Raw genomic sequence first — 115,343 nt, 5'->3', positions numbered from 1 at the left:
TGAACTACAAGGACTCCAAGGGCGACTGGCAGCAGATCGACACGGACGTCGCCCGCGGCTCTGACGGCCGCTTCGACGAGAAGTCCAACGCCATGGACGTCGCCTTCGCTCCGAAGGCCTCTGACCAGAAGCTCGCGTCGTTCGACAAGGACGGCAACAGCATCGCGTTCGGGCTCGACGGCGCCGCGTCGGTCGCCGGTACCGCCAAGGGCTCGACGGTCTCCTACCCGAAGGTCCTCCCCGACACCGACCTGCAGCTGACCTCGACGTCCGTCGGTATGCGCCAGGAACTGGTGCTCCACTCGGCGACGGCCGCCAACTCCTGGACCTTCCCGCTTCAACTGAAGGGCCTGACGGCCGAGCTCAACAAGTCCGGCGGGGTGGACCTGCGCGACGCCCAGGGCAAGGGCGTGGCGTCGATCCCGTCGGCGTACGCGTTCGACTCGAAGATCAACAAGGTCTCCGGCGAGCGCGCCACCACCCACGCGGTGACCTACGAGCTGATCACCGAGCACGGCAAGCCGGCGCTCCGGATGACCCTCGACAGCGCCTGGCTGCACGCCAAGGCCCGTAAGTTCCCGGTGACGGTGGACCCGGACACCTCGGTGTGGGACTACGTCCACACCACGTACGCGGAGTCGGGCTACTCGCCGGTGGACCGTTCGCAGGAGCAGACCATGAAGGTCGGCTCCTACGACTCCGGTACGCACTCCGCGGTCTCGTTCGTGCAGGACTGGCGGACCAGCTTCGACGGCTCCGGCGTGACCATGGTCTCGGCGAACCTGCACCTGTACGACATCTGGGCGTCGACGTGTACCCCCGAGTCGTTCAACGTCGCGCAGGCGTCGTCGGCGTGGGACCCCACGGACGCCATGACCTACCCCGGTCCCGCGCACGGCGCGTCGATCGGCAGCGTGACGCCCTCGGTGCCCCACGCGTGCGCGAACACCACCAGCAGTGCCACCGGCGGTGACTGGGTGACGGTGCCGCTGGACACGGCGTCCATCCAGAAGTGGGCCAGCGGCACCAGCGCGGACTACGGTCTGGCGATCTACGCCACGACCACGGACAGCCTGCACTGGAAGCAGTTCGCCTCCATGGCCAACCCGGGCGACGAGCCGTACATCGTGTACGACTACACCGGTGACATCGCGCCGATGGTCGAGGCGACCTTCCCGGCGAACAACTCCTCCGTCTCCACCGTCACGCCCGAACTGCAGGCGTTCGCGGACTTCCAGCAGAACCCGGTCGCGCAGCAGTACGACTTCAAGGTCTACAACTCCGCGGGCACGCTGGTCGTGGACTCCGGCTGGGTGACGACCCCCAACTGGACCGTCCCAGCGGGCAAGCTGACCTGGAACACCACGTACAGCTGGACCGCCCAGGCCTACGACGGCACCAAGTACTCGACCGTGTCCCCGGCGTCGGCGCTGACCACCGAGGTGCCGCAGCCGTTCATCACCTCGGAGCTGTCGCAGAACAGCAGCGACCACGGCTACGACGCGACGATCGGCAACTACACGACGTCCGACACGGACGCCTCCATCTCGACCGTCGGCCCCAGCCTCGACGTCGAGCGTGACTACAACTCCCGTGACTTCCGCACCTCGGGAGCCTTCGGTGCCGGCTGGTCGAGCATCTTCGACGCCAAGGTCACCGAGCAGAAGAACGCGAGCGGCACCCTGACCGGTGTCGTGATGACCTACCCGGACGGCTCCGAGGTCGGGTTCGGCAAGAACTCCGACGGTACGTTCTCCGCGCCCTCGGGCCGGTTCGCGATGCTGCGGTCGGTGACCTCGCCGACCGGCTACACGCTGACCGACAAGGACGACACCGTCTACACCTTCACCCAGTCCGTGGGCACGGGTGTGTACGGCATCACGTCCGTGAAGGACGCCAACAACCGTTCGGTCGACTTCACCTGGACCTCCGGTCACGTCACCAAGATGAAGTCCGCGGTCTCCGGCCGCTCCCTGAACCTCACCTGGTCCACGCCCAGCGGCGCGACGTCCGCACACGTGGCCACCGTGGTCACCGACCTGGTCGACCCGAACAACGTCAACAGCGCCCAGACCTGGACGTACGGCTACACCGGCGACAAGCTGACGCAGGTCTGCTCGCCGCTGTCCACCACCAAGTGCACTGCGTACGGCTACGCCAACGGCTCGCAGTTCCGCACCGAGGTGGAGAACGCCGGCGCGTCCTCGCTCTGGCAGCTCAACGAGTCCAGCGGCACCGTCGCGGCCAGCTCGGTGGGTGACAGCGAGGGCACGGACAACGCGACGTACAACAACGTCACGCTGGGCCAGAGCGGCCCGCTGGCCGGGTCCACCGCGACGGCGGCCCAGTTCAACGGCTCCTCTTCCTACGTCGAGCTGCCGCCGAGCCTGGCCTCCAGCTCCACCCAGCTGACCCTGTCGATGTGGTTCAAGACCACGGCGGCTTCCGGTGTGCTGTTCTCCTACTCCACGCTGCCGATCAGCAGCAGCATGACTCAGGGCCAGTACACCCCGGGCATCTACGTCGGCAGCGACGGCAAGCTGAACGCGGAATTCTGGAACAGCAACGCCGTCCAGCCGATCGTCAGCACCACCGCCGTCAACGACGGCGCCTGGCACGAGGTGGTCCTCTCGGGCGCCGGCTCCAGCCAGACCCTGTACCTCGACGGTGCCAAGGTCGGCTCGCTGTCCGGAATGATCTCCTACAGCAACGGCTACCACAGCGCGCTGCAGAACCACACCTACATCGGCGCCGGCTTCCTCGGCGGCACCTGGCCGGACGAGCCGCACTACTCGAGCACGGACGACACCGGCTACCCGACCTACTTCAACGGCACCATCGCTGATGCCGCGTTCTACCCGCGCGCGCTGACCGCCGACCAGGTCGCCCGGATCCACACCGCGGCCACCAAGGCGTCGCCGCTGCTGACGTCCATCACCCGTCCGTCGGGCAAGGCGTTCGCGGGCATCACCTACGACACCAACGCCGCCCGTGTCACCCAGCTGACCGACGAGAACGGCGGTGTCTGGAAGCTCAACCCGCCGACCATCGCCGGTTCCAGCAACACCTACCGGGGGGCGGTGCTGGGCAGTGCCCCCAACCAGTACTACCGCTTCGGTGAGTCGGCGGGAGCCTCGACGGCACTCGACGAAGTGCACGGTGGCCAGGGCACGTACAACGCGGTGACGCTCGGCGCGAGCGGTGTGTTCAGCGACCACACCACGGCGTCGTTCAACGGCACCAGTTCCGACGTGGCACTGCCCAGCGGCACCGTGCCGGGTTCGGGTGCCGAGTCGGTCGACATGTGGTTCAAGACCTCGACAGCCAACGGTGTGCTCTTCGCCGCGTCGAAGGACCCGTTGACCGGCAGCACCACACCCACGTCGTACACGCCGATCCTCTACGTGGGCAGCAGCGGCAAGCTGTACGGCGAGTTCTACTTCTCCGGCGGCTCCCCGAAGCCGATCGGGTCCGCGTCCGCGGTGACCGACAACAAGTGGCACCACGTGGCCCTCGCCACGTCCGCCACCAGCCAGTCCCTGTATCTGGACGGCAACCTGGTCGGCACCCAGACCGGCACCGCCGCCATGAGCGGTCAGAACTACACCTACGTCGGCGCGGGCTTCCTCGGCGGCAACTGGCCGGACGAGGCGCACCACAGCACCACCGACAACACCGGCTACGCCACCTACTTCAAGGGCTCCATAGCCGAGGCGGCGTTCTACCGCTCGCAGCTGTCCTCCGACGACGTGGACGCCCACTTCGAAGCGGCGCAGAACTCTTCCGGCCTGCTGCCGGTGAAGACGGTGACGGTGACCACGCCGACCAACGCGACGCTCACCTACACCTACGACGTCACGCACGGCAACCGCGCGCTGACCGAGACCGACGCCCTGGGCAACAAGACGAGTTTCGGCTACGACACGGCCGGCTTCGAGCACACCGTGACCGACCCCAACGGTTCGATGACCGTCACGGGTCACGACGTGCGCGGCAACATCGTCTCCTCGACGTCCTGCCAGGACCAGGCCGCGAACAAGTGCAACACCGAGTACTACACGTACTACCCGGACGACACCACGGCCCAGCTGACCACCGCCGACCCGCGGAACGACCAGCTGCTGACCGAGCGTGACGGCCGTTCCTCGTCCGCGACCGACAACACCTACCTGACGTCGTACACGTACGACTCGGCGGGTAACCAGACCGCGATCACCGGTCCAGCCGTCCCGGGCTTCCCGAACGGCCGTACCACGTCGACCGTCTACAGCGACGGCACCAGCACCTACCCGTCTGCCGACGGCGGCGTGGTGCCCGCCGGCCTGCCGGTGAAGACCATCAGCCCCGGTGGCGCGGTCAACCAGGTCTCGTACTTCAAGAACGGCGACGTGGCCTCCACCACCGACGCCATCGGCCTGGTCACCCAGTACACCTACGACGGCCTGGGCCAGGTCACCACCCAGAAGGTGGTCTCCGACACCTACCCCAGCGGCCTGACCACGACGTACAAGTACGACGCGGCCGGCCAGGTGACCGAAGAGGACGACCCGCAGCTCACCGACCGCGTCACCGGCGCCACGCACGCCGCCGTGACCAGCACGGTCTACGACGAGGACGGCAACACCTCCTCGCAGACCGTGGCCGACGCCAGCGGCGGCGACCGCTCCCGCACCCAGACGTGGACCTACGACCAGTACGACCACGTGGCGACCGAGTCGGACGCCAATGTGGCCGCAGGCGCGTCCTACGGCAACACGACGACGTACACCTACGACTCGTCCGGCAACAGGACCAAGGAGGTCACCAGCGCCGGCAACGAGACCCAGTACACGTACGACGCCGAGGGCAACCTGCTGACCCAGGGCCTCATGTACAAGGGTGACCCGGTCAACCCGGGGACCCCGAGCCTGCTCATCGAGTCCTCCCGGGCCTACGACCCGGCCGGGCGCCTGGCGTCGGTCACCGACGCGATGGGCAACACCACGTCGTACACCTACACCGACGACGGTCTGACCTCGACGGTGAAGCGGACCAGCGCCGACGGCCAGAGCACCTACGTGCTCGAGTCGGACAGCTACGACGCGGCCGGCAACCTGCTCTCGCAGACCACGGACAACGGCGAGAACGTCACCAAGTACACGGTCGACGCCGCCTCCCGGACCACCTCCACCGAGGACGACCCGACCGGTGTGGACCGTGTGACCACCGTGTCGTACACGCCGGACGACCAGGTCGCCACCGAGAACGACCACGACGCCTCGGGCTACGACCGCACCACCACCAACACCTACGACGACATGGGCAACCTGCTCAGCGAGACGCTGTACGGGGACGCCTCCGGTCACCCCGCGGGCTGGTGGAAGCTCGACCAGTCGTCCGGCACGTCCGTCACGGACGCCTCCGGCACGGGCAACACCGGTCAGGCCACGGGTGTCACGTGGAGCGACAGCGCCGCGACCTTCGACGGCACGACCTCCACGGGGATCGCCACCAACGGTCCGGTCCTGGACACCACCACGTCGTACACGGTCTCGGCGTGGGTGAAGATGAGCTCGCTGCCGACGCACAACGCGGCGGTGGTCGCACAGACCGGCACCACGAACAGCGCGTTCATGCTGCAGTACAACTACGCGCACACCAACGCGCCGCTGTGGGGCCTCGTCGACACGAGCAAGGACGCGACCAGCCCGACGTTCCCGGCGGCGTACTCCTCCGGCGCGGCGACCAGCAACACCTGGACGCACCTGGTGGGTGTCTACGACTCCACCACCAGCGCGATGAAGCTGTACGTCAACGGCACCCTGTCCGGATCGGGTGGCACCAACACCACGCCCTGGGCGGCCACCGGCCCGCTCACGATCGGCCAGGACAAGTACGCCGGCGCCACCAGCGACGCGCTGCCCGGTTCCGTCTCGAACGTGCAGGTCTACCAGCGCGCACTGTCGGCCTCCGAGGTCTCCTCGCTGTACGGCAAGGGCCGCACCGGCGGCACGGTCGGCTCCTCGGACGCGCAGACCACGAAGTACACCTACGACAAGAGGGGCCTGCCGACGTCCATGACGGACGCCGAGCAGCACACCACCACCTACTCCTACGACGAGGCGGGCAACCTCGCGGTCACCACCGCGCCCGCCGTCCAGGCCGAGCCGGACGGCACCACGGCCTCCACCGTGCACCCGGTCACCACCAGCGGCTTCAACACCTTCGGTGAGGCCGTCGAGGAGCAGGACCCGAACGGCCTGGTCACCACCACGGCGTACGACGCCGAGGGCAACAAGGTCTCCGAGACCCTGCCGCCGTACACCCCCGCCGGCGGCTCGACCGCCAACGCGGGTACCACCGTGTACACGTACGACAGCGAGGGCAACCAGACCTCCGTCACCACGCCGGGCGGCAAGACCACGTCCTACCTGTACGACCAGATGGGTAACCTCGCCCAGACGACCGCGCCGGACGGGACGAAGACGCACGCGACGTACGACGCGGACGGCGACCAACTGTCCGCGACGGATCCGACCGGCGCGCAGACCCAGGCCACGTACGACTTCCTTGGCCGGCAGTTGACGCAGTCGACGCTGGAGCGCTACCCGTCGACGAAGACGCTGACGACCACGAACTCCTACGCGGTCACGTCCGGCAACCCCTTCGGAGCACACCTGGCCTCGACGACGTCGCCGGGCGGTGTGACCACGTCGTACGGCTACAACCGGACCGGTGACATCACCTCGGTCACGGACGGTGCGGGCAACACCACCCGCTACACGTACGACTTCATGGGCAACCGTCAGAAGACGATTCTCGCCGACGGCACGTACACCGAGACTGACTTCAACGCCTCCGCGGACCCGGTCGTGACGAAGCAGTACGACGCCAGTGGCACGAAGCTCTGGGAGACCGACCAGCAGTACGACGGTGTCGGCAACCTGACCGCCTCCACCGACGCCAACGGCCACACCAGCCACTTCACCTACGACGCGGCCGGTACCGTCACCCAGGAGACCCAGCCGGTCGACGCCTCCACGTCGATCACCACGACGTTCGGCTACGACGCCGCGGGCAACCGCACGCGCTTCACGGACGGCCGTGGCAACTCCTGGCGGTACTCGTACACGCCATGGGGCCAGCAGGAGAAGGTGATCGAGCCGACCACCGCCAAGTACACCTCGGCGGCCGACTCGACGACGACCTTCGCCTACGACGCGGACGGCCAGCTCACCAACGTGACGCTGCCGGGTGGCGTGACGACGTCGATGACGTACGACTCGCTGGGTCAGTTGAAGTCGATGTCCGGCCAGGGCGCCGACGCGGCCTCCGCGACAAGGCACTTCACCTACGACGCCGACGGCCGGGTGCTGTCCGCGGACACCGACGAGGCGGGCATCGCCGGAGCGGTGGACCACCAGGCGGCCACGCACGACTCGTTCACCTACGACGACCGCAGCGATGTGCTGACGGCGTCGGGCTCGGGCGGCTCGTCCAGCTTCGCCTACAACAACGACGGTCAGATGACGTCCCGCTCGGACGCGGCGGGCACGACGGCGTACGGCTATGACACGGCCGGCCGCTTGTCGTCCCTGAACGACGCCACGACGGGCACGCAACTGACGTACAGCTACGACAACCTGAACCAGCTGAAGACGATCAAGTACGGATCGACGGGGCAGACCCGCACCTTCGGCTACAACAGCGCGCACGAGCTGACCAGCGACACCCTGGTCCAGGGCGCAACGACCCTGGCGAGCTTCGGCTACGGCTACGACAACAACGGCAACCTGACGTCGAAGACGACGACGGGCGTGTCGGGTGCGTCGTCGAACACCTACACCTACGACTGGGCCAACCGCCTGACGTCGTGGAACAACGGCACGACGACCACGCAGTACGCGTACGACGCGTCGGGCAACCGCATCCGCAACGGCTCGAACGTCTACACGTACGACGAGCGTGACGAGCTGACCTCGGACGGAGTGCACAGCTACGACTACTCGGCACGCGGCACGATGACGCAGGAGTCGTCGGCCTCCGGCACGGTGGCGTACAAGACGGACGCCTTCGGCGGCCAGGTCGTCGCCGGTGAGCAGTCGTACACGCTGGACGCGCTCGGCCGGAACGTCTCCGACCGTGACACGGGCACCGGCTCCACCCGGACCTTCGCCTACTCCGGCGCGGACAACACGATCGCCTCGGACGGTGACTACACCTACAGCTACGACCCGGCGGGCGGCATCGTCGGCATCAAGCCGACGGGCGGCAGCGGTGTCCTGGCCCTGACGGACCAGCACAACGACGTGGTCGGCACCTTCACCTCGGGTGCCACCTCGCTGGCCGGCTCCGTGTCGTACGACCCGCTCGGCAAGGTGGTCTCGCCGACCAACACGATCGCCGGCCACCTGGGCTTCCAGTCCGGCTGGACGGAGCCCGGCACGGGTGACGTGGGCACGGCGTCACGCTGGTACAACCCGGGTACGGGCCAGTTCCTGAACAAGGACAGCGTCTCGCTGGACCCGGTGCCGAACTCGGTGGCGGCGAACCCGTTCGCCTACGTCGACGACAACCCGCTGGCGGGTACGGACGACTCGGGTCACTGCTCCTGGTACGACGTGGTGTGCGGGGCCAAGAAGGTCGCCCACCATGTGGCGCACGCCGTCAAGCACGCGGTCCACAAGGCCTACCACGCGATCAAGCACGTGGCCCGCAAGGTGGTCCACGCGGTCAAGCACGCAGCGCACAAGATCGCGCACCGGGTGCGGGACGTGTACCGCGCCACCGTGCGAGTGGTCCGGCGCGTGTACCACTACGCGGCCAGACACGTCAGACGCATCTATCACCGAGTGGTCCATGCGGTTCACTCCGCGTACCACAAGATCTCGCATGCGGTGCACCGTGTGGTGCACGCGGTGAAGAAGGCGGCGAAGAAGATCGCCCACGCCGTGAAGAAGGCCGCACACGCGGTCGCCCACGCGGCAAGGACGGCCTACCACGCCACCGTCAAGGCCGTGAAGTCGGCGGCGAAGTTCGTCAAGCACCACGCCGCGGCGATCACCTCCTTCGTGGTCTCCACTGCGGTCTTCGCCGGCTGTGAGGCGATCACCGGCGGCGTCGGCTCGATCGGCTGTGCGGCCGCCGCGGGTGCGGCGGGCTCGCTGGTCGAGCAGGGCTTCAAGTGCGCGGAGAACGGCGGCGGCGACTGCAGCGTCGGTGCGTTCGCGGGCTCGGCGGTCACGGGTGCCGTGGCCGGCGCGGCCGGCGGCATCCTCGGCAAGATCGGCGGCTCCCTGCTGGCCAAGGCGGCCCCGAAGGCGATGAAGGTCGTCGGCGGCCTGTTCGGCAAGGGCGTGACGGACGCCGGCGAATCAGCGGCGGCTGATGCCACGGATGGAGCGGCATCCGCTGCGGAAGCGGAGGAAGCCGGGACTTCGGCTCAGTCGCATTCCGACGGAGCGACCTGTCACAGCTTCACTGCAGGTACTCGGGTGCTGATGGCCGGCGGCACGACCAAGGCCATCGACCAGGTCAGAGTCGGCGACACCATCGCCAACTCGGTTCCCGGCGTCGCAGGTACGGAGTCCCACAAGGTCACCGCGGTGATCGTGACCCACACGGACCACGACTTCGTGGACCTCGAGGTCAAGGCCGACGGCAAGTCTGCGGGCAAGCAGTCGGTGAAGGCCGACGTGAAGACGCTGGCCCGCAAGGCGGCCCGCAAGGCGGGCTTCGGCCTGGCGGCATCGGCCGCGATTCTGGGCGCGCTGTCGGCCAGTCACGGTCACGGCGACGCGCACCAGCCGGCGACGGCGCCCGTGGCGGCTTCCAGCCCGGTGGCGAGGGGTTCGCACGACGCACACCTGACGACGACCTTCCACCACCCCTTCTACGACGAGACCCAGTCGGCCTTCGTCGAGGCCAAGGATCTGAAGGCGGGCGACGTCCTCCAGACGCCGACCGGCACGGCCCAGGTCACGGGTGTCCGCCTGTACCACGCGAACACCACGACCTACGACCTCACGATCGGCACCCTCCACACGTACTACGTGGAGGCCGGGACGGCTGCCGTCCTGGTCCACAACTGCGATTACGAGAAGGAGGCGTACGACCGTGCGACGGAACTGCACAAGGGTCTGTGGAAGGGCCCGGAGGACGGCGATGGTGGATACGCCTACAAGAACGACACCACTGCCGTGGTCAAGGCGGTTGATGGCGAAGGCAATGTGAAGACCGTCGTCGCCTCGAACCGACGTTACGTCCCTCGGGCCATCAAGGATCAGCTGGGCGAGGGTGAGGTCTACGCCAACGGCAAGGGCCATGCGGAGATGACGGCCCTCGACTACATCGACAAGCAAAATTGGACGGTATTGGGGGGTGCTGCGAACCGAAACGTCTGTGCCTACTGCGAGAATTCGCTCAGATCGCGCGCGATGGCTCTGGTGGGTGAGACCTTCAAGGGCTGGGTGCAGACAGTGAACGGACGATTCCAGTACATGGGTGAGAGGATGTTCAGGCCATGAGCGAAGCAGAGGACCTCATGACCCGCGTGGCACGGCTGGACGAGGCAGGCAAGCAGACCATGGCGGCATTGCTGCTCGTCAGGTACTGCAGCTGGCACACCGACCCCAAGTTCCAGCAGTGGTTCGGGCAGGCCCGGGACGCGCTGGCACACGCCACGTCAGCCGCTCGTGCCGTGCTTCAAGGAGAGGCTCCTGACCTTGCAGGCCTTCGGGACGAGGTCAGCGAGGCGCTGGAGGCCTGTGATCCGGACGGACCGCCCTTCGAGGCGGAAATCACGGATCACTTGGTGTTCGCCACCGAGGTGCTCGACTTCCTTCTCGCGCCCGGGGAGACAGATGCGCTTGCCCAGGCCTTCGGACGTGCTGACGAATTGGCAGAGGCGCGCGGCGAAATGGCGCAGGAGGAACTGCCCGAGGGCCATGAGTTGGCGACGGTCGACTTCGAAGGCCTGGAAGCCGATGCTCGAGAGGCAGACAGTGCAGTGCCTTTGAACCAGCGTGCGGCTTTGCAACGCAGCGAGGAATTCGCCGACCTGTATGCGCGCGTCATCGGGCTGAGCTACTCCGAAGAAGATGCCGGGATGAGCGACTGACCTCGCTCCACACGCGTCGGGGATGAGTACCAGGTGAGGGCGATCCGCGGGTAGCGGTATCGCCCTCACCTGCGTGTGCCCTCGGCATGGTGAGCGTGATCATGGCCTGATCATGGCCTGGTATTGACGGGCGTGTTTGTCGTAGCGGGTGGCCAGGGCTTTGTTGTGCTTGACGAGCCGGTAGGAGTCGGTGCTGGTCGCGATGATGGTGCCAGCGCACGCCGCCAAGGGCACACGACCGTGACGCTCGTCGCAGCGTCGCCCGTCGCCGCCTCGCTCGGCGTCACCAGCGGCCCCCTGCGCCTCACTCCGGGGCGACCCGGTGGAGCGCCAGCGCGTCCCGGCGGTGCGTCCTCGCGTCGGAGGGGGCACACACCAGACGCCCGACTGTGGAGGGAGCACCGGGCAGCGGGTGCTCGCCGCGCAGCGCGGCCTCGACGAACAGGCGCAGCCGTTCGGCACACCTGCGATAGAACCGTAGCTGGGTGCGGCGGCCGAACAGGCGCCAACCGAGGAAGGTGATCCGGTCCAGGGTCGGGGCGCCCTGCGAATGGCATGAGACCACGAACAGCACCTCACCGGTGTCCTGCCGCTTCACGACCTCGTAGGTGGCCTTGCCGCGTTCCAGGTGGCCCTCCAAGGTCTCGTAAGCCCATCCCCAGACGCGGTCGGTCCCGGCGCGGGTCTCGTCCACCACCTCGGTGACGCGCACACCGCAGTAGAAGCGCATGCCGTGGAATCGTGCCTCCAGCAGCATGTCGCGGCCGAGCAGCGGTGCGGCCGGGTCGTAGAGCGCTCGCACGATCTCCGGCGGCGAGAACTCGTAGTCGCGGACCAGGCGGCAGGCTTGTTCCCATGGGCCCGCCGGCTCAGGCGGGCCTGGTCGCTCCTCGGGCAGCGCGGTGCGGTGGACGTCGATGTTCCAGGTCGGCCGGCGTACCTCGTCGGTCGAGTAGTTCACGCGCGCGTCGGTGAGGTTTCGCCACACCTCTACGGCGTCGAGCCGTCCGAAGGCCCAGTCACCCAAGGAGATCACTCGGACTTTCGAGCGAGTCGCCGATCAGCCACAGCGTCGGCGGCCACAGACCCACGAAGAGCGCGCGCCGCTCGGCGTTCCCACGTTGCTCCTGGTCGACGGTCTTCGCGCGCACCCACAGCGTCACGCACAGGCCGACGGTGGCGAGCGAGGCGAGGTGCAGATGAGCACTCCGCACACCCGCGCGGTGCAGGAGCTGGACCACCATGGGGGCCTCCGGGGGCAGCCTTCTTGTGCCGACATCACCATGTTGAGTACCCGTTTATCCGGGTAGGCACATATTGATGGTTCTTTATGGTAGTTCGCCAGGCTAAGGGCAAGGGATGACGCGCACGCACTGTCCTCGGATGCTCACCGTGCTCGTGCGGTGGTTCCTGGGCACGCTGCTCGTGACGTGGCGCTATCTGTGGGAGACGACGCCTCTGCACCGGGGCGGCGAGTGCCGGGGGGACGCGACCGACTTTCCACCGCAGCTGCCGCCCGAGGCGGTCGACAGCCGGGTGCAGCTGGCGCAGAACGGCTGCGGGCCCCTGTTCCACCGTCTTTTTCGCGTGCGTATCGCCGATGCCGAGGTCGGTCCGGGCCGGCTCATCGAATGGGTCTGCTGCGATTTCAAGCGCTTCGTGCCCTCCGAGGTGGTCGACATCCACACCGGTGAGGTCGGCGACCACGGCCTGGACGTCGCGGACGAAATGCTGGTGGAGATGCCAGGACCCTGGAACGGGCCCGTCAAGGTTGTGCACCGCGACGTCGATCGTCTGCACCTGGTGACCCTGCGCGGTCACATGGAGGCCGGCCAGGTGCAGTTCCGTGCGCGAGAGGACGACGGCCTGCTGGTGTTCGAGATCGAGCTCTGGGCTTGCCCCAGCAACCGTTTGGTGCACCTTCTGTACTCGCACCTGCGCCTGGCGAAGGAGGCTCAGCTCAATATGTGGGTCCGGTTCTGCCTGTCCGCCGCCGCGATGTCGGGGGGCCGACCGGTCGACGGTGTGCACATCCGCACCCGTTGGCTCGAACCGCCCGGAAGGACACCGGTACGTCCCCTGGCCTCAGCCGGGAAGAGCTCTCCGGGCGGGGCTCAGAGCCAGCAGGCTCCGTCGTCGGGAGGGTTCGGTGAGCCAGGCGCGAGCCGGGACCACCCATGAAGGGACAGCAGGTGACGGGCAGCCCGCTTCAGGACCGGACGGTCGTGATCACCGGAGCCGCGCGCGGGCTGGGAGCGGCACTGGCTTACGAACTGGCCCGGCGCGGGGCGCGCCCGGCACTTCTCGGCCGGCCTTCGCGGAACGGCTGCTCGCGGACCCGGCCGCGGTGCGGGCGCGGGTGCGCCACACCCCGCATCGGGGCGGCACTCGCGTCGGTCTCCGGCGCGGTCACCCTGGCACCGGGCGGCGACTGCATCGTCGTGGACAAGGTGCAGGACAAGGCGACCGCCGCCCGTGGCGCCGGGGTCACCTTCATCCCCAGCGTCTTCGGCCGCCCGCACCTGGTGGCGGTCCACGCGCCCGGGTGGCATCCGGTGGTGCAGTACCCCGTCGCCGAGCCGAGTCCGTCGGAGCCGGTCTCTCTGGAGACGGTCACCCTCCGGCTGGAGGCGCTCGCGCATCCGGTACGGCTGCGGCTGCTGCGCACACTGGCCCGCGGCCCGCACACCACCGGCGAGCTGGCCCACTTCTGGGAACTCTCACCCCCGGAGGTGTCCCGCCACCTCGCCGTCCTGCGCCGCGCGGGCCTGCTCACGGCTCGGCGGCACGGTCGTTACGTCCGTTACACCCTCAAGCTGCCCGATGTGACGGCGCTGGGCGCCGACCTGCTGGCGGCAGTACTGCGCTGACCGGCTTCCGTCTGTCGGAACGCCCCGGGTGGTGCCCTCGGCGTGTGGCCGGGCGAGAGGGTGCCTTCCGCGACGCCCGCACCGTCCACGCCCACCCTCGGCCGTCGCACGCATCCCAGTCGCGGCGGACGCCTACGGCCTCAAGGTGTACGGCGACAGGGGTGGTCCTGCCACGCTTCTGACGGGCCGATCGACGTACCGGGACAGCGATGCGCCGAAGGTCACACCACCCGTGCCGCGGCGATCGGCCGGTCGGTGACCGTCAGGTTCTCCGCCGTGGTCTTGCTGGTGTTGACGCTCCACCGATAGCGCGAGAACTCCCCAGTGGCGTCGGAGGCGTAGAACATCATGTGACCGATGCCTACGCCCTGGAAGTTCTCGCCGGTGACATTGCTGACCATGCGGCTGTCGGGGTACGCCGGGTAGTTGGACAGGCCGTACACGCCGTGCGGGTCGGAGGTGCAGTCGATGATCTCGACGGCGTACTGAGTCTCCCCGGTGAAGTCGGCGGTGCCGGTGAAGGTGCCCTTCACCTCGCGGACCATCACGATGTGGCCGGTGTTGTCCGCGACCTGACCGTTGTAGTCGATCGCGATCAGGTCGCCGGGCCGCAGGTCGGTCACCTTGCGGATGCGCCGGAAGTGGGGCCCGGCCGTGCCGTCGGCGAAGGCTTTGCGGTAGTCCGCGGCCTCCGGGATGGTGTCCTGGAAATACTGCGTGAAGTAGTCGTCGGTCGCCCAGCCGTAGGTGTGCTTCAGCACCCGCGTGAGGAAGGACGAGCAGCGGGCGTGGGCGATCCACGTCGTCGGGTCGTCGGGAGTGCCCCATGTCACGGACGACGGGGAGCCGATCAAGTAAACGTTGTTGGCGCGGGCCGTCCGGCCGCTGATGACGGCGACCTCGTCGGCGGTCAGTGCGCGGCCGTAGGCGCGAACGTCGTCGATGGCGCCGTTGAAGCGGTTCGCCGGGGCGCTGTTCCACTTGGCGCGCCCGATGTTGAAGCCTTCCGTCGCGGCCCAGGACAGGGTCGAGTCCGCGCTGCCCTCCAGCGTGCCGTTGACGTAGAGGTGGATCTGCGCGCCGTCCCAGACACCGGCCAAGTGTGTCCAGAGGCCCAGTGTGGCGGGGTTGGCCGCCAGCGCGGAGACCTTCGTGCTCTGGTCCGCGCTGCGCACTTTGAATGCCCATGTGCCGGCTGCGTCGTCGTACTGGAGGAGGAAACGGCTCACCATCGAGCCGTCCTGGCTCACCGCGGTGTACATGGTGGAGAGACTGGCCGCGTCCGACAGACGCACCCACGCCGAGACGGTGAACGGTGCCGTCGTGTCGAGGACCGAGCCCGTGGCCGCGTACGCACCCGACGTGCCGTCCAGACTCAGCTCGCCGCCGGCCCGCAGCGTCGTCCACGTCGCGCCCGAACCGAGGGTGACGGGGTGTTCGTAGCCCGACCGGTCGGCTGCCGTGCCGTCCAGCGGCCAGTGACCGACCAGACCGTCCGGCAGGTGACCGGCCGCCAGCAGACGCTGGTACTGCACCATCTGCTCGGCCTGCAGTAGATGCGGCGCCGACACCGGCGTGAACGGAGTGTCCAGTGGTGCCTCGGCCACAGCCGTACCGGCGCCCTGTACCACACCCGCCAGCGCCCCGACTCCCACGAGCGCGGCCCCGCCCAGCAATCCGCGTCTGCTGACCACTCCGGCCATTGCGTCCCCTCCCCTAACAGGCCGATCGGCTATGACCGGCCCGCCTTTTGAATCATCGGGGTGAGTCTAACCAGGTGGGCGAATACCTGGTTGACCGGCCATCAGCTCCTTGCCACCGACAGGCCATCGCCGGCGACTGGAGCACTGCCCTGTCCAAGCTGGGCCTGCACTGACCCGCTCGGGCGGGCACCGGCACCGAAGCCTTCGCGTTCACCGGGCCCGCTCGGGATGCCGCCTCGCGGATGGGGCCCAATCAGCGCGTTACACGTCCGCCTTCTGAAAAGACCGCGCGAGTACCGGGCATGTGGCACCGTGGACGCGAGCTCGGCCCGTCGCTGTCCTCGTGGTGGTGGGCCAAGCTTCATTCAGCAGGCCAGAGCGCCTTCGAGGACGAGTTGGGACACGCACGCCGTGGCATCCCCGTCCTTGAGGAAGCCGGTCAAGGACCGACGGGCAACCGCTGCCACCGGTTGGGCGATCCCCGGTTGACGCCGGCTCGGTGGCCGAGCCGGCGTCAAGGGCCCGGCACGTGTCACACGGCGTCCAGCTCGGCGATTTCCTCGTCTGTCAGCTTCAGCTCGGCAGCGGCCGCCGAGTCACGGATGGTCTCCGGCCGGCTGGCGCCGGGGATCGGAACGACGATCGGCGACTTCGCGAGCATCCAAGCCAGGCAGACCTGCTGCGGGCTCACGTCGTGAGCCTCGGCTACGCGCGCGAACGGTGCGTAGGCAGAGCCCAGTTCGCGCGCACGGGAGATGCCGCCCAGGGGGCTCCACGGCAGGAACGCGATGCCGAGCTCGTCACACAGCTGAAGTTCCGGCTCGCTGGAACGGAAGGCTGGTGAGAACTGGTTCTGGACGGAGACCAGGCGGCCGCCCAGGATCTCGTCCGCCTGCCGGATCTGGTCCGGGTCGGCGTTGGAGATACCGGCCATGCGGATCTTGCCCTCGTCGAGGAGTTCCCGCACCGCACCGACCGATTCGGCGTAGGGGACCTTGGGATCGGGACGGTGGAACTGGTAGAGCCCGATGGCCTCCACGCCAAGGCGGCGAAGGGAGGCTTCACAGGCCTCCTTGATGTGCTTGGGGGAGCCGTCCTGCGTCCAACTGCCGTCCCCGGGACGCAGGTGGCCCCCCTTCGTGGCGACGAGGACATCCCCGCCCAGCGCGTGGGAGGCGAGAGCCTTGGCGATCAGGGTTTCGTTGTGACCGACTTCACCGGCGTCCCGATGATAGGCGTCGGCGGTGTCGATCAGCGTCACGCCGGCGTCGAGCGCGGCGTGAATGGTAGCGAGGGAGCGTGCCTCCTCGGGGCGGCCCTCGATCGACATGGGCATGCCGCCCAGTCCGATCGCGCTGACCTCGACGTCACCGATGCGGCGAGTGTGCATGTGCTCGAGACCTCTTTCGGCTACGGGGAACTGATGCTGGCCGACACCTGCGGCAGGGGCCCGCGGCAACGCGGCACAACCCAGCGTCGTGGAGCAGCGGCCAGGGGTCCAATAGAAGAAAGCGAACGCATTCAGCAGCGAGTCATCTGAATGGGGCGACCTTCACAACGCTCGCCGATGGCAGCGCGAGCCGGACCGCGCGCAACGACCATGTCGCTGGGCGAGGGTCCGACATCCCGGAGACCTGGGCGGAAGTCCCGCGGCAACGCGGGTGCGTGCCTGGCTGCCCGTCAGACGGTGCTGTCGGCCAGGGTCTCGCGCACCACGATCGCCGCGCGCTCCGCATCCTCCCGCGAGACGTCGAGGTGGAACACGAACCGGAACTGCGGTCCGCCCGTGCAGAGCACACCCCTGGCGGCCAGCCGCTCCACCAGATCCTGCGGGGTGACACCCGCGACGGCCCGTGCGAACACCATGTTGGTGCGTGCCGCGCCGACCTCGATTCCCGGTACGCCGTCGAGAGCTTCGGCGAACAGCGCGGCGTTGGCGTGGTCCTCGGCCAACCGCTCGACGTGGTGGTCCAGCGCGTACGACGCGGCCGCCGCCAGTACCCCCGCCTGCCGCATGCCTCCGCCCAGAACCTTCCTCCACCGCCGGGCCTCACTGACGAGTTCCCGGGAGCCGAGCAACACCGAGCCCACCGGTGCCCCCAAGCCTTTGCTGAAACACACCGACACGCTGTCGAAATGCTCCGCGATCTTTCGCGCTCCCGCGTAGGGATCGCCGCCGCCGGCCACCGCGGCGTTGAACAGCCTGGCCCCGTCCAGGTGCGTCGCCAGTCTGTGCTTGCGGGCCACGGCCGTGGCCGACTCCAGATACTCCGGAGGGATCGCCATGCCTCCGAACGTGTTCTCCAGACACAGCAGCCGGGTCCGCGCGAAATGCGGATCGTCCGGCTTGACCGCCGCCTCGATGTGCGTGAGGTCGAGTGTCCCGTCCTCCTGGTGCGGCAACGGCTGCGGCTGAATCCCGCCGAGCGCCGCCGCCCCGCCGCCCTCATGGGAGTAGACGTGCGCGTTCCACCCTGCGATGTACTCGTCACCACGCCCGCAGTGACTGAGCAGTGCGCACAGATTGCTCTGGGTGCCTGACGAGACGAAGAGCGCGGCGGGGAAACCGAGCAACTCCGCCACCCGTTCCTGCAAGGCATTCACGGCCGGATCGTCACCGAACACGTCGTCCCCCACCTCGGCCCGCGCCATGGCGGCACGCATCGGATCGGTGGGGCGGGTGACGGTGTCGCTCCGCAGGTCTATGACGTTGTCCATGCCTCCTTCCTACCCGGCCACCGTCCGGGGAGCGTCGGCGGGGCGGCCGATCCGCTTCACGTACTGGCCCCCCGGAGACCCATGCGGCGCGGCAAGGGGCGCGGTGCGGGAGGACGTCGTGCGTGTGCGGGCGGCCGGGCACCGGACGTGAGTCCCAGGCGTGCAGAGATTGCACCTGTGCAACTCGGCGTCGCCGCGGGCGCGATGTACGGCTTCACCATGTTCCGCCTGATCATCACCGAGCAGGAACGAACCCCGGTGACCTTCTGCGTACCTTCTCCATTCGATCTTGTCGCCGACGGCATGGTGAGCTGGTGACACCGGCGCGTCACCCCCCAACCGGGTTGCTCACCGGCTACGGGCGAACGGCGATAAAATTACCCAAATCGGTGGCCGGGCATCCGTACCTTAGGCTGCCGCTCGACCTGTGTGACCTTGGGGAGCGGCACGGTGGCGAGGTCTCCTGAGGAACGCGGAGTCACGCACAGCGGTGGTGTGCGAGGCAGGTTGCTGGCCGTGCTGCCTGCTCTGCTGCTGTTCATCGGCCTGTTCGTCGGCCTGTTCACACCCCGCGATGTCAGGCCGGACGCCTTCCTCGCCACGGCCATGGTTTCCGCCGCCGCGCTGCTGCCCCTGTGGGGGACCGTGCTCATCGGAGTGGGCGCGTGCGCCGTCTTCGTCGGCCTGATGGTGGACTTCGATTCGCTGCGGGATGCGACCGCCTACTCCGAGCTGGCCACCCTCGCGGCGATCGCGGCATTCGCCGTCTTCTTCAACCGCCTGCTCGGCCGGCGCGCCCATCAGCTGGTCCAGGTCCGCTCAGTGGCCGAAACCGCCCAGCTGGCCGTGCTGCATCCGGTCCCGCGACACCTCGGGCCCGTCACGCTCGAGAGCCTGTACCTGGCCGCTGCGGCGGAAGCCCGGATCGGTGGTGACCTGTACGAGGCCATGCACACCCCGCACGGCGTGAGACTGCTCATCGGCGACGTACGCGGCAAGGGCCTGCTCGCGATCCAGACGGCCGCGACGCTGCTCAGCGCTTTCCGGGAAGCCGCCCACGACGCGCCCGACCTGCCCCACCTCGCGCGCCGCCTGGAGACGAGCATGAGCCGCCATGCTTCCCAGTACCCGGGGTTCCCGGGCTCGGAGATCGCTGAACGGTTCATCACGGCCCTCCTCGCCGAGATCCCGGACGATGAACCCGTCGTCAAGACCGTCACCTGCGGCCACCCGCCCCCGCTGCTGCTGCACCGCGGCTTGGTCCGGGAGGTGCAGCCCGCCGATCCCTCGCCGCCGCTCAACCTGGGCATGCTGGTGAGCGACGGATACCACGTCGACCTCGCCCCCTTCCACCCCGGAGACCAGATCCTGCTGTACACCGACGGGGTCACGGAGACCCGCGACCGCTCCGGCGCCTTCTATCCCTTCGCCGCACGCATCCGCTCATGGAGCGGCGAGGCGCCCCACCAGCTCCTCGAGCATCTCCACCGCGACCTGATCGCCTACAGCGGCGGCGAGCTCGACGACGACATCGCCGTCCTCGTCGCCCGGCGGCGCCTGAGCACCTGAGACGAGGCTCTGACCTGCGCAGGTTTGCCGGAACTCGTGGGGAACGGTCGGTCAGCCCGGCTTTCCCGTCAGCCCGCCGGAGGCGCATGCACTTGTGCGCTGCGGTGCGGGACATGTCCAACCCGGCGGCGACATCGGCGCCGGGCCCGGCCGGATCCAACACGTCGGGACGAGCAGCCGCCCGCCGTGAACGGTCAACCGGGCATCACCGTGAGACAGGACACGGAGACCTCCGTGCGGTTCGTTCCTGGACAGCTCCGTCAAACCAGAGGCCTCAGCCATGATGAACCCGGGGCGGTGGAACTGGGCGTCAAGGAACCGGTCCGCCGGGTGTGACCCGGGCACTCCGCCTGGGGTGTCCAGCCGTGCCGGGTCCCCTCTCCACTTCACCGCCTCGGCCGCCATCGGGACGGTGACATGGCGAGCGTTCACGCCATCTCGGCAAGGACTTGGCGGATCTACGGGCGGCTCAGGCCACTTCGCCCCGCTATGCGTGCGCAGGAGCGGTCACTTCCGCTTTGCCTGTCCCACCTGCACCGTAAGAGCATGTTCGCGTCATGCTGGGCTCGAGCAGAGAGACACCGGTACATGAAGCACGCTGCGCGCCACAGATGGATGGCTCTCCTTGTGCCCGCCGCGGCCCTCGCAGCCGCCGCGCCGTTCGTCGTCCCGGCTCTGGCAGGCGCCGTCCCCGCTCCGGCCGCACGGGCAGCCGCGCGGATCGACGACCGTCAGCAGGTACTCGACGCCGTCGCCGATCAGATCACTCAAGGGTTCTCCGAGTCCGACCGGGCGCGAATACCCGGCTTCGCCGACATAGAGGTCGACCCCGACCACAACCACCTGCGCCTGTACTGGAAGGGCACCCCACCCCAGCGGGTCCGGCACATCCTCGCCCATCTGCCCTCCGGGGTGACCGCCGAGGTCACCCCCGCCCGCTACTCCAAGGCCGAACTCCACGCGGCCCGCACGAAGTTGCTGCGCGGTCGCTCGTCGATGAACCTGCGGATCGCAGGGGTCGCGGCCCCCGTCCACATCACCAGCATCGCGCCGGCGGTGGACGGCAGTGGTCTGGAGGTCGGCTATGACAGCACAGCCGGTGGGGCGAACAGCCCCATGGCGGTCACGGAGGGAAACGTCTCCCGGCGGGTCGCGGCGGCCGCCGACCGGCTGGCGGGGTTGCACACCGTCGCGATACACCGGTTGCAGAGCGTGGACCTGAGCTCCCGGCAGCACGATCGCTCGCCCTGGACCGGAGCGTCGGCGCTGAGCAACCCCACCGGCGGCATCTGTTCCGGCTCCTTCAGCGTGAAGAACGCCGCGGGTCGGTACATGCTGATGTCCGCCTACCACTGCGGCTCGGCCGGCGGCGGCCGGTGGACCACCTGGTGGGGCGGCGACCCGGTCGGCACCACCGACGCCTCCCAGCGTTCCCCGCAGGACGACGTGGTGGGCATCAAGCCGGCGTCGCAGCGGGCCCGCGGCTGGCTCTATGACGGTCCTGCGAGCCGCACCGACGGTTACGCCAAACCCGTCGTCGGCTGGGGCCACAACAACGTCGGCGACTACGTGTGCACCGACGGCGCCAACGGCGGCGTGCACTGCGGTGTGCGGATCGCTCAGACCGACATCGGCGTCACCGGACCGAACCATGTCTACCGCCCCGATGTCGACCTCGCCTACGCCACCTCTGCGACTCCGGGCGGTGTCGCGGCGATCAACGGTGACAGCGGCGGACCGGTCTTCGCGAGCGTCCGCAACCACACAGCCGATGAGGCCCGCGGAATGATCACGGCGCTCGATCGGACGGTCACCTGCCCGCCCGCGTACAACCGGGACACCGTGCTCGATGGTCACCGCAGGACGCCGTGGTGCGTGGCCGGCGTGTATTACGTGCCGATCGGGCAGACCCTGCATGACATGCACTGGACGCTGGTCACGGGCTGACCCCCCGCGGACCGGCCGCGCCGATCCGCGATCCGCTCGGCCCATGTTTTGAGCACCCGACGGCGGTGACATCGCGGAGCTGCTGCCCGCCGCCGCCCTGTTCGCCATCTGGCGACCCGCCCCGCGACCCCGGCACCGCACGCTCGTCGCCGACCGTGGTCGCGGCAACGGTGACGGACATGTGTGCCCGGGCAGCAGCCCGGTTTCGCGAGTGCCAGGTATGGAACCCGGTCAACGGCCGGACTCCGGAGCCTTCGGATGGCTGGGGCGTGCGCGGAAAGGGAAAGGACCATGGATCACTCACGGGTTCCCGTCCTTGAGGCGTTGCAGGAATTCAGGCGTCGCGGGGACGTGGTCTTCGGTCCTCCCGGCCACAAGCAGGGCAGGGGCGTGGACCCCCGGGTGGCGGACATCCTGGGGATCGACGTCTTCCGCTCCGACGTACTGTCCCTCAACGGGCTGGACGACCGCCGCCAGTCGCAGGGCGTGCTCAGCCAGGCCCAGGAGCTCATGGCGGACGCGGTCGGCGCGGAGCAGGCGTTCTTCTCCACGTGCGGCAGCTCGCTGTCGGTGAAGACCGCCATGCTGGCCGTGGCCGGGCCGGGAGAGAAGCTGCTGCTGTCGCGCAACGCGCACAAGTCGGTGATCGCGGCCGTCGTCGTCAACGGCGTCGAGCCGATCTGGGTGCACCCGAAGTTCGACACCGACCGGCACATCGCCCACCCGCCCGAGTCCGACGACGTACGCCGCCGTCTGCGGGAGCATCCCGACGCCAAGGGAATGCTGCTGATCACGCCCACCGACTGGGGCACCTGCGCGGACATCCAAGGGGTGGCACGCGTGTGCCACAAGTTCGACGTCCCCCTGATCGTCGACGAGGCGTGGGGCGCGCACCTGCCGTTCCACCCGGGGCTCCCCGCCTGGGGAATGGACGCCGAGGCCGACCTGGTCGTCACCAGCGTGCACAAGATGGGCGGCGCGATCGAACAGAGCTCCGTGTTCCACCTGCAGTACGAGCGGGTGTCGCCGGAGGTCCTCAAGGAGCGGGAGGATCTGCTCGGCACCACCAGCGCCTCCTCCTTGATCTTTGCGGCGCTCGACGGCTGGCGGCGTCAGATGGTCGAGCACGGGCATGACCTCCTGGAGGCCGCGCTGCGCCGGGCGGAGCGCGTCCGGGCGGCCGTCGCCGACCTGCCGGGTCTGTGGCCGATGGGCCAGGAGGTCGTCGAGGAGGGCCTCGCCGCCGATGTCGACCCGCTGAAAATCGTGATCGACGTGCGGGACCTCGGCATCAGCGGTATGCAGGCCGCCGAGTGGCTGCGCGCCGAGCGCCATGTCGACGTCGGCGGCTCCGACATTTGCCGCATCAGTGCGTCCATCACCCACGCGGACGATGACGACACCGAGAAGATCCTCGTGGACGCCTTGCGAGCCCTCGCCGACGACAGCGACACCATCGAGCGGCAGCCGCCCGTGCACCTGCCCGAATCGTCGGAGCTGGAGCTGGAGCAGGCCGTCCTGCCGCGCGAGGCCTTCTTCGGTCCGGCGGAACACGTATCCGCTGAGCGAGCCGTGGGGCGGATCGCTGCGGAAATGATCAGCCCTTATCCGCCGGGTGTGCCCGCTGTGGCGCCTGGCGAGGTGATCACCGAGGCGGTTGTGGACTACCTTCGCAGCGGGGTCGCACACGGGGTTGGACTACTCCTCCAACACCCCCCTGTCGTCGACATTCGCGAGCGCCCAGCAGAACCAACTGCTCCTGCAGGAGATCAAGTGGGCAGCAGGGCAGTCCGGTCCGGGGATCCCACCGCCCGCGAACGTCACGGGCCCCATCCACGGGTACGGCGGCAAGTGCGTGGACGTCGCGGGCGGTGGCACCGCCAACGGCACGGCGATACAGCTCTACGACTGCAACGGCCCCAACGCGCAGAACTGGACCGTGGGCAGCGCCGGTACGCTCAGTGCGCTCGGCAAGTGCATGGACGTGACCTCGGCCGGCACGGCCAACGGCACCAAGGTGCAGTTGTACGACTGCAACGGGACGGGCTCACAGGTCTGGCAGCCCGGCGCCAACGGCTCCCTGGTCAATCCGCAGTCCGGCAAGTGCCTCGACGCGACCGGGCCCAGTTCGGCCAACGGCACCCGCCTGCAGATCTGGTCGTGCACCGGAGCGGCCAACCAGAGCTGGACCCTGCCCTCCTGAACACGCAGGCCCGGCGAGTCGGTGGGCTTGCCGGGCGCCGAAGGGCGCAGTCGGCCGTCAGCCCCGAGGAGTCGTCGTCCGGTTCCGGAAGATCGCGTCGGTTGCGGAGACTGGCTGTCCTCCTTCGCCGCGGAGCACCACCGGCTGTCCACTTCCCCGAGTCCGGATTCGTCCGGGTTCTCCAAGCCCAACTCCGCGACGCCATGGGCCTGGACGTGCTCCGCGTCTCTGTGCTGCGCCGGACCGGCGCCGAAGGCACGTACGAGCGGCGAAGGCGCGGCGGAGTTGGCGGGTGCGTCGGAGCGGACGGTGTGGCGGTGGCTGGCAGATGAGCGCCTGGGCGCAGCTGAGCGCCCACACCCGCACGGCCTGGACCGCACCGGCCGCCCCGCGTCGACCAGGAACGGCTGCGCTGGGCCTTCAGCCGCCTTGCCCGACCACCACGCTCTGGGCGAAGCGGAGCAGCTGAAGGCGCGACGGTCAGGTGATCGTTGCCGCTGAAGGTTGCTGATCAGCAAGTGCGTGTCATCGGAGTTCGAGAGGCGTGGAGCGCGGGACCGCAGTGCAGCAGCGGTGATCGTACGGCCGATCGATGTGATCGCTCGATCGGGAGTTCTTCCGTTCTCGCGCCCAAAGTGACGGATGCTCGAACGGACGGCGCGTGACAGGCGCCGTCCGGGTGTGCTGTGGGTGGGGGAGAGCATGACGCGAGAAGCGGGACGGCGCGGGGGCCTGGACGAGCAGGCGGTGCTTGTGGCCGGGTTGGCGGATCTGGCGGTGAGCACGCTGGGTTCGGCCGTGGGGACGGTGCGGGGACTGCTGCGCCGCTCGGACGCCGCGGAGCTGGCGGCGCAGGCCGAGAACGACCTCGCGGCGCGTGGGCGCCTGGTGCTGGACCGGTACGCGGCCGTCCCGCCGGCCCACCTGGAGGTCCTGGCCCGGCACGCCCTGGCTCGGAAGGCCGCTGATGAGGGGTGACCGGTGGGAGCCGGCCGCGTTCAAGATCCGCATTGATGAGGTGGTGCGCCGGTTCGTCGCCCAGGAGGCCGACCGGTTCGCCGAGATCGATCCGCTTCTGGGCCCGGTGGCCGAGCAACTGGAGGCCGCGGTCGCGGACGGCAAACGGTTGCGGGCGGCGTTCTGCTACTGGGGCTGGCGGGCGGTCGGGCAGCCGGACAGCGACGCGCTGGTGCGGGCGGCGGCGTCCATGGAGCTGGTGCACGCCGCCGCGGTCGTGCACGACGACCTCATCGACGACAGCCCGCTGCGGCACGGGCGCCCAGCGGCACATGTCGCTCTGCGCGGCGCCGTACGACGTCGTCCGCGAGCTGAGGCAGCCGCCAGGTCGCTGGCGATGCTGGTCGGTGACCTGCTGATGGCGCTGGCCGGGCAGTTGTTCGCCACCAGCGGCCTGCCCGTCGCCTACCTCGCCCGGGCCCGCCCGTTGTGGTCGGTGATGGCCCGCGAACTGGTCGCGGGCGAGTGCCTGGAGATCCTGCGTACGGGAGCCGACCTGGACACCGAGGCGTCGCTGAAGGTGATCCGCTACAAGACCGCCAAGTACACCGTCGAGCAGCCCCTGCTGATCGGCGGCGCCCTGGCCGGGGCCGACGCGCGGCTGCGTGAGGGCTACTCCACGTACGGGCTGCCGCTGGGCGAGGCGTTCCAGCTGCGGGACGACCTGCTCGGCCTGTTCGGAGACCCGGAACGCACCGGTAAGGCCAACACCGACGACGTACGCGGCCACCGTCCCACCGCGCTGCTGGCAGAGACCTGGCGCCTCGCCGGCGACGACGACCGTGAGAGGCTGCACGCCCTGCTGGGCCGTCGCCGCCTGGACGCGGACGCTCTGGACGCGGTCCGCGAGGTGATGCGCCGGCTGAAGGCACCCGACCGCGTCGAGGACATGATCAGTGCACGGGTCGAGGAGGCGCTCGACGCCCTCCACGACCTGAATGCACCCGCGCACGCCGACGCTGCCCTGACCGCGCTGGCGCAGTCGGCGGCGGACCGCCTCTCTTGACCCTTGCACCCGAGGCGGCACAACCCCGGTGCCCTCTCCGGCCGCTCGTGGACGATCCCCTGGAAGACAAGGAGCCCCGCCATGACCTGCACCGAGGCATCGATGGACGCCCTGCGGCAGGCCGGTGACGAACTCGCCGACGCCACCGTCGCCGCACTGTTCGAACGCGGCCAGGTGGGCACGTTCAACACCCTGATGCGCTACGTCTCCACCGCTGGCGCTCCCCTTCCGGAGGGGCTGCCAGACGTGGCGCGCGAGTACCTCGACGCCACCCGTGTCCCGCCGTCCTGGGTGGACTGGTCGGAGATGGAGAAGGCCCGGCTGTTCTTCATCGACAACAACGTGCACATCTCCACCGCGCTGTCCTTCGCCTCTATGCCCGCCTGCTACGTCGTCCCGCACGTGGCGAAACTGCTGTCGGCCACGCACGGGCTGAAGTACCCCTCCAAACGGATGGCGGAGACCGGCCAGTTCACCGTCTACCTGATGCAGCCCGACGCCTTCGAAGCCGGCAGCCGCTTCATCCCCGCCGCCCAGAAGGTCCGCCTCCTGCACGCCTCCATCCGCCACCACCTCAAGCGCGAGAACCGCTGGGACACCGAGTCGCTGGGGGTGCCGATCTGCCAGGAGGACATGATCGGCGGGCAGATGTTCTTCTCCCTGCTCGTCCTGGACAGCCTGCACCGCCTCGGCATCCACATGTCACAGGAGGGCGCGGAAGCCTACTACTACGCCTGGCGGGTGGTCGGTGCCATGCTCGGCGTCGACCAGGATGCCGTCCCCAAGACCCTCGACGAGGCCCGCCGGTTCCTCGACCTGTACATGATCCGGCACATGGGGCCCTCCGAGGAGGGCGCGCACCTGACCCGGCAGCTCATCGACCTCTACGAGGAGGTCGTCCCCGGTACCTTCTTCGACCCGATCGTCTCCGCCCTGATCCGCTACCTCATCGGCGACACGTGCGCCGACTGGCTCGACGTGCCGCACACCCCGTGGGACACCGCCGTCAAGGCCGTGCCTCACCTCCTCGGCGTCCTGGAGACCGTCGAGGACCGCTCCCCGCTCGGCGCCTGGGCACTGGACCGTCTCGGCCACCTCACCACCGTCTTCGAGCTGTCCTCCCTCACCCGCGGACGCGTCATGCACTACGCCATCCCCGAACAGCTCAAGGAGGACTACGGCATCTCTCGCGCGGTGCCCCGCACCCGCCGATGGACCCCACCGGCCGCCACAGTCTTTTGATCGCGACGCCGCTCGAACTTCGCCGACACACGCTCAAGGTGTTCGGTGACCCAGGACAAGGAGGCCCTGCCCGTCACCGGCGGCTCCAAGCAGGCTCAGCCGTGGAGGAAGGAGGCGACTTCGGAGAACGGTGTGGCGGTCTCGGGTGTGAAACGCCTGGTCTCGCCTCGGAAGGAGCGGACCTCCAGCCAACTCTGGGATGCCGCAGTCGGGAGGACGTCCAGTAGCGCCTTGAGGTCTGCGGATGTGAAGACCTTGAAGGTCTGCGTCCGCCGGTAGTTGGACGGCTGGACATCGAACCTGAGATCGACGACCGGCTGCGGCTGGCGGCTCCAGTCGCTGTAGGGCAGTGCACCGTGGCCGCGGATTCGCGCGTCGACGAGGACTTCCGGATCCGCGTCGCCGATCTCGCAGCCGAAGATGGGGAAGGCTGTCGCGACGCGAGCGGCGATTGCGGGATACGCGACGCAGGCTTGCCCGAGTGCCGGCGCACAGAACAAGGCGTGACTGAAGGGTCCCACCGGTGTCGACAGCGGTACCTTGTGGTGGGATCGCCCGTCGAAGGGCAGGTCGCGCCCGGCGCCGAGGACGGCCAGGAAGGACGACACGGCCGCGGGGTCATGGCACTGTCCGCGCACGGTGAAGCGAACGGCGCTGCGTCCCTGGTCCCGCAGCACGAAGTACTCGTGAAATCCCATCGGGTGATCCGGGGCATGGCTGCGGTGGTAGGTGTCGTCAAAGCCATCGACCGGCAGATACTCGGGGACCGGGGCATGCGGCTGGGTGCTTGACTTGATCACGTCGAGGACGGGCGTCTGTTGGTCAAGTTCGGCGACGTCAAACGGTCGCTCGACCTCGGCGAAGCCCTTGCGGAGCCATTCGTTGATCTTGCGGGAAGCGTGGCGGCCGGCGTGCTGTTCGTCGTCCAGCGTCGACGTGCTCGCCTTGCCGCCGGTGCCTGTCGTGCCCCAGCGGAGGAAGCATCGGATGCCTTCCTGGCGAATCTCCCGGTACTCGGTCTCAGCCCCCTGCAGGAGCTCGAATCGCCGCCAGCCCGTCAACAGTTCCTCCAGCGCATGGGAACAGGGGAGTGGCGCCGTGCAACCCCGGGCCGTCCTCCGGCCGACACGCTATCCGGTGACCGAGCCGGTGGTCCCCGCGCCTGGCGTCGTTCACGCCGCCGCAGCGACTGGTCGTCCGCCCCGGCGGATGTCTTCCGCGCTGCGGACACGCGCACGTTCGCGGCGTCGAGGTGTCAGGACGTCAGGGTGACGGGCGTTGTTGTTGCGCCATCGCAGGCAGGCGTGCAGGGCCCGGGCGTGGAGGGTCGTCACCAGCAACCAGACATGGGATGTTCACGGGTCGAAGCTGTAGAGGGGGAGTAGCGAACAGGCCATAGGAGAACGGGTGCGGGACGAAACGACGCAGAATTCGCCCCTGCGCCACCGTTCCGCGATTTCTGGCATTCATGGGATGTCCCAGACGGGGATCAGCGTGATATCTGTACGAGTGCGCTTGTGCGGCCGGCTCGGGTCGACGCTCTCGGTACAGGAGGGCCGGGGCAGACGGGACGTCGGACAGGCTCGGTGTTGTCAACGCTCACAGTGCAAGAGGCCCCCACCCACGCCGCTCTGCCAGTACGTCAGGCGGCCGCCGACGCCGACGGGACGGCACGACGGCCGAGCTGCTGACCAGAACGGCGTCAGCTCCATTGATTCAGCACTCAGCCGCAGAAGAGGACACCTGCATGAGAAAGTCTTGGATACTGAACCTGGTCACGCTTGTCACTGCCGCGCTCGGGGTGACGGCGGCAGCTGTGCCACCTGCCTCCGCCGCCTCCAACACGCCCTTACGGGTCATGCCGTTGGGCGACTCAATCACCTGGGGTGTGGGAAGCAGTACGGGCAACGGCTACCGGGGTCCGCTGTGGAACGAGCTTGCGGCGGACGGCCATCCGCTGGACTTCGTCGGCACCGGGCGGAACGGATCGATGTCCGACCCCGACAACGAAGGCCACTCCGGATACCGCATCGACCAGATCGCCGCACTCGCGGACGCCTCGCTGACCCGCTACCGGCCCAACGTCGTGACGCTGCATATCGGTACCAACGATCTCCAAGGGGCGTCCGAGGTCGACACCGCCATCGCCCGGCTGAGGTCGCTGGTCAACCAGATCACCGCCGACGTCCCCGACGCAACCGTCCTCGTCGCCTCCCTGGTCGTGTCCACCAGCAGCTCGGAGGAGCAGTTCCGGGGCGCGTACAACCAGGCCATCCCCCGAATCGTCAGCGACGCACAGGCCGCGGGCAAACACGTCGCATACGTCGACATGAGCAGCCTGACCACGGCCGACCTGGCCGACCCCCTGCATCCCAATGACGCGGGCTACCAGAAGATGGCGGACGCCTTCCACCGCGGCATCCAGGCCGCGGACGGCGCCGGGTGGCTGAGGAACCCCGCCCCCGCCCCCGCACGCGTGCAGTCCGGCATCGCCGGCAAGTGCCTGGACGTCAACGGCGCCAACACCGCCGACGGGACCGCCGTCCAGATCTGGAGCTGCAACGGCGCTGCCAACCAGCTCTGGTCGCTCTACACCGACGGCACCCTGCGCTCCATGGGCAAGTGCCTCGACGCCGCCGGCGGCAACACCGCCAACGGCACCAAGGTGCAGATCTGGGCCTGCCACGGCGGTTCCAACCAGGTCTGGCAGCCCTACAACGGCGGCTACCGCAACCCCGCCTCCGGCCGCTGCCTCGACGATCCGGGCTCCTCCACGGCCGACGGCACGCAGCTCGTGCTGTGGGACTGCAACGGCGGCTCCAACCAGAAGTGGACCACTCTGACCGCGGGATGACCCCCGCTCCCGGGACCGCCCCTTTTCGGGTTCCGGTCCCGGGAGAACATCGGTGGCGGACACCGCCGGATGCGGCGCCCGCCGTGGCCGGACTTCAGCGGCCCGGTCGCCTGACGGCGACACCCTGAGACGACCTCACGCACCGCGGCAGCGACCGGCTGATCGACCCTTTGTTCGCGTGCGGCGACGAGGACAGCATCCTGCAACGGCACAACACCTTCCAGACCGGCCCATCCGTCCCTCAGACGGCTACAGGGACACCAGCCCACCGTCATCACCGTCCGGGCCGTTGCCGTCACCTCTTCTGTTCCGGCAGAGCCTGATACGCGCGGATCGCAGCACAGCGACGTTGTCGGCCGCGTCCGACGACCCCCGGAGGGCGGGGCGGACGGACGACCCCGTGAGGGCGGGGCGGACGGTGGTGACGTAGGTGACCAGGCCTCCGATGGAGCCGGACAAGCCGATGAAGTAGCCCGTCTTGGTCAAGGCCCGCCAGGTCGTGGGCAGGGAGTATCTTGAACTCTCGCCGCAGGCGCCTTTTCGAGTCGCCCGCTGCCCCCAGCCAGGTGTGTGCCACCGCTGCCGTGTTGCGATTCCCGCCGACGAGACCCCACGGCGTGCTCGTGTGAGCCCTGTACGCGCCCCCGCCCTGGCGAGAAGACTGCGCTGGCAGGGCCGAGAGGTGGCCAGAACATGACCCCTCGGCTTCACGCCGCCTCTGAGGAAGGAAGGCTGCTGTGTTGTTGCGTCTGCCCACGTCGGTGTCCGATGCGCAGGCATGCTTGGCAGAAGGGGCAGTTCCCGTCGGCGGGGCGACGCTTGTCTGGGCCACATGGCAGCGCGACGGTTTTCCCGAACTGGCCATGTCCTTGCGGGACTTGCCCGAGGCCAACGTGCTGGGGCCGGAGACCGTCGGTGGCGCAGTCGTCCTACACCGGATGGACGAGCGGGTGCCGGACGTGCTGCGCCTGGCCGCCGCCTCGGTGGGTACCGGCGCAGTGCGGCGGACGGCGACCGTCGGTGGCAACCTCGTAGGCAGCGCGCTGCGTTGCCTGCTGCCTGCGGCCCTCGTGCTGGACGCCCGGGCTGTGGTGCTGGGGCCCGACGGAGTGCATGAGACAGACCTGGCCGAGCTGGTGGCCAAGCGTCCCGTTCTGCTCAGTCTGCACTGGCGTGAGCCGATCGCCTGTGCGTACCGCAAACTGCCGGGCGAGGCGGGCGGTCCGCCGCCCCTCGTCGTCGCTTCGGCGGTGCATTCCGACGACGATGGCCACCGCCTTCGTATCGCTGTGCGTGACGGCTACGAAGTGCTCAGCGCAGACGCCTCGTGCGGTTCCGACGTCGACGAGACACTGCACGCGCTGGGTTCGACGGCGGTCGGTGACCTTTCAGCCACCGCCCGGGAAGTCGTGCACTCACAAGTGGCCGCACTGGTGGGCGGTCCCGGCGCGAACTGATGCAGCAAGAGGCCGCTGGGGCTTCGTCTGCACCTCGCGGCTTACCGAGTGCCTCTGCCGGCCCGCTCCCGCCGGTGAACCCGGATGCCGCCATGCCTTTCGCCATGGTCTTCGGCGTCGGCCGATGCCGCAGAGGCTCGCCCGCCGTTGACGCTGCACTCCGGGCCTCACTGCATCAACTGTCGTTGCAGGCAGCCAGAATCCCCGCTGTCTCTCTCGGCGTTGGTCGCTCCGGAGAAGGGGGAAGGTCCTCCCCGGAGCCCGCGGTGGGCCGGGTTCCGAGCAGGCCGTACCCGGACCCGCCCCCTCGGGCGGCTCAGAACCTGGCGGAGACCCAGGTCCCACAGCCTCCATGTTCGGCTGAGCCACGTGCGGGGTTCGGCCGTCCGCGAACGGTCCGTCTCCGCGTCGCTCCTCCTGGCCGCGGGGAGACGGACTGCGCGCGCCGGCCGACGGCGCCCGGCCGGCGATCGGCTGCGCCGATGTTGTGACGACGTTCAGCGGGGAGCCAGGGCCCTGACCTCCTGACCGATCCGATCCGATCCGCGACCGCGGGCTCGAACACGACCGATCTTCGCGTCGGAGGAGAGGCCCATGCAGATGGCCGGAGCACCCCGTTTCATCCGGTGCCGAGGCCGGCCGCCGGGCCGGTGAAGCGTTCCGGTCGGGCGAGGTCCCAGACCTCGATTCGTCCGCCTGCCGCAGCCGTGCCGCCGTCCAGCCGCAGTGTGACGACGTCGGAGACCCGCAGGTCGGACCATGTCCCCGCCACGCCGCCGCGGAAGACCTCGATGATGCCCGCGTCCCAGAACAGCCGCAGCGGTCCGTCGAGTCCGGCGAACGCCGCCAGGTCGACGGTCATCTCGGCTCCGGCGAGGGAACGGAGGGCGACTGCCCGCGCACCGTCCGCCGCTGCCGCGTCGAGCACCAGTTCCCCGGCGCTCCTGCCCCCGTCCAGGCCGACCGTACCGGCCACCGGTACGGGGGTCGAAGCCCGCCGCAGCCGTGTCAGTTCGGTTGCGGGCTTGCAGTACAGGCGTCCACGCCGCACCGAGAGTTCGCGTGGCAGGCTCATGAAGCCCACCGCGTGGCCACTGCGGCCGGCCGGGTCCTGGTGGGTGCGGATCCAGCCGAACTGGATCCGTCGGCCGTCCGCGGTCCAGTACGACTGCGGCGCATAGAAACGGTCGCCGACATCCGCGATGCCGGTTTCGCGCACCTCGAAACCGGTCCCCGACGCAGTCCCGGTCATCCACCACACCGCAGGCCCCTCCTCGCCGTCCTCGTGGATGACCGAGACCACCAGTGCCCCCGTGTCCTCCACGGCGAAGTAGTCGGGGCATTCCCACACCGCGCCCGGCACCTTCGACGCGGCCCGGTCCACGAAGACGCCGTCGTAGTCCCACGCCCGCAGGTCGGCCGAGGAAAGCGCGAACACCGAGCCGCCATGGTCGTGGCGCGCGCCCGCGACGAGCTGACGCCATCGGCCGTCCTCGTGCCACACGCTGTGGTCACGGAATTCGGTGATGTCGGCGGCGGGGGGAGCGGACAGGAGGGGGTTCGCCGGGTCCTTGACGAAGCTCGACAGTCCGTCGTCGGCGGCGCGCGCGAGGCAGGGGAGCTGGGCGTCGCCGAGCACGCCGGTGTAGAGGATCGACACTCCGCCGTCGTGTTCCACCGCGCAGCCCGAGAAACAGGCGGTCGCGTCGTACGGCGCGGATCCGGCCGGGCCGGGGAAGAGCGCCACCTCGTGCTCGGTCCAGGTGAGCAGGTCGGGGGAACTGGCATGCCCCCAGTGCTGGTTGGTGAACTCTGTGCCTTCCGGGTTGTACTGGTAGAAGAGGTGGTGCCGCCCCTGCCAGTGGACGAGCCCGTTGGGGTCGTTCATCCAGCCTTTCGCGGGCGCGTAGTGGAGCCATGCGGGCATGTCGAAGATTCCTCTCACTGCGTATGAAATGCACACGAAGCTGCAAGCGCTGATGGGTGTGGGAACTGGTGCTCAGGACCGGAGACGTCTCGTACGCTTGCGGCGTGTCAACCCATGAAGATCACCGACCGGGGGCGAGAAGGCCTCGCCGTGCCGATGTCGCGCGTCTGGCCGGCGTGTCGCCCGCGACCGTCTCGTTCGTGCTCAACCGGACAGCCGGTCAGACGATCAGCGACGAGACCCGGCAGCGGGTCCTGCAGGCGGTCGCCGAACTCGACTACCGTCCCAACCGGGCCGCGCAGGGACTGCGCCAGGGGCGCAGTGCGACCATCGGTTTCGTCAGTCACGACGTCGACTTCGGCGTGTTCGCCGCCTCCGCGATCAAGGGAGCACACGAGGCGTCCCTCCGCCACGGCAATCTGCTGCTCCTGGTCAACACCGGTGCCTCGAACCGACAGGCGGCACAACTGGTCGCCGACCTGCTCGACCGGCAGGTCGACGCTCTGATCTTCGCGGCGGTCGGCACCAAGTCGGTGGTGCTCCCGGACGACGCCCGGCGGGTCCCCACGATTCTGCTGAACTGCTTCGTCCCGGACGACTCCGTTCCGTCGATCCTGCCCGACGAGGTGCGCGGTGGCCGGGAGGCCACTCAGGCGCTGCTCGACCTCGGGCACCGGGACATCGCCTACCTCACCGGCGCGGTGAGCGCCTGGGCCACCAAATCCCGGCTGCGCGGTTTCCGTGAGGCGCTGCGCGGGGCGGGACTCGACCCGCGGAACCACACCGTGATGGCCGGCAACTACCACGCGGACTCCGGCTACGAGCTGGCGCGGAAGCTGCTGCGACGTGGTCCCCGGCCGACCGCGATCATGTGCGGCAACGACCGGATGGCCGTCGGCGCGATCCTGGCCCTGCTGGAGGCGGGGGTCCGGGTGCCCGAGGACGTCTCGGTGATGGGGTACGACGACCAGTTCCAGCTCGCGGCGGAGATCCACCCGGCGCTGAGCACCGTACGGCTGCCCTATGACGTGATGGGCCGGCTGGCCGCCGAGCAGCTGGCCGCCGGGGAGCCCGCCGTGGGGAACGGGCGCACCCTCGTGCACTGCCCGCTCGTGCTGCGGGACTCCACAGCGGCCCCGGTCGGCGGGCCCACCCAGGTCTGAGTCGGGCCGGTCCCGCCGATACGTGCGGACATCCACCGATAACTCCCTTGTAACAAGTTCTTGACGCGAGAAACGGGGGGCGGCTAGCTTTCGGGCCACTAACCCGAATTAGTAACCCGCCGCGGTGGCCTGGTGCAAGACCCGCCCCGGCAGGCGAGGTCACCTCAGGTGCGCGACGGCGGCTTCACCGCCGAGCGGTCACCGGCCAAGGAGGAACGCATGTCCAGGCGGAAGCTTGTTGTCGGCGTGAGCACGCTCAGTGCGCTCGCACTGCTCGCCACCGGTTGCTCGTCCGGCTCCGGCAGCGGTGCGGGCGACACGAAGACCATCACCATCTGGACGAGCATGGACCAGCCGGTCATCGACGGTCTCAAGGCCCAGCTCGACCCCCGCGCCAAGGCGCAGGGGATCACCGTCCAGTGGCGCAAGGTCGACAACCTCAACCAGATCATCGTGCAGAAGGTGCAGGCCGACGACGCCCCAGACATCGCCCTGATGCCGCAGCCGGGCATCATCAAGGACCTCGCGGCCAAGGGCAAGATCACTCCGCTGGACGACGTCCTCGATCTCCCGGCGCTCCAGAAGAGCATGACGGCGGGCACATTGGACGTCGCCAAGGTGAACGGCAAGATCTACGGCCTGATGGTCAGCATGAACGTCAAGGGCCTGGTCTTCTACCCGAAGAAGGCGTTCGAGGCGGCGGGTTACACCGCCCCGAAGACCCTCGAAGAGCTCAACGCCCTCACGGAGAAGATCAAGTCCGACGGGAAGACGCCCTGGTGCCTGGGCATCGAGTCCGGCACGGCGACGGGCTGGCCCGCCACCGACTGGTTCGAGAACCTGATCCTCAAGTACGGCGGCGTCGCCAAGTACAACGACTGGATCTCACACAAGATCAAGTTCGACTCGCCGCTGGTCCGCCAGGCCGCCGCCCAGTTCCAGAAGATCGCCTTCACCGACGGCAACGTGCTCGGCGGCCGGAAGTCGATCGCCAGCAACGCCTTCGGGACCGCAGGCAACCCGATGTTCAACAGCAAGCCCGGTTGCTACATGTACCAGCAGGGCAGCTTCATCACCGGCTTCTTCCCCAAGTCCGTCCAGAAGAACCTGGACTCCGAAGTCGGCGTCTTCGGCCTGCCCCCGGCCACGACCGGCGGCGAGAACCCCGTCGAGGGCGGCGGCGACACGGCCTCCATCTACAAGGACAGCCCGTCCGCCCGCAAGGTCATGAAGCTGCTCGCGGCCACCGACCTCGGCACCACCGCCGCGAAGAACGGCTCCTCCTTCATCTCCCCGCACAAGGACTTCCCGCTCGGCAACTACCCGCTGAAGACGACGCAGTCGATCGCCAAGGTCGCCTACGACTCCACCGGGTTCGCCTTCGACGGGTCCGACGCGATGCCGTCCGCGGTCGGCTCAGGGACCTTCTGGAAGGACATGACGGCCTGGATCTCCGGCCAGGAGTCGCTGGACACCGCCCTGAAGAACATAGACGCCAGCTGGCCCGCCGGCTGACCACCACGCGGAAGGGCCGCCGCGGCGGGCGAGTTGCAGTCCCGCCCGCCCGCGGCGCCCACCGAACCGACCGACAACGACTCACGTTCGAGGAAAGGGACCGCCGTGGTCAGCCAAGTACTCTCGACGATCCTCACGGTACTGGCGGGCATCGCCGCCGCCCTGGTCGTCTACTGGGCCCTCAACAAGCTCGCCGAGGCCCTGCCGGGCCGCTGGGAGAACCGGATCAAGCCCTATTTCTACGTCGCGCCGGCGGTCGCGGCGATCGGGGTGTACCTGGTGTACCCGACCGTCATCACCATCATCAACAGCTTCAAGAGCAGCGACGGCTCACGCTTCGTCGGCCTCGACAACTTCGGCAAGCTCCTCGGAACGCCGGCCTTCCGGCAGACCCTGCTCAACACACTGCTGTGGATCGTCGTCGTTCCGGCCGCCTGCATCGTGGTGGGCCTGCTCGTCGCCACACTCGCCGACCGACTGACACCCAGGGCCGAGAAGGCGGCCAAGACCGTCGTCTTCATGCCCATGGCCATCAGCGCCGTGGGCTCGGCCACGGTGTGGCGCTTCATGTACGCCGCCCAGCCCGCGGGCCAGCCGCAGACCGGCCTGCTCAACGGCATCGTCACCGCCTTCGGCCACGACCCGATCCCCTGGCTCCAGCAGAGCACCCTGCACGCCAACAGCCTGCTGCTCATGGTCATGCTGCTGTGGGGACAGACCGGCTTCTCCATGGTGCTGCTGTCCGCGGCCATCAAGGGCGTCCCCGCGGAGACCCTCGAAGCGGCCCGCCTGGACGGCGCCGGCGAACTGCGGATCTTCTGGCGCATCATCATCCCGCAGATCCGCGGGACGGTCATCACGGTCTTCGTCACCATCCTCATCACCGTCATGAAGATCTTCGACGTGATCTACGTGATGACCAACGGGGCCTTCAACACCAACGTCGTCGGCCTGGAGTTCTTCAACCAGCTCTACACCAACTACAACTACGGCTACGCATCGGCGATCGTCGTCATGCTGCTCATCGCCATCGTGCCGATCATGATCTACCAGATTCGCCACTTCAGGGCGGAGGAGTCGGCATGACCACCCAGACCACCCCGACGATCACCCCGGCGACCCCGCGCCGATTCCGCCCGCGGCGAGGCGCCCAGGCGCCCCCCGGCAGGAGGAGCGGCAGGCGCAGCCCGCTCCCGGTCAGGCTGAGCGTGCTGTTCGTGTGCGCCCTGTGGATCGTGCCCACCCTCGGGGTCGTCGTCACGTCGTTCCGTACCGTCGACGCCGCGAACTCCAGCGGTTGGTGGACCCTGTTCGCCCACCCTGGCGGACTCGCCGACCTGACCACCGGCAACTACGCCAAGGCCATCGAGCAGGGCGATCTCGGGTCGGCCTTCTTCAACAGCCTGGCCATCACGCTCCCGGCGGTGTTCCTGCCGATCCTCATCGCCGCCTTCGCCGCCTACGCCTTCACGTTCATGACGTTCAAGGGACGCGACGTCCTCTTCATCGTCATCGTGAGCCTGCTCGTCGTCCCGAACTACGTCGCCTTCGTCCCCATCATCAAGCTCTACGCATCCGTCCACCTCAACGGCACCTTCCCGGCCGCCTGGCTCGCCCACATCGGCTTCGGCATGTCGCTGGCCGTCTACATCCTGCGCAACTACATGGCGACCCTGCCCAAGGACGTCGTCGAGTCCGCCAAGATCGACGGCGCGAGCCACTTCCAGACCTTCTACCGGCTGATCCTGCCGATGTCGGCTCCCGCACTGGCGTCCTTCGCGATCTTCCAGTTCCTGTGGGTCTGGAACGACCTGCTCGTCGCCCTGATCTTCGTGGGCCCGGGCGACAAGCAGCCGATCACCATCGCGACCAACGGCCTGCTGGGACAGCAGGGCACGGGCTGGGAACTCGTCACGGCCGGCGGCCTGTTCTCCATGCTCGTCCCGATCCTGGTGTTCCTGACCCTGCAGCGGTACTTCGTCCGCGGCCTCACCAGCGGAGCCGTCAAGGGCTGAGACGAGCCGCGACTCCCGGCACCCTACGGAGGGCCCCGGGAGCCACGCACGACGCTGACGCAGTCCTCCACCCCCGACGACGTACTCCGCACAGTCAGGAACCGACAAGGTGAGCAACCCGAGCGACGGGTCGTGGCGCTCCGCCGTGATCTACCAGGTCTACATACGCAGCTTCGCCGACGGTGACGGCGACGGAGTCGGTGACATCGCCGGCCTCCGTTCCCGCCTGCCCTACCTGGCCGACCTCGGCGTCGACGCGATCTGGATCAACCCCTGGTACCCGTCCCCGCTGGCCGACGGCGGCTACGACGTGGCCGACTACCGCGACATCCACCCGGCCTTCGGCACGCTCGACGACGCCGAGCGGCTGATCACCGAAGCCCACGACCTGGGCCTGCGCGTCATCCTGGACATCGTGCCCAACCACACCTCGGACCAGCATGTCTGGTTCCAGCAGGCACTCGCCGCGGCCCCGGGCTCGCCCGAGCGGGAGCGCTACGTCTTCCGTGACGGGCAGGGCGAGGACGGCTCCCTGCCCCCGAACGACTGGCACGCGGCCTTCGGCGGGCCCGCATGGAGCCGCACCCCGGACGGCCAGTGGTATCTGCACCTGTTCGCCCCCGAACAGCCCGACCTGAACTGGGACAACCCGGAGGTCCGCGCCGTGTTCGAATCGATTCTGCGCTTCTGGTTCGACCTCGGTGTCGACGGCTTCCGCATCGACGTCGCCCACGGCATGGTCAAGGACCCCGCCCTGCCCGACCTCGGTCTGCCGGAGTTCCGCGTCCTGGCCGAGGAGGGCCAGGACCACCCGCACTGGGACCGCGACGGAATCCATGGCATCTTCCGCAGCTGGCGCGCCATCGCAGACAGCTACGCAGGCCGCCGACTCTTCGTGGCGGAGGCTCACGTCCGCCCAGGCCGCCTTGCCGACTACCTCCGCCCTGACGAACTCCACACGGCCTTCAACTTCGACTTCCTCAAGTGCCCCCTGGAAGCGGACGAGTTGCGTGAGGTCATCGATCGCAGCATGAGCGACCTCGCCGCCGTCGGTGCCCCCGCCACCTGGGTGCTGTCCAACCATGACGAAACCCGTCACGTCACCCGCTACGGCCGCGCATACACCGGCGTGACCGCGCCCCTGCGCAACCGGCACCAGCCCACCGACCTCGCCCTCGGCACCCGCCGCGCTCGCGCAGCCGCCCTCCTCATGCTCGCTCTCCCCGGCGGCGCGTACATCTACCAGGGCGAGGAACTGGGGCTCTACGAAGTCGAGGACCTCCCCGAAGAGGTCCTGCAGGACCCCACCTGGGAACGCTCCGGCCACACCCTCCGAGGCCGCGACGGCTGCCGTGTCCCCCTGCCCTGGAGCGGCGACACCCCGCCCTTCGGCTTCGGTCCGCCCGGATCCACCCCCTGGCTCCCGCAGCCCCGGGACTGGAAGGCGTACACCGCCGAAGCCAACCAGGCCGACCCCGCCTCCATGCTTCACCTCTACCGGTCCGCCCTGAGCCTGCGCCGCGCCCACGCCGGCCTGAGCGGTGAGGAGTTCCGCTGGCTGGACGGCCCGCAGGGCACGCTCCTCTTCGAACGCGGCCACGGCCTGCTGTGCGCCGTCAATCTTTCCCACCGATCGGTCCGTCTCCCCGAGGCATGCAGCCCCCTCATCGCATCAGGACCGCTCGACAAGGACGGGCTGCTGCCTTCCGACACCACGGTCTGGTTGCGCCGGGACTGACGGAACCTGTGATCAGCCGCCAGCCGTTAGCCGCCCGCGCCCTCGGCCGGATCGCGGGTCAGCCTGCCTCGCCACCCCCACCACCCACCCGAATGCCGGTGAGGGCAGGTGGGGGTGGTGGGCCGCTGACGACGGCTGTTGGGAGGCGGTTGCGGCAGTAGACGTCGAGGGGGCCTCGCTGAGCCCTGGCTGACAGGCGCGCTGTCAGCGCTGGCGGTCGGCTGCTGATGTGGCCAGTTCCGCGAGCCGAGTGGAGTCCGGCAGCCCGGTGAGTTCGGCGCGTGCCTGTTCGGCGCAGGAGGAAGCCATTCGGGCCGCCTTGTTGAGAGCGTCGGTGCGTGTCAGCACGGCGAGGATGTCCCTGTGTGCGGTGACGGGGTCGGTGCCGCCGCGGAATACGGTGGTCAGGAGGTTGCGGTCGGCCTCGTCCGCGGCATCGTAGGCGAGCAGGACGGGCAGAGTGGGCTGCAGGTTGGCGACATCGCTGGTGGCTGTCTTGCCGGTGACCTGATCCTCGGCGGTGTAGGGGAGCAGGTCGTCACGGATCTGGAAGGCCATGCCGAGCTGTTCTCCGTACCGGCGCAGCGCCTGGTGCTGCTCATGGGTCGCCCCGGCCAGGATCGCCCCGGCCTGGCAGGCGACGCCGGTCAGTGCGGCGGTCTTGTCTCGCATGATGTTCAGGACGGTCGGCACTCCGCAGGTCAGGTCGCCCCGGATTTCGGTCTCGCGCATAATCCCACGACACATGTGTCGCAGGGCGTCGACAGTTACCCGTGCTGCTTGCAGCACACGCTCGGCAGGGCCGTCGCTGAGCATGGCCGCCATTCCGGCCATCGACAGTCCGTCGCCTGCTATCAGGGCTTCGGCGAGGCCGTACTGCTCGGCGGTGGAGGCCCGTCCGCGGCGAACCGGGTCCTGGTCGACGATGTCGTCGTGGACGAGGCTGGCGACGTGCAGGCATTCGATGCCGGCCGCGAAAGCCAGCACCTGGTCGACGGTGCCGCCGACGGCTTTGGCCGACTCCATGCACAGCACGGGGCGAAGGAGTTTGCCCGGGGGGAACAGGGCGTCCAGGCACGCCCCCTCCAGCAGGCTGTCGCCGCTGCCCACCCAGCGCAGTAACTCGGCTTCCACGAGCGGAATGTGCGTGCCGTCGGCTGAGGTCACGGCTACGGACATGACACGTCCCTCCAATGGTCAGCAGGGGATGACGGTGCGCATGACGGGACGCCACACGTCGAGGAAGTCGCCCATGGGTGGCTGGACCGGCCGGTGCAGCACGTCCTGACCTGCGGACAGCACGCCGGCCACGTGCAGCGTGCAAAGCTCGACCAGTGCGCGGGTGAAGGGGCTGACGGGGGTGTGGTCCAGTTCAGCGGCCAGGGCGGGCAGCCGGTCGGTGACGCGCGCGGCCTCGAACGCGATGAGATCGGCCATGGGCGGTGTCCACCGTTTGGCCTTGACGTCCTCGGGCCGCACCGCGAACTGGTCGAGGTCCTCGAGAGGGAGGTAGAGGCGGCCGTCGTCGAGGTCCTCCGACAGGTCGCACAGCACGTCGGTCAGCTGGCAGAGTTCGGCGAATTCATGCACCAGCGGTTGCGCTTCGGTCAGTTCGGTGCCGGCCATGGCCCAGGTGACCCCGTACATGGGGCTGCCGGTCATCTGCGTGGCCCACTGGCGCAGTTCCGCGTAGGTGGCGAAGTCGCGGAAGTCGACGTCGCGCCGCATCGCGGTGAACATGTCTTCGATCAGTGACAGTGGCATTCCGAGGCTTCGGTAGGTGTGCACTGTGGCGTGCAAGACGGGATTGCGGGAGCCGCCGGCGGCGAACGCTGACCAGGTGGCGTGCGCGAATTCGGCGAGCCGACGCTGACGGCCCTGCGCCGGACCGGTGTCTGCACAGGCATCGGCACGGCATCCGTGTGCCATCAGCGCCGCCGTGTGAGGCCGTGCCGATGCGGGCGCGGCGCGCAGCGCACTCCAGCGGCCGCGCCCTCCGCCGAGAGCCGATACCTCGCGCGCGCACACCGTGTAGCAGTGCCGAAGGACGGGATCAGTGATACCCGCCGCGTCCAGCCATCGCCTTACCAGCATCTGTGAACTCTTTCTGCTCGATCGGCTCCTTCACGGGGCCGGGGCTTCGCTCCGCGACGAGGGCGCGACGCGTCCGTCGTAGGGCCCCTCGTGAGTCGTCGCACCGGGGTGTCGCTCAGCGGGGCGTCGACGTGGCTCGGGCCGGGCGCCCAGGTCGGCGGGGCCTGAAGGGCCACGGCAGACGCAAGGGTGGTCTTGCGCTCAGGGCGTCTTTGGTGCGGCGGTGGAAGGCGAGCAGGCCGAGGAGTGCGGCGCCGGCGAACCACAGGATCTGGACGGCCAGATCGCCGGGCAGGGGTTTATGAGTGAAGCCTGCGGCGGTGGCGGCCTGCATGGTGCCGTAGGTGGGCAGGAATTGCACGGCCGCGCTCCCGGTGCCGCTGCTGGCCAGGGGGTTTTGCAGGCCGACATCGACGATGCTGGTCATGACCAGGGCGAACATGCCCTCCACCTCCCGGCGCAGCAGGGAGCCGAAGACGACACCGAGCGCCCCGTAGGTCATCGCTCCGCAGAACAGGGCTGCGGCGAGCTGTACGGGCTGGCGCGGGCTCCAGGCAGCGCAGATCACCGCGGTGGCATAGGTGGCGATGGCGCCGGAAGCCAGGGTCAGGGAGGTGGTCTTGGCCAGGATGAGGTGGATGCGGGGGTAGCCGGCCATGGCCAGGCGGCGGTCGAAGCGTCCGCCGTTGAACGTGACGGCGAACATCATGAACCCGGTGATCAGGGTGACGGCGTTGATGGCACCGGTGATCTGCGTGATCTGGTTGCCTGCCGGTGTCAGGAGCCGGCCAGTCGCGCGCAGCTTGAAGGCCACGGGCCGACTGGGGATGACGGCGTAAGCCAGGCTGATCCAGACAGGTATGAACAGGGCGACCAGGACCATGGCGAGTCTGTTGCGGGCATGCTCGACCAGGTCGAAGCGGGCTGCTGTGACGAACAGACGCAGGTGTCGCCTCACGCCGGCACCGCCGTTGCGGGATACAGGACGCCGCCCTGAAGCCGCCACAACTCGTCCAGGCGTTCGGCGTCATAGGCCAGATGCGAGACGACTAGGACTGAGCGGCCCGCATCGCGCAACCGTGCCGCCAGGTCCCAGAAGCGCTGGTAGGTGTCCCAGTCGAAACCCTGGTAGGGCTCGTCCAGCAGCAGCACCTGCGGGTCATGCATCAGCGCCAGGGTCAGGTTCAGCTTCTGCCGGGTCCCGCCACTGAGGCGACCGGCGCGTTCATCGGCGTACTCCGATAATCGCAGCGCCTCCATCACCTCTCCTGCGTGTCGCAGATCCGGCAGCCCCCGGGCGACGCGGAAGAACTCCAGATGCTGACGCACGGTCAGAGCGTCGTTGACCACCACGTCCTGCGGGCAGTAGCCGAAACCGCCGCCATGACGGACCGTGCCACGCTGCGGGCGCAGCTCGCCGGACAAGATCTTCAACAGCGTCGATTTGCCCGCACCGTTCTCCCCGACGATCCCGGCCAGCACACCGGGCCGCAGATCAAGGTCCAACCCTCGGAGAACCTCACGACGACCGTACGCATGACGCACATCCCTGACTTCCACCGCACCCCCCCGGGTCCGTAGACCGTGCCAAGCACTCGCTGCCGACCACTCGCCGTCACGGCCAGGTTAGACATCACATACGATCAAAAGTGCAGCTGAAGCCGCTGGATGACCCGCACGAGTGAAGGCCGCGCCGTAAACATGGCCGAGAGCTGAGCCGAGACGTGACGGAATGGCGTTGGCGAGTGGCAGGTTCGGACGGTCGCCGTCTCGGCGGCCGTCGCTGCTGCGCCCGGGTTGCTCGGCCGCGGGTGTGCGCTACACGGTTGTGGTCTGTTCATGGTGGGGCCCGGCGATCGGCCGGGCCCCGGGGGTGGGCGGTGCAGGAGGCCTCGCCGCTTTCGCTGGCGCTTTGAGCGCCAAAGGTCAGTTCCACCTGCCCCAATCCAGGCGATCGGCCAGGCCGGCGACGGTGAAGGCGGCCACCAGTTCATCGCGGCCCTCGGTGAAGTGGGCCCAGCTGTCGTAGTGGACGGGGACCACCCGGCGGGCGCCGAGGATCTCAGTGGCCTCGGCGGCCTGAGCACTGTCCAGGACGATCGGCTGGTTGTCGAAGAGGACGGGGAAGCGGGGAGCGCCGGCGAAGAGGATGGCGGTGTCGACCGGGGCGAAGCGGTCGGCGATTTCCCGGACCGCGTCGAGCGAGGCGTTGTCGCCGCTGACGTAGACGGTGGGCAGGCCCTCTCCGGTCAGGACGAAGCCGACGACCTGGCCGGTGATCGGCTCGACCTCCTCGCGGGGGCCGGGGCCGTGGATGGCGGGGACACCCGTCACGGTGATCGTGCCGCCATCGGGGCGGTTCACTTCGATGGACTGCCAGTCGGCCAGGCCCTTGGCCTTGTCCCCCAGACGCTCGCCGCCGCCGGGCGTGGTCAAGGTGAGGGGAATGTCGGCGAGCAGGGCCCGGCCGGAGTTGTCCAGGTTGTCCGCGTGCTCGTCGTGCGAGAGCAGGACGACGTCGATGCGGCCGAGGTCGGTGGGAGTGGTGACGGAGGGGGCGGTCTTGGTCAGGACCGGGCGGCCGGGCCGGCCGTAGTCGCCGGGGCCGTCGAAGGTCGGATCGGTCAAGAATCGCAGGCCGCCGTACTCGAAGAGTGCGGTCGGGCCGCCGGAAACACGGACGGGGAACTGGTCGGTCGTTGCGGGAAGAGATGACATGACACCCAACGCCTCACGGATAGATTCGGGTGAACCGTGAGAGGACCGTAGCTGCTTCTCACGGATACCCGCAAGCCGTACCATGAGGAAAGTGAAGGCACGCGTGATCGAACAGCCCACCCTGCCGCCCGCACAGGGCGAGGAAGAGCACATCTCCCTCGCCCTCGCCAACAGCGCGATCGCGCTGCCCGGCGGGCTCACCGTCGATCTGCTGGGCACTCCCGCGCAGGCGAATCACTGGCTGACGGAACGCGGCCTCGCCCCGGTCGACGCCGGCATGCGGGAAATGTGCGCGACGCAGCTGCGCTCGCTTCGCGAACAGATCAGGTCGCTGTTCGCCTCCCGCGCCGCAGGCCTTCCCGCCCTCCCCGCCGCCGTCACGGCCATCAACGACGCGATGACCCGCGTCCCCACGGCCCCTTTGCTGCAGTGGGACGACAAGACCGGCCCCTACCGCAGCACCCCTCATCCCACCACCGCCATCGTGGACCACGCCCTGGCCGCCCTCGCCGCCGACGCCGCTGACCTCCTCACCTCGCCCGACGCCGAGCGCCTCACCGCATGCGGTTCCACCCCCTGCACCCGCTACCTTCTCCGCCACGGCCGCCGCCACTGGTGCTCCACCCGCTGCGGCGACCGCGCCCGCGCCGCGCGCGCCTACGCCCGCCGCAGCGCTTCACAATGACACCGCAGCCCACGCGGCGATCATCACTGGTAAATCGAACAGCGCCCACACTCGCTGCTGTTCAAGGCGCTGAACGGCTGCCGTCCGATCCCGCGAACAAAGCCAGCGCCGGCAGTAGCGGCAATTACCCGCCGATGCAGGTACTTTCGCGCGTACGTGCGGATCGGTGATGTCCGCTGTGTGAGAGCTCAGCCGCGCCATGGCGGAAGCCTGGCGGGGCGGGGCCCGACGACGAGCGCGACCTGTGCGTTCAACCCGCCGGACCCGGCCGCAAGTCCGGCGGCGGCAAGCGGACGCGTAACCATCACCGGACGCCGGCGACCGGGTGGCCTCTGCACCAAGACCCGCCTCACCGCCGAATCATGCCGCCATCAACGAGTGGTTGTGACGTACTGGTCCGATGACAACTCGAACACCCGTACTCGCCGACCGCAGGTGGGGTTGACGGTCTCACGGACCGGATGCATCCCCAGTTTGGTCATGATTCGTTCGGAGGCGTCGTTGCCCACTTGAGCGATGCTGACGATCCGGTCCAGCCCCCGCTCTTCGAACCCGAACCGTACAGCGGCCACAGCGGCCTCGGTGGCCAAGCCCTGCCCCCAGTGGGAACGTCCCAGCCGCCAGCCGACCTCAACCGCCGGCAGTACCTCTGGCAAGAAGTCGGGCACCGAAAGGCCGGTGAACCCGGCAAGCTCGCCGGTGGACCGGATCTCCACGGCGAACAGGCCGAAGCCCTGTGACTCCCACTCGCTCTCCCATGCCTGGATCCCGCAGCGAGTCTGCTGTTCGTCACGGACGCTGCCGTCACGGATCCACCGCATGACCTCCGGGTCGGCATGGACGGCAGCCATGGGCGCAACGTCTTCCTCGCGCCAGCGACGCAGGATCAATCGGGGAGTCTCAAGCATGACCACCCGATCATTCTGGTTCAAAAACGGGCTGCCCGTCATCTCACCAGACACTTTCGATACACGCCCTGGTACTCCACTTGCAGTTCGCTATCGCCGCTGGTCAGAGCTGGTCCGGCATCGTCGACATCGGGTCACCGGGGCGAAGGCCGCCGCCACCTACGCTGACGGACCGCCGGCCGGCGTCCCGGCGATCACCCGCTACGCCTGCCGTGGTCCGCGAGTCGCCCTCGGCCCCGGACGGCGCGTGAGCTGCTGCGTCGGGTTCACACGGCCCGCTGTGTGTCAGGGCACAGCGGGCCGCGGTTTGTGGTGCCCGGGATGTGACAGCGGGCGCCGGATCAGGCGTCGGCCGGGTCGGGGGACGCCGAGCTCATCCGCATGGGCCCTTCCAGCAGTTTCTGCGGAAGCCGCCGGGGAAGGAACACGGGGAACTGACGCATCGCCATGGAGGGCAGAAGTCGCAGTGCTTCGTCGTTCCCCTCCTGCGCCGCCCTGGCCTCCTCCGCGGTCAGCCCGGACACAAGCCAGGCGGTGAGTGCGGGGCCGACGACCGGGTGCCCGAACCAGTCACCGATCGGTGAATCGAGCGTGAGAGGCCGCACGAGCTTGTCCCCGGGCAGGTCGAGGACGGCGCTCGCGGCGATGCCGTGCGCGTTGCCGCCGAGCTGGATCCGGTACCGACCGGGCGCCACGGTCCAGTCGTCGCGGGTGACATCCCAGTAGGCGAAGGCGCGGCGGTCGAGGGTGAGTTCCACGGTGGTGCTCTCGCCGGGGGCGAGCGCCACCTTGGTGAAGCCGCGCAGTTCCCGTGCCGGGCTGCTGACCGGTCGCCGGGGCGCGGTGACGTAGATCTGCACCACCTGTTTGCCGAAGCGGTCGCCGGTGTTGGTGACCGTGACACCGACCGTGGCGGTGTCCGGGCCGGTGGCGGTGACGCGGAAGTCGGAGTGGGTGAAGGAGGTGTAGCTCAGGCCGTGACCGAAGGGGTAGCGGACGGCGACGTCGACGCTCTCAGCGAAGCAGTCGGCAGGGCGTCGGCTCGCGGTGCAACTCGCTTTGTCCTCATCCTCTTTCCCTCCTTCCCTGTGACTTCTTTCGCGGTCGTATCGCCCAAGCGTCGGTCTCGCTCGGTGTCCGGGCCTCTCCGACCGGCGCGGTGGAGCCGGACCGGGGTCCGGCTCCACCGCGCGAAGCAACGACACGAACGACGGCTCAGGGACGCAGAAGCGTCTTGATCGCGCGACGTTCGTCCATGGCCTGGTAGCCCTCGGCGGCCTGGTCGAGGGGCAGGGTCAGGTCGAAGACCCGGCCGGGGTTGATGCGGCCGGTCATGACACGGTCGATGAGGTCGGGCAGGAAGCGGCGCACGGGGGCAGGGCCTCCCTGCACGGCGACGTGGGAGTAGAACAACTCCGCGCCGTCGATCTGGACACCGTGGGGGACGCCGGTGATGCCGACACCGCCGCCGGGCCGGGTGGAGTTCAGGGCCTGCTGCGTGGCCTGCTGGGTGCCGACGCATTCCAGGACGCGGTCGGCGCCGATGCCGCCGGTCAGGTCCTTGATGCGGGCCACACCCTCGTCGCCGCGTTCGGTGACGACGTCCGTGGCGCCGAACTCGGCGGCCAGCTTCTGACGGGACTCGTGGCGGGACATGGCGATGATGCGTCCGGCACCGAGTTCCCGGGCGGCCAACACCGCCGACAGGCCGATGGCGCCGTCGCCGACGACGGCGACCGTGTCGCCCGGCCGCACACCGGCGGCGACGGCGGCCCACCAGCCGGTACCCATGACGTCGGAGCAGGCCAGCAGGTCGGGCACCTGTGTGTCCGTGGGCAGGTCGGGGGTGGCGACCAGGGTGCCGTCTGCGAGCGGAATACGGACGTACTCGGCCTGGCAGCCGCCGACGAACTCACGGTTGAGGCAGTTGCTGGGGTAGCCGTTGACGCAGTTGGGGCAGGTGCCGTCGGAGGCGAAGAAGGAGCCGACGACGAACTGGCCCGCCCGCACGGTCGTGACCTGGGCGCCGACTTCCTCGACGATGCCGACGTACTCGTGGCCGACGGGGGCCGGGTCCTTGGCGGGGTTGATGCCGCGGTAGTCCCACAGGTCGGAGCCGCACACGCAGGTCGCGAAGGTGCGGATCACGGCGTCGGTGGGTTTGAGGATCTTCGGGATGGCGCGCTCCTCGACGCGAACGTCCTTCGGTCCGTACAGGACTGCTGCACGCATGCGGGTTGCTCCTTGCGGGTGTTCGGTGTGGGGGTGGGTCAGAGGCCACGGGTGCGGGGGCCGGCGTATTCGGCGTCGGTGACGTGGTCGAGCCAGGTGACGTCGTCGCCTTCCCACAGGGCGATGTGGGTCATGAAGTGGCCCGGGGCGGCGCCGTGCCAGTGTTCCTCGCCCGGAGGGGTCCAGATGACCTGGCCCGGGTGGGCTTCGAGGATCTTGCCGCCGCGGGACTGGATCAGAGCGATGCCCTCGACGACGTAGAGTGTCTGGCCGAGGCTGTGCGAGTGCCAGGCCGTACGGGCCCCGGGCGCGAAGTGCACGGCGTTCGCCCGCGTCCTCGACGGCTCTTCGCCGCGGTAGATGACATCGGCCCAGGCGTCACCGGTGAACATGTTCTCCGGCAGCTTGAGGGTGGCGGGACGCTTCAGCAGTTCCATCAGGTGACTCCTTGCTCGTACGGGTGTTGCGGGCCACGCAGGTGCGCGGCCGGTTCATCGGATCGCGCCGACCGGGCGGGTCAGCCGCGGAAGAGGTCCTTGGTCACGGCCACGGCGGTCATGGCGCAGGGTCGGCCGGTGCAGAACGTGAGGTGAGTGATGGCCTCGATCAGCTCGGCCTCGCTGGCCCCGTTGTCCTTGGCACGACCCGGGTGACGGCGCAGCCTGTCGGCGCTGCCGCTGGTGACCAGGTTCGCCACCGTAATGAGCGAGCGGGGTCGCGGGCGGCGAGGTCGGCGCGCTTCCCCACCTCGCCGAACAGGACGTCGTCGGTGAAGTGCGCCAGCTGCGGGGCGAAGTCGCCGAACGTCTTGGCTGCGCCCGAGGGCTGGTCGTTGCCGGACATCATTGCTCCCTTGCGGTCGGGGCCCCGCCATGTCGCCGGACAGAGGGGTGTGGCGGGTGGCCGGTTGGGGGTTACTGGATGGTGTAGCCGCCGTCGACGGCCGGCGCGTGGCCGATGACGAAGCCGGCCTTGTCGCACATGTCTTCCTGCGCGGTTCCTGGCGATTACCCGTTGCCACGCCGGGCGGTGCCCATGCGGGGGGCGGCCAGGGCCGCGAGGAGGGTGATGGCGGCTGCCAGGGCGAGACTGATGCGCAGCCCGTGCTGGAAGCCGGCCCGGGCGGAGATCAGGGCGCCGAAGACGGCCACGGCCAGGGCCCCGCCGATCTGCCGGCTGGTGTTGAACACCCCGCTGGCGGTGCCGGTCTGCTCGGCGGGTACGTGCTCCAGGAGCAGGGCGGTGGTCGCGGGCATCACCAGCGGCCCGGACAGGCCGACGGGGATCAGCAGCAGCGCGCTCGCCCACACCGGCGTGGAAGCGGATACCGCCGCGAGGGCGATGGAACCGCCGACGATCAGGATCAGCCCGGCGACGACCGGCACACGCGGGCCGGTGCGCTCGGCGATCCGGGTGGCAAACGGCGTCAGGCAGGCGCTGAGCAGCATCATCGGCAGGAACGCGATTCCGGCGCCCAGCGCGGACAGGCCGTGCTGTTGCTGGAAGTACAGCGAGAACAGGAACGGCAGTCCGTAGAAGCCGACCATGAATGCGAACCCGATGCCAGTGGCGACGACCACAGTCACGGAGCGGAACAGGGCGAGCGGCACCATCGGATGGGCAACCTTCGCCTGTGCCGTGATGAACGAGGCCAGCGAGACGACCGCGATGCCGAGCGAGGCCGACACCCGCGGCGCGGTGAAACCGACGTCGCCCGCCTCGATCGCCCCGAAGGTGAGACCGCCCATCGCCAGGACAGCAGTGATCTGCCCGATCCAGTCGAACGGCGCCGGACGGGTCGGCGAGTGCGGCGTACGGGACAGCAGTGCCAGGGTGAGGAGGCCGACCGGCAGGTTGATCCAGAAGATCATCCGCCAGGAGGCCAGGCTCAGCAGACCGCCGAGCACCGGGCCGGCAGCGGCGGCGATGGCACCGCCCATCGCCCACACGCCCACCGCGCGTGCCCGGCGGGCCAGGTCGGGGAACGCCTGGCGCACCAGCGCCATGGAGGTCGGCATGGTGACGGCCGCGCCGATGCCCTGCACCATGCGCGCGGCGATCAGCACCGGCAGCGACGGGGCCAGCCCGCACGCCACGGATGCGGTGACGAAGAGAGTCAGGCCGCCGGCGAACGCCTTGCGAGCGCCAATCCGGTCCGAGAGGGCACCGGCCGACAGCAGCAGGGCGGCGAACATCAGCGTGTAGGCGTCGACCACCCACGCCAGGCCGGTGATCCCGCCGCCGAGCGCGTCACGGATCGAGGGCAGGGCGACGTTCACGATCGTCGCGTCCAGGGTGATCATGAAGAAGCCGAGGACGGCGGCCGCCGGCGTCGCCGTGGCGTGCCGGTCCGTCCCGGGCGTGCCCGCCTCCGACGACCGGCGCGAGGAAGCGGTGAGAGGCATGACGGTGGAGGTTCCTTCCGTGGAGGGGCAGGTAGCGGGCTCGCCGGCCCGGTCGGACGTCCACGGAACCACTAATGCCGTCTGACCTGGGAGTCCTTGTCAGGAGGGGTACTGGCAGGGCCCCTCCTCAGGCGTTTGTGTGCTGCGCGGCAGGGTGTGTCCTACGCTGAGGTCGTGCCGACCGACACCGTCCGCGAGGACATCCGCACCTTCCTCACCAGCCGCCGTGCCCGCATCACCCCGCAACAGGCCGGCCTTCCCGACTTCGGCGGGCGGCGTCAGGTCAGCGGGCTGCGCCGTTCAGAAGTCGCTCAGCTCGCCGCGATCAGCGTCGAGTACTACACCCGCATCGAGCGCGGCAACGTGGGCGGCGTCTCCGAGGAGATCCTCGACAGCCTCGCCGGCGCACTCCAGCTCGACGACGTCGAACGCGCCCACCTGGCCGCCCTCGTTCGCGCCGCGAACGCCCCCCACCGTGCCGACGACCGCGACGGCGGCGCCTCGCACGTGCGCGACAGCGTCCAGCAGGTCCTGGACGCCATGACCGGCGCCGCCGCCTTCGTCCGCAACGCCCACCTCGACGTCCTCGCCACCAACCAGCTCGCCCGCACCCTGTACGAAGAGGCACTCGACACCAACGAGCAGCCGCCCAACCTGGCCCGCTTCGTCTTCCTCGACGCGCGGGCACGCCGCTTCTACCGCGACTGGAACGGCATCGCCCACGACGCCGTCGGAAGCCTGCGCACCGAAGCCGCCCGCACGCCCGGCAACACCGACCTCGCCGATCTCATCGACGAACTCGCCGCCCACAGCGATGAGTTCGCTGCCCGCTGGGACGCGCACGACGTCGAGTACTACCGCAGCGGCCAACAGCACTTCCATCACCCCGCCGTCGGCGACCTCGACCTCGACTACGACGCCTTGGAAATCCCAGCCGACCCCGGCCTGACCATCGTCACCTACACCCTCGCCCCCACAGCGCCGCACGCCCCCGCGTTCCACCGGCTGCAACGGCACATCCCGGCTCCCGTGGAGGTGCCGAGCCCGACAGCTGCCGGCAGCCCGTCCTGAGGAAGCCATCCGCATCTCAACTCGTCGTCGACCTCGGCGACCCGGTGACGGGCCACACCGATCAGGTTTCGGCGGTGGCGACGGCCGTGCTGGACCGCAGGCCGGTTGCCGTCACCAGCGGCCGGGACGCCATGGTGCCTGTGTGGGACGCGGTCACGGGCGAAGAGAGGGGCATCTCGGCGAGCAGGGCCTCGACCCACTCCTTGCGCGCGGGCCGGATCGGCCCGAAGCGTCGTCACGGGACGTCCCTTGAGATTAAGGAGCGCGGGGTGTGCGGTTGAGAGCGGGTGGGCGCCGGGGCGGTCGAGGCCCGAACCACGAGCTGGGTGGCCAGCTCGACCCGGTGGCTGTCGAGGGGTTCGTGCGCGGCGAGCCGGAGCAGAGTGCGCAGCGCGGCACGGCCCATCTCGACGAAGGGCTGACGGATGGTGGTCAGGGGAGGAGCGGAGGTGCCGGCGGCCGCAGTGTCGTCGAAGCCGACCACGCTGACGTCGTCGGGTACCCGCAGGCCGTGCACACGGGCGGCCTCGATGACGCCGAACGCCTCCAGATCGTTGCCGGCGAAGACGGCGGTCGGCGGGTCCTCCAGGGCGAACAGGTCGAGGGCGGCCTGGTGGGCGGGTTGGAAGCGGAAGCCGCCGTGCTTGACGAGCCGGGGGTCGGGTGTGATGCCGGCGCCGCTGAGTGCGGCCTGGTAGCCGTGCAGGCGTGCGGTGTTGCATACGGCGTCGTGCCGTCCCTCGATCATCGCGATCCTGCGGTGGCCGAGCTTCAGCAGGTGTTCTGTGGCGGACATGCCGCCGCTGAAGTTGGTCGCCCCGATGCTCGGCACCGACTCGTCGGGCACGTTCATCGGATCGATCAGCACCAGTGGGATTTCGGCCCGCGCGAACTGCGTCCGCTGTTGCGGGGTCAGTTCGGAGGTGACCAGGAGGACGCCCTCTCGCCCAGCGTTGGTGATCTTCCGAGTCCACGCCGCGCCGAGCGGGTCGTCGGGCGCGGTGCCGATCACCACGTCCACGCCCGCCTCAGCGGCGGCTTCCGTGACGCCCTGGATGATCACCAGGTTGTTGGGGTTGACCAGCTGATCGAAGGTGAGGTCCACCGTCCGTACGGGCGACTGCGCCCCCCTGGGGCCGCGCGCGACGTACTCGTGCTTGACCAGCAACCGCTCGATGCGCGCTCGGGTCTTGGGGGACACGTCGCTGTGGCCGTTGACGACTTTCGAGACGGTGGCCACGGAGACTCCCGCCGCCTCGGCGATGCCCGTGAGCGTCGTTCGGCTACGTGCGACGGAACGCTTCACCCTGCTGATCCTTTCGGACGATCAGGCCGGTCGAGACCTGCATGATGCCCCCCACCCGCCGTCGCGTGGTGTCCTGCTTGATCACTGACCTCGCTGTCCTCGACGTGGCTGGCGGAGCCTTCCCCTTGGTCGTGGGGGAGGCCTGCGACGTGCTGTGGCGCGCTGCGACCCGTCGGGCACCGGACGGCGACTGTTGCTCGGGAGCGGCGCTTCGGGCGCTGGTCGTCTGCCTGGGGGAGAGGACCAGCGCGACGGACGGTTCCATTCGGACCCAGTCCTTCCAGGGGGTCCTATGGGCGTACGGAGTCAGTTGATTTTCGTGATCGTCCACAAGCGTGCGGACGCAGTGGAGACGGTTTCCTGGTCCAACGGTGCGCCGTTGTCGGTTGATGCGTTGGCCACCGCCAGACTCAGTCCGCTGGCGCGGTTCACGACCTGGTATTCACCGTTGCCGGAGTCGACCAGGGACCATTGCTGGGTGGTCGAGCCGGATGACGGCTTCTCGACGACGGCGCTGCCGCTGGTGGTGTCACCTGCCGAGTCGAGGTAGTTGCCCGTGGACACGTTGGTGATCGTGAAGTAGGAGCCGACCTGCGTGAACGTCCAGTACTGGTCGGGGTGGTTCACGTTGCGGTACTGATCGGCCTGGGTTCCGCTGACGCTTCCGACCACCTCGGCGTACTTTCCGCTGTTGACGTTGGCCAGTGCGAACTGGCCGCTGGTGAAGTCCGGGGCCGCAGTCTGGAGGAGGTCCCATCGCTGATTCGCGGTCGAGGTGAGCGGTGCCTGGGTGACCTGTTCGTTCGTCGAGGTCTGACCGTTCGCGTCGGTCGCCATGGTCAGTGCCAGGTCGCTGCGCCGGTTGGTGATGGTGTAGCCGCCGGCGGGGGATGGTTCGACGGACCAGTCCTGCTCGGCGCCGCCCGTGGACGTCCACTGGATTTCGCCGGTGCCGGACGACAGGGAGCCGTTGGGGACGGCGAGGTACTTGCCGCTGAAGGTGTTGAGGATGCGGTAGTAGCCGTTGCTCTGGAGAAGGAACCGCCAGTTGTGGTCAGGAGTGCCGTTGTCGGCCGCCTGCACGACCGGGGAGCCGGAGGTGGAGTCGGGCACGCCGAGCACCTGGGAGCTCTGGGCGTTCTCGATCTTGTAGGTGGCGCCGGTGGAGATGCCGCCGCCGTAGTCGTCGATGCCATAGGTCACCTTGTTGGTGCCGTTCGTCACCAGTGCGCCGCCTCGGGTGACCAGGAGGCTCTTTCCGTCGGCGAGGGGAAGCAGGCCGCGGCTGTAGCCCTGAACGGTGTTGCAGAACATGCGCACCCAGGTCGCGCCGTTGTCCGTGCTCTCGTAGAGCTGCTGGTCGCTGTACGCCTGCACGACGATCGTGCCGTTGGGGCCGCCGGTGGGCAGCCAGGCGACGTACGGGTCGCCGTCCGGCTTGTGGCCGTCCGTGGTGATGAGCTGCACTCCGGTGACCGAGCCGAACTGCTCCGGGTCGTCGGCGATCTTGTAGTAGACGGGGCAGCCGCCGCTCGGCGCGTTGCAGTACTCGTAGGTGAGGATGTACTTGCCGTTGCCCAGGCGAGCGACGATGGCCATGCCGGGCCGGGCTGCGTAGGCGGGGTAGGCGACATCGTCCACCTCGGAGGACCAGTTGACGCCGTCGGTGGTGGTGAAGTGGGCGAGCTTCTGGCCGTGCGCGGGATCCCGTTGGTCGGAGATCCAGACGATGAGCTTGTTGTTCGCCACCATGAAGTACGGCTCCCAGACCGGGGTATTGCCGTTTGTGTCGACGGCCTTGCCGCCGGTCGCGATCGAGCTCACGAAGGACCAGGTGACGCCGTGGTCGGTGCTGGCGTACATGTCGATCTTCGTCTCGGAGTTGTCGGCGGGGATGGAGTCGCCGGCCGCGATGATCGTTCCCGCGGGAAAGGAGCCGACCGCCTGAGGGAGCTCGTAGAGCACGGGTTCGAGTTGGATGTTGTTCCAGGAATTGACCTGGTCGTTGATCGTGGAGATCTGTGTCCAGGTGTGTCCTGAGTCGGTACTGCGATACACCGGCATGCCGTTGCTCGAGTACTGCTCGAAGGAGGCGAGGAGCGTGCCGTTGGAGTCGGTGCTGTGCTGAAGCCTGATCGCGTGGGCGTAGAGCGAGCCGTAGGACGGCGCTCCGCTCGGCGGCTGCCACATGGTGCCGCCGCTGTAGGTCACGGCGCCGGCAGGCGGCGCCAACGTCGTGAGGCCCGTCAGCGCGGCGGCTGCGCCGATGACAGCGGCTTTCGCCAGTGCGTTTCGTCGTCTGGGCATGTTTTCGGGACTCCTTTGCCGCTGAGGGGTGGGCTGCGAGGACAGCACGTGAGCGAGAGCCGGATGTGGGTCGACGCAGGTCAGGGGGAGTGCTGTTCAGGGCACGCCATGGGGCGGTGCGGCGTCTGAGAAGCGGTTCCGTGGGGGCGAGGCCTACCGATTGATGCGCTTCAATCGGATCAGCGGTGGGAGGCTTGCACTCTCCGGGTGGGCCGTCAAGACCATGAACAGCGATTTGCCCGTTGATTTGCCCGTTCCTTCTGCTGTCCTCTCTGGTCCCACCGTCGCCGGTCGGTCGCAGGGGTCGGAGAGCGGCAGGCGGGGAGACATGCCGGAACTCATGTCCGGGCTGCGCCGTGACCTGCTGTTATCGCTCGCAGCGCTGTGCGCTCAAGGTGGAAATGGGCAATCGAGCTTGGAGCGCTTCAACGCGCGTCATGTATTCTGCGCTTGTCCGCGACAGCCTGGTCACTGTGGGGCCGTGCGGTCCCGGGACGGAACGAGACCGGAGGTTCAGGAGCGCTGTGGCAACCGCCCGCCCGCGAGTAGTGCAGGGGCATGCTGGTCCGAGCATGCAGGATGTCGCCGACGCCGCGGGCGTCTCGGTCGGAACCGTCTCCAATGTGCTGAACCATCCGGCGAAGGTGAGCCCCGCGACGGCGGAGCGCGTCCGGGAAGCGATCAGCCGGCTGGGTTTCGTGCGCAACGATGCGGCCCGGTCGTTGGTCTCGGGCTCGACCAACAGTATCAGCATGGTGCTCGCCGATATCGAGAACTCCCTGTTCATCGACATGGCGCACGGGGCCCAGGACGCAGCCCGCGCGATCGGCCAGAACCTGCTGCTCGCGAACACGGCCTGCGACATGAGGCTTCAGGACGACTACCTGGACCTGTTCGACGAGTCCCGGGTGACCGGTGTGCTGCTGGCGCCGATGGAGGACTCCACGGCCGGCATCGCTCGCATTCGTTCGCACGGGCGCCAGGTCGTGCTGCTCAACTATGCTCCGAAACCGGGCACATGCTGCTCGGTGCTCGTCAATAACGAACATGTCGGATATTTGGCCGCCCGCCACCTCATCGACACCGGACGCACGCGACTGGCCTACGTGGTCGCGCACGACGACTACCAGCCCGTGCGCGACCGGCGCAGGGGGGTGCGCGCGGCGGTCGAGGAGGCGGGTCCCGGCGTCACCCTGGAGGAGATCGACAGCGTCGGTCTGACCGCTTCCCATGGACACCTGGTCGGGGAGGAACTCGCACGGCGAGCCCCGAGCGATCTTCCGGACGGTCTCGTCGTCGTCACCGATGCGCTGGCCAATGCCATCATCCACGAGCTGCACACCGTGGCGGGGATCCGGGTGCCCGACCAGGTCGCGGTCGTCGGCTGTGAGAACAACCGTGGGGCCGGCGCCGCCGCGGTGCCGCTGACCGCGGTGGACATGCCCGGCCGGATGATGGGGCAGGAGGCCATCCGGCTACTGATGGACGAGGTGTCCGCGGGCGAGCAGCACCGGCATGCCACCGTCGTGCTGGAGCCGAAGCTGATGGTCCGAGCCAGCGCGCCGCTGTGAACGTCCAGCTCTGCTCGCCGTGACCTTCTGCGCGCGCCTGTCACCGTGGCCCTTCCGGATCGGCCCGTTGCTGTGACCTTCTGCGTCGGCGTGCGGCGCTGACCAGCTGTTCCTTGCCTCATGCTTGCAGTGGCGCCTACAAGCGGCCGTTCCGGAACACTCAGACCCGGTTCCGAAACATCCGCGACAGATCCTTGACACATGCCCAAGCGGGTCATAGGTTCCCGGCATCTCCCCATTGAAGCGTTTCAACGCACTGCGCGCCGAGGAGCACCTGTGCACAAGACCCTCAGAACCCGCCGTATCGCCCTCCTTGCGACCGCCGCCACCACGAGCCTGCTGCTGAGCGCCTGCGGCGGCGGGAGCGTCTCGGGAAGCGACGTCAAGGCATTCACCCTCACCATCAACGACGACAACCACATCGTGCAGCAGGAGCTCACCGCCCTGGGCAAGGGATCGTGCGCCGCGCAGAACAAGGCTCTTCCGCTGAAGATCCAGACGCTGCCGATCGGCAACGTCGACCAGAAGGTGCAGCTGCTCGCCGGCCAGAACGCCCTGCCGGTGCAGTTCGCGGCCGGCGGCACACCGCAGCTCACCAAGACCCTCGACAAAGCGGGCCAGGTCCTCGACCTGGAGAAGACGCTCAAGGACCTCGGCGTCTGGAACGACATCCAGCCGGCCGCCGTCAAGACCGTCGAGAACCTGTACGGCAAGTTCAACGTCATGCCCTACCAGTTCAACATCGAGGGCATCTGGTACAACAAGAAGCTCTTCGCCGACCACCGCATAGCCCTCCCGACGACCTACGACCAACTGGTCGCGGCAGCCGCGAAGTTCAAGGGCGCCGGTGTCACCCCGTTCGCCGCCGACGGCAAGGACGGCTGGCCCCTCACCCGTCTCGTCAGCGGCTACCTCTACCGTGAGCTGGGCCCGGACGCCTTGCAGGCGGTGGCGGACGGCAAGGCCAAGCTGACCGACCCCGCCTATGTGAAGGCCGCGCAGGCCATCGCCGACCTGGGCAAGGCCGGCTACTTCGGCAAGGGCGTCGGATCGATCGACTACGACACCGCGGTGCAGCAGTTCCTGACCGGCAAGGCCGCCATGTTCTACATGGGAAGCTGGGAGCTCGGCGACTTCAACGACAAGACGAAGAACAGGATCGGCGTGGACAACGTCGGCTTCATGCCGTTCCCGACCGTCGCGGGCGGCAAGGGCAGCGCGGACCAGATCCCGGCCAACGTCGGCCTCCCCGTCGCCGTCTCCGCCAAGTCGTACACCCCCAAGGTCGGCGACTGGCTCTCCTGCATCACCAAGAACTACGGCGCCGCCTCACTCAAGGACCAGGGCACCGTCTCCGGGTTCAAGCCCAACGGCGACACCGGCACCCTGCCCCCGCTCACCCGGACGGTCCAGGACACCATCACCAAGACCAGCACCAGCACCCTGTGGTTCGAGGCGCTCTTCAACACGAAGGCGACCGAGACCAGCCAGACGAACGCCGCGCCCCTCGTCACCGGAGCCATCTCGGCCAAGGACTTCATGACGAAGGTCCAGACAGACCTCGACAACGGCTGACCCCTCCGGGCCCACCGTGATTCGCACCAACCCCTTCGTGAGAGAGCCGTCATGCGTTCAGTTCTGGGAGACCGCCGTGCCATCGCCGTCCTGCTGGGTCCGGCGCTGTTGGTGTACACCCTGGTGATGCTGGTACCGATGGGCTGGTCCCTCGGCTACACCTTCTTCAAGGGCAACGTCATCGAGGGCTTCACCTTCGGAGGATTCGGCAACTTCGAGAAGCTCTGGCACGACCCGCAGGCGCACTCGGCGCTGTGGTTCACCTTCAAGTACGGGATCGCCGTCAGCGCCGGGCAGGTTTTCTGCGGGTACGTGCTCGCCCTGCTCTACGTGTTCGTCCTGCGCAGGTCGTCCGCGGTCGTCCGGACGCTGGTGTTCTTCCCGGTGATCCTGCCGACGGTGGCCGTGGCCCTGATGTTCCAGAAGCTCTTCGCCGTCGCTCCGCAGAACGGCCTGGCCAACATCGCCCTCGAGGGGCTGGGCCTCCACCACGGCGACTGGTTCGCCGGCGCGGGCGGATCCTTCATCGTCCTGGTCCTCATGGACGTGTGGCGCTCCATGGGCTTCTACGGCGTCCTCATCTTCGCGGGGCTCCTCGACATCCCCGACGAGACGCTGGAATCGGCACGGCTGGACGGTGCCACCGGTTGGCGGCTGATCCGGCACATCGTCCTGCCGCTGTCCGCGCCCGTGCTGCTGTCGTCCATCGTGTTCAGCATCAACGGCACCCTCAAGGTGTTCGACTCGGTCCTCGCGCTGACCAACGGGGGACCGGGCAGCGACACGACGCCGCTGACTCTCTACATGTTCCGCACCGCGTTCTCCTACGGCGACTACGGCTACGGCAGCACCATCGCCTCCCTGCTCACTGTCGTCTGCCTCGGCGTCACCCTCATCATCTTCCGCTTCTCTCGCCGCGACCTGACCAAGGGCTGAACTCCCATGACCGACACGATGACGGCACCGCCGCGGGAACTCCTGCCCAGCCCACGGCCGGCCACCGTCCGAAAGCCCGGGCACGTACGGCGCCTGACACGCAACCTGCTCGTCGCACTGCTGGTGGTCGTCGAGGTGACGCCCCTGCTGTGGCTGGTGCTCAGTTCTTTCAAGACCCAGTCCGAGTTCGTGAACGACCCCGCCTGGTCGCTCCCGTCCAAGTGGGACCTGCACAACTACGCCGACGCGTGGACGACCGGACATGTCGCCGTCTACGTCCGCAACAGCCTCCTGGCCACCGCGCCCTCCCTCGCGCTCATCATCGTGCTCGGCACCGCGGCCGGCTTCGCCCTGGAGGTCATGATCTGGCGCGGCCGCCACCAGGTCCTGCTCGTCTTCCTGGTGGGAATCATGGTGCCGAGCCAGATGATCCTGCTGCCCCTGTTCCGGGTGTACTTCCAGACCGGACTGTCCGGGACGATGTGGCCGCTGATCATCACCTACACCGCGGTCGGCCTCCCGCTCACCGTCTTCATGATGGCCACCTACTTCCGGGCCGTTCCGCGCGAGATCTTCGAGGCCGCCACCCTGGACGGGGCCGGCATGCTCACCGCCTTCTGGCGCATCGGATTCCCCGCCGTCCGCAACGCCGTCTTCACGGTCGCGCTGGTGCAGTTCTTCTTCATCTGGAACGACCTGCTCATCTCGCTCACCTTCACCACCGACGACGACCTGCGCACCATCCAGGTGGGGCTGCTCAACTTCACAGGCCAGTACGGAGAGACGGCCTACGGACCCCTGTTCGCCGCGATCAGCATCAACGTCGTAGGCGCCCTGGTGCTCTACCTGCTGATCAACCAGCGCATCATCAAGGGCCTCACCGCCGGGGCGGTGAAGGGATGACCCACGAGCGCGTACTCCAACTGGCCGCCCCGACCGCGGAACACCACCGGGAACCGTTCGGCATCGGTGAGTCGTCGCCACGTCTCTCCTGGAAGACCACGGCACCGACCGGCTGGACACAGCACGCCTACCAGATCGAGGCCACCCTCGCCGACGGGACGCACCGCACGGACTGGGTGACATCCCAGGACTCCGTACTCGTCCCCTGGCCGCTGCGGCCACTGACATCCCGGGAGGCCTGCGGGGTCCGGGTGCGGGTCCGCGGAGCCGACCAGGTCACCAGCGACTGGAGCCCGCCGCTTCACATCGAGACGGGGCTGCTCGCACCCACGGACTGGACGGCCCGCGCGATCTCGCCGCAAGAGCCGCACGAGCCGCACGGATCGGAACGGCCGGCCGCCGAGCGGCGCCCGCCACTGCTGCGCAAGGAGTTCACCGCCGGCGCGGACATCGAGCGCGCGCGGCTGTACGTCACCGCCCACGGCCTCTACGAGATCGAGATCAACGGCAGGCGGGTGGGCGACCACGCACTCGCACCCGGATGGACCAGTTACCACCACCGGCTGCGCTACCAGACACACGACGTCACCGATCACCTGCGCGCCGGCCCCAATGCCATCGGCGCGTGGCTGGCCGACGGCTGGTACCGGGGGCGGCTGGGCTTCGGCGGCGGCCATGCCGACCTCTACGGCGACCGCGTCGCGCTCATCGCCCAACTGGAGATCGTCCACCGCGACGGAACCGTCACCGTCATCGGCACCGACACCTCCTGGCGCGCCGGCCAGGGCCCGATCCTCTCTGCGGGCCTGCTCGACGGAGAGGCCTACGACGCACGGCAGGAACTGCCCGGCTGGTCCAGCCCCGGATTCGACGACGGAGAGTGGGCCCCGGTGGATGTCGTCGCCCGGGACCCGGCGACCCTCGTCGCGCCCACCGGCCCGCCGGTGCGCTGCACCGAGGAGGTCACCCCGGTGCTGGTGACCGCTCTGGGCGCCGACCGGCTCCTGGTGGACTTCGGGCAGAACCTCGTAGGAAGGGTCCGCATCACGGTCTCCGGCCCGGCCGGCCACACGGTCGTCATCCGCCACGCCGAGGTGCTCCAGGACGGCGAATTGTGCGTACGGCCACTGCGCGACGCCGTGTCCACCGATCGGTACATCCTGCGCGGCGGCGGCCCCGAGACCTGGGAGCCCCGCTTCACCATCCATGGCTTCCGGTACGCCGAGATCACCGGCTGGCGCGGGGGTGGCTTCCCGGGCCGCGACATCGTCGCCCGCGTCCACCACACCGACATGGCGAGGACCGGCTGGTTCGAGTGCTCCAACGAGCAGGTGAACCGCCTGCACGAGAACGTGGTCTGGAGCCTGCGCGGCAACTTCGTCGACCTTCCCACCGATTGCCCCCAGCGTGACGAACGGCTCGGCTGGACCGGAGACATCCAGATCTTCGCGCCCACCGCCGCCTTCCTGTACGACTGCCACGGCATGCTCGCGTCCTGGCTGCGCGACGTCGCCGTCGAACAGCACGCCGACGGGACCGTCCCCTGGTACGTCCCCGAGATCCCCGGCGGCCCGCAGTGGACCCCGGCCAGACCGGGCGCCGGCTGGGGCGACGTCGTGGCACTGACCCCGTGGGATCTGTACGAGGCCTCGGGCGACGCCGGTCTCCTGGCCGCCCAGTACGACAGCGCAAGGCGATGGGTCGACCTCATCACCGAACTCGCCGACGAGTCGGGCCTGTGGAACCGCGGCTACCAACTCGGCGACTGGCTCGACCCGTTCGCACCCCCGGACGACCCCGGAGCCGGACGCACCGACCGGCACCTCATCGCCACGGCGTACTACGCCTGGTCCGCTCGGCATGTGGCGTGGACCGCCGGCGTTCTGGGGCGCGAGGACGAACAGCGCCGCTACGACCAACTCGCAGACCGAGTACGGCAGGCGTTCGCCGACGCGTACCTGCTGCCCGACGGCTTGATGACCAGCGACACACAGACCGCCTACGCCGTCGCCCTCCAGTTCGACCTGCTCCCTGACACGCAGGCCCGGACCGCCGCCGGACGACGGCTGGCCGACCTGGTCGCCGCAGGCGGGCACACCATCCAGACAGGCTTCATCGGCACCCCTCTGGTGACACCGGCTCTGAGCGCCACCAACCACGACGACACCGCATACTCCCTGCTCCTCCAGCAGGAGTGCCCGTCGTGGCTGTACGCCCTCAAGCATGACGCCACCACCGTCTGGGAGCGCTGGGACAGCATGCTGCCCGACGGCACCGTCAACCCGGGCGAGATGACCTCGTTCAACCACTACGCCCTCGGCGCCGTCGCCCAGTGGCTGCACACCACGGTCGCCGGACTCGCTGCGAGTGCGCCCGGCTACCGCGACATCGTCTTCCGCCCACGACCGGGCGGCGGTATCAGCTGGGCGAGCGCCGCCCACGAGTCGCCGTACGGGCGCGTGGCGATCCGCTGGGAACTCGGCGAAACAGGTCTCACCGTGGAAACGACCGTGCCCACCGGAGCGACAGCACGGATCGAGTGGCCCGACGGAGGCGTGACGCACCTGCCGACCGGGACGACCACCACCTCACGCCCAGCCCGCCCGGCCAGCAGGTGACCGCTCCAGCACCCCAGCGACACAAAGGAGTCTCCGCGTGACCGACCGCCCCACCCAGGATCGCCGCCTCGGCATACGCAGACGGCACGGGCGCTCAGCCCTCGCCTCGATCGTGGTCGTACTCCTGACCGTTCTCGGTCTGTTCACCGCCTCGCCCGCCCAGGCACTCAGCGGTGACCTCCGCATGCACGACCCGAGCGTCATCAAGGTGGGCAGCTGCTACTACGGCTTCTCCACCGGCTTCGAGCACGACCCGCTCAACCCCAGCGGCTCCATCACCATCCGCAAGACCTGCGGTGGCTCCGCGGCATCCGGCTGGACCAAGGTGGGCAACGTCTGGGAGTCGACGCCGTCCTGGATCACCGCGAAGCTCGGCTCCACCCCGCCGAACATCTGGGCCCCCGACATCAAGTACTTCAACGGCACCTACCACCTGTACTACGCCGCTTCGCTCTGGGGGACGAACTACGCGGTGATGGGTCTGGCCACCGCCACGAACATCGAAGGTCCCTGGACCGACCAAGGCGTGGTCACGGACGTCAATTACCCGATCGACCCCAACGTCGACTGGGGCCCCGACGGCCGGCTCTACATCTCCTGGGGCTCCTGGACCGGCAGCGGCACCTACATGCACGTCCTGGACCAGTCCACCGGCAAGCTGTCCACCACCGACAACAACCTGTGGCACATCGCCGTCGGCATCGAGAACCCCACGATCATCCTCAACGGCGGCTACTACTACCTCTTCGGCTCCAAGGGCCTGTGCTGCAGCGGAGTCAACAGCACCTACTACACCGTGGTCGGCCGGTCCACCAGCATCACAGGACCGTACCTCGACCAGAACGGCACCGACATGGCCTCCGGCGGCGGAACCACCGTCCTGACCGGCGCCTACCCCAAGGTGGCCGCCGGTGGCGCCGACGCCTACGACGACGGCACGTCCAAGTTCCTCGCCTACCACTACTACGACGGCGACAACTCCGGTCAAGAGACCCTCGACATCCGCCAGGTGACCTTCGCGAACGGCTGGCCCGTCATCGCCAGTCCACTCGGCGCCGCGAACAACCACCTGCTCAACCGCAACAGCGCCAAGTGCGCTGACGTCTGGTCGCTGAGCACGGCCGACGGGGCAGCGGTGAACTCCGGCAACTGCAACTCCGGGGCCAACCAGCAGTGGGTGCCCACCGCCGTCGGCTCCGACTACGAGCTCGTCAACGTCAACAGCGGCAAGTGCCTGCAGGTCTCCGGTGCTTCCACCGCCGACGGAGCGGTGGCCGTCCAGTCCACGTGCACCGCGGCCTCGAACCAGCTGTGGACGCGAACGGCGGTGATCGGCGGCTACGTCACCTTCACCAACGTCAACAGCGGCAAGTGCCTGGAGGTCGCGGGATCGTCGACGGCCAACGGGGCGGCTCTGGACCAGTCGACCTGCAACGCCGGCGCCAACCAGCAGTGGATGGTTGTCTGACACCTTCTGCGCCCAGGGACCTCGACATCACGTAACGAGGCCACGCGAGATCACGTGTCGCCGAGAACCGGCAGGGGCGGATCCACCAAGATCCGCCGCTGCCGGCCCCCCTCTATTCAGAGCTTCCCCGGGATCGATTCTCGGCGTACCGCATTCGGCCTCGACCAGGCGCAGAAGGTCGAACACCACATCCCGGGTGGGAACTGTCTCGCGGTTGCAGATCCGCCGCACGGTCGCCTGGCTGCGCGCAGAACAATGCGCTCAGGCTCTGCGAACCCGCCGCCCCTTCGAGCTCTTTCCTTTCAGGAGTTCGCACCGTGGCAAGCTGACCCAGCCGGTTGCTGATCGCCCTCTGCGTCAACGGACGCCCGCCCGACATCAGAGGCAGGAAAACATGCCGGCGTAACGCACTCGCCCGTGCATACGTGGCGTCTGGCAACTCAGCGCTGAGCGGATCCATAGGACGTCCCGGACGAGTCAACTGCAATCCCCCTACAGCGATATTCTGGCCTCTTATGGACTTAATTCCACGTCCTCGGTGTACCCGGACATCCCGCCGCCGGCCGGGGCGGGATGCCCGGTGGGTGCCCCTGAGGGTCAGCCTCCGTGCACGGCGCTGACGAGGTCGGGCAGGAGCTTCGCCGCGTTCGGCGTGCCCAGTCCGGTGACGGGGTCCCATCCTGTGGTGGCCGAGTAGCCAGGGACCGACGCCTCGGCGGCGTTGTTGCCCACCGTCACGTCGTTGAAGTCCGCCGCGTACGTGGCCGGGGCCGACGCGAGCTTGTACAGAGCCGGGTTGATCACTCCGAGTCCACCGTGATTGATCTGGTCGGCGATGGCAACCAGGCCCGCCCACTGCGGACACGCGAGCGACGTGCCGCCGATGTCGTACCAGCCCGTGCTGCACGGCGTGCTGCCGCACTTCAGCCCGCTCTGGCCGTCCGGCGGGAGAGACAGGTACACCAGTGCTCCGGTCGACGGGCTCGCCTGCAGGGAGACGTCCGGAACGCCGCGCATGGCGCCGATGGCCGTGCTGCCGGCCGGCAACGCGCCTGACTGGTAGCCCGGCTTGGCGAAGACACTGCTGAAGCCGCCGCCGGAGCCGATCCAGCCGATCTCCGACTGGCCGGCGGCGTTCTGGCAGGCCAGTGGCGGGGAGGCGCTGTCGACGACCCTGCCGCCGGTGGCACCCGGGTCGGTGCACAGGTCCGTGCCCCCGACTCCGGTGACCAGCGGGTCCGACGCGGGCCACTCGACTGCGGGACCGGGGAGCGTCGACCCGCCCTGACCCACAGGCGTCTTGGCCGAGCCGGCGCTTCCGTCGTCACCCGACGAGCCGAGTACGGTGACGCCGTTCTGCGCCGCTGACTTGAACGCGTAGCGCAGGTTCTCCAACGACTGGGCGCTGCCGAAGGCGCCTTCTGCGGAGGCGAACGACTGGGAGATGACCGTCGCGAGATGGTGCTCGACGACGTACTGCTCGGCAGCCATCATCTGAGGGAAGCCCTGCACCCCGAGGGTCTCGGCGGTCGGCGTGGTGACCAGCAGGATGTTGGCGCCGGGAGCCATTGCGTGGGCGGTCTCGACGTCGAGTGCCACCTCCAGGGCCCACGCACTCTTGTCCTCCTGCCCCGGGCTGTTGCTCGTGGACGGCGGCGCCTTGGTGGCAGGGGAGCCCTGCAGATGAAGCTCGCTGAAGGTAGGCATGCCGGGCGCACAGCTCACGCCCTCCTCACCGCACAGGGGTGCGATGCCGAATGCCTGGTCGAAGACGTGCAGATCGTGGGTCATGGTGTCGCTCCCGTAGGAGTCGACGATTGCGATCGTCTGGCCGCGGCCGTCCTCCCCGGCCGAGTGCAACGGGCCCACGTTGTATGCCGCCTGGATGGCCTGTGGAGTGAAGCAGCGGCGTCCCACTGACGCGCATTGGGACTGGGTCGGCGGGGTCTGGCCGGTCGTCAACTGCGTGAAGTCGGCCACGGTCGGCCGTACTTGCGGATAGGCGGCCTGGTGGGCCGCGCTTGTCGCGGGGACGGCGCCCGCCGCTGCGAAGCTGAGGGTGCTCACCCCCGCGAGAAACCACCGTCTGATGGTGCGTGCCATCCGAGTCCTCTCTTGGGTTCGAAAGGGGGACTTGCGCGTCCGCCCCCAGGGTCTCGGGGGGTGGCAAAGGGGGATGCGGATGTGGGGAGGCTATCCCTCGGGGTTGTTCTCCGACAGGCTTGATTTGTCAACAGTGATCAAAGAAATGTGCTGCTGACGGAACGTGAACTCCCGTGCGCAGGGCGGCGCCTGGACCCCGGCGCTCGGTGTCCGCGGTGACTCCCACTCCGTACAGACGGACGTACTCCCGATAGCCCGTCGACCGCTCTTTTACCGGGTCGTTCCGCGCATTTGACCCGACAGACGCTTAGGGCGTCGCCCGCAGGGGAGTCGACCCTGTTCCGGAGTGCTCCGTGCGAAAAATGAGGGGTACGGCATAGGGAAAACCCTATCCAGGGATTCCCGTTTCGCGACGAGCCTTTTACGGGCTATTTGCAACGGTGTCCGGAGTCTGACTCACCTGCAGGGACGCGCCGAGAAAGGGCTGTTGAAACCTTGAGGATCGACTCTTGACCGTGATCCATCAGGCTCGCTACTTTCCTCCCGGCAGGTTGCATCACAACCCCTATTCCCGCCGGGCAAGCCTTTTCATATTCCTGAAACGCTGCCGTCATACATCGAGGCATCGTTCCGGCCGGCGGGCCGCGCCGTCCCAGTCGATTGACCACCTCACATCGAAGGACCCATGATGCTGCGCAGATCGACCCTTGCCCGCGTCGCTGTCACCACCGCGGCGCTCACCGCCGCCGCACTCCTCGGCTCCTCGCCCGCCGGCGCCCAGACACCCGAGACCTCCGGTCACGCCAAGCAGATGGCAGCGCGCGACGCGCGTCCCGCCGCGGCGGCCTCCACCAACCTCCTGTCGTACGGCGGAGGCGCTGTCGTCACCAGTCCCAAGGTCTACGTCGTCTACTGGGGCTCCCAGTGGGGCACCGGGTCGACCGTCACCAACGACCCCTCCGGTGAGGCAGCTCTGCAACTGTCGTTCTTCCAGCACGCCTACGGCAGTGGTGACACCTGGTCCGCCTCACAGACGCAGTACTGCGAGGGCGTCGCCGTCGGTACCACGCAGTGCAACGGCGCCGGAACTCCCGTCGGACACCCGGCATCGAACCCGGTGGGCGGCACCTGGCTGGACAGTTCCGTCTCCGCGCCCAGCAAGCCGTCCAATGCCCAGATAGCGGCGGAAGCGGTGAAGGCGGCGGCGCACTTCGGCGTCTCCGGTGACAACGTGCAGATCATCGTGGACGCCCCGCACGGTGTCGTCCCCACCGGCTTCAAGACCCAGTACTGCGCCTGGCACGACCAGACGACGACCGGCAGCGGCGCCCCGCTGCCGTACACCAACTTCCCGTACATCACCGACGCCGGCAGCGCCTGCGGCGCCAACTTCGTGAGCACCGGTAGCACGGGGGTGAACGGGACCACCGAGGGCGTGACCATCGTGGGCGGGCATGAGTACGCCGAGACGCTCACCGACCCGACCGCGAGCACGGGATGGCTCGACTCGACCGGCTACGAGACCGGTGACAAGTGCGCCTGGATCTCCAGCGGGCAGGGCGCTTCGACGATCGTCGGCATGAACGGCTCCAACTACGCCATCCAGTCGCTGTGGAGCAACAACTTCAACAGCGACAGCGGCGGCTGCGTCGTCTCCTACACCAGCCCCACCAACCAGCACTGACCTTGACGCCCTGGGGTCGCCCGGCCTCCAGCCGGGCGACCCCAGGGCCGCCCGTTCGAGAGGAAGCACATGGCTACGGCCCGCCGCACACCGCCACCGCCACCGCGGCACTTCGCCGCGGGGCTCAGCGCCGCACTGGTGGCGACGGCACTCCTCACCGGATGTACCTCCGCCGCCGCCACGTCAGCCCCGCCCTCCGCGCCGCCGACCTCGTCGTCGACGGCCGTGGCGGTCCGGTGCCACCAGCTGCACCCCGCGACGCTGCCGCGTTCCGCCGGATCCTTGACTCAGGCGGACTCCGGGGCCTTCTGTCTGCGCGTCGGCCAACGGGTGGACGTGTTCCTCGCCGCTCCCGAGGGCGCCGTGCAGGGCACGCATTGGCGCGCCATCGGCAGCTCCAGCCCTGAGGTACTCGCGCCTGTCGGCACCGGGGTGATGACCGCGCCGCTGGGCGTCACGCCGGGTCTGTTCGTCGCGCGGTCGCCCGGTGCCTCCACACTGACCAGCACGTGCCCCGACGGAACGTCGTGGCGGGTGACACTGGTCGTCAGCTGAAGTGGTGAGCGCCCTGACGGTCGCCGGGCCCCGGGATCTCTCCAGGCATCGGCGCGCGACATACGGGCACGGCCTCTGCCTTGATCAGGACGGACCTGGGTCCAGACCTGAAGCCCGGCACGGGTGAGCGGCCGAAGTACCACCCGAACACGCTCACCTATCCCGTCCCCAGGCCGGCCATCCGGCCGAGGACGCGGTTTCGTTGCGTCCGCCGTCTACGCGCTGGGGACTGGAGAAGAGGCGTCGTGGATAGCGCGGCGTTCGGGTCTGCTGTCGACGAACTGGGGCCGGTACTGGATCTTCCGTAAGCCGCGCCTGAACGCCCGCATGAGGTGCTCCGGGTCGGCGAACGCGACGGGCAGTGGACTATGTTGTGGGGATGACTACCGGGACGGCACTGCGCCACACACGGATTGGTGACCCGGTGCTCTTCTGAGCGCCGTATGGGCCAGTGTGGGCCCGCTGCTCGATCGAGGATCTTGCGCTGCTGCGCGGGCTCCGCCTCCGTCGTGTTGATCACAGGCTCGACACATCAACCACGACAGGAGAACTCATGCCCACCAAGACGCTGCAGATTCCCACCGCGGACGGCCAGGCCGATGCATTCGCCGCCTTCCCCGACCGCGGCGAGCAGCACCCGGGGGTGCTGATGTACGCTGACGGCTTCGGTATCCGGCCCGTGCTGCGGGACATGGCACGCGAACTAGCCGGGCACGGGTACTACGTGCTCGTCCCCAACGTCTTCTACCGGCACGGCCCGGCACCAGTGATCGAGCTTCCGGAGCACATCGGAGAAGAGGCCCGGCCCCAGGTCATGGCCCAACTGATGCCCTTGATCAAGGCGCACACCGCCGAACGTGTCCTGCGCGACGCCTACGCCTACCTCAGGATCCTCGCAGCCCAGCCCGAGGTCGGCGCCGGTCCGCTCGCGGTGACCGGCTATTGCATAGGCGGCCTCCTCGCGATGCGCACCGCCGCGGCCTACCCCGGCCAGGTGGCCGCCGTCGCCGCATTCCACGGTCCCGTGGGCGTCGACGGGCCCGACCTCTTCTCCAAGCTCACCGCCGAGGTCCACCTCGGCCACGCCGAAGGCGACATGACACCCGAGGCCCTCGGCGAGCTCAACCAGGCCCTCGACACCGCAGGTGTCAGCTACACCTCCGAGATCTACCCCGGCACCATCCACGGCTTCACCATGTCCGACACCGACGCTTTCAGCGCCTCAGGGCTGAAGCGCCACTGGAACCACCTGCTCCCTCTGTTGGACCGCACCCTGGGCAACAGCTGAGGCTCCGGCTCGGAAACCGAACATGAAGTGCACAGTGTTTTCGACCGATGGGGTTTTGGTGCTTTGGCGGGGACCGGGCATGTGCCGGCGCAGGTTCCGAAACGTCCGGCGCACCGGAGTTGGGGTGCGCCGGCTCGGCGAAGCCGGTTTCTCCCACGGGTGTCGCAGGTCCTGGGCGAGCGGGCGGCCAGCCGAGTTGGGTGTATGCGGCGATGATCAGCCGGGTCCAGCGGTCGGCCGCCCGCTTCCGGTTCCCGCAGTCGGGGCTTCGTCCAGCCCAGCGTCTGCTTGAACAGCCGCAGGTCTTCGAGGACCATAGCCACACACGCTGGCGCCTCGCGGTCCGTCGACAGGTGCTCGACCTCCAGCCGGATCAACGCGCCCCAGCTCACCCCAGACAGATCGATGGAGCGGTGATCACGCCGGTAGGGTGGTCCGGTGGACGCGGAGGCAGAGCACGAAATGATGGCGCTCCCACCGGGACAGGTGACGGTGTCGGACCGGCGGACACAGAAGAGCTGGACGGTTGAGGTCGCACCGTTCTGGATGGCGGCGATTCCGGTCACTCAGTCGTTGTATGCACAGGTCAGCGGTCAGCGGCCGAGCACTGCCGAAGGCGACCGGCTACCGGGTGAGGGCGTTTCATGGTGGGACGCGGTCCGGTTCTGCGATGCGTTGTCCCGATGTGAGGGGCTGACACCCGTCCATCACCTCAACGGCGAGGCAGAGGCGGTTCGACTGGAAGGTCTCTGCCGATGGATACCGGCTGCCGACCGAGGCCGAGTGGGAGCACGCATGCCGCGCGGGCACCACCGGCCCTCGACATGGCCGGCTAGACGAGATCGCCTGGTACCAGGGCAACTCAGCGCGAATTTGGTGACGGTGAGGGGCGGCGCCTGCTGCGGATCATTCGGCCTCTCGCGCTGGGGGCTACAGGAAGGTACGTCGCACGGCGGCATGCCCCTACCTGGTCCTCCCGTTCAACGCGGTGATCACGGCGGCCTGATCAGACACACTGGTTCGGTGCAGCATGATGAAGAACAGCCGTTGTCCGGTGGCAACGTCAGCGATGGTGTCGTTCGAGTCGGAGATACCGTCCGCCGTCCGACCGGACCGTGGACGCCCGCAGTGCACGCCTTGCTCACGCACCTGCACGAAGTGGGATTCCGGGCGGCGCCTCGTCCTCTGGGCATTGACGACCAGGGGCGCGAAGTCCTGACCTTTGTGCCGGGCCATGTGGTCTGGCCCGACCGGTTCTCTCTGCTGGAACCCGCTCGGCGACTGGCTCGCGTGGCACACCTGATCCGGGACTTCCACGATGCAGTGCAGGACTTCACGCCACCACCCGGCGCGCACTGGCAGGTGCTGATGCCCGCCGAGGGCAGCGACATCATCGCCCATCACGACCTGGCCCCATGGAACCTTGTGGTCGCAGACGATTCCCAGTGGGCCTTCATCGACTGGGACACCGCCGGCCCCGGTTCCCGCCTGTGGGACGTCGCGTATGCCATGCACGGTTTCGTCCCGTTGTCCGCGCATCCTGACTGGCAACGCCGCGACGCGGGTGACCGACTGCGAGTCTTTGCCAACGCCTACGGCCTCGATGAAGCCGAACGCCGACAGCTGGTCCCTCTGCTAGGACGCCGTACGCGTTCCATGCACGACTTCCTGCGTGACCAGGCAGCCCGGGGTGTCCAACCCTGGACGACACTGTGGGCCGCGGGCCACGGCGGCGCCTGGCGAAGCGACGCCGAATACATCGAACAGCGCGAAGACCAGTGGGTGCACGCCCTGCTCGCCGGCTGAGGCACTTCCGCCCGCGCCTCGCTCCCGGCGTCGAACGGCGTCTCGAACCAGTCCCGTCTTCAAACAGATCGCGCCCACCTGCTGGACGGTGGTGAGGTTGTTCCAGCCGAGCCGGACTGACCTACCCAGCGCCTCTGGTCCTCGCCCTGGTGCACGACGGTGCTCTGCGACATGGGCAGCTCGCGGCGGGCCTCCAGGTGCAGCCGGACCAGATGGAAGGCGCGCTGCCACTCCACCGGTCAGGCGGGGGCGATGTCCTCGAGCTGCTCGCGCCGCTCCTGCGGCAGTGCCCCGGTGGCCGAACTGAACGGGCAGGCCCTGAGCACGACGCTGCTCGATCTCGGCGGCCTTCCGGGCGGCCGCGCGGGCGTTCTTCATCCAGATGCCCACCCGCTACCTCTGGTAGGTGGTGTCGGTCGGTGCCAGGAGGTGCCCGTTTTCGGCGGGCCCACCCCGCGCGGGGGCCAGGGCCTCTTCCCATGCGACGTCGTCAAGTGATCGATTGACTGGTGTCGAGTAGGCCCGCGTTGCCGCGCGGGTCGGGAAGGCACGCCTGTGCTCAGGGTAGTGAACGCCGACGGCACCATCACCAACGGCTCCTCGCTGATCGGCGAGATCGTACGCGAGGGCTACGGCGGATGCCGGCCGCCGCGCTGGAGGCCGAAGTCAACGCATACATGGCGGAGTCGGCCGATCAGCGGCACGGGAAGGGCCACCCCCCTGGTCGTGCGCAACGGCTTCCATCAGCCACGCACGGTGAGCCTCCGTCCGAGCTTGCCGTCGTCGCCTGCTGTGCTGTGGCCGACACCGATCCGCTGCCGACCATGACCGCCGGTGCAACGAGTCGACGAACTCGTGAGGCTCACGGGCAAGCCCGGAAGCCAAGAGCACGAGAGCGAGTGCCAAGGCCAGGACTGTTCCCGTGCGGCGGGAACAGCCGATCCGGCCGGCACTGTTGCACCGCTCGGGGGACGGCGCCGCGTGTGCGGGGAACGGAGAGACCAGAAGATCGTCTGCGCCGACGCGATGGCGGCCCTCCGAATCCGTTGTACGCCCGGTCATCCGATATCGGGGCGACCGCTTGTACAACTGCCGCAGACTTAGACCGAGGCCATTTCACACAGGAGGACTTTTTCATGAATGACCGGCCCTTGACACTGATGGCGGTGCACGCTCACCCCGACGATGAGGCCACTGGAACGGGAGGTGTCCTCGCACGGTATGCGGCGGAGGGCATCCGCACGGTGCTGGTGACGTGCACCGACGGCAGTTGCGGTGACGGACCGGGGGGTGTCAAGCCGGGCGAGCCCGGGCACGATCCGGCGGCCGTCGCGTTGATGCGGCGTCAAGAACTTGAGTCAAGCTGCGAGATTCTGAAGATCAGTCATCTGGAGATGCTGGACTACGCCGACTCCGGGATGATGGGCTGGCCGACCAACGACGCTCCCGGATCCTTCTGGCAGACACCCGTGGAGGAGGGCGCTGCCCGACTCGCGGAACTCTTGCGCCGCTACCAACCCGATGTGGTCGTCACCTATGACGAGAACGGCTTCTACGGCCACCCCGACCACATCCAGGCACACCGCATCACGATGGCGGCGCTGGCGATGACCGCGCCGATACCGAAGGTGTACTGGACAACGGCGCCCCGCTCGATGATGCAGCGGTTCGGGGAGGTCATGCGCGAGTTCGGTGCGGACTGGCAGGAGCCGGATCCTGCCGAGGCCGCCGCGCTGGCGGAGATCGGACTACCCGACGAGGAGATCACCACCTGGGTGGACACCACCGCGTTCGGCGGTCAGAAGTTCGACGCCCTGGCCGCGCACGCCAGCCAGGGCGAGAACATCTTCTTCCTCAAGATGGGCCAGAGCAGGTTCACCGAGTTGATGGGCGTCGAGACCTTCGTGCGTGTCCAGGACACCACCGGTGCGGCCGTGCCCGAGAACGACCTCTTCGCCGGACTGCGTTGATCCGCCCACCTTTCGGCGACCTGAGAAGACAGCGGCAGCGGGTGGTGACCGTCGGCCCGTGCGGCCGCGGTCACCATCCGCGGTGGTGCTACCGGGGGGCGGCTCCTCCCCTGCCATTTAAGAGCAGGAAGTCCAGCAGCGCCTTCGTCAGGGGCTGCGGAACCTCTTCGGCCAGGAAGGACCGGAGCCGGGGATGACCACTCCGGTGACGTCGGTGGCGACCTTGCGCATGTCCTCCGCCGGGGCGGTGCCGGTGCTGTACTCGCCGCCGATGGCCAGGACCGGGATGGTCAGCGGCCCCTCCTCCTGGTGCCAGCGCCGGAACTGCTCTGCCGTCTCAGGCGGTGTCCTGACCGTGGTGACAAATGGGACCATGACGTGCGTCAAGATTCCCAGGCGCTACAAGTTCTCAAGCCGTCCCCCGGTTGGGGCCGTTCAGACGGGCCAGGTGCCGAGTGCGCGGGCCAGGCGGTTGCTCTGCTCTCGGGTGATGCCCTGGGCGAGGCGGGTTCCGCACCGCGGGCTCATGTACCCGTCACAGTGCAGGATTCCGAGGAAGGGCTCCTGGCTGCCGGAGAGCGGCGAGGCGGCAGGAAGCGCCCATTCAGCCGGCTCCCACAAGGGGTGGTCCGCCAGGAGCGCTTCCGCGAGATGCGGGGCCGGCGCTGCGGGGACGCCCGCCTGCGTCAGCGCGCCGCCGAGCACCGCTGCGGCGTCCTCGGGCAGCTCCTGGTCGCCGAGCGCGGGCAGCAGGAGGAGCAGGCGTGCGTATTCGGCGTGAATTCCTGGAGCGTTGAGGTCGGGCGTGCGGGCGATGTGGTGGAGCTCTCGCCATGACAAGCCCGGGCCGGCCTGGTGACCGCTGACGGTGGCCAGGTGGCCGTGTCGTCCCCACTCGGGGTGGGTGATGAAGTACTCGGTTCCCGGATCGTCGCGAAAGTTGCGTCCAAGGACCATCGCGGTGTGGCCATCGGCGAACGGGATGCGGAAGACGGGCCAGTGGTCCTCGTTGCCGAGCGCATCGCAAGCCGCGTCGGCGTCAGCCCCGTCGACACCGAACCACTCCGGAACGGGGTCGTACTCCTCTGTCTGACTCAGCCACATCAGGTAGGCCGCCCAGAACCCCGGCAGTGCCAGCAGTTCCTCCCCCGCGACAACAGGGGCGTTCTCGAATCCCTCTATCAGCACTGGTCCAGGCTCTCATCCGCGTACGAGAGCCCGTACACGGCTCGGTGGCTCCACCGAGCGGTGCTGTCTCTCATCGACTTGAAGGTTCGCTCCGGGTGGTTCACGCCCTGCGACGTCTGGACGGCTTTTCCGTGCGGTCCGAAATGTACCTCGCTGGCGAACATTTAGGTACGTGCCCGAATAGGTTGCCATATTTTGTGCTGCCGCAGAGCGCGGTGTAACGCCGAAGCGCTCGCATGACGCAGAACCATGCGGAAACAAGCCACAGGGCGAGGCAGAATGTCGCTACCTGGGGCGAGCCTGCGACAGAAAACAGCGGCAGATCGGAATTTTTCGTGAACAACATCGACCCGGCTTCCGGATATCAGACGTACGAGCAGTCCCCGAGGCCCGGCCGCCCCGCACGCAACGAGGCCACTGCACGACGCGTAGCCCTCGCGATCTGCACGATCGCTGACGTCGCGGCCGGCTTGCTGGGGCTGTGGGTCCTGCTCTACCTGCTCGACGCGAACCAGGCGAATCCCTTTGTTGAATTCGTGCACGGAGCGGCGGACTGGCTGTCCGGATGGGCACGAGATATTTTCACGATGGACACAGAAGGTCTGCGGGTTGTCCTCAATTTCGGCCTTCCGGCCGTCATTTATTTGCTGATCGGTCACGGGATCGCTGTCCGGCTCAACCGGGCCTGACAGCTGACGGCCCTCAGCCAAGCGCGTATCAAGAGCAGGCACGAGGAATACGTCGCGGCGCAGTCACGGGTTTCCGGCAAGCCGAGTCGGCCGCGGCGGGCACAGAAGATCACGACCTTGGAAGGGGTAGCACAGTGACTCTCACCCCCAGCGAAAGCGATCACATACCGATCTATGCGGACCTCGTACGTGAACGAGGTGACGTCGTGGCAGAGGCGCAGAGAGCCGCCGAGCACACACGGCACCAGGCAGCGGAACTGCTGGGCAGGCGACATGTCGGCCAGCCGCACCTGCCAACCGCTTGACAGATGGTCAGGGCGACTGTCGTCGCCACCTTCGCCATGGGCACCGCACTGGGCGACTTCACCGCCTTCACCCTGCACTTGGGCTACTTCACCTCCGCGTCCGTCTTCGCGGTGCTGATCCTCATTCCGGCGGCGGGATACCGCTGGCTGCGCTGGAATCAGGTGTTCTGCTTCTGGGCCGCCCAGGTGATCACCCGTCCGCTCGGCGCGTCGATCGCCGACGGCCTGGGCAAGCCTCGCTCCGTCGGAGGCCTCGGTCTCGGCGACGGGCCAGTGGCTCTGGTCCTGCTCGCCCTGATCGTCCTGGTGGTCGCCTACCTGGCGGTGACCAAGGCCGACGTCCAGCGTGTGCCCGAGCCCGCCGCCGTACCGGCGTCGGCCTCCGCGCGCGTGTAGTGGGCAGGTGGCGGACAGCGATGACCTACCCGGGGGCGGAGTAGCGCCCGGCTCGAGCATCGAGAAGCGGATGGGAGTGTGCTGCAGGGCTCACGGCGGCTTCACCCCGGTCGGTGTCGTCCTGCTGTGCGCGGCCGGCGTTGTGTGCCGCCTGGCACTGCCCGCGCCGTGGCTGAGCCGGGCCATCTCGGCGTCGTCGTACCTGTCGCCCTGGTCGGGCACTCATCCTGACCTACGTCAACGCCTCCGGTGCCCTTGGCTCCTTCTGACCCACCCGCGTCCGCTGCTACTCGCCGCCGCGCCGGCCGTGGCGGCACCGGTCTGCATGCCGACCGTTCTGATCACCACCACACTGCCCGACAAACCGCACCTGCTCCTGCCGGTCATCGTTTACGGGCTTCTGAAGAAGGCGGCCGCTGGCCGGGTCGTACGCGGACAGCGGCTGCGTGCCCACTGCTCGCCCCCCGGAATCAGGCCTCCTGACCAGCGGGCGGGCTGCAGTGCGCTCCCTTTTCGCCCACGCCGGTCCGCGCGGCCGCGAACGCGGGGTCGTAGTACCGCGGTACCACCTGACCCGCACTCTTCAGTCCCCGGTACCAGCAGATCCGGGTGTCAGCGGTCTTAGCGTGGCGGAGGAGGCGTCGGGCGTGCCGGACGCCGCAGCCCGAAAGAGAGAACGCGAGTGATCGACGCACAGCAGCTCACCAAGAGATACGGGGAGAAGACAGCCGTCGACGGTCTGGACTTCACCGTGAAGCCCGGCACGGTGACCGGCTTCCTGGGGCCCAACGGGGCTGGGAAGTCCACGACCATGCGGATGATCGTCGGGCTCGACGCGCCGACGAGCGGTTCCGTCACGGTGAACGGCCACCGCTACGCGCGCCACCAGGCGCCGCTGCAGGAGGTCGGGGCGCTCCTGGAGGCGAAGTCCATCCACCCGGGCCGCTCGGCCTACAACCACCTCCGGGCGCTCGCGCTGACCCACGGCATCCCGCGCCGCCGGGTCGACGAGGTCATCGAACTCGCCGGCCTCGGGAGCGTCGCCAAGAAGCGGGCCGGCGCCTTCTCCCTCGGCATGGGACAGCGGCTCGGCATCGCTGCCGCGCTGCTGGGCGATCCGCAGACGGTGATGCTGGACGAGCCCGTCAACGGACTCGACCCCGAAGGCGTGCTCTGGATCCGCAACCTGTTGACGTCGCTCGCGGCCGAGGGACGGACGGTGTTCGTCTCCTCGCACCTTATGAGCGAGGTCGCGCTGGTGGCGGACCACCTGATCATCGTCGGCCGGGGACGGCTGCTGGCCGACACGACCGTGCAGGACTTGGTTCGCGAGGCGGGCGGCGACACCGTGAAGGTCGCCACTGACGACCCCGCGCGGCTGCGGGACGTGCTGGCCGGGCCGGGCGTGGAGATCACCGGCCGCATCGGCTCCGAGGAACTGCAGGTGACCGGGATATCCGCCCGCGAGATCGGACTGAAGGCGGCCGAGCACGGGATCCCCCTGTTCGAACTGACCACGAAGGCCGTGTCCCTGGAGGAGGCGTTCATGGAACTGACCAGGGACGCCGTGGAGTACCACGGCTCCACGACCGGCACCGAGACCTCCGGGAGCGCAGCATGAGCACCCTCACCGCGACCCCCGAGACTCCCGAGACCGCCCCGGCCGCTCCGTCCCGGCCCGCATACCGGGTGACCGGGCGGCGCGTGCTGGCCTCGGAGTGGGTCAAGCTCTGGTCCCTGCGCTCCACCTGGATCACCCTCGGCCTGGGCCTGGTGTTCCTGGTCGCCTTCGGCGTCATCGCCGCGAGCCACTACAAGTCCAATCTCGACTCGGGCCGCCACATGGACCGCGACTTCGCCTCCGCGACGGCCGTGAGCCTGTCCCTCTTCGGCACGAACTTCGCCCAGCTCGCCCTCGGCGTTCTCGGCGTGCTGGTCACGGCGGGCGAGTACTCCACCGGAATGATCCGCTCGACCCTGGCCGCGGTGCCGCGCCGGCTGCCCGTGCTCTGGTCCAAGGCCGCGGTGTACGGGCTGGTCGCGCTCGTGATCGCCACCGTCGGCGCGTTCGTCGCCTTCCTCGTCGGCAGCCAGATCGTGTCCGCCACCCCTGCCGCCATGGGTCTCGGGCACGTCGGCGTCGTCCGCAGTCTGCTGGGCGCCGGGCTCTACCTGGGCCTGGTCGGCGTGATCGGCGCCGCGCTGGGCGCGCTGCTGCGGTCGGTGGCCGGCGGTATCTCGGTGCTTGTCGCCGCTCTCATGCTCGTACCGGGACTGATCTCCCTGCTGCCCAGCTCGTGGCAGGGCAACATCGACCCCTACCTCCCCAGCCACGCGGGCGAGTCGATCTTCGCCTTGACCCATGACTCGACCACCCTGTCGCCGGGCGCCGGACTCCTCGTCTTCCTCGGCTGGGTGGTCCTGGCCCTGGCCGGAGCGGCGTTCAGGCTGCTGCGCAGCGACGTCTGAGCAGCAGCCACCCGCATCATGGGGTTGTGACCTCCGTGACCACCGAAGATCTCAGCGGGATGGGGCCGCTGGTCGCCCGGCTCGGCCGGGCCGGCCAGCGGCTCCGGCACGCCGACCGGGCCCGTCCGTGGGTGCTGGACACCGCGGTGGTGGCCCTGGTCTTCCTGATGTTCTGCCTGCCGGACCTGCTTCACACGGTCGGCGTGATCGGCGGGGACGGCGACGGCCATGGCCTGCGCCGCTTCCGCCTGACGTTCACCCGGTTGCCCGTGGCGGGCATGCTGGCCCTGCAGGCCGGACTGGTGCTGCCGCTGATGTGGCGACGCCGGGCACCCGCCGCCGCCTTCAGCGCCGTCACAGCCGTGTTCGTCCTCCAGTGGTCCCTCGGCGCCGTGCTCCGTGCGGACGTCGCCCTCTTCGTCGCCCTGTACAGCCTGGCCCTGCATGGGCGGCTACGGCAGCTCCTGTGGGCCTGTGCCGTCACAGCGGGTGCACTGAGCCTGGTCGCGGCGCGGGTGTCGGCGGCGGTGTCGGTCTGGGACGCCCTCTTCTTCCTCCTCAGCACGGCGACCGCGGCACTCGCTCTCGGCCTGATGATCCGCATCCGGCGGGCCCAACTGGCCGGGCTGCGCGACCGCGCGGCACGGCTGGAGATCGAACGCGACCAGCGCGGCAGACTCGCCGTCGCCGCCGAACGGACACGAGTGGCCCGCGAGATGCACGACATCGTCGGCCACAACCTGTCCGTCATCATCACGCTTGCCGACGCGGGAGCCTATGCCGCCGGTGCCGCACCGGAACGCGGCAAGGAGGCCCTGCATCTCATCGGAGACACCGGCCGCCAGGCCCTGGGCGAACTGCGCAGGGTGCTCGGCGTACTGCGCGAGGCGGACGGTCCGCCGACCGAACCCGAGCTGAGCCCGCAGCCTGGTCTCACGGACATCGACGCGCTGTGCGAGGGAGTGCGAGCCGCCGGCGTGGAGGTCGTCTACCGTACGGCCGGAGACATCGACGCCCTCGACAGCGGGGTGCAGCTGACGGTCTACCGCATCGCGCAGGAGGCCCTGACGAACACCCTGAAACACGCCGGCGCCGGCGCGCGTGCGAACCTGGCGATCGTCGTGCAGGACACGCGGCTGACCATGACCGTCCAGGACTCAGGCCCGTCCACCCCGGCCGGTCGTCCCTGCGCGGTGAACGAGGAAGGACACGGCCTGGTGGGCATGCGAGAACGAGCGGCGCTCTACGGCGGACACGTCAGTGCGGGCCCCGCAGGCGCCGGCTGGAGGGTACAGGTCGACCTCGACCTCACTCCCCAGGACGGTGCCTCGTGACCACCGTGCTCGTCGTCGACGACCAGCCGCTCCAGCGGTACGGCTTCCGCATGCTTCTCGACTCCGTGCCTGAGACGGAGGTCGTCGGCGAGGCCGCGCACGGGGCGGAGGCAGTGCGCAAGGCCGCAGAACTCCGGCCCGACGTCGTCCTGATGGACGTACGCATGCCGGGTATGGACGGCATCGAGGCCACCCGTCGGATCGTCGCCGCCGGTGACCGTTCCCGGGTCCTCGTCCTGACCACCTTCGACCTCGACGAGTACGTCTACGCGGCCCTGCGCGCCGGAGCCAGCGGCTTCCTGCTCAAGGACGCCCGCCCCGAGGAACTCCTCGCCGGCATCCGTGCCGTGGCCGCCGGCGACGCCGTGATCGCCCCCGCCCTCACCCGCCGCCTGCTGCACGAATTCGCCCGGCTCGTGCCGCCGCACGCCGCCGGCTCCGCCGAGGACCCGAGACTGGCGTCCCTCACGGACCGCGAACGCGAGATCCTCGTCGCCATCGGCAAGGGTTGGTCCAACGGTGAGATCGCCACCCGCTTCGTGCTGTCCGAATCCACGGTGAAGACCCATGTCGGCCGCGTCCTGTCCAAGATCGGCGCCCGCGACCGCATCCAGGCCGTGATCTTCGCCTACGACCATGGCCTGGCCCGGCCCCACGCGGGTTGAGCCGACGGCTCGGCCGCAGGAACGTCCATCGCACATCACGCCAACGCGATCGCGCGTCCATCCTGCAGCCACCGGACGCAATCCGGTGAGCGCTCCGGTGATGCCGGGGCGTGTCTGCTGGTGGGCAGGGCTGACCGCCGGGTGGCCGTCCTGGTGGCGGGATCCCCGATGTCCTTGTCCGCGGGCGGGCGGGCGGGACGGCGTGCGGAGTGTGCATCTGACGCCCGCTCCCAAGCCGTGATCCACCTCGCCATGACCGATCTGATGGCAAGCCGCCTCACCGGCGAGGCCACCACGCGCTTGCGGAGATCGTCGGTGATCCCGCCGGGCTTTCACCTGGAGCACCCTGCCGCGCGGGAGGGCTGCCGGTCAGCGAGCCAAGGCTTGACTCTGACGCTCAATGCCGTTCGTGGTCGTACGGAGGGCTCTTGTCGTATGCCAACGCCGCAAAGCGACGCCCTGCAGGGGCAGTCGGACCGGCGCCGGGTCCGGTTCAGGAACCGCCGCGCTCGCGGGGGATCTTCTGGCCGGCCTCGATCGCCACCGGCAGGCGGTTATCGGCCGGGGGAAGCGGGCAGGTGGCCAGGTCCGTGTAGGCGCACGGCAGGTTCGCGGCGCGGTTGAAGTCCAGGACGACCGTACCGTCGGCGGCGGGCGGCTCCAGGGTGAGGACCCGGTTGGCGGCGTAGGTGGTGACCCCGGAGGTCGCGTCGGTGAACAGCACCATCAGCCGTCCCGCTCCACGCCCGGGAAACGCGGTGAGCGACAGTCGGCGCCCGTCCAGCTCGAACTCGATCCTGCCCGGAGCGTCGTACACGTGCTCAAGGCCCTCGACTGCGGCGCCCACGGTGGTCGGTCGCGGTGTGTCGAAGGGGATGTAGCGGCCCGTCAGGGCCCAGCGCGGGTCGGGGGCGTAGGCCGGCGTTCCCGTGAAGGCCGTGCGCAGCGGCGCGTCCGGGTGCCGGGGGCGCACGATGTCGTGCCCGCCGCGCCTGGCGATCTCGATGACGGCGTCTCCCCAGACGGCGTCGACGCCGCCGCGTTCGGGAAGCACGCCGAAGCGGTGTTCACCGTGCACCGGTGTTCCGTCGACGACCAGTTCCTCGCCGTCGCCGAGGTCTACGACGACCCCGTCGGGGCCGGTGCGCCACGCACCGGGCGCGTCCGGGAAGCGCTGCGGCCGGTGGTCGAGCCAGTGCAGGCCGGTGATCGCCAGGAACCCGTGCGGGGCGGCGAGCCGGGCCTCCTGGGCGCGGTACCACTCCAACCAGTTCTCGGTGAAGGCATGGAAGTCGGTCGTGGTGGCCTCGGTGGTCATGGGTCCTCCTTCTTCACGAGGGGGTGCAGGCGGGCCGGTCGAGCCGGCGGTTGGACCGGCGTGCTCAGCGGGCCAGTTCGCCGAGGAGCCGCCAGGTGCGTCGACGGTCGGCTTCTCCCGCGATCTCGGTGCCCGAGAACACGACCTCGGTGGCGCCGGCGTCGCGGTAACGGCGTACCTCGGCCTCGACGGTCTTCTCGTCGCCGATCACGGCCAGGTCGGCGGCCCGTCGGCCGCCGGAGAGTTCGATGACCCGGGCGTAGGACGGGACCTGTTCGTAGAACGCGAGGTTCTCGGTGGCCTTGGCCCGCACCGCGTCCACGTCGTCGGTGACCACGCCGGGCACCAGGGCCACGATCCTGGGCGCGGGGCGGCCGGCGGCCTCGGCCGCGGCGGTCAGGGCGGGAACGATGTGTTCCGCCAGGGCGCGCGGTCCCGCAAGGTAGGGCAGGATCCCGTCCGCCAGCTCACCGCTGACCCGCAGCGCCTGCGGCCCCATCGCGGCGACCAGCAGGGGGACCCCGCTCTCGGCACCCGGTACTCGCGCCGGGACCGGGGTGGTCGCGGTGAGCAGCTCACCGTGGAAGTCGGCCGTGCCGGTCTCGGTCAACTGCCGCAGGGCGGTGAGGAACTCACGCAGCCGGGCGATGGGGCGTTCGAAGGGCAGGCCGAAGCCGGTCTCTGTCAGCAATTTCGTGCCCAGGGCCAGACCCAGGTGGTAGCGGCCGTGGGTCGCGGCCTGGGCGGTCTGGGCCTGGCTGGAGACCAGCAGCGGGTGGCGACCGAAGACGGGGATCGCGGAGGTGCCGACCTGCAGTCCGGGCACTTCCCGCCCGACGATCGCCGCGAGCTGGGGTGAGTCCGCGCCGAAGGTCTGCCCGAACCAGGCCGACGTGAGAGCGAACTCCGCTGCCTCCCGGGCCAGTCGTACCGTGGCGTCGACCTGGTTCGGCGCGTCGGACGCGTTGAGCGCTACTCCAACAGTCATGTCAGTCAGAACGGGCGTCGGTCGAATCCGCATTCCGGTCCGTGTGTGACAGCTTCTTGTCAGTCATGTGTACTCAGTCCTGAGTGGAAGGCCATCCCTGTGCTCAGCCCGCCTGCCGTCGGTCCCGCGCGGACCGGTGGGTGAGGGGGTTCGCGCAGGCCGAGGTGTTCGCTGAGTGTGGTGCCGGTGTACTCGGTGCGGTAGATCCCGCGTTCCCGCAGTTCCGGGACGAGCAGGTCGACGATGTCGTCGAGGCCGCCGGGGATGAGGTACGGCGTGACGTTGAAACCGTCGATCGCGCCGTGCCGCACGAAATGGGCGAACTTGTCGGCCAGGCCGGACGGGGTGCCGACGTGCCCGCGCTGCGGGCCGAGGGCGATGACGGTCTCGCGCAGCGACCAGCCGTGCGCCTCCGCCTTCGCCCGCCATTCGGCCACGACCGCGCGCGGGTCGGCGATGCGCCGGGCGCCGAAGGGGCCGTCGTTCACGGTGACGACCGGTGTCTCCTTCGGCAGTGGCCCGTCGGCGTCGCGGTCGGAGGCGACACCGACGCCGTCCGCTCGGCCCTCGCGATCTTCTCCACAGCCGATCCGAACCCACCGCTGGACTCTCGACGAGGTCGCCCGCTACCTGGGAGCCGGCGGCATCGGCCACGTCGAGGTGGGGTCCCCGGCGACGGTCGCCGACGAACTGGAGCGCTGGGTCGAGGAGGCCGACGTCGACGGCTTCAACCTCGCCTGTGCCACCACCCCCGGCACCTTCGTCGACCTCGTCGTCCCGGAGCTGCGCAGCCGCGGCAGGATCCGGCCTTGTCCGGCGGCGCCACGCTCCCACGAACGCCTCCACGGCGCGGCCGACAGCCTCGGGCCAGGGGCGACCACCCGGCCGCCCCCATCCCGAACTCGCCGTCCGAGAGCGAGAATCAGCCGGAACGAACCGGCTTTCCTAGTTTTCCTATCGAATTACTAGGAAACCATTGACGGTGGTCGAAGAGGAGAGTGAGGATGATGAAGCCGACGCGTCACTGCGCACCGCTGCACTCGCACGCCGCCTCGCCGGGCACCGCGTCGTCCTCGGTCCCCTGAAGGAAGACGCCATGACCACAGCACTGAGCTGTAGCGACAGTCGCAGTCGCATGAAGCGGGTGAAGACATGACGGTGGCGGCGGACGAGGTGACCGACGTGGGAGCCGGACAGGTCGACTGGCTGCACATAGCCCGTGAGATGGCGGACGACCTGGCCACGGACGCGGCCGAGCGCGAACAGGCCGGCAAGGCACCGCTCGACGAGGTGGCGCGGCTGCGCGAGTCGGGACTGCTGACACTGCCGGCACCGGCCGAACTCGGGGGAGGCGGTGCGGACTGGCGCACGGCATACGCGGTCATCCGGACCGTCGCCGCGGCCGACGGGGCCATCGGTCACCTGCTGGGCAACCACTACTTCCTGTCCTGCAGCGCCCGGTTCTTCGCCGACCGCGCCCGTGCTGCCCGCATCGAGCGGGAGTCGACGGCGGGGCAGTGGTGCTGGGGAGGCGGAATCGCCTCAGATGAACCACCGCTCATCCTGACCCCCACGTCGGGCGGCTATCTGCTCGACGGCTACCAGAGGTATGCCGCCGGAGTCGGGATCGCCGATCGGCTGGTGGTTCGAGCCGCCAAGTACGGCACAGGTGAGCCGTTGGCCGTCCTGGTCGACCCCGCCGGCTCGGGCGTCGTGAGCGACAGCGGCGGGGACGCCTTCGGTCAGCGGCTGGCGGCCGGTGGCGGCGTGGAGTTCGATGCCGTGCCGGTCGTGCCCGACGATGTGCTCGGCTCCCTGTCACCGGACGAGGGCGTCCTGTCACCCTTCGCCTCTCTGGCCGCGCCGACCGCGCGCCTGGTCTCCGTCCAGTTCTGTCTTGGCGTGGCAGAGGGCCTGCTGGCCGAGGTTCGCGAGTACGGAAGGGGCATGAGGTCCCCCTGGCAGCCCTTCTCGCCTCATCCCTGGCCGGACAGCCCGCCGCAAGATCCGTACGCGCTGACCGTGTACGGCGAGCTCACCGTCGTCGCACGCGCCGCGTCCGCCCTCGCCGATCAGGCGGTGGATGCCTTGCTGCGCGGCCTCGTACAGGGCGAGGATCTCGACGACGAGGAGTGCGCGGAGATCGCCGTCCTCGCAAGCGTGGCCGAGTCTGCCGCCTCCCGGGCCGCGCAGGAGGTCACCACCCGTGCCCTGGACGTCATCGGCGCCGACGCCGCGTCCGCGCGGCACGGCTTCGACCGCTTCTGGCGCAGCGCCCGGACACACACCCTGCGGGAGCCGGTCACCCACAGACTGCGCGAGGTGGGCGACTACTTCCTCAACGGCGCGCACCCACCCTTCGCCCTTCCGGCCTGACCGGGAGGGCGACCGGTGCGGGACCGACACGACAGTGATGGATAATCGCGGCATGCGGATCTCGGCGCGGGCGGACTATGCGGTGCGGGCGGCACTGGAGTTGGCCGCAGCAGGGGGCGAGGCCTCGCTCAAGGCCGAGGCGATTGCCGCGGCGCAGGGCATCCCGCACAAATTCCTGGAGGGCATCCTCGGCGACCTGCGCCGGGGCGGTCTTGTGGTCAGCCAGCGCGGCGGCAAGGGCGGCTACCGGCTCGCCCGCCCGGCGGAGTCGATCGCCATCGCCGACGTCGTCCGCATGGCGGACGGTCCCCTGGTCTCGGTGCGGGGAGTGCGCCCACCCGAGCTCTCCTACTGCGGTCCCGCGGAGTCGCTGCTGCCGCTGTGGATCGCCGTACGCGCCAACGTCCGCAAGATCCTCGGCGAGGTCACCCTGGCCCACGTGGCCGCGGCCAAGCTGCCCGACGAGGTGCTGAGCCTCGCGGAGGACCCCGAGGCCTGGACGAATCCCTGACCGACGTCCGGTGATCGAAACGAGCAGATCTCATGCGGGCCGGTGCCCTGTGCGCGTGGCTGACGGGGGAGGGCGCGCACTCCGTGTCGATCGGGATCCGTTCGCTCAGCGGGTGACCAGCAGGCCACGGCTGCGGAGCACCACCGCTCCAGCGGGCTGAAGATCAGCAGGTCGATGGCGATGCCGACGAGCAGGATCAGGAGGATGGCCAGGAACACCTCGACATACTGGAGTTGTTGCGCCCGTTCTCCAGCAACTGGCCCAGGCCGACGCCCAGATCGGGTGAGGAGACGATGATCTCGGCGGCCATCAGCGACCGCCAGGAGAACGCCCGGCCCTGCTTGAGTCCCGCCAGATAGCCGGGCAGCGCCCCCGGCATCACGATGTGCCAGGCCCCGCGCAGACGGGTCGCGCCCATCGTCCGGCCGGCTTGCAGGGAGAGCGGCGGGATCTGGTCGATGCCCGCGACGAGGCCGTTGGCGATGGACGGGGCCCCGGCGACCAGCTTGGACGCGGTCGGCTCCGGCACCCAAGCGCCGTCGGGAGTCGGACTTGTAGGCGTCCGGGGTGATCTTGTTGTCGGTGCGGACGACAGAGACGTCGCCCTTGCCGCTCTGTGCGTCGACCTTGTCTGCGGCAGGTAGCCGTCCTCCTCAGATGGCGGGTCGTGACTCCCAAGTGCCGCCGAGGGTGCGGAACTCCTGGGCCGGGAGGATGCTGCTCAGGATGGTCCTTCTTACGGTGGCTGGCGATGCTGGTGAGCGCGCCGCTGTAGTTGCAGTCGGCGCATATCTGCCACGAACAGTCCGGATGGGCGACAGCGGCATGGCGAACGGAGTCGTGCGAACCGTAGCCATGGGCGTGAAGCATGACTCAGTCGCCGATGGTGAGGCCGGAGAGCTTGTCGGGGTCGAGGATGAGGTCGATCTCGGCGATGCGCTCGTCGATGACAGTGATGCCGACAACGGCGAGGACGCCGGCGCGGCCGGTGGCGATGATGCCGGCGGCGCCGTTGACCAGCACCGGCTTGCACAGGGTCGCGAACCGCGGTCCGAAAGTGGTGGTGTGCTCCGCCACGTCGCGGGCGCCGGTGAGGAGAGCCGGGGTGGGCCAAGCGCGGGGTCCAGTGTCGATGCGGAAGACGACGTCGGGGGCGAGCAGGGTGACCAGGGCTTCGAAGTCACCGGCGCGGGAGGCAGCGAGGAACGCGTCGACGATGCGCCGTTGGGTAGGCAGGTCGGCGTCCGGCACCGTGGTCGTTCCGCGCAGCCGACGGCGGGCTCGGCTGGCGAGCTGGCGCGCGGCGACAGGGGTTCGGTCCACGATCGGGGCGATCTCGTCGAACGGGACGCCGAACATGTCGTGCAGGACGAATGCGAGTCGTTCTGCTGGTTCCAGGCTGTCGAGCACGACGAGGAGCGCGAGGCCGACGGAGTCGGCGAGCAGGCTGGCTTGTTCGGGATCGTGGGTCTCGCCGGTGGTGACGACAGGTTCCGGCAGCCAGGTGCCGACCAGGTCCTCGCGTCGGGACTGACGGCCACGGAGCATGTCGATGCACACCCGGCCGACCAGGGTCACCAGCCAAGAGCTGATGTTGTTGATGCTGCTGCTCTCCGAGCGGGTGGTGCGGATCCACGCCTCCTGGAGGGCGTCGTCGGCCTCGGTGAGCGAGCCCAGCATCCGGTAGGCCACCGCCTGCAGTCGTGGGCGGTGGGTCTCGAACTGCTCGGCGAACCAAGCCATGTCGTCCATGTCCGTCTGTTCCTGGCTTCCCTGTGGCCCTGTCGCGGCGGGGGCAGTTTCGTCCGTCACAGTCGCGCGGCCTTGCGGTACCGCGGTTCCCATACCCTGCGGTAGACGACGCGTGCGGGCGCGGGCAGCAGCTTGAGGACCTGGGTCTTCAGCTGCTTGGTGGCGCCGTCCAGCACCCACGGAAGGTACTCCGCGGCGCCCTTGATCCCGCCCTGCTGGTCACGGATCTCCTTCGTGAAGGCGTCCCAGCCGGCCTTGCCCAGCCGGCGCTCGAGCAGCGGCAGCGCCTGGGACTCCTCGTGGATCATGTGCGTCGACAGGCCCTTGGCCAGGACCGACAGTCCTTGTTCGAGCGCCTTGGTGTTCTTATCGGTGATGGCGGCGTCGATCTGCTCGATGCGTGGGTCGAGTGAGGCGTGCTCGGCTTCCATGTCGTCCAGGATGCGCTGCTCGTCGGGATCGGTGACCGCTGACCGCAGTAGCGGCCACAGCGCGGTGTCCTCCGCAGTGTGGTGCGTCTGCAGCTGCTTGCTGAACATCTGCCAGGTCGCGACGGCCGCGGGGGAGTGGCCGCGTCCGGCCGCGACGGCGTTCAGCAGCCGGGCCAGGTCGCGGTTGAAGGCGTCGTGCGCGACGTACATCATCGTGAAATCGACCGCGCCGGCCCGGGCGGCGCGACGTTCCCACGCGGCGGTGCTGGTCTCGGCGGCTTCGGGGCCGTGGTTCCTCATCGGTGTCTCCTGTCGATGGTGTCTGTGCCGGTCATGGTCAGTGGCTGCCGAAAGCTTCGCGGCGGATCATCTGCAGCACGGTGGGAGCGCCCTTGGTGGTGTTGACCGTGACGAACTTGCCGATCCACTCCCGGCTGGCGGCCTGGGCCAGCATCGATGCGGCCAGGTCTGCACGGCTGGTGAACACCCGATCGGAGCGGTTCTCGGCCAACTCGTAGTCGCTGGGCTGCTCGGCGTCGAACAAGCCGCCGGGACGCATGACCGTCCAGTCCAGGTCGGACTGGCGCAAGAAGGCCTCCATGCGGCGCATGTCGGCGTACGTCGTCTTGCCGATCGTCCTGGTGACCAGGGGCTGCATCACCCGGTTCAGCACGAACCCGCCGTCGGCGTGCCGAGTCGGCTCGGTACCGGCCGAGCTCACCGCCACCAACCGCTTGACCGCGTGGGACGCCATGGCATCGGCGATGGACGCGATCCCATCGCTGTAGACCGTGATCGGCTTCCGGCTGAATTGCACCCCCAGCGTGGAGAGCACCACCTCACTGCCCTCGACAGCCCGCGCAGTCGCTGCCCGGTCGTGCACGTCCGCTCGGGCAACCGTCAAGCGCGCGGCCGCAATGGGGAAGCTGCGGGGATTACGCGTCACCGCAACCACCTCGTGGCCGGCCTCGATTGCCTGCTCGGCGAGCAGGCGGCCGGTGCCGCCGTTCGCGCCGAAGATGACGATCCGCATGTCCGGTTCCCCGTCCTGTCCTGGTCCAGCACGGCCGCTCCGTGCCCACTCATAAAAGAAGTCGGATCCCACGGCTCGAACGTGACAGCCGACAAGACGTCGAGCAGTGCGTCGCGGGTCTCCTCGAGGGGAGCCGGGTTGGCCCAACAGCCGCAGCAGGCGCTGAAGTCCGGCCTCGATGGATTCTTCGCGCCCTTGCGGGCACTCGTGAACACTCGCCATCGTCGCCCGCAACACGGCCCTGTTCGGCGTGGCTGGGGAACTACCGCCGATCATCATGAGCGACCTCTTCGGCGTCCGCAGGAACACCGCGACCCAGTGGGCGGCGCTCGCCCAGGGCAGCTGGGCCGGCTACCTCGCGGCCATCAAAGCCACCGAACAGGCCGTACTCGCCGGGCGCGTCAGCCCTTTACGATCGCCCTCTCGACGTCGGGAAACCCCTTGTCCCACCAGTGTCCATAGCGCCGGTAGACAGCTGTATCGCGGTCGGTGAGCAGCATTGAAAGCTTTTCCGCCTCCTCGGTCAGACCTTGCCACGCAACCTTGCCGAGCCTGCGGAAGGCGGTCAGTTCCAGCCCGCCGGCGGCTGCGCGCCATACTCCAACGACCTGCCCGTCGACGAGCAGGCAGGGCAGCACATCGCCGTTACGCCGGACGATCAGGGGGCGGTACTCCGGGGGCATGAGTCGCCCGGGGACGGCGTGAGCCAGCAGCGTGCTGTCCCACATCGGCAGCAACCTCGGTGGCGCCGGGGTGTCATCGGCGGGCACGGTAGCGTCGGCCAGGTCGAACAGGGCGGCGGTGCCGGGGCCCGGCACCCGTACCACCTGGTCGCCGAGCTCATGCAGCGCTTTGGTTATCGCGGAGCGTGTCAGCAGGGTGAACCGGGCGAAGTCCTGGGCCGACGCGGGCCCGAACGCGCGCAGGTAGCCGAGCAGCAGGCGCCGGACCCCAGCGTCGGCTTCAAGCGGTGCGGCCGCAGGGGCCGCCGGCGAGGCGCGGTAGGAGTTCGGCTGTGTGAACGACCACGGGCCGCCGGTCGGCGCATGATGCAGTGGCGCGAACGTACGTAGCGCCCACCACACGCGGTGTGCGTGCTCGCCATACCTCCCTGTGACCTCGTCCTCTACCTGGGCGCCGGTGCGGGGCCGCTCCAGGAACCCCGCGAGCTGCGGGAGCAGCGCGTCGGCGTCGTTGGGGGTCAGCCCTGTTGCGGTGAACCGGCGGTCGTAAAGTCGTGACGCCCGCAGAGTGCTCAGCATGGCAGCGCGGTAGGGCTCGTAGTCCTCGGCATGGACGACGTGCAGCGTGATCCGCATGAGGGTTGCCTTCACGATCCGGCCGTGCGCGAACGCTGCGTCGAGATCCTCGGGCGCGAAGTCCTGCACACGGTTCCATAGCGCCAGGTACGGCGACGCTGGTGCCTGCGCCTGCAGAGCGCAGACCCGGCGAACCGCCTCCGCCACATCGAGGCGCCGGCGCTCGAGCAAGAGCTGACGGTCCAACATGGCCAGAGCGAGCTGTCGCGCGGTAAGGCTCATGACCGGATCATGCCACCACCGTCGTTGTCGACGGCAACCTGATCACTGGGCAGCACCCGCAGTCCAGTGCGACCACGGCGAAGGAAGTCCTCGCGGCCCTGCAGAGCGCCTGACTGCGATGGTGTGGAGCGAAATCCCGCAGCCGCCTCCCGCTTTCCCGCCGCGGTGATCGCCTCGGTTTTCCGCCGGAGCGCTCCGGGTGGGCAACGGCGGCTCGAAGGAGGGCGACCTGCCCGAGCGGGCTCCGGTACGACACCTTTCGCCGGCGTCAAGCCGAGGGGCACAGGCGGCTGTGCGAGGTGCTGTGGCACCGGGAACTCGGCGGCATGCCCCTGGTAGGCGACGGTCGTCTGGCCCGTGCGAAGCACGCCGGGTTCAGGGCCGCGGCCCAGGCACGGCAAGCTCTCAGCTGGTGGCACGCGGCGCCCGGGAGCGGTCGGTGCACGACCTGCGCGTCTTCGTCGACCTTCCGTTGCGTTGCCTATGGCGCGCCATGGATGACTGTTGCGTGTGCGGGGGCGGCCGCGCTGTGTCGTGTGTGCGACTGCCCAGGTGCCCACTGCTCCACGGATGTGTGTCTGATCGCGGCCTTGAGCAGTTCAGGTGGCTGTCAGGGGCGTCAGCCCAGTCGTGCGGGTCAGGCGTGGTCTACGAGTTCTGCTTTGCCCTGCTGACGGGCGCAGTGCGCGCAGCAGAAGAACTGCCCGTCGGCCTGGAGGCCGTGACCGAGGATGCGGCATTGGCAGTTTTCGCAGATCGGCGCCATCTGCTGGGCGGCGCACTCGAGGCTGTCGAAGGTGTGGACGGCTCCTCCCTTGGCGTGCACTTCGAAAGACATCTCGTAGTCGTTGCCGCAGACTTCACACACGGCCATCGTCGCTCAACTCCTCACAGCTTCCCGGATGGGACCGCTGCCGGTACCTGCGACCAACAGCGTCCCTGACGGTAGTGGAGAGATGCCTGCTGTCCTTGGGCGGCACGGTGGCCTGCGCCCGAGCGGTGCACAGGAATCACTCGGCCGGGCGCGGCGGTACGCGGGCAGCCTGCGCTGACCACGCGCGACGACGCTTCCCCGCCGGGTGCGCGGGGAGAGGTGGCGCCACCAGTCGGGTGACCGGGTCAGCGCACCGCCGGAAGGCTTCCGGTCCGGTCGCCCGACGGGCCCGCCGCCGATGGCTCGTCTGAGCCGCAGCCGGCGGCGGGCCCGGCAGCGCGGCAAAAGCGCTGCGGAGGTGGCGGGCTGTGCGCGGGCGCTACGGCAGCTTCACGAACGGCGCCAGGAAGGCGCGGGCGCCTGGGGTGTCCAGGCGGTACGACACGTTCGTCGCATAGCACGGGCCGTCGCCGGTGATCGTGGTGGCCGCAAGCACGTTCCGGCCGCCGATAACGGCGAAGTTCGGGCCGCCGGAGTCGCCGTAGCAGGCGCCGCCGTTGCCCTGGGGTGCGGTCATCGCCAGGCGGACCCACGCGTCGTTGAGGGCGTCGAAGGTGACAGGCGCCTTCATCCGGACACCGCCGCCGGGGTGGGTCTGGCCGCCGGGGCCGCGCTGGGCCTCCTGGGTGCCGTATCCGGCGACGAACCAGTCGGTGGAGTTCAGCGCCTGCGGGCCGAGCGCGCCGAGCTGGTTGGCGGTGGGCAGCGTGGCTGGAGTGAAGGTCCAGCGGGCCTTGACCTTGGTCGCCGGCAGCTCGATCACCGAGATGTCGTGCGGGTCGGACGCGGGCCCGGGGTAGTCGGGGTGGCTGTGGGCGGTGCCCTGGACGGCGACGGCGCCCGCCTGCGCGGCCGGATCGCCGGGGTATTTCTTCGCGGCGGCGTCGAGGCCGGCCTGCACGTCCTGGTCCAGGGACACGTAGAACTTCACGTTGTCGGGCCAGTCGGTGGTGCAGTGCGCGGCGGTCAGGAACGTGTCCGCGTCGATCATGGTTCCGGAGCAGACCCAGTCGACCCGGTCGGGTGTCGTGGGGTCGCCGTCGTTGTCCCAGGTCGCGATCAGCGCGCCGACCTCGGTGCGCTCGGGTGCGGGTGTCGCGTTGTAGGAGTTGATGGCCGAGGACGGCACGGCGGTGGCTAGCACGGCGGCACAGGCTGCGGCGGTGACGGCGGACGCGCGTAGGACGGTCAAGAGAAACCCTTCTACCGATGGGACGGGTGTTCTCCTGTGGGGGGTGGAGCAGCGCCAGTGAAGCGCCTGGGGGCGGCCGCGACAAGAGCACGCCCGCCCTTCCAGGGTTTTCCCTCTGTAGGGGCTGTGGGTGTTCAGCCCGGCGCGCGATGTGGTCGCGGCGAGCCGGGCGTAGGTGTGCCCGCACCGCAGGTGGGCGAGCTGGTTCACCGGTGCCCTGGGAATCCGCGGCTGGTCGTACTCGGCTCGACACGTTCAGCATGGCTTACGGCCCCGTCGACAGGCATGTCTTCCTGTCAGAGCCGACCGTGATCATTGATGAGTGCGGTCCGGTTCGATAGAGCATGTGGATTGTCCTCAGATGCTGACTCGTTCCACTTGGGCGCGCGTTGTCGCGAGGCGATAGGAGTCGGTGCCGGTCTCGATGACGTTGCCGCCGAAGGTGAGGCGGTCGACGATGGCCGCGCAGAGGCGTGGGTCGGTGAAGGTCTTGGTCCAACCGCTGAAGGACTCGTTGGAGGCGGTGGCGACGCTGTTCTTCTGCTCGCGTTCGGTCAGGACCTGAAAGAGGAGTTCGGCGCCACGACGGTCGACTTCCATATAGCCGAGTTCGTCGATGCAGAGCAGGTCGACGAACCGTATTGGGCAACGGTCTCGGTCAGCTGCTGCCGCCGCAGCGGCAGCGTGCTGCCCGATGGCTTACTCGGCCTGCCCGGTTTCTGCCTGGCCCTGGACTGGTGTGGCCGTCTGCTCGGCCGCACCGGGGGCGGTGTAGAAGACGGAGCTGCCCTGCTTGGTCCGCTGGGCCTGGTTCTTGGCGACGAGTCCTTCGAGGGTGGTACGCACGACGGTGGCCTTGATGCCTCGCTCGGGATGCGCCTGGCCGAGCGCGGTGGCGACTTCGGCCGCGGAGCGCGGTTCGCTCTGCTCGCTGAGGTGGCTGCGGACGAGTTCGACCAGCGTGGGCTGGGCCGCCTTCGCGGCTGCGGCCTTGTTCGAGGGCTTCTTGGCCGCCGGTTTCTTGCTGGTCGTGACGCTCTGTGGGCCGGCTGCCTTCTTCGCGCGCGTCCGTTTGCCCGCGCCGGGCTCAGCAGCGGCCTTCTTGCGCGGAGCAGGCACCGCGGCGCCGTCCGAACCGGCTGTGGGCTGAACCGGCGCCGGCGAAAGCCCAAGGACCTGCTGCACCTGCATGAGCACGGAGTGGTCATGCTGCAGCGCGGCCAGCTGCTCCTGCAGTGCAGTGATCTCCGCACTGATACGTTCCTGCTCCTTGGCGTTGCGTTCGAGGTCGCTGGTTACCTGTGCGGCGTACTGCGATGTCAGTTCGGTGCCGGAAGTCGTGATGGACATGGGCCGACCTTTCTCTGGGTTTCCTGGCCGTGCGTGCAGCACCTGTGGTGCAGGCGCAGAAAGCCACGCACCTGCGTTTTCGCGCTGGGACCCGAGCGGCAGCGCAGATGACTGCTGCGCGTGGCCCGGCATAGAGATAGTACGGATGGGTGGAGCCTGTTGCTCTTCTTGAGTGACGACTATTTCTCAACCTGAGCTTCATGGTTCCAATTAATGGGGTTGCCTTGGGCGTACAGCGGGATGACTTCAGGCCTGTTGGTGGGGAGTTGCCACAGGACTTCGTCGGTGTCTTGGGTGTGACACCAGGCGGCCGGAGCGCGGTTGCTTGTCAGCCGGTCCAGCAGTTCCGCCGTCTGGTGAGGAGAGTGTCCGGACAGGCGGGCGAAGGCGTCAATGTCGGTGCTGCGGTGGACCTGGGTGGAGGAGGTGTGCAACGCGACCACGCCGACTACGCGGCGAGCATGGCCATGTCTGTTGAGGACTGCACCGCCACGTACACGCACACGTAAGCCCCGGTCGACTCGGGGGAGGGCCGACCAGGGCGGTCAGGGAGCGGGAGCGGAGGGCGGTCGCCTCTCGGCGAATGGCTCCGTGGGGCTTCAGCCGAACGATCGTCCCCACGGGCGATAGGTGAGGCCCGGGGACACTGTCCCCTCCGCACCCGCACACAGTTGAACCGCGAACCAGCCTGGCTTGTTTCGCTGCCTTGCGTGAGCTGCACCACTGCTTCCGAGACCAGTTGGCCAGGCAGAGTCCTGGCGCGTTCATCCGTGAATCCTGCAACGGTACTTCCCGCCGGAGCTCCCCACCCCGACCACACCACCGAGTAGGCTCGAAAACGTCAGGAACCCGACCATGACCCCGACCGCCGTTGTCAGGTCGACCATGGACGTAGGCGTACGCGTCGGCGTCGTGGTGCAGGTCCAGGAAGATGGACCTGAGCGGGCGCCCGGAGGTTGGACCGTCACACGGCTCTGATGCTGGGGAGGCCATCTGTCGCTCAGGGCCGCCTGCCCCGCCCCACATATTTTGTCACCGCATACCGGGGGCCGATGGGGATCAGCGACGACGCCGAGTCCAACAGGGCCGACAAAGCACGAAGGGCCTACGCCAGCGGTCAGACTGTGCTCGCCTGCAAGTTCTTCGAGACCAAGAAGAGCAGCATCGGCACAGGACCGCAGCAAGCCCGGGCTTCACCGCAACCCGTCACCTCGTGGACAACAGCGCGGGCCGTCGTCCTGCCTTGGCGAACCCTCGGTCAGCAAGTGAACAGCAGAACGCCGGGTCGGTGCGTACAGGGGATCCGAGGTCCGTGGGCCGCGTGACCGTGCACCTTGACTCGGGCCTCCGTCGGACGCTTTGATCATGGTGTGCCGGGCCGTCGCCCCGGTACGGCAGAGGTGCGCCCAGCCGGTAGCGGACACGGTCCAAGTCCGGCCCGAGTCGCCAGGACTACGGCAGCGTCCGACGCGGGGTCGTACTGGCGATGGATGGAGTGGACATGTCCGTCATGCGTGTGGCCCGTGTCGGAGCGGCCGCCGCTGTGGTGGCCCTGCTGGCGGTCGCCGGCTGCGGCACCAAGGCCGACACGGAGGACCCCTCGGACGCGAGCCCAGGGCAGAGCCGGTCGCAGGCGTCCGCCTCGCAGAAGCCGACTTCCACCGCGGTCAGGCTCCCACCTCCGCACGCCGGCTTCGACTACCAGATCGGGGGCGCCTATCCTCCGCCGCGCGGAGTCCGCGTCGTCAGCCGTGACCGTACGGCGTCCCCCGCGCCGGGCCTCTACAACATCTGTTACGTCAACGCCTTCCAGGCCCAGCCCGGCGACGAGAAGACATGGCCCGCCGATCTACTGCTGCGGGACCACAGCGGCGAGGTGGTCGTCGACCAGGACTGGAACGAGGCGCTGCTCGACATCGGTACGGCGGCCAAGCGCGCCCGGGTGGCGACGCGGATCAACCAGTGGATCGACGGCTGCGCCGCCAAGGGCTTCGACGCGGTCGAGCCGGACAACTACGACAGCTACACCCGCTCCGACAACCTGCTGAGCGCGCAGGACGCCACCGACTTCATCACCCTTCTGTCGGCCCACGCGCACGCCCGCCATCTGGCCATCGGCCAGAAGAACACCCTCGGTCTGGCCGGGCAGCGCAAGCGGATCGGCCTCGACTTCGCGGTGACGGAGGAGTGCGGGCAGTACGACGAGTGCGCCGCGTACGCGAAGGCCTTCGACAACCACGTCGTCGACGTCGAGTACACGGACAGCGGCCTGCGCAAAGCCCTTGCGGGCTACGGCGACCGGATGAGCATCGTGCGCCGTGACCGGGACGTGTCCACGCCGGGCAACCCGGGCTATGTGCGCAGGACAACCTGATCTGTGAGCACGTACCCCGGGCAGCGCGGAGGCCAAGGTCCACGTGACGGCGGACGCGAGCGAGGGGAACTTCCCAGTCACCTTCACGCTGACCGACCACACCACCGGTGCCGCGTTGAGCGGGGCGACCCTCCGCGTAGCCGTGGCCAAGGCCGGCGAACTGTGGCCGTACGACACCAACGAAGGCATCTACCGCGACCGCACCCGCATTTCGGGAGGCTTCGACAGCGACGGTTGGGCCTTCTCGCAGAACGTGCTGTCGACGGCCGGGTGTCACGAGCGGCTCCCCGCCGAGCGCGGTGCCGGTGTTGTGACGGGTCTCGCCGGGGTTAGGGACGGAGAGCGGCGGAGTGTCAGGGGGCCGTGCTGTCCGCGACCCACTCGCTCCACGGCATGTTCCAGTCGCTGAGGCCGTTGTCCGGGGCCAACAGGGTCTTGCCCTCGGAGTTCTTGACGATCACGACGTCACCGATCATCGAGTTGTCGAAGAACCACGCAGCGGGTTGCCTGCCGTCGCCGCCGCTCATGACATCCTTCAGGCCCACGCAGCCGTGGCTGGTATTGACCTTGCCGAAGACCGAGTCGGCACCCCAGTAGTTGCCGTGGACGAACGTTCCCGAGTCGGTCAGGCGCATGGCATGCGGTACGGCCTTGATGTCGTAGGCGGGCTTGCCGTCCTTCATGAGACCGACGGTCGCACCGTTCATATGGATCTGCCTGAACTTCTCGGAGATGACCATCCGGCCGTTGTACGTCGGATGCTCGGGGCTCCCGGACGAGATCGGGATGGTCTTGATCGTCCTGCCGTCCCGTACGACGGTCATCTGCTTCGTCCTGGCGTCGACGGTGCTGATCTGGCTCCGGCCGATCTTGAACGTGACCGTCTTCCGGACACCGTGGAGGGTGAGCTTGACGGTGACGGTGGAGCCGGGCTTCCAGTAGTGCCGGGGGCGGAAGTCCAAACGGTTGCCGTTGAACCAGTGACCGACGACCCGCTGCCCGCTGCTCGCGCTGACCTGGATCTCCGACTCCACGGCGGCCCTGTCGCTGACCGCCTTGTCGAAGTTGACCACCACCGGCATGCCCACGCCGACGGTCGAGCCGTCCTCGGGGGAGAGGTGCCCGACGAAGTCGTTGGCCGGGGAGGTCGTGGTGATGGTGGCGTTCCCGGTGGTGGACCGGCCCCCGTCGTCCTGGGCCTCTGCGGCGATCTGATACCTGGTGGCCCGCTCCAGTCCGCCGTTCGGCTTCCACGAGGTACCGTCCGCGGACAGGGTGCCCTGGACCTCGGCACCAGTCGCGACGGCGGTCATGGTCACCTTGGTGAGCGTGCCGTTGCTGACAGTGACTTTGACGGGATCGTTGATTCCGACGTTGTAGGCACCTTGGCCGGGCGTGATCTTTATTCGGGCGTCGGAAGTGTCCTGGGCGCTCGCCTGATCTGCCCGAGTCTGCGATTTCGGGTGATTCCCGGTGTTGCTGACGCTGGTGGCAGCGTTACTGGTGCCGGCGGTGGCCGTGAGTGCGAGTACACCGCCGAATACCCCGGCCGTAGCCATCAGCCCGGTGCGTCGCTTACCTACCGTGATCAAACGCTTCTCCCATGCCACTGATCGTTGAATTCCTGGAGCTGAATACCGGAGGGCTGTTATTGGTCAAAGAACCATTTTTATGTCATTCATGTGCATTGACGGGAGTAAATGTGGCGAATTCCACGCGCTGCGAAAGCGTCGCCAAGGCTCTGCTCGACGGCCGGATGGCGCGTAGCCGATTTGTTTTCGCCGCCCGGTGCACGCCACTGGCACGCACGCCGCGATCGGCGTGTTCCCGGTGGCGGCGACAGCCCGCACAGCCGAGGGCCGCCGTCGAGCGCACCGGCAACGCCTTCATGAACGGGGTGCACGCCGCCGTTCTCGTCACCGCCGTCTGTGCGTGGTGGGCGCTCGATGCAGGTGCTGGACGCCCGCCGAAAGGCCGCCGCACCGCAAGGCGATCTTCGTCACCGGCGGCCATTACGACGTCTACGAGCACCTACCACTGCGGCAACATATGGTTCATGCCACGCGCCGCACACCGCGGTGATCAACTGGATTCCGCGGCGCAGCCGAGCCGCTCTGCGTAGGAGCACACAGCCTGATCGCCAGCAAGTGAGGAGACCCAACGGCTATGTCGAAAACACGAGTTGTCGTCGTCACGGGCGGTGGTTCCGGCATCGGTGCGGCGACTGCCCGATTGCTGCGGGCCGAAGGCCACCATGTCGTCATCGGTGGGCGGCGGCCCGAGCCGCTACGGCAGTACGCCGACGAGACCGGCGCTCTGGCGTACCCCGCCGACCTCGCGGACCCGACCGCCGTCCAGGACTTGGTCGAAACCACGGTCTCCCACTACGGCAGACTCGACGGACTGGTCCTCAACGCGGGCATCGGACGCGGCGGCGCAGTGGGAGACCTCTCGGACGAGACCTGGGACGAGGTGATCCGCACCAACCTGACCGGCCCGTTCCTGATACTACGCGCCGCTCTGTCGTACCTGTTGAAGGCCCGTGGCTCGGTCGTCGCGGTCTCCTCCGTATCCGCGCTGCGCAACGGGAAGGGCAACGCCGCTTACGCCACCTCCAAGGCCGCCCTCCTGCAACTGTGCCGTTCGGTGGCCGTCGACTACGGGCACCAGGGGCTGCGGGCCAACACCGTGTGCCCCACCTGGGTGCGTACGGAGATGGCCGACCGGCGCATGGCCCGGTTCGCGGAGGAGTCGGGACTGGGCGGCGGGGTCGAGGAGGCGTACCAAGAGGTCACGAAACTGGTGCCCACTGGGCGTCCGGGTGACCCGTCCGAGGTCGCCGAGGCGATCAACTGGTTGCTGTCGCCCGCCGCGTCCTTCGTCAACGGTGCGGTGCTCACCGTGGACGGCGGGATCACCGCCCTCGACCCCGGAACGGTGCCGTTCGACTTCCGCCTCGAAAGCCGCGCCGGCGGTCACTGACGACGGTGTCGTCATATGCTCGGCTCTAGGTGTGCTGACCGGACGGGTTGGTGACGCGGCTGGCTGGTGTTTGGCCGCTGATGCCGGTGTGGGGTCGGTGGTAGTTGTACCAGTCCAGCCAATCGGGAAAGGCTGCCTGCGCGACGTTCCGCGCCGGTACGGAAGCTGGTCGACGATCTACGACCGGTTCCGGGTTCGAGGGGATTGACCTTCACGGTTCGACATCGGGGCGGGGCGACGTCAACTGGTTGAGGGGGACCCTGCCGTCCAGTACGTCCAACGGTGTGGTGACCACGGGCAGGCGCCGGACGATGTCGTCGTTCAGCAACTGCGTCTGCGCGAGCACCGCCGTTTGATCCCAGTAGATGCGCTCGCTCCGCACACGCGGGCCTCGGAAGTCCACGACGGCGATGACGGGTATACGGACCTGCTGCCCGGTGGGTGCCAATCCAGGCAGAATCCAGGGCACCTCGATGTCGTGGGTGAACGACACGATCATTTCGTCTACGAGGCTGTCGTCTCCCACCGTGCGGGATATCGAACGCACAGTGAAATCGTCCGGGTTCCGTCCAATGAACCAGCGTGCGTAGAAGTCCTTGACGTCGTCGTACCCACTACCGCCCATGGCGGTCGGCACATGGACGACGATGGGGTCGTCGTCCATCGTGGCCATCGTGGCCTCCACGTCCTGCGCCACGAACTCGCCGGCAGTGTGGGCTTCCCAGATACGCTCCATCGTTGCGCGATCAGCCATGCCCGCTCCTGACAGTAGGCGTCTCGGCTGTGCGCGTGTCTAGGGATAGCCATACGCCGCTGCCCATTGCGCCGCATCCCCTTCTTCTGGACGCGAGGAAGACACCGCAGATTCAGGATAGGCAGGTGTGGGTCCGCGCGCACTCTTAGGCGTTTACCGAGTTCGGATCACGAGTCGGACGTTCTGCTGCCCTGGCTGGATCCGTGGCGGTAGACAGGCGGGATGGCTCGGGGTGATTTCACGGACGGCGAGTGGGCGGTGATTGAAGCACGGCTCACGTGGCGGACGCCCCGTCAGCCACGATGCGGCCTTGTACAAGGAGCGCAACACGGCCGAACGCTGCATCAACAAGATCAAGGAATGGCGCGGGCTCGCCGCCTGCTACGACAAGACCCCGGCCAGCTACCTGGCCGGACTCCACTTACGCGGAGCCGTCATCTGGCTCCGCAGCCTCCAGCCCCTCTAAGTGGGCGGTTCGTAAGGCGATGTCCGTTTCTGGCTGAGGTGGGAGCAAGGACGCTGGTGGAAGTTCTGCTGGCTATTGCTTCCTGGCGAAGTTGCCGGTGTCGGCCTCGGTGAGGATCCCGAGTTTGACCAGGCGTTTCAGCTTGGCGCGGGTGCCTTCGACGTTCTTCGGCAGCAGTTCGTGGCCGAGGGCTGCGCAGACGTCCTTGGCCCGTAGCGGCCCGGTCGCGTGGTTGAAGGTGGCGAGGATGCGGGGGTAGTCCGGGTGCTCGGGCAGGTCCGGCGCGGACGCGGGGAGCCGGTCGGCGAGGCCGATGACGGTCTTGCGGGTGATCGTGAGGTGCTCCAGGTGCGTCTCGGCCTCCCGCAACCGGGTCTGCAGGTCGTCGATCTGTGCGCGGAGGTCGTCGGCCAGGGCCCGGGCGGCTTCTTCCTGGAGGTCCAGGGCATCGAGCAGGGGCCGGATGTTCACGCTGCCACCGCCTGCGCCGCGCGCCAGGAGGGGGCGCTCGCGCCGGTGAGGCGTCGGGTCATGACGTGGGTCATCGCCCAGTAGACGCGGGAGGCGGAGGAGGAGGGGCGGTGCTCGTAGTCGCGGACCAGGCGCCGGTGCAGTATCAGGATCCCGTAGGTCTGCTCGACCCTCCACCGCTTCGGCTGCGGCACGAACCCCTTGTCCTGCGGGTTGCGCGCGACGATCTCGACATCAATTCCCAGGCCGGCGCCATGCATGACGACCTGGTTCTTGAAGCCCTGGTCGACCAGGGCTTTGCGGACGGTTCCGCCGGCGTGCTCGGCGACCTGGTCCAGCAGGATGATGCCCGCGGCGTTGTCGTGGGTGTTCGCGGCGAGGACGACGACTGCGATGACCAGGCCGAGGACGTCCACGGCCAGGCCGCGTTTGCGGCCGGGCACCCGCTTGGCCGGATCGTGGCCACTCGTGGTGGCGGGGACCCCGGCGGCCACATGGACACTCTGGGTGTCCAGGACCACCAAGGTCGGGTCCTCTAATCGGCGGGCGCGTTCACGGACCTGGCAGCGCAGGAGTTCATGGATGACCTGGTCGGTTCCGTCGTCCCGCCAGGCGGCGAAGTAGTAGTACGTCGCGCTCTTCTGCGGCAGGTCGTGCGGGAGATAGGCCCACTGGCAGCCGGTTCGCCCCTGGTAGAGGATCGCGTTCACGATCTCCCGCATGTCGTAGACGCCCTGGTGGCCGCTGACCGAGCGGTGCCGGTCCTTCCACGCGGTGATCACCGGCTCGATCAACGACCACTGCTCGTCCGATAAGTCACTCGGGTACGGCTTGCGTTCACTCACCCGAACACATCACCAGATCAACAACCGTGGGCCGGCGGATTCCGCCCCGCCGCCACACCATCAGGCGACAGCAAATCCACTCAAAGACTCACGAACCAGCCACTAAAGACCCGAACTCGGCACGGGCCCTAGGCGCCTTGACGGCATGGGTTCGGGTTCGGCTTTGCTCTTGGATTCGATGGCTATGGGGGAAGTGTTCGCAGCCGCTGGCGCTGGACTTGCACGGTCGCCGTGGCGTTGCACGCCGACCAGGACGAGCACGCAGGCTTTGGCTTCCTTCAGGTCGACGTTGAGGTGGACGCCGTCGACCCACACGTATACGTAGTCGACCTCGGACAGCCCACACTCCATGAAGGCGGCGTGGTCGGCCTGCCACTGCACCGTCAGCCGGGTGACCGTCGCCGGGGGAGAGCCGGCGAGCTGCCGAGGAACTGCTCCGGTGCGGGCACGAAGTCGCCGGACGACAGGCCGTGCAGATAGAGCAGCGGCAGTACCTCGCTGATCTTCGGGGACTTGCGGCGCCACGGCGGCAGGATCACCGAGGAGAACCGATTGCGCTCGCCCGTGGCTTCGTCGACGCGCTTTGTCACCCTCGGCGCCTTCACCTCGACCACCCCGGCCGCCGTGGTCACCCTGCGCGGCTGGTGGCAGCCAATGCGCACGACCAGGCGGTGGCCCTTCTCTTTTCGCTGATCGGCCAACTCGGTCATTTGGGAGCTGACTTCGGTCTTGAGCGCGGCGGCAAGCACCCGCCGCACGCCCTCGCGGACGATCTCGTCGAGTGGGGCATTCGACGGCAGACCGTGCTCGGCGGCGTGTTCGACAACGGTGTGCGCGTGACTGCGGACCTCGTCATATTCATCCTTGTCCCCTGTCACACGTCCGTGCGCCATGAGGACGACGCGCGCGACACACTCGACAAGCTCCTTCGCCGAACCTACGACCAGTGCTCTGACCGGAAACGATCACCGGAGTGGCGTGATGGCCGGGTGTCTACGGCGGTGGATGTCGCAGGTCAACTCAAGTCGTGACACGGCGTGTCGGTCCTCTGGTCTAGGGTCGCCCGCATGGCTGAGCCCTCCTTTCTGACCGCTGTCCGCGAGTCGTACGACACGGTCGCCGCTGATTACGTCGAACGCGTTCCGCCCCCCGCCGAGATGGACCCGCTGTCACGCGCGATGCTGGCGGGGTTTGCCGAGCTCGTGCGGACGGCTGGTCTGGGGTCGGTCGCGGACCTGGGATGCGGCCCCGGCCGCGTGACGGCGCACCTGGCCGGGCTGGGAGTGTCCGCCTTCGGCGTCGATCTGTCACCGAAGATGATCGGGCTGGCCCGGCACGCCTATCCGAACCTGCGGTTCACCGAGGGCTCGATGACCGCGCTGGAGATGAGGGACGACGAGCTCGGCGGCATCCTGGCCTGGTACTCCACCCACCACACGCCCCCGCAGTGGCTGCCGGCGGTGTTCGCCGAGTTCCACCGCACGCTCGCGCCCGGCGGCTACCTGCTCTGGGGGGACTATGTCGGCGATGAACGGCTGCAGCCGACTCAGGGCTATGGCCGTCCGGTGTCCTACGAGTCGTACCTCCTGCCAGTGGACCGCATGGTCGGCCTGCTGGAGCAGGCCGGACTCGTCGTCACCGCGAGGCTGGAGCAGGAGCCCGGCGGACGGGTGAACAGACCGCACGCCTGCCTGCTGGCCCGCAAGCCCGAAAGGACCTGACAGGGCTTGTTCCTGCGGCGAAGCGGCGCGGCGCTCAGGCAGGTGAGTTGAGAGGGCGGCCCCAGCGGATGCCTTTCTCGCTGCGGATACGGGCGCGTTCCCGGCGCTGGGCGGCCAGGACGTCGGGACGTCGAGCGTTCCGGTTGCGCCAGTGCAGGTAGCGGTGCAGGGCTCGGGTCCGGACGGCGTGATTGGGGTGGTTGGAGTTGGCGAGGGGCCGCAGCGACCCGAAGTGCGCCTCGATGGGGTTGGCCCAGGACGCGTTGGTCGGCGTGAAGCAGAGCTCGACCTTGTTCCTGGCCGCCCACCGGCGGATCTTGCTGCCCTTGTGGGCGGACAGGTTGTCCAGGATGACGTAGATAGGGGCACCGTCCGGGCGGGCCGCCCGGATGCTCTTGAGCGTGGTGAGACTGTGATCGGCGCCCTTGCGACGCCGATTGACACCCCAGAGCGTGTTCGTTGCCGACGGAGTAGCAGCCGTGGCGGCATCTCGCCCTCGTAAGCCAGGAATTGGAGCCAGTTGCGCGGGTCGCAGGTCAGCGCGGTGACCGTCGGCCAGATCTGGTTGACTTTCATCCTGCGGAAGGGGAGGCGGGCCGGGCCACCCGCGATACCGCCCTGTGCCGGGTCTGTGACAGGCTGCTCCCGTCCAGCGAGCTCGCGACCGCGCTGCTGCAGCAGGCCGAGATGCGCAGGTGATGCCAATGCCGGGAACTGCTGTCGCCCGGTAGTCGAGGTAGCCGTGGCGTGTGTGAGGGGGATACAGAGATGGACACGGAGCGTACGGGTCAGCCGCTCGCGGACCAGTCCGGTTCCGAGGGGGCAGAGCCGGAGTGTGTCGCCGACTCGCCGGAGCCGCGGTTGCCGAGGGAGCCGGGCGTGCCGGAGGCCGGCGGTGAGGCCGGTCCCGCGCGCGGGTCGGCCGAGGGACTCCGCGGCAACGGTCGGCCCCGTTACGCCTGGCTGAGCTGGACCCGACGGGTCGCCCTCGGTCTGCTCCTCGTGCTCCTCGTCTCCACCCTCGCCGCCGGAGTCGCCCTACGGCTGAACTACGCGGGTGACCCAGCGCCGGAGACGTACACCCGGAATCGGGACGCTCTGTGGCTCGGCCACGCCTGGGTCGACGGACGTAAGCGGAACACGGACCTCGATGCGCTGGCGCGCCGCCTGCGCGACACCGGGATCCGCGACCTATACGTGCACGCGGGCCCGCTGGAACATGATGGCACGCTCCCCAAGCCCGCTTATAGAAATGCGCGTTGGCTGATCGACGCCGTACACCGCGAGCTACCCGGCGTACGCGTCCAGGCCTGGCTCGGCGACAAGCTCGCGAGCGAGGGAAGGGTTGGCCTGCGACTGCAACGGCAGGAGACACGGGCTGCGGTGGTCCGTTCCGCCCGCCAGGTTCTGGCGGCCGGGTTCGACGGCGCCCATTTCGACCTGGAGCCCCTGCACTCAGGCGACCGTGACTACCTCACCCTCCTTGATGCTTTGCACCGCGTCACCAGTGCCCACCACGTCCCACTCTCGGTGGCCGCCCCCCAGATCGACCCCCTCCCCGCACTCCACTCCGTGACTGGTCTCACCGGACACCCCAAGTGGTGGTCTCAGCGTTACTTCGGCCAGGTCGCGCGCCGGGTCGACCAGATCGCGGTGATGTCCTACGACACGGCGATGCCGCTCGAGAGCCTGTACGGAGGCTATGTCGCCCAGCAGACTTCTCTGGCTCTCGAAGTCACCCCGCCTTCAACGGACTTGCTGATCGGCCTGCCCTTCTACCACGAGGACCACATCGGCCATCACGCGTCCGCCGAAACGGTCACTGCCGCCGTTCGCGGCGCTCGACTGGGCCTCTCCCGCACGGACGCGGACCGCACCCACTTCGGCGTCGCCCTCTATGTGGACTTCGCCGCGACGGCGGCGGACTGGGCGGCGTACCGTACGTTTCTCAAACAAGGGGGCCACGAGAGCCGCTGAGGGGCACCTCCCCACCCGCCGGCCGCAATGCGGATGCTCCGCGAACACTCATGAAACGGCCGGTTGGATCCATTGCTGATTTTGTGGGCGCGATGTCGGGGCCGACAAGCGGCGGCTGCCGCGGTAGTTCATCGGACGAACTGGCGGTCACTCATCGAGCCGTTGCTGCCCGAGCCGAGGCCGAAGCTCGTGTCGACGGTCGCGTCGTTCCCCGCCAGGAGCCAGCTTCCCCGGCCGCACGTTCGAAGGAGGCCAATGTCTCCTGCGGCTGGTGATCCGCAGGGGGGGCGCCCCGGTCGGCTCAGCTGATAAGAGCTGGCTCGCGCCCCATCTCATGCCTCGAGATTGGGCGTCGCTCGGTGCCAATCAAGGTGTGTGAACTCGAACGGCCAGGCCCTCGCCGAGCACCGGATCGGCCGCGTGCTGCGGGCCCCCTCCCGGATCCGGTGCCCGGCACAACGCTTGGCCGCGGAAGCAGCGTGGGCCCGCGAAGTCGGCCCGGATACCTCTCAGTTGGGCGCCGGAAACCGATCGTGGGGACGATTCGGATGACCTGTCGGTGCGTGGACGGGCTGGACGGGCTGGACGGGATGACCGGCGGGGCTCAGTCCTGCTGCTCGCTGGCCGGGGCGGGCAGTGCGCCTGAGCATGTGGCCCGGCCGAAGGTGCCGTTGGCGGTGGCGCTTTGGACGTGCTTGCCGCGGACGGCGAGCGCGCAGCGGGCCTGTCCGCCGTTCTCGCCGAGGATGATGCTGACGGTCGGTTCCTTGCCGAGCGGGACGTCCACCGTCTTGTGCCAAGGCAGCGCGGCGGCTTTGACCACGGTTGCCTCACCGGATGCGCTGCGTGCCTGGTAGGTGATGTCGGCGGTGCCTGTGCCGGTCACCTCGTATGTCACCGCGGCGGTCGGAGTACGGCGTTCCGGCGTGCTGTCGTCCTTGCCCGTGCCGAGCACGCCGTAGAGGGCGAGGCCGGCGCAGGCGGCGAGCAGGGCGCCGCCGATGACCAGGCCGAGGCGGTCACCGGATTGCTTCCCTGCGGTTTCGGATTCCTGGGTTTCGGCGTCCATGGATGGTCTCCCTGAAATTCGGAATGTTCGGGTTCTAGGGGTTGGAGCCGGGCGTTTATACACCACTCCGAATCGCCATTGCCAGCGAGCGGAAATATCGGACACCAGGGCCGGCCGATTCGATCTCAAGTGCCGGGGAAGCCCCCCAAGCTCCCTTATGTCTCATGGGTTGACAGAGCGTCAGCTGCATCGCTAAAAAGCCGGCGCCGCTGCCTGTGACCTGCCGTCATCCCAGATGGAAGACGTGTGCGGGCAGCTGTTTCGATGACGAATGTTCAGGAAAGGTGTGGCGTGAGACCCAGATTGGGCAGGCTCTTGGCGTGCCTGGTGGTATCCGCGGTGACAAGTACCGCGCTGCCCCAGATCGCCTATGCGGCCCCCGCCTCCGACGGTGACGGAAAGGGAATAATCGACACCGTCAAGGGGTGGTTCGACGAGGGCGAGCAACACGGGAAGCCGCCGTCGCATGACGAATTGGGGATGGCGGACCGGCAGAAGCTGCCGAAGGGCAGGGTCGCGCCGAAGCCGAAGCGGGTCCGGGAGCTGACGGGCCGCCGGACGGCGAACGCCCGCTTCTGGCAGCTCTCGGACGGCCGGGTGCAGGCGGAGCTGTCGGCGCTGCCGACCTCCTACCGGGACGTGGGGTCGAAGGCGTGGAAGCCGATCGACACCTCGGTGGCAGCCTCGTCGGTGAAGGGTTTTGACTTCTCCAACACGACGAACGAGGGCCGGAGCTGGTTCGGTTCGGACGCCGGCCGTCTGGTGCGTTTCCAGTCGCCGGACGGCCGGTCGGTCACCCTGGGTCTTGAGGGTGCCGGCAAGCGGCTGACGCCTGCGGCGAAGGGCTCGACGGTCACGTACGAGGACCGGGCGCACGGCGCGGAGATCTCGTACGGCGTCGGCCGCGGCCGGGTGAAGGAGAACATCACCCTCGCCCGGCGCCCGTCCGGTCCGCTGAAGTTCACGTTCACGCTGAACACCGACGGGCTGGTGCCCAAGGCCCGCAAGGACGGCTCGATCGCGCTGTACGGGGAACTGCCGAACACCCCGGTCATGGTGATCCCGGCGCCGTTCATGACGGACGCGAAGAAGGCGGACACCTCCGTCTTCGGGGAGACCTACAGCACCAAGGTCACCCAGAAGCTGACCCGGGACGGGAAGTCCTGGAAGCTGACGGTCACACCGGACACGGAGTGGCTGGCATCGAAGGACCGGCAGTATCCGGTGGTGATCGACCCGACGATCACGATCGCGCCGAGTCCGACGGACTCCCAGGATGTCATGGTCCTGTCGGATCAGGCGTCGACGAACTTCAACACCACGTGGAAGCTGTCGGCGGGCAAGACGGACACGGGTATCTCCCGTTCGCTGATCAAGTTCCCGCTGAGCGAGATCCCCTCGGGTACGAAGATCGACTCGGCGCGCCTGGAGATGTACTACGACCAGGCGCACACCACCAACGCCAACAACGTCACCATCGGCGCCTACCGGGCGACCGGGGCGTGGGACGAGTCGACGGCGACCTGGTCCAACACGTCGTCGCTGGTGGGCGAGTTGTCCGGCACCAGCGTGCAGGTCGACGACGGTGATGCGGGCACCACGGCGGCGACCGGCACCTGGCCGGCGACGTCGTCGTCGTCCGGGATCGGCTCGGACTACCACTCCAACAAGGACTCGGTGGCCGGGGACACCTACACCTGGCAGCCCAAGCTCCCGGAGAGCGACTCCTACCGCGTCGACGTGCACTACGTGGCGGGTTCGGACCGCGCGAGCAACGCGCCGTACACGGTGACGGGCAGTGGCGGGTCCACGACGTACACGGTGAACCAGCAGTCGGGCACCAACGGGGTGTGGGCCTCCCTCAACGGCGGCAACGAGATCAACTTCTCGCAGGGCACGGCCGGCAAGGTCGTCCTCGGTGACGGTCCCGCGTCCACCTCTACGGCGGTGATCGCGGACGCGGTGCGCTGGGTGAACCCGGCGACGATCACCAAGAGCGCGGGGCAGTACAACCAGTGGCACAAGTTCCCGGTGACCGACACCGTCCAGCAGTGGATCAGCGGCACGTCGGCGAACAACGGGTTCGTCCTCAAGGCCACGGACGAGTCCTCCACCGCGCCGACCGGCGGCCCGCGCTACGAGTCCGGTGACGGCGACTACGGCGGCGAAACGTCCACGATCCCGCGGCTGACGGTGACGTACGGCAAGGTCGGTACGACGCTGAACTCGCCGACGGTGATCCATTCCACGGGCCCGGAGCTGTCCTGGAAGGCGTACTCGAACTCCACCGGTGACTCGGGCTACGACATCGTCGAGTACCAGCTGCACCGTTCCACGCAGCAGGCGTTCACACCGTCCGCGGCCACCCTGGTCGCCCCGATCGACAAATCGGCGACCGCCTACACGGACACCACGGCGACCCCGACGCCGGACTCGTCGTCGGTGGAGATCGGCCGGTCGTACTACTACCAGCTCGCGGTGAAGACGAAGAACGGCCAGCTGCTGGGCTCCCCGACCCGGATCGTGGGCGTGCCGAAGGCGGGCCGGACGATGCGACTGCTGCAGGGCACTTCAGCGGTGTCGGACACGACCCTGTCCTCGGGTCAGCCGACGACGAACGAGGACACGATCGCCTCGTACGGTGTGGGCCAGAAGTGGCTGGAGGTGGGCAACAACTCCACCACCTACGGCAAGGCCCGGGCGGCGCTGGACTTCAACACCTCCGCCATCCCCACCACCGCGACGATCCTGGAATCCCGCCTCTTCATGTGGGGCGCGGAGACCACCACCGGATCCAACGGCGCGATCTATGAACTCCACGGCCTGACGAAGGACTTCAACGAGACCCAGGCCACCTGGAACAACGCCACCTCCACCACCGCGTGGACCACGGCAGGCGGCGACTACTCGGCCACGGTGTCCGACACGGTCGCCCAGGTCTCCGAGGTCGGCCGCCACTGGTGGGACGCGACCTCCCTGACCCAGGGCTGGACCAAGACCCCGTCGTTGAACCACGGCGCGCTGGTCAAGCTGAAGGACGAGACGTCGACCGGCCCGCAGGAGCGCACCCTGTTCCTGAGCTCGGAGGCGCCCGATCCCCAGCTCGGCCCGCTGCTGCGGGTGATCTACGTGGACTCCACGACGGATGACACGTACTACGCGCCGCAGACTCCGGCCCGCATGACCCCGAACTCCACGTACACGGTGGACTTCACGGTCACCAACACCACCTCCAGTGCCTGGGCGTCGGGTGAGCGGGTGCTGTCGTACACGTGGAAGCTGCCGGACGGCACGGACGTCACGACCGGCGGCAACCAGCTCTCCACGGCGATCCCGGCGCTGAACCCCGGCCAGTCCGCCACGATCCAGGCGCAGGTCAAGACACCGATCAACTCGGACTCCGGCAGCAAGCGCACCAACTACGTGCTGGGCTGGGACGTCAAGAAGGTGTCCGACGGCAGCTGGCTGTCGGCGACGAACACCTCGATCCAGCCGCTGAAGCAGAACGTGGCGGTGGAGGACCCCACCTCCGACAGCCTCGGCCTGGAGAAGTTCTACTCCTACACCGGCAAGAACACCGGTGCCGGCTCGACGGTGATGAACAACCTCGCCTCGGGCAACAGCGTGTGGTCGTACAACGCGTTCACCAACCCCGGCCGGGGCCTGACGACGTTCGCGCGCTTCGCCTACAACTCACTCGACACCTCCGACACGGTCTCGGGCGCGGGCTGGTCGGCGCAGCTGGCCGGACCGATCCGCCTGGGCGCACCGCTGGACTTCCACCCCAATCCGAACCCGACGGAGATCCGCCTCCCGGACGGGGACGGCACCACGCATGTCTTCACCAAGCAGGCCGACGGCACGTGGAAGGCCCCGGCGGGCGTCCACTACCAGCTGACGATGAAGACGGGCCTGTCCTGCACCCCGGACAAGGACCCGGTCCCGGACGCCTGGACCCTCCTCCGCCCGGACGGCACGCGCTTCTACTTCGGCTGCGACGGCTACCTGACGTCCATCGTGGACAAGAACGGCAACACGCAGACGTACACGTACGAGGAGCGCAAGTCCAACAACAAGCCGACCAAGTTCCTCCTCTACATCACCGACCCGGCGGGCCGGCAGTCGCTGACGGTCGACTACTACAAGAAGGGCGACGCGTCGTACGACTACATCGACGGCACGGGCGCCAAGGTCACCGGCAGCAACCTGACCAACTCCAAGATCTACGACCACGTGAAGTCCATCACGGACATCTCGGGGTCGGTCACGGGCCTGCCCGTCCGGAAGATCTCCTTCTACTACACGACGCAGGGCCTGCTGGGTCAGTTCACCGACGGTGACGGCTCCTCCCAGCCGAAGGTCTTCAAGTTCACCTACGACGCCACCCAGGGCAACAAGAACGTCAAGCTGGTCAAGGCCACCGACCCGCGCGGCAACGCGACCCAGCTGGCGTACTACGCCCCGCAGACGGGCGACGACCCGAAGTACCACTGGTGGACGAAGACCATCACCGACCGTCTGAACGGCACCACGGACTTCGCGTACGCGGCGGACACCGCGAACACCAAGTTCACCGACACCACGGTCACGGACGCCGAGTCGAACGCCACCCAGTACGTCACGGACGACTTCGGCCGCCCGGTGCAGACGACCAACGCCAAGTCCCAGACGACGAAGATGTCGTGGGACGCCGACAACAACGTCACCTACCTGGAAGAGGCCAACGGCGCGAAGACCGCGTACTGCTACGACCAGAAGACGGGCTACCCGCTCTGGAAGCGCGACGCGGAGAACAACAAGGCGGGCGTCCCGGACCAGACGGCCACCTGCGTGACGGACTCCACCAAGTGGCCGGCGAACGCGTCGAAGTACGAGTACCAGACGCGCGCGGACGGCTACGCGGCCGACCTGTACACGAAGACCTCCCCGGAGGGTCGTACCTGGCAGTTCGGCTACGACTCCTTCGGCAACGTGAAGACGGTCACGGACCCGAAGGGCGTCGCGACCACGACGGTTCCGGACGACTACACCACGAAGTACGACTACGACGCCTACGGTGAGCTGACCAAGGCCACCGACGCCAACGGCAACCCGACGTCGTACTCCGGCTTCGGGCCGACCGGGTACCCAAACCGGATCACGGACGCCAAGTCCTTCACGACCGACTTTGTCTACGACGAGCGCGGTCGGGTCACCAAGGTCACCGACGCGAAGCAGAAGGTCACCACGCAGACCTATGACACGTTCGGGCGTCTGCTGGTCAACACGGTGCCGAAGAAGCAGGACGCCGGCGTCCTGATCACCACTCCGGCTCCCGAGTACGACGCCAACGACAACGTCACCAAGTCGACGGCGCCCAACGGTGCGGTCTCCACGGCGGTGTACGACAACGCGGACCAGATCACCTCGGCGACCGGGCCGGCGAACAACCTGACCGCCCCGCGTACCTCGACCTACACCTACGACAGGGTCGGCAACCTGAAGACGACGACCGAGCCCAAGGGCACGGCGACGACGACGGACGCCACCGACTACGTCACCACCAACAACTACAACCAGATCTACCAAGTCACCTCCGTGGTCAACGCGGCCGGTGACAAGGTCTCCTACGAGTACGACAGCGTCGGCAACGTCGTCACGGTCATCGACCCGAAGAAGAACGCGACGGCGGACACCACCGACTACACCACCAAGACGGCCTACGATCTGGACCATCGGGCCACCACCGTCACGGACGCGGCCGGGAAGTTCACCAGGCAGACCTACGACAAGGACTCGCTGGTCGTTTCGACGACGGACGCGGAGAACAACACCACCACCATCACCTACGACGAGCGCGGCAAGCAGACCGAGGTCAAGGTTCCCTACGAGGGCACCACGACGCGGTCGACGAAGTACGAGTACGACCAGGTGGGCAACGTCACCAAGGTGATCACCCCGAGGGCGGTCGCCGCGGGCACCACCACGGCGTTCACGGCGCGTACCGAGTACGACGCGCTGAACCGCCCGGTCAAGAAGTACCAGCCGTACGACCCGGCGGACTCCCGCTACAACGACCCGAACGTCTACACGGAGACTGTGTACGACGAGCTGGGCCGGGTGGCGAAGACGTCGCTGCCGCCGTCGGAGGGCGAGACGGTCCGTAACGACACCGACTACACCTATTTCGACAACGGCTGGGTGGAGTCGTCCACCGACCCGTGGGACATCGCCACCACCTACGACTACAACGAGCTGGGCCAGCAGACCAAGCGGACCCTGACCTCGGCCGGCGGTTCCTCGAACCGCACGATGACGTGGTCGTACTACGCGGACGGCTCCGTCAAGGGGCGTTCCGACGATGGCGTCCCGGTGGGTCAGTCGGTTGTCCTGGTCGACAACTCCGACACCCAGAACACCTCCAAGACCGGCACCTGGATCAAGGGGGACATCACCGGCCAGCAGGGCTACAACCACGAGACCCACACCGCCGGCACGGGCACGGACGCCTTCACGTGGACGCTCAACATCCCCAAGGACGGCACGTACACCGCGTACGTGAAGTTCCCGAAGGTGACGGGTGCGGCGACGACGGCCAAGTACACGCTGACCCACGCGACCGGCACGGTCGACAAGACGATCGACCAGAACGCCCCCGCGAACCAGGGGACTTGGGTCTCCCTGGGCTCCTACTCCTTCAAGCAGGGCAACGCGGCCAAGCTGCAGCTGTTCCAGAACAGCGGCGGCACGGTCGTCGCGGACGGGGTGAAGCTGGTCCGGGACACCACCGGTGACCCGGCCGATACGGAGAAGAGCAATTTCGCCTACTCCTACGACCTCAACGGCAACCTGACCAACATCGACGACACCTCGTCGACCGCGAAGATCGACTCCTACACGGTCGCCTACACCGGCCTCAACCAAGTCCAAAAGGTCACCGAGTCGCTGTCCGGGACGGAGAAGAAGGCCACGTCGTTCACCTACGACGCCAACGGCCAGCCGGAGACGGTCACCCACCCCGACCAGTTCGCCACGTACACCTACGACCTGCGCGAGTTGGTCAAGACGGTCTCCGTCGGCAAGAGCGCGACGGACACCGACCCGAAGGTGACGTCGTACGCCTACACCGACCGCGGCCAGAAGCTGAAGGAGACCAAGGGCAACGGCAACACCATCGACTACACCTACTACCTCAACGCGGCGCTCAAGTCGTCGACCGAGAAGAAGGCCAACGGCACCCTCGTCTCTTCCCACACCTACGCCTACGACCCCAACGGGAACAAGGCGCAGGACGTGGCGCAGAAGATGAACGCCGACAACACGACCGCCTACCTGAACTCCACCACCAACTACACCTACGACCCGGCCGACCGTCTCAAGGAGTCGGTCAAGACCGGTAACGGCGCGGGGACGGAGACGTACGTTCACGACGACAACGCCAACGTCGTCAGCCAGACGGTGAAGAACCAGACCACGCAGTTCGAGTACGACCGCAACCGCCTGCAGAGGGCCACTACCGGCTCCTCCACGGCGAGCTACAACTACGATCCGTTCGGCCGACAGGAGTCGGTGACGGCGGGTGGCCAGATCATCGAACGCAGCACGTACGACGGCTTCGACCACGTCGTGAAGTCCGAGAAGATGGACGACACCGGCGCGCTGAAGGCGACGACGTACACCTTCGACCCGCTGGACCGCACCACCTCGAAGACCGCCGACGGCAAGACGACCGACTTCTCCTACCTCGGTCTGTCCACCGAGGTTCTGGACGAGAAGGTCGCCGGCACGCTGACCAAGTCGTACCAGTACAGCCCGTGGGGCGAGCGCCTGTCGCAGGTCAAGCACAACACCGACGGCACGACGGAGGACGGCTACTACGGCTACAACAGCCACACCGACGTCGAGACGCTCACGGACAGCAACGGCGACACCAAGGCGACGTACGGCTACACCGCCTACGGCAAGGACGACGACTCGGAGTTCACCGG

87 protein-coding genes, 11 pseudogenes and 1 riboswitch (2 of these 99 only partly in view) are annotated in these 115,343 nt (G+C 68.5%); of the genes and pseudogenes, 50 read left to right on the top strand and 48 right to left on the bottom strand.

Features of this window, described 5'->3' with window-relative positions; all coding sequences use genetic code 11:
- Together N8I84_RS02860 and N8I84_RS02855 are read left to right on the top strand one after the other, a co-directional pair.
- Positions 1-10,505: the 3' portion of a LamG-like jellyroll fold domain-containing protein gene (locus N8I84_RS02860; RefSeq protein ID WP_263227866.1), read on the top strand. The gene continues 511 nt to the left of window position 1, outside the view; 10,505 of the gene's 11,016 nt are visible here — the last part of the coding sequence; the start codon falls outside the window, past its left edge; its stop codon occupies positions 10,503-10,505.
- Complete coding sequence (locus tag N8I84_RS02855) at positions 10,502-11,098, top strand: hypothetical protein (protein WP_263227865.1); 597 nt, start codon at positions 10,502-10,504, stop codon at positions 11,096-11,098. Before N8I84_RS02860 ends, N8I84_RS02855 begins: the two co-directional genes overlap by 4 nt.
- Positions 11,099-11,197: 99 nt before the next feature.
- Here the strand turns inward: N8I84_RS02855 and N8I84_RS02850 are convergent, their stop codons facing one another.
- The 3 genes from N8I84_RS02850 to N8I84_RS02840 all read right to left on the bottom strand — a co-directional run bounded on the left by N8I84_RS02850 (position 11,198) and on the right by N8I84_RS02840 (position 12,342).
- Positions 11,198-11,326, bottom strand: a complete 129-nt coding sequence (locus N8I84_RS02850) for a hypothetical protein (RefSeq protein ID WP_263227864.1) — start codon at positions 11,324-11,326, stop codon at positions 11,198-11,200.
- A gap of 76 nt (positions 11,327-11,402) precedes the next feature.
- On the bottom strand, positions 11,403-12,134 hold the full coding sequence (locus tag N8I84_RS02845) for a DUF1990 domain-containing protein (protein ID WP_263227863.1): 732 nt from the start codon (positions 12,132-12,134) through the stop codon (positions 11,403-11,405).
- The gene (locus N8I84_RS02840) at positions 12,118-12,342 is read right to left on the bottom strand and encodes a hypothetical protein (protein WP_263227861.1); all 225 of its coding nucleotides are present in this window, start codon (positions 12,340-12,342) and stop codon (positions 12,118-12,120) included. The genes N8I84_RS02845 and N8I84_RS02840 overlap by 17 nt, the downstream gene beginning before the upstream one ends.
- A gap of 139 nt (positions 12,343-12,481) precedes the next feature.
- On the opposite strand from N8I84_RS02840, the gene N8I84_RS02835 reads away from it, so the two are divergent.
- Both N8I84_RS02835 and N8I84_RS02830 read left to right on the top strand, forming a co-directional pair.
- A complete protein-coding gene (locus tag N8I84_RS02835; RefSeq protein ID WP_263227860.1) occupies positions 12,482-13,279 on the top strand; it encodes a DUF1990 domain-containing protein in 798 nt (265 codons plus the stop codon).
- Between the two features lie 124 nt (positions 13,280-13,403).
- Positions 13,404-13,968 (top strand): annotated as a pseudogene (locus N8I84_RS02830) (DUF5937 family protein); the annotation flags it as partial.
- Positions 13,969-14,189: 221 nt separating this feature from the next.
- On the opposite strand, the gene N8I84_RS02825 reads toward N8I84_RS02830, so the two are convergent.
- From N8I84_RS02825 to ltaE, 3 genes are all read right to left on the bottom strand, one after another.
- Positions 14,190-15,671 carry a LamG domain-containing protein gene (locus N8I84_RS02825; RefSeq protein WP_263227856.1) on the bottom strand — a complete coding sequence of 494 codons (1,482 nt, stop codon included), beginning with the start codon at positions 15,669-15,671 and terminating at the stop codon, positions 14,190-14,192.
- A gap of 532 nt (positions 15,672-16,203) precedes the next feature.
- Positions 16,204-17,061 carry an aldo/keto reductase gene (locus N8I84_RS02820; RefSeq protein WP_263227854.1) on the bottom strand — a complete coding sequence of 286 codons (858 nt, stop codon included), beginning with the start codon at positions 17,059-17,061 and terminating at the stop codon, positions 16,204-16,206.
- A 290-nt stretch (positions 17,062-17,351) separates the two neighbouring features.
- Complete coding sequence (ltaE, locus tag N8I84_RS02815) at positions 17,352-18,389, bottom strand: low-specificity L-threonine aldolase (RefSeq protein WP_263227853.1); 1,038 nt, start codon at positions 18,387-18,389, stop codon at positions 17,352-17,354.
- A 177-nt stretch (positions 18,390-18,566) separates the two neighbouring features.
- Between ltaE and N8I84_RS02810 the strand changes: the two genes are divergently transcribed.
- The 8 genes and pseudogenes from N8I84_RS02810 (at position 18,567) to N8I84_RS02765 (ending at position 27,373) form a co-directional block, all read left to right on the top strand.
- Positions 18,567-18,707 (top strand): hypothetical protein, encoded by a 141-nt coding sequence (locus N8I84_RS02810; protein WP_263227851.1) that lies wholly within the window; start codon positions 18,567-18,569, stop codon positions 18,705-18,707.
- Between the two features lie 177 nt (positions 18,708-18,884).
- Positions 18,885-19,958 carry a PP2C family protein-serine/threonine phosphatase gene (locus tag N8I84_RS02805; RefSeq protein ID WP_263227849.1) on the top strand — a complete coding sequence of 358 codons (1,074 nt, stop codon included), beginning with the start codon at positions 18,885-18,887 and terminating at the stop codon, positions 19,956-19,958.
- A gap of 615 nt (positions 19,959-20,573) precedes the next feature.
- Positions 20,574-21,905 carry a S1 family peptidase gene (locus tag N8I84_RS02800; protein WP_263227848.1) on the top strand — a complete coding sequence of 444 codons (1,332 nt, stop codon included), beginning with the start codon at positions 20,574-20,576 and terminating at the stop codon, positions 21,903-21,905.
- 291 nt (positions 21,906-22,196) lie between these two features.
- Positions 22,197-23,600: pseudogene (locus N8I84_RS02795) on the top strand (aminotransferase class I/II-fold pyridoxal phosphate-dependent enzyme); the annotation flags it as partial.
- Positions 23,590-24,108, top strand: a pseudogene (locus N8I84_RS02785) (ricin-type beta-trefoil lectin domain protein); the annotation flags it as partial. The pseudogenes N8I84_RS02795 and N8I84_RS02785, both read left to right, overlap by 11 nt.
- Positions 24,109-24,810: 702 nt before the next feature.
- Entirely contained in the window at positions 24,811-25,086 is a 276-nt protein-coding gene (locus tag N8I84_RS02775; protein ID WP_263227846.1) for a polyprenyl synthetase, read from the top strand.
- A complete protein-coding gene (locus N8I84_RS02770) occupies positions 25,076-26,131 on the top strand; it encodes a polyprenyl synthetase family protein (RefSeq protein ID WP_263227845.1) in 1,056 nt (351 codons plus the stop codon). Before N8I84_RS02775 ends, N8I84_RS02770 begins: the two co-directional genes overlap by 11 nt.
- 81 nt (positions 26,132-26,212) lie before the next feature.
- Positions 26,213-27,373, top strand: a complete 1,161-nt coding sequence (locus N8I84_RS02765; protein WP_263227844.1) for an oxygenase MpaB family protein — start codon at positions 26,213-26,215, stop codon at positions 27,371-27,373.
- Positions 27,374-27,468: 95 nt separating this feature from the next.
- On the opposite strand, the gene N8I84_RS02760 is transcribed toward N8I84_RS02765, so the two are convergent.
- Positions 27,469-28,434, bottom strand: coding sequence for a WGR domain-containing protein (locus tag N8I84_RS02760; RefSeq protein WP_263227842.1), 966 nt, complete (start codon positions 28,432-28,434; stop codon positions 27,469-27,471).
- A 686-nt stretch (positions 28,435-29,120) separates the two neighbouring features.
- Here N8I84_RS02760 and N8I84_RS02750 point away from each other — a divergent pair.
- Positions 29,121-30,227, top strand: coding sequence for a ricin-type beta-trefoil lectin domain protein (locus N8I84_RS02750; protein ID WP_263227840.1), 1,107 nt, complete (start codon positions 29,121-29,123; stop codon positions 30,225-30,227).
- A 249-nt stretch (positions 30,228-30,476) separates the two neighbouring features.
- Here N8I84_RS02750 and N8I84_RS02745 read toward each other — a convergent pair whose 3' ends face one another.
- On the bottom strand, positions 30,477-30,713 hold the full coding sequence (locus N8I84_RS02745; RefSeq protein ID WP_263227839.1) for a hypothetical protein: 237 nt from the start codon (positions 30,711-30,713) through the stop codon (positions 30,477-30,479).
- Between the two features lie 251 nt (positions 30,714-30,964).
- On the opposite strand from N8I84_RS02745, the gene N8I84_RS02740 reads away from it, so the two are divergent.
- Positions 30,965-31,684: an FAD binding domain-containing protein gene (locus tag N8I84_RS02740; RefSeq protein ID WP_263227837.1), complete on the top strand. Its 720-nt coding sequence runs from the start codon at positions 30,965-30,967 to the stop codon at positions 31,682-31,684.
- 619 nt (positions 31,685-32,303) lie between these two features.
- Here N8I84_RS02740 and N8I84_RS02735 read toward each other — a convergent pair.
- Positions 32,304-33,611 carry a glycoside hydrolase family 32 protein gene (locus tag N8I84_RS02735; protein ID WP_263227836.1) on the bottom strand — a complete coding sequence of 436 codons (1,308 nt, stop codon included), beginning with the start codon at positions 33,609-33,611 and terminating at the stop codon, positions 32,304-32,306.
- Between the two features lie 56 nt (positions 33,612-33,667).
- Here N8I84_RS02735 and N8I84_RS02730 point away from each other — a divergent pair, with 56 nt between their 5' ends.
- The 5 genes from N8I84_RS02730 to N8I84_RS02710 all read left to right on the top strand — a co-directional run bounded on the left by N8I84_RS02730 (position 33,668) and on the right by N8I84_RS02710 (position 40,042).
- Entirely contained in the window at positions 33,668-34,774 is a 1,107-nt protein-coding gene (locus N8I84_RS02730) for a LacI family DNA-binding transcriptional regulator (RefSeq protein WP_313884227.1), read from the top strand.
- 219 nt (positions 34,775-34,993) lie between these two features.
- Positions 34,994-36,289, top strand: coding sequence for an ABC transporter substrate-binding protein (locus N8I84_RS02725; RefSeq protein WP_263227833.1), 1,296 nt, complete (start codon positions 34,994-34,996; stop codon positions 36,287-36,289).
- A gap of 105 nt (positions 36,290-36,394) precedes the next feature.
- Positions 36,395-37,375, top strand: coding sequence for a carbohydrate ABC transporter permease (locus tag N8I84_RS02720; RefSeq protein WP_263227832.1), 981 nt, complete (start codon positions 36,395-36,397; stop codon positions 37,373-37,375).
- Positions 37,372-38,304, top strand: coding sequence for a carbohydrate ABC transporter permease (locus N8I84_RS02715; protein ID WP_263227830.1), 933 nt, complete (start codon positions 37,372-37,374; stop codon positions 38,302-38,304). Before N8I84_RS02720 ends, N8I84_RS02715 begins: the two co-directional genes overlap by 4 nt.
- 109 nt (positions 38,305-38,413) lie before the next feature.
- Complete coding sequence (locus tag N8I84_RS02710; RefSeq protein WP_263227829.1) at positions 38,414-40,042, top strand: glycoside hydrolase family 13 protein; 1,629 nt, start codon at positions 38,414-38,416, stop codon at positions 40,040-40,042.
- Between the two features lie 204 nt (positions 40,043-40,246).
- Here N8I84_RS02710 and N8I84_RS02705 read toward each other — a convergent pair whose 3' ends face one another.
- The 5 genes from N8I84_RS02705 to N8I84_RS02685 all read right to left on the bottom strand — a co-directional run bounded on the left by N8I84_RS02705 (position 40,247) and on the right by N8I84_RS02685 (position 44,854).
- Positions 40,247-41,221 carry a polyprenyl synthetase family protein gene (locus N8I84_RS02705; protein ID WP_263227827.1) on the bottom strand — a complete coding sequence of 325 codons (975 nt, stop codon included), beginning with the start codon at positions 41,219-41,221 and terminating at the stop codon, positions 40,247-40,249.
- An 18-nt stretch (positions 41,222-41,239) separates the two neighbouring features.
- Positions 41,240-42,136: a phytoene/squalene synthase family protein gene (locus N8I84_RS02700; protein WP_263227826.1), complete on the bottom strand. Its 897-nt coding sequence runs from the start codon at positions 42,134-42,136 to the stop codon at positions 41,240-41,242.
- Between the two features lie 115 nt (positions 42,137-42,251).
- Positions 42,252-43,094, bottom strand: a complete 843-nt coding sequence (locus tag N8I84_RS02695) for an ABC transporter permease (protein WP_263227825.1) — start codon at positions 43,092-43,094, stop codon at positions 42,252-42,254.
- Positions 43,091-43,696 carry an ABC transporter ATP-binding protein gene (locus N8I84_RS02690; protein ID WP_263227824.1) on the bottom strand — a complete coding sequence of 202 codons (606 nt, stop codon included), beginning with the start codon at positions 43,694-43,696 and terminating at the stop codon, positions 43,091-43,093. Before N8I84_RS02690 ends, N8I84_RS02695 begins: the two co-directional genes overlap by 4 nt.
- A 366-nt stretch (positions 43,697-44,062) precedes the next feature.
- Positions 44,063-44,854, bottom strand: a complete 792-nt coding sequence (locus tag N8I84_RS02685; protein ID WP_263227822.1) for an MBL fold metallo-hydrolase — start codon at positions 44,852-44,854, stop codon at positions 44,063-44,065.
- Positions 44,855-44,945: 91 nt separating this feature from the next.
- On the opposite strand from N8I84_RS02685, the gene N8I84_RS02680 reads away from it, so the two are divergent.
- Positions 44,946-45,539, top strand: a complete 594-nt coding sequence (locus N8I84_RS02680) for a CGNR zinc finger domain-containing protein (RefSeq protein WP_390898833.1) — start codon at positions 44,946-44,948, stop codon at positions 45,537-45,539.
- A gap of 371 nt (positions 45,540-45,910) precedes the next feature.
- Here N8I84_RS02680 and N8I84_RS02675 read toward each other — a convergent pair whose 3' ends face one another.
- The 6 genes from N8I84_RS02675 to N8I84_RS02650 all read right to left on the bottom strand — a co-directional run bounded on the left by N8I84_RS02675 (position 45,911) and on the right by N8I84_RS02650 (position 51,084).
- Complete coding sequence (locus N8I84_RS02675) at positions 45,911-46,447, bottom strand: GNAT family N-acetyltransferase (RefSeq protein ID WP_263234632.1); 537 nt, start codon at positions 46,445-46,447, stop codon at positions 45,911-45,913.
- Positions 46,448-46,788: 341 nt separating this feature from the next.
- Positions 46,789-47,310, bottom strand: coding sequence for a fibronectin type III-like domain-contianing protein (locus tag N8I84_RS02670; RefSeq protein WP_263227819.1), 522 nt, complete (start codon positions 47,308-47,310; stop codon positions 46,789-46,791).
- Positions 47,311-47,662: 352 nt separating this feature from the next.
- The gene (locus tag N8I84_RS02665; protein ID WP_263227818.1) at positions 47,663-48,679 is read right to left on the bottom strand and encodes a zinc-dependent alcohol dehydrogenase family protein; all 1,017 of its coding nucleotides are present in this window, start codon (positions 48,677-48,679) and stop codon (positions 47,663-47,665) included.
- A 38-nt stretch (positions 48,680-48,717) separates the two neighbouring features.
- Complete coding sequence (locus N8I84_RS02660; RefSeq protein WP_263227817.1) at positions 48,718-49,116, bottom strand: (R)-mandelonitrile lyase; 399 nt, start codon at positions 49,114-49,116, stop codon at positions 48,718-48,720.
- 80 nt (positions 49,117-49,196) lie between these two features.
- Positions 49,197-49,376, bottom strand: a complete 180-nt coding sequence (locus N8I84_RS02655; protein WP_263227815.1) for a carboxymuconolactone decarboxylase family protein — start codon at positions 49,374-49,376, stop codon at positions 49,197-49,199.
- Positions 49,377-49,686: 310 nt separating this feature from the next.
- Complete coding sequence (locus N8I84_RS02650; RefSeq protein WP_263227814.1) at positions 49,687-51,084, bottom strand: DHA2 family efflux MFS transporter permease subunit; 1,398 nt, start codon at positions 51,082-51,084, stop codon at positions 49,687-49,689.
- A 96-nt stretch (positions 51,085-51,180) separates the two neighbouring features.
- Between N8I84_RS02650 and N8I84_RS02645 the strand changes: the two genes are divergently transcribed.
- On the top strand, positions 51,181-52,155 hold the full coding sequence (locus N8I84_RS02645; protein WP_263227812.1) for a helix-turn-helix transcriptional regulator: 975 nt from the start codon (positions 51,181-51,183) through the stop codon (positions 52,153-52,155).
- 235 nt (positions 52,156-52,390) lie between these two features.
- Here the strand turns inward: N8I84_RS02645 and N8I84_RS02640 are convergent, their stop codons facing one another.
- Both N8I84_RS02640 and N8I84_RS02635 read right to left on the bottom strand, forming a co-directional pair.
- The gene (locus tag N8I84_RS02640; protein ID WP_263227811.1) at positions 52,391-53,461 is read right to left on the bottom strand and encodes a LacI family DNA-binding transcriptional regulator; all 1,071 of its coding nucleotides are present in this window, start codon (positions 53,459-53,461) and stop codon (positions 52,391-52,393) included.
- Between the two features lie 306 nt (positions 53,462-53,767).
- Positions 53,768-55,768 (bottom strand): RICIN domain-containing protein, encoded by a 2,001-nt coding sequence (locus tag N8I84_RS02635; RefSeq protein ID WP_263227810.1) that lies wholly within the window; start codon positions 55,766-55,768, stop codon positions 53,768-53,770.
- 572 nt (positions 55,769-56,340) lie between these two features.
- Here N8I84_RS02635 and N8I84_RS02630 point away from each other — a divergent pair.
- The 6 genes from N8I84_RS02630 to N8I84_RS02605 all read left to right on the top strand — a co-directional run bounded on the left by N8I84_RS02630 (position 56,341) and on the right by N8I84_RS02605 (position 64,839).
- Entirely contained in the window at positions 56,341-57,339 is a 999-nt protein-coding gene (locus N8I84_RS02630; protein ID WP_263227809.1) for a LacI family DNA-binding transcriptional regulator, read from the top strand.
- 276 nt (positions 57,340-57,615) lie between these two features.
- Positions 57,616-58,914 carry an ABC transporter substrate-binding protein gene (locus N8I84_RS02625; RefSeq protein WP_263227808.1) on the top strand — a complete coding sequence of 433 codons (1,299 nt, stop codon included), beginning with the start codon at positions 57,616-57,618 and terminating at the stop codon, positions 58,912-58,914.
- A gap of 51 nt (positions 58,915-58,965) precedes the next feature.
- Positions 58,966-59,850, top strand: coding sequence for a carbohydrate ABC transporter permease (locus tag N8I84_RS02620; RefSeq protein WP_263227807.1), 885 nt, complete (start codon positions 58,966-58,968; stop codon positions 59,848-59,850).
- Positions 59,851-59,856: 6 nt separating this feature from the next.
- Complete coding sequence (locus N8I84_RS02615) at positions 59,857-60,753, top strand: carbohydrate ABC transporter permease (RefSeq protein WP_263227805.1); 897 nt, start codon at positions 59,857-59,859, stop codon at positions 60,751-60,753.
- Entirely contained in the window at positions 60,750-63,371 is a 2,622-nt protein-coding gene (locus N8I84_RS02610) for an alpha-L-rhamnosidase (protein WP_263227803.1), read from the top strand. The genes N8I84_RS02615 and N8I84_RS02610 overlap by 4 nt, the downstream gene beginning before the upstream one ends.
- Before the next feature lie 37 nt (positions 63,372-63,408).
- A complete protein-coding gene (locus N8I84_RS02605) occupies positions 63,409-64,839 on the top strand; it encodes a family 43 glycosylhydrolase (protein WP_263227802.1) in 1,431 nt (476 codons plus the stop codon).
- Between the two features lie 597 nt (positions 64,840-65,436).
- Here the strand turns inward: N8I84_RS02605 and N8I84_RS02600 are convergent.
- Positions 65,437-66,942 (bottom strand): S53 family peptidase, encoded by a 1,506-nt coding sequence (locus N8I84_RS02600; RefSeq protein ID WP_263227801.1) that lies wholly within the window; start codon positions 66,940-66,942, stop codon positions 65,437-65,439.
- A gap of 685 nt (positions 66,943-67,627) precedes the next feature.
- On the opposite strand from N8I84_RS02600, the gene N8I84_RS02595 reads away from it, so the two are divergent.
- From N8I84_RS02595 to N8I84_RS02585, 3 genes are all read left to right on the top strand, one after another.
- Complete coding sequence (locus N8I84_RS02595) at positions 67,628-68,626, top strand: hypothetical protein (RefSeq protein WP_263227800.1); 999 nt, start codon at positions 67,628-67,630, stop codon at positions 68,624-68,626.
- 69 nt (positions 68,627-68,695) lie between these two features.
- Complete coding sequence (locus tag N8I84_RS02590; RefSeq protein ID WP_263227798.1) at positions 68,696-69,181, top strand: hypothetical protein; 486 nt, start codon at positions 68,696-68,698, stop codon at positions 69,179-69,181.
- A gap of 553 nt (positions 69,182-69,734) precedes the next feature.
- Entirely contained in the window at positions 69,735-70,469 is a 735-nt protein-coding gene (locus tag N8I84_RS02585) for a dienelactone hydrolase family protein (protein ID WP_263227797.1), read from the top strand.
- A 50-nt stretch (positions 70,470-70,519) separates the two neighbouring features.
- On the opposite strand, the pseudogene N8I84_RS43035 reads toward N8I84_RS02585, so the two are convergent.
- Positions 70,520-70,861, bottom strand: a pseudogene (locus N8I84_RS43035) (NF041680 family putative transposase); the annotation flags it as partial.
- 70 nt (positions 70,862-70,931) lie between these two features.
- Between N8I84_RS43035 and N8I84_RS02575 the strand changes: the two are divergent.
- The 4 genes and pseudogenes from N8I84_RS02575 to N8I84_RS02560 form a co-directional block, all read left to right on the top strand.
- Positions 70,932-71,228 (top strand): annotated as a pseudogene (locus N8I84_RS02575) (SUMF1/EgtB/PvdO family nonheme iron enzyme); the annotation flags it as partial.
- A complete protein-coding gene (locus tag N8I84_RS43030; protein ID WP_390899012.1) occupies positions 71,176-71,349 on the top strand; it encodes an SUMF1/EgtB/PvdO family nonheme iron enzyme in 174 nt (57 codons plus the stop codon). The pseudogene N8I84_RS02575 and the gene N8I84_RS43030, both read left to right, overlap by 53 nt.
- A 143-nt stretch (positions 71,350-71,492) precedes the next feature.
- A complete protein-coding gene (locus N8I84_RS02570) occupies positions 71,493-72,275 on the top strand; it encodes a phosphotransferase enzyme family protein (RefSeq protein ID WP_263227796.1) in 783 nt (260 codons plus the stop codon).
- Between the two features lie 1,136 nt (positions 72,276-73,411).
- Positions 73,412-74,245, top strand: a complete 834-nt coding sequence (locus tag N8I84_RS02560) for a PIG-L family deacetylase (protein WP_263227795.1) — start codon at positions 73,412-73,414, stop codon at positions 74,243-74,245.
- Positions 74,246-74,392: 147 nt separating this feature from the next.
- On the opposite strand, the gene N8I84_RS02555 is transcribed toward N8I84_RS02560, so the two are convergent.
- Positions 74,393-74,620: a hypothetical protein gene (locus tag N8I84_RS02555; RefSeq protein WP_263227794.1), complete on the bottom strand. Its 228-nt coding sequence runs from the start codon at positions 74,618-74,620 to the stop codon at positions 74,393-74,395.
- 60 nt (positions 74,621-74,680) lie between these two features.
- Positions 74,681-75,433, bottom strand: a complete 753-nt coding sequence (locus tag N8I84_RS02550) for a hypothetical protein (protein WP_263227792.1) — start codon at positions 75,431-75,433, stop codon at positions 74,681-74,683.
- A gap of 335 nt (positions 75,434-75,768) precedes the next feature.
- On the opposite strand from N8I84_RS02550, the gene N8I84_RS02545 reads away from it, so the two are divergent.
- The 6 genes from N8I84_RS02545 to N8I84_RS02520 all read left to right on the top strand — a co-directional run bounded on the left by N8I84_RS02545 (position 75,769) and on the right by N8I84_RS02520 (position 81,291).
- Complete coding sequence (locus N8I84_RS02545) at positions 75,769-76,122, top strand: hypothetical protein (RefSeq protein WP_263227790.1); 354 nt, start codon at positions 75,769-75,771, stop codon at positions 76,120-76,122.
- 308 nt (positions 76,123-76,430) lie between these two features.
- Positions 76,431-76,823 (top strand): COG4705 family protein, encoded by a 393-nt coding sequence (locus N8I84_RS02540; RefSeq protein ID WP_263227787.1) that lies wholly within the window; start codon positions 76,431-76,433, stop codon positions 76,821-76,823.
- A gap of 682 nt (positions 76,824-77,505) precedes the next feature.
- Entirely contained in the window at positions 77,506-78,444 is a 939-nt protein-coding gene (locus N8I84_RS02535) for an ABC transporter ATP-binding protein (RefSeq protein WP_263227785.1), read from the top strand.
- Positions 78,441-79,292, top strand: a complete 852-nt coding sequence (locus tag N8I84_RS02530) for an ABC transporter permease (RefSeq protein WP_263227784.1) — start codon at positions 78,441-78,443, stop codon at positions 79,290-79,292. Before N8I84_RS02535 ends, N8I84_RS02530 begins: the two co-directional genes overlap by 4 nt.
- Before the next feature lie 59 nt (positions 79,293-79,351).
- A complete protein-coding gene (locus N8I84_RS02525) occupies positions 79,352-80,626 on the top strand; it encodes a sensor histidine kinase (RefSeq protein ID WP_390899011.1) in 1,275 nt (424 codons plus the stop codon).
- Complete coding sequence (locus tag N8I84_RS02520) at positions 80,623-81,291, top strand: response regulator (RefSeq protein WP_263227783.1); 669 nt, start codon at positions 80,623-80,625, stop codon at positions 81,289-81,291. The genes N8I84_RS02525 and N8I84_RS02520 overlap by 4 nt, the downstream gene beginning before the upstream one ends.
- A gap of 291 nt (positions 81,292-81,582) precedes the next feature.
- Positions 81,583-81,696: riboswitch (SAM riboswitch) on the bottom strand.
- An 88-nt stretch (positions 81,697-81,784) separates the two neighbouring features.
- On the opposite strand, the gene N8I84_RS02515 is transcribed toward N8I84_RS02520, so the two are convergent.
- From N8I84_RS02515 to N8I84_RS02505, 3 genes are all read right to left on the bottom strand, one after another.
- Positions 81,785-82,609, bottom strand: a complete 825-nt coding sequence (locus N8I84_RS02515) for a DUF1684 domain-containing protein (protein ID WP_263227781.1) — start codon at positions 82,607-82,609, stop codon at positions 81,785-81,787.
- 64 nt (positions 82,610-82,673) lie between these two features.
- Complete coding sequence (locus N8I84_RS02510; protein WP_263227779.1) at positions 82,674-83,597, bottom strand: LLM class F420-dependent oxidoreductase; 924 nt, start codon at positions 83,595-83,597, stop codon at positions 82,674-82,676.
- A 59-nt stretch (positions 83,598-83,656) separates the two neighbouring features.
- Positions 83,657-84,085 carry an LLM class oxidoreductase gene (locus tag N8I84_RS02505; RefSeq protein ID WP_263227778.1) on the bottom strand — a complete coding sequence of 143 codons (429 nt, stop codon included), beginning with the start codon at positions 84,083-84,085 and terminating at the stop codon, positions 83,657-83,659.
- Position 84,086: 1 nt separating this feature from the next.
- Between N8I84_RS02505 and N8I84_RS02500 the strand changes: the two genes are divergently transcribed.
- The 3 genes from N8I84_RS02500 to N8I84_RS02490 all read left to right on the top strand — a co-directional run bounded on the left by N8I84_RS02500 (position 84,087) and on the right by N8I84_RS02490 (position 86,484).
- A complete protein-coding gene (locus tag N8I84_RS02500; protein WP_263227777.1) occupies positions 84,087-84,566 on the top strand; it encodes a hypothetical protein in 480 nt (159 codons plus the stop codon).
- Between the two features lie 183 nt (positions 84,567-84,749).
- Complete coding sequence (locus tag N8I84_RS02495; protein ID WP_263227776.1) at positions 84,750-85,973, top strand: acyl-CoA dehydrogenase family protein; 1,224 nt, start codon at positions 84,750-84,752, stop codon at positions 85,971-85,973.
- A 52-nt stretch (positions 85,974-86,025) separates the two neighbouring features.
- Positions 86,026-86,484 (top strand): RrF2 family transcriptional regulator, encoded by a 459-nt coding sequence (locus tag N8I84_RS02490; protein WP_263227775.1) that lies wholly within the window; start codon positions 86,026-86,028, stop codon positions 86,482-86,484.
- A 196-nt stretch (positions 86,485-86,680) separates the two neighbouring features.
- On the opposite strand, the gene N8I84_RS43025 is transcribed toward N8I84_RS02490, so the two are convergent.
- The 11 genes and pseudogenes from N8I84_RS43025 to N8I84_RS02435 form a co-directional block, all read right to left on the bottom strand.
- Positions 86,681-86,920 (bottom strand): ABC transporter permease subunit, encoded by a 240-nt coding sequence (locus N8I84_RS43025; RefSeq protein WP_390899010.1) that lies wholly within the window; start codon positions 86,918-86,920, stop codon positions 86,681-86,683.
- 60 nt (positions 86,921-86,980) lie between these two features.
- Positions 86,981-87,113: pseudogene (locus tag N8I84_RS02480) on the bottom strand (sulfate ABC transporter substrate-binding protein); the annotation flags it as partial.
- 244 nt (positions 87,114-87,357) lie between these two features.
- Complete coding sequence (gene sigJ / locus N8I84_RS02475) at positions 87,358-88,236, bottom strand: RNA polymerase sigma factor SigJ (RefSeq protein WP_263227774.1); 879 nt, start codon at positions 88,234-88,236, stop codon at positions 87,358-87,360.
- Positions 88,237-88,292: 56 nt separating this feature from the next.
- Complete coding sequence (locus N8I84_RS02470; protein WP_263227772.1) at positions 88,293-88,967, bottom strand: hemerythrin domain-containing protein; 675 nt, start codon at positions 88,965-88,967, stop codon at positions 88,293-88,295.
- 37 nt (positions 88,968-89,004) lie between these two features.
- Entirely contained in the window at positions 89,005-89,700 is a 696-nt protein-coding gene (locus tag N8I84_RS02465; protein WP_263227771.1) for an NAD(P)-dependent oxidoreductase, read from the bottom strand.
- Between the two features lie 401 nt (positions 89,701-90,101).
- On the bottom strand, positions 90,102-91,241 hold the full coding sequence (locus N8I84_RS02460; RefSeq protein WP_263227769.1) for a winged helix DNA-binding domain-containing protein: 1,140 nt from the start codon (positions 91,239-91,241) through the stop codon (positions 90,102-90,104).
- 637 nt (positions 91,242-91,878) lie between these two features.
- Positions 91,879-92,115, bottom strand: coding sequence for a hypothetical protein (locus N8I84_RS02455; protein WP_263227768.1), 237 nt, complete (start codon positions 92,113-92,115; stop codon positions 91,879-91,881).
- 379 nt (positions 92,116-92,494) lie between these two features.
- Complete coding sequence (locus N8I84_RS02450; RefSeq protein ID WP_263227767.1) at positions 92,495-93,367, bottom strand: trypsin-like serine protease; 873 nt, start codon at positions 93,365-93,367, stop codon at positions 92,495-92,497.
- Between the two features lie 357 nt (positions 93,368-93,724).
- Positions 93,725-94,035: pseudogene (locus N8I84_RS02445) on the bottom strand (ATP-binding protein); the annotation flags it as partial.
- Between the two features lie 31 nt (positions 94,036-94,066).
- Positions 94,067-94,717, bottom strand: a complete 651-nt coding sequence (locus tag N8I84_RS02440) for a hypothetical protein (RefSeq protein WP_263227766.1) — start codon at positions 94,715-94,717, stop codon at positions 94,067-94,069.
- A 179-nt stretch (positions 94,718-94,896) separates the two neighbouring features.
- Positions 94,897-95,160: a hypothetical protein gene (locus N8I84_RS02435; RefSeq protein WP_263227765.1), complete on the bottom strand. Its 264-nt coding sequence runs from the start codon at positions 95,158-95,160 to the stop codon at positions 94,897-94,899.
- 1,058 nt (positions 95,161-96,218) lie between these two features.
- Between N8I84_RS02435 and N8I84_RS02430 the strand changes: the two genes are divergently transcribed.
- Entirely contained in the window at positions 96,219-97,091 is an 873-nt protein-coding gene (locus tag N8I84_RS02430; RefSeq protein ID WP_263227764.1) for an endo alpha-1,4 polygalactosaminidase, read from the top strand.
- A 353-nt stretch (positions 97,092-97,444) separates the two neighbouring features.
- Here the strand turns inward: N8I84_RS02430 and N8I84_RS02425 are convergent, their stop codons facing one another.
- On the bottom strand, positions 97,445-98,650 hold the full coding sequence (locus tag N8I84_RS02425) for a L,D-transpeptidase (protein ID WP_263234630.1): 1,206 nt from the start codon (positions 98,648-98,650) through the stop codon (positions 97,445-97,447).
- A 44-nt stretch (positions 98,651-98,694) separates the two neighbouring features.
- On the opposite strand from N8I84_RS02425, the gene N8I84_RS02420 reads away from it, so the two are divergent.
- Positions 98,695-99,213: a hypothetical protein gene (locus tag N8I84_RS02420; protein ID WP_263235053.1), complete on the top strand. Its 519-nt coding sequence runs from the start codon at positions 98,695-98,697 to the stop codon at positions 99,211-99,213.
- 44 nt (positions 99,214-99,257) lie between these two features.
- On the top strand, positions 99,258-100,073 hold the full coding sequence (locus N8I84_RS02415; RefSeq protein ID WP_263227763.1) for an SDR family NAD(P)-dependent oxidoreductase: 816 nt from the start codon (positions 99,258-99,260) through the stop codon (positions 100,071-100,073).
- 25 nt (positions 100,074-100,098) lie between these two features.
- Here the strand turns inward: N8I84_RS02415 and N8I84_RS02410 are convergent.
- Positions 100,099-100,230: pseudogene (locus tag N8I84_RS02410) on the bottom strand (integrase core domain-containing protein); the annotation flags it as partial.
- A 54-nt stretch (positions 100,231-100,284) separates the two neighbouring features.
- Positions 100,285-100,827 (bottom strand): nuclear transport factor 2 family protein, encoded by a 543-nt coding sequence (locus N8I84_RS02405; RefSeq protein ID WP_263227761.1) that lies wholly within the window; start codon positions 100,825-100,827, stop codon positions 100,285-100,287.
- Between the two features lie 265 nt (positions 100,828-101,092).
- Between N8I84_RS02405 and N8I84_RS02400 the strand changes: the two are divergent.
- Positions 101,093-101,293, top strand: a pseudogene (locus N8I84_RS02400) (IS5/IS1182 family transposase); the annotation flags it as partial.
- A gap of 72 nt (positions 101,294-101,365) precedes the next feature.
- On the opposite strand, the gene N8I84_RS02395 reads toward N8I84_RS02400, so the two are convergent.
- The 3 genes and pseudogenes from N8I84_RS02395 to N8I84_RS02385 all read right to left on the bottom strand — a co-directional run.
- Positions 101,366-101,764 carry a hypothetical protein gene (locus N8I84_RS02395; protein ID WP_263227760.1) on the bottom strand — a complete coding sequence of 133 codons (399 nt, stop codon included), beginning with the start codon at positions 101,762-101,764 and terminating at the stop codon, positions 101,366-101,368.
- Positions 101,761-102,609, bottom strand: a complete 849-nt coding sequence (locus tag N8I84_RS02390) for an IS5 family transposase (RefSeq protein WP_263227758.1) — start codon at positions 102,607-102,609, stop codon at positions 101,761-101,763. The genes N8I84_RS02395 and N8I84_RS02390 overlap by 4 nt, the downstream gene beginning before the upstream one ends.
- A 222-nt stretch (positions 102,610-102,831) precedes the next feature.
- Positions 102,832-103,409: pseudogene (locus N8I84_RS02385) on the bottom strand (transposase); the annotation flags it as partial.
- A 267-nt stretch (positions 103,410-103,676) separates the two neighbouring features.
- Here N8I84_RS02385 and N8I84_RS02380 point away from each other — a divergent pair.
- The gene (locus N8I84_RS02380; RefSeq protein WP_263227755.1) at positions 103,677-104,330 is read left to right on the top strand and encodes a class I SAM-dependent methyltransferase; all 654 of its coding nucleotides are present in this window, start codon (positions 103,677-103,679) and stop codon (positions 104,328-104,330) included.
- Between the two features lie 34 nt (positions 104,331-104,364).
- Here the strand turns inward: N8I84_RS02380 and N8I84_RS02375 are convergent.
- Positions 104,365-104,812 (bottom strand): annotated as a pseudogene (locus N8I84_RS02375) (transposase); the annotation flags it as partial.
- Positions 104,813-105,098: 286 nt separating this feature from the next.
- Here N8I84_RS02375 and N8I84_RS02370 point away from each other — a divergent pair.
- Positions 105,099-106,307: a glycoside hydrolase family 18 protein gene (locus tag N8I84_RS02370; protein ID WP_263227754.1), complete on the top strand. Its 1,209-nt coding sequence runs from the start codon at positions 105,099-105,101 to the stop codon at positions 106,305-106,307.
- Between the two features lie 604 nt (positions 106,308-106,911).
- On the opposite strand, the gene N8I84_RS02365 is transcribed toward N8I84_RS02370, so the two are convergent.
- Positions 106,912-107,376, bottom strand: coding sequence for a hypothetical protein (locus N8I84_RS02365; protein WP_263227753.1), 465 nt, complete (start codon positions 107,374-107,376; stop codon positions 106,912-106,914).
- Between the two features lie 1,281 nt (positions 107,377-108,657).
- On the opposite strand from N8I84_RS02365, the gene N8I84_RS02360 reads away from it, so the two are divergent.
- Positions 108,658-115,343, top strand: the 5' portion of a protein-coding gene (locus N8I84_RS02360) for a golvesin C-terminal-like domain-containing protein (protein WP_263234629.1). 1,054 nt of this gene lie beyond the right edge of the window; the window shows 6,686 of its 7,740 coding nt (coding positions 1-6,686); the start codon lies at positions 108,658-108,660; its stop codon lies off the right edge, out of view.

This window comes from Streptomyces cynarae (assembly GCF_025642135.1).
Taxonomy (GTDB): Bacteria; Actinomycetota; Actinomycetes; order Streptomycetales; family Streptomycetaceae; genus Streptomyces; species Streptomyces cynarae.
This window is presented reverse-complemented; position numbering and strand designations above follow the sequence as displayed.

Excerpts from the sequence above, each read along its gene's own strand:
- N8I84_RS02430 (WP_263227764.1), top strand. The coding sequence starts at position 96,219 with ATGTCCGTCATGCGTGTGGCCCGTGTCGGAGCGGCCGCCGCTGTGGTG.
- N8I84_RS02615 (WP_263227805.1), top strand. The coding sequence starts at position 59,857 with ATGACCGACACGATGACGGCACCGCCGCGGGAACTCCTGCCCAGCCCA.
- sigJ (WP_263227774.1), bottom strand. The coding sequence starts at position 88,236 with ATGGACGACATGGCTTGGTTCGCCGAGCAGTTCGAGACCCACCGCCCA.
- N8I84_RS02600 (WP_263227801.1), bottom strand. The coding sequence starts at position 66,942 with ATGGCACGCACCATCAGACGGTGGTTTCTCGCGGGGGTGAGCACCCTC.
- N8I84_RS02775 (WP_263227846.1), top strand. The coding sequence starts at position 24,811 with ATGACGCGAGAAGCGGGACGGCGCGGGGGCCTGGACGAGCAGGCGGTG.
- N8I84_RS02665 (WP_263227818.1), bottom strand. The coding sequence starts at position 48,679 with ATGCGTGCAGCAGTCCTGTACGGACCGAAGGACGTTCGCGTCGAGGAG.
- N8I84_RS02840 (WP_263227861.1), bottom strand. The coding sequence starts at position 12,342 with ATGGTGGTCCAGCTCCTGCACCGCGCGGGTGTGCGGAGTGCTCATCTG.
- N8I84_RS02855 (WP_263227865.1), top strand. The coding sequence starts at position 10,502 with ATGAGCGAAGCAGAGGACCTCATGACCCGCGTGGCACGGCTGGACGAG.
- N8I84_RS02715 (WP_263227830.1), top strand. The coding sequence starts at position 37,372 with ATGACCACCCAGACCACCCCGACGATCACCCCGGCGACCCCGCGCCGA.
- N8I84_RS02630 (WP_263227809.1), top strand. The coding sequence starts at position 56,341 with ATGCAGGATGTCGCCGACGCCGCGGGCGTCTCGGTCGGAACCGTCTCC.
- N8I84_RS02650 (WP_263227814.1), bottom strand. The coding sequence starts at position 51,084 with ATGCCTCTCACCGCTTCCTCGCGCCGGTCGTCGGAGGCGGGCACGCCC.
- N8I84_RS02380 (WP_263227755.1), top strand. The coding sequence starts at position 103,677 with ATGGCTGAGCCCTCCTTTCTGACCGCTGTCCGCGAGTCGTACGACACG.
- N8I84_RS02495 (WP_263227776.1), top strand. The coding sequence starts at position 84,750 with ATGACGGTGGCGGCGGACGAGGTGACCGACGTGGGAGCCGGACAGGTC.
- N8I84_RS02420 (WP_263235053.1), top strand. The coding sequence starts at position 98,695 with ATGCCACTGATCGTTGAATTCCTGGAGCTGAATACCGGAGGGCTGTTA.
- ltaE (WP_263227853.1), bottom strand. The coding sequence starts at position 18,389 with ATGGACAACGTCATAGACCTGCGGAGCGACACCGTCACCCGCCCCACC.
- N8I84_RS02800 (WP_263227848.1), top strand. The coding sequence starts at position 20,574 with ATGGCTCTCCTTGTGCCCGCCGCGGCCCTCGCAGCCGCCGCGCCGTTC.
- N8I84_RS02610 (WP_263227803.1), top strand. The coding sequence starts at position 60,750 with ATGACCCACGAGCGCGTACTCCAACTGGCCGCCCCGACCGCGGAACAC.
- N8I84_RS02415 (WP_263227763.1), top strand. The coding sequence starts at position 99,258 with ATGTCGAAAACACGAGTTGTCGTCGTCACGGGCGGTGGTTCCGGCATC.
- N8I84_RS02425 (WP_263234630.1), bottom strand. The coding sequence starts at position 98,650 with ATGGCTACGGCCGGGGTATTCGGCGGTGTACTCGCACTCACGGCCACC.
- N8I84_RS02560 (WP_263227795.1), top strand. The coding sequence starts at position 73,412 with ATGAATGACCGGCCCTTGACACTGATGGCGGTGCACGCTCACCCCGAC.
- N8I84_RS02530 (WP_263227784.1), top strand. The coding sequence starts at position 78,441 with ATGAGCACCCTCACCGCGACCCCCGAGACTCCCGAGACCGCCCCGGCC.
- N8I84_RS02685 (WP_263227822.1), bottom strand. The coding sequence starts at position 44,854 with ATGTCATCTCTTCCCGCAACGACCGACCAGTTCCCCGTCCGTGTTTCC.
- N8I84_RS02510 (WP_263227779.1), bottom strand. The coding sequence starts at position 83,597 with ATGACTGTTGGAGTAGCGCTCAACGCGTCCGACGCGCCGAACCAGGTC.
- N8I84_RS02405 (WP_263227761.1), bottom strand. The coding sequence starts at position 100,827 with ATGGCTGATCGCGCAACGATGGAGCGTATCTGGGAAGCCCACACTGCC.
- N8I84_RS02590 (WP_263227798.1), top strand. The coding sequence starts at position 68,696 with ATGGCTACGGCCCGCCGCACACCGCCACCGCCACCGCGGCACTTCGCC.
- N8I84_RS02705 (WP_263227827.1), bottom strand. The coding sequence starts at position 41,221 with ATGTCCGTAGCCGTGACCTCAGCCGACGGCACGCACATTCCGCTCGTG.
- N8I84_RS02725 (WP_263227833.1), top strand. The coding sequence starts at position 34,994 with ATGTCCAGGCGGAAGCTTGTTGTCGGCGTGAGCACGCTCAGTGCGCTC.
- N8I84_RS02750 (WP_263227840.1), top strand. The coding sequence starts at position 29,121 with ATGAGAAAGTCTTGGATACTGAACCTGGTCACGCTTGTCACTGCCGCG.
- N8I84_RS02620 (WP_263227807.1), top strand. The coding sequence starts at position 58,966 with ATGCGTTCAGTTCTGGGAGACCGCCGTGCCATCGCCGTCCTGCTGGGT.
- N8I84_RS02820 (WP_263227854.1), bottom strand. The coding sequence starts at position 17,061 with ATGCACACTCGCCGCATCGGTGACGTCGAGGTCAGCGCGATCGGACTG.
- N8I84_RS02675 (WP_263234632.1), bottom strand. The coding sequence starts at position 46,447 with ATGCTTGAGACTCCCCGATTGATCCTGCGTCGCTGGCGCGAGGAAGAC.
- N8I84_RS02835 (WP_263227860.1), top strand. The coding sequence starts at position 12,482 with ATGCTCACCGTGCTCGTGCGGTGGTTCCTGGGCACGCTGCTCGTGACG.
- N8I84_RS02525 (WP_390899011.1), top strand. The coding sequence starts at position 79,352 with ATGGGGCCGCTGGTCGCCCGGCTCGGCCGGGCCGGCCAGCGGCTCCGG.
- N8I84_RS02460 (WP_263227769.1), bottom strand. The coding sequence starts at position 91,241 with ATGAGCCTTACCGCGCGACAGCTCGCTCTGGCCATGTTGGACCGTCAG.
- N8I84_RS02635 (WP_263227810.1), bottom strand. The coding sequence starts at position 55,768 with ATGCCCAGACGACGAAACGCACTGGCGAAAGCCGCTGTCATCGGCGCA.
- N8I84_RS02470 (WP_263227772.1), bottom strand. The coding sequence starts at position 88,967 with ATGAGGAACCACGGCCCCGAAGCCGCCGAGACCAGCACCGCCGCGTGG.
- N8I84_RS02555 (WP_263227794.1), bottom strand. The coding sequence starts at position 74,620 with ATGGTCCCATTTGTCACCACGGTCAGGACACCGCCTGAGACGGCAGAG.
- N8I84_RS02660 (WP_263227817.1), bottom strand. The coding sequence starts at position 49,116 with ATGGAACTGCTGAAGCGTCCCGCCACCCTCAAGCTGCCGGAGAACATG.
- N8I84_RS02700 (WP_263227826.1), bottom strand. The coding sequence starts at position 42,136 with ATGCTGGTAAGGCGATGGCTGGACGCGGCGGGTATCACTGATCCCGTC.
- N8I84_RS02540 (WP_263227787.1), top strand. The coding sequence starts at position 76,431 with ATGGTCAGGGCGACTGTCGTCGCCACCTTCGCCATGGGCACCGCACTG.
- N8I84_RS02365 (WP_263227753.1), bottom strand. The coding sequence starts at position 107,376 with ATGGACGCCGAAACCCAGGAATCCGAAACCGCAGGGAAGCAATCCGGT.
- N8I84_RS02490 (WP_263227775.1), top strand. The coding sequence starts at position 86,026 with ATGCGGATCTCGGCGCGGGCGGACTATGCGGTGCGGGCGGCACTGGAG.
- N8I84_RS02440 (WP_263227766.1), bottom strand. The coding sequence starts at position 94,717 with ATGTCCATCACGACTTCCGGCACCGAACTGACATCGCAGTACGCCGCA.
- N8I84_RS02765 (WP_263227844.1), top strand. The coding sequence starts at position 26,213 with ATGACCTGCACCGAGGCATCGATGGACGCCCTGCGGCAGGCCGGTGAC.
- N8I84_RS02515 (WP_263227781.1), bottom strand. The coding sequence starts at position 82,609 with ATGACCACCGAGGCCACCACGACCGACTTCCATGCCTTCACCGAGAAC.
- N8I84_RS02595 (WP_263227800.1), top strand. The coding sequence starts at position 67,628 with ATGATGCTGCGCAGATCGACCCTTGCCCGCGTCGCTGTCACCACCGCG.
- N8I84_RS02770 (WP_263227845.1), top strand. The coding sequence starts at position 25,076 with ATGAGGGGTGACCGGTGGGAGCCGGCCGCGTTCAAGATCCGCATTGAT.
- N8I84_RS02825 (WP_263227856.1), bottom strand. The coding sequence starts at position 15,671 with ATGGCCGGAGTGGTCAGCAGACGCGGATTGCTGGGCGGGGCCGCGCTC.
- N8I84_RS02735 (WP_263227836.1), bottom strand. The coding sequence starts at position 33,611 with ATGCCCGCATGGCTCCACTACGCGCCCGCGAAAGGCTGGATGAACGAC.
- N8I84_RS02370 (WP_263227754.1), top strand. The coding sequence starts at position 105,099 with ATGGACACGGAGCGTACGGGTCAGCCGCTCGCGGACCAGTCCGGTTCC.
- N8I84_RS02465 (WP_263227771.1), bottom strand. The coding sequence starts at position 89,700 with ATGCGGATCGTCATCTTCGGCGCGAACGGCGGCACCGGCCGCCTGCTC.
- N8I84_RS02585 (WP_263227797.1), top strand. The coding sequence starts at position 69,735 with ATGCCCACCAAGACGCTGCAGATTCCCACCGCGGACGGCCAGGCCGAT.
- N8I84_RS02455 (WP_263227768.1), bottom strand. The coding sequence starts at position 92,115 with ATGGCCGTGTGTGAAGTCTGCGGCAACGACTACGAGATGTCTTTCGAA.